108 protein-coding genes (2 of these 108 running past the window's edge) are annotated in these 115,343 nt (G+C 44.0%); 35 read left to right on the top strand and 73 right to left on the bottom strand.

Going from position 1 to position 115,343, the window contains the following annotated elements; all coding sequences use genetic code 11:
- From metH to OE749_RS00600, 17 genes are all read right to left on the bottom strand, one after another.
- Positions 1 to 1,193, bottom strand: partial view of a methionine synthase gene (metH, locus tag OE749_RS00520; RefSeq protein WP_263710379.1) — the 5' end (the start) only. The gene continues 1,447 nt to the left of window position 1, outside the view; only the first 1,193 of its 2,640 coding nucleotides appear in the window; the start codon lies at positions 1,191 to 1,193; its stop codon lies beyond the left edge, outside the window.
- 9 nt (positions 1,194 to 1,202) lie between these two features.
- Positions 1,203 to 2,252, bottom strand: coding sequence for a homocysteine S-methyltransferase family protein (locus OE749_RS00525; RefSeq protein ID WP_263710380.1), 1,050 nt, complete (start codon positions 2,250 to 2,252; stop codon positions 1,203 to 1,205).
- Between the two features lie 5 nt (positions 2,253 to 2,257).
- The gene (gene metA / locus OE749_RS00530) at positions 2,258 to 3,193 is read right to left on the bottom strand and encodes a homoserine O-acetyltransferase MetA (protein WP_263710381.1); all 936 of its coding nucleotides are present in this window, start codon (positions 3,191 to 3,193) and stop codon (positions 2,258 to 2,260) included.
- Between the two features lie 262 nt (positions 3,194 to 3,455).
- Positions 3,456 to 3,884 carry a DUF2802 domain-containing protein gene (locus tag OE749_RS00535; protein ID WP_263710382.1) on the bottom strand — a complete coding sequence of 143 codons (429 nt, stop codon included), beginning with the start codon at positions 3,882 to 3,884 and terminating at the stop codon, positions 3,456 to 3,458.
- Positions 3,885 to 3,971: 87 nt separating this feature from the next.
- Positions 3,972 to 4,466 (bottom strand): chemotaxis protein CheW, encoded by a 495-nt coding sequence (locus OE749_RS00540; RefSeq protein WP_263710383.1) that lies wholly within the window; start codon positions 4,464 to 4,466, stop codon positions 3,972 to 3,974.
- 28 nt (positions 4,467 to 4,494) lie between these two features.
- Positions 4,495 to 5,250, bottom strand: coding sequence for a chemotaxis protein CheW (locus tag OE749_RS00545; protein WP_263710384.1), 756 nt, complete (start codon positions 5,248 to 5,250; stop codon positions 4,495 to 4,497).
- On the bottom strand, positions 5,247 to 6,026 hold the full coding sequence (locus OE749_RS00550) for a ParA family protein (protein WP_263710385.1): 780 nt from the start codon (positions 6,024 to 6,026) through the stop codon (positions 5,247 to 5,249). Before OE749_RS00550 ends, OE749_RS00545 begins: the two co-directional genes overlap by 4 nt.
- Positions 6,027 to 6,081: 55 nt before the next feature.
- Positions 6,082 to 7,200: a protein-glutamate methylesterase/protein-glutamine glutaminase gene (locus OE749_RS00555; protein ID WP_263710386.1), complete on the bottom strand. Its 1,119-nt coding sequence runs from the start codon at positions 7,198 to 7,200 to the stop codon at positions 6,082 to 6,084.
- 26 nt (positions 7,201 to 7,226) lie between these two features.
- Entirely contained in the window at positions 7,227 to 9,452 is a 2,226-nt protein-coding gene (locus OE749_RS00560; protein WP_263710387.1) for a chemotaxis protein CheA, read from the bottom strand.
- A gap of 13 nt (positions 9,453 to 9,465) precedes the next feature.
- Complete coding sequence (locus OE749_RS00565) at positions 9,466 to 10,212, bottom strand: protein phosphatase CheZ (RefSeq protein WP_263710388.1); 747 nt, start codon at positions 10,210 to 10,212, stop codon at positions 9,466 to 9,468.
- 33 nt (positions 10,213 to 10,245) lie between these two features.
- Complete coding sequence (cheY, locus tag OE749_RS00570; protein ID WP_263710389.1) at positions 10,246 to 10,629, bottom strand: chemotaxis response regulator CheY; 384 nt, start codon at positions 10,627 to 10,629, stop codon at positions 10,246 to 10,248.
- 44 nt (positions 10,630 to 10,673) lie between these two features.
- Positions 10,674 to 11,399, bottom strand: coding sequence for an RNA polymerase sigma factor FliA (locus OE749_RS00575; RefSeq protein ID WP_263710390.1), 726 nt, complete (start codon positions 11,397 to 11,399; stop codon positions 10,674 to 10,676).
- 2 nt (positions 11,400 to 11,401) lie between these two features.
- Positions 11,402 to 12,262 carry a MinD/ParA family protein gene (locus tag OE749_RS00580; RefSeq protein WP_263710391.1) on the bottom strand — a complete coding sequence of 287 codons (861 nt, stop codon included), beginning with the start codon at positions 12,260 to 12,262 and terminating at the stop codon, positions 11,402 to 11,404.
- Entirely contained in the window at positions 12,259 to 13,659 is a 1,401-nt protein-coding gene (gene flhF / locus OE749_RS00585; RefSeq protein ID WP_263710392.1) for a flagellar biosynthesis protein FlhF, read from the bottom strand. Before flhF ends, OE749_RS00580 begins: the two co-directional genes overlap by 4 nt.
- A 44-nt stretch (positions 13,660 to 13,703) precedes the next feature.
- Positions 13,704 to 15,803, bottom strand: coding sequence for a flagellar biosynthesis protein FlhA (gene flhA, locus OE749_RS00590; protein WP_263710393.1), 2,100 nt, complete (start codon positions 15,801 to 15,803; stop codon positions 13,704 to 13,706).
- Between the two features lie 214 nt (positions 15,804 to 16,017).
- Positions 16,018 to 16,839: a CDP-diacylglycerol--serine O-phosphatidyltransferase gene (pssA, locus tag OE749_RS00595; RefSeq protein ID WP_263710394.1), complete on the bottom strand. Its 822-nt coding sequence runs from the start codon at positions 16,837 to 16,839 to the stop codon at positions 16,018 to 16,020.
- 979 nt (positions 16,840 to 17,818) lie between these two features.
- The gene (locus OE749_RS00600) at positions 17,819 to 24,898 is read right to left on the bottom strand and encodes an RHS repeat-associated core domain-containing protein (RefSeq protein WP_263710395.1); all 7,080 of its coding nucleotides are present in this window, start codon (positions 24,896 to 24,898) and stop codon (positions 17,819 to 17,821) included.
- 562 nt (positions 24,899 to 25,460) lie between these two features.
- On the opposite strand from OE749_RS00600, the gene xdp1 reads away from it, so the two are divergent.
- Together xdp1 and prsT are read left to right on the top strand one after the other, a co-directional pair.
- Positions 25,461 to 26,279, top strand: coding sequence for an exosortase-dependent surface protein XDP1 (gene xdp1 / locus OE749_RS00605; RefSeq protein WP_263710396.1), 819 nt, complete (start codon positions 25,461 to 25,463; stop codon positions 26,277 to 26,279).
- A 167-nt stretch (positions 26,280 to 26,446) separates the two neighbouring features.
- Complete coding sequence (gene prsT / locus OE749_RS00610) at positions 26,447 to 29,254, top strand: XrtA/PEP-CTERM system TPR-repeat protein PrsT (protein ID WP_263710397.1); 2,808 nt, start codon at positions 26,447 to 26,449, stop codon at positions 29,252 to 29,254.
- 61 nt (positions 29,255 to 29,315) lie between these two features.
- Here prsT and clpB read toward each other — a convergent pair whose 3' ends face one another.
- From clpB to rluD, 3 genes are all read right to left on the bottom strand, one after another.
- Positions 29,316 to 31,886 carry an ATP-dependent chaperone ClpB gene (gene clpB / locus OE749_RS00615; RefSeq protein ID WP_263710398.1) on the bottom strand — a complete coding sequence of 857 codons (2,571 nt, stop codon included), beginning with the start codon at positions 31,884 to 31,886 and terminating at the stop codon, positions 29,316 to 29,318.
- A 167-nt stretch (positions 31,887 to 32,053) separates the two neighbouring features.
- Entirely contained in the window at positions 32,054 to 32,797 is a 744-nt protein-coding gene (pgeF, locus tag OE749_RS00620; RefSeq protein WP_263710399.1) for a peptidoglycan editing factor PgeF, read from the bottom strand.
- On the bottom strand, positions 32,784 to 33,767 hold the full coding sequence (gene rluD / locus OE749_RS00625) for a 23S rRNA pseudouridine(1911/1915/1917) synthase RluD (protein ID WP_263710400.1): 984 nt from the start codon (positions 33,765 to 33,767) through the stop codon (positions 32,784 to 32,786). Before rluD ends, pgeF begins: the two co-directional genes overlap by 14 nt.
- A 288-nt stretch (positions 33,768 to 34,055) precedes the next feature.
- On the opposite strand from rluD, the gene OE749_RS00630 reads away from it, so the two are divergent.
- The gene (locus tag OE749_RS00630; protein ID WP_263710401.1) at positions 34,056 to 34,820 is read left to right on the top strand and encodes an outer membrane protein assembly factor BamD; all 765 of its coding nucleotides are present in this window, start codon (positions 34,056 to 34,058) and stop codon (positions 34,818 to 34,820) included.
- A 124-nt stretch (positions 34,821 to 34,944) separates the two neighbouring features.
- Here the strand turns inward: OE749_RS00630 and OE749_RS00635 are convergent, their stop codons facing one another.
- The 3 genes from OE749_RS00635 to OE749_RS00645 are packed head-to-tail and all read right to left on the bottom strand — an operon-like array spanning position 34,945 to position 36,785.
- Positions 34,945 to 35,607 carry a ChrR family anti-sigma-E factor gene (locus OE749_RS00635; protein ID WP_263710402.1) on the bottom strand — a complete coding sequence of 221 codons (663 nt, stop codon included), beginning with the start codon at positions 35,605 to 35,607 and terminating at the stop codon, positions 34,945 to 34,947.
- A complete protein-coding gene (locus OE749_RS00640) occupies positions 35,600 to 36,214 on the bottom strand; it encodes a sigma-70 family RNA polymerase sigma factor (RefSeq protein ID WP_263710403.1) in 615 nt (204 codons plus the stop codon). The genes OE749_RS00635 and OE749_RS00640 overlap by 8 nt, the downstream gene beginning before the upstream one ends.
- Before the next feature lie 55 nt (positions 36,215 to 36,269).
- Positions 36,270 to 36,785 carry an LON peptidase substrate-binding domain-containing protein gene (locus OE749_RS00645; protein WP_404828113.1) on the bottom strand — a complete coding sequence of 172 codons (516 nt, stop codon included), beginning with the start codon at positions 36,783 to 36,785 and terminating at the stop codon, positions 36,270 to 36,272.
- A 209-nt stretch (positions 36,786 to 36,994) separates the two neighbouring features.
- On the opposite strand from OE749_RS00645, the gene OE749_RS00650 reads away from it, so the two are divergent.
- The 8 genes from OE749_RS00650 to OE749_RS00685 all read left to right on the top strand — a co-directional run bounded on the left by OE749_RS00650 (position 36,995) and on the right by OE749_RS00685 (position 43,091).
- On the top strand, positions 36,995 to 37,714 hold the full coding sequence (locus tag OE749_RS00650; RefSeq protein WP_263710405.1) for an SDR family NAD(P)-dependent oxidoreductase: 720 nt from the start codon (positions 36,995 to 36,997) through the stop codon (positions 37,712 to 37,714).
- 19 nt (positions 37,715 to 37,733) lie between these two features.
- Entirely contained in the window at positions 37,734 to 38,996 is a 1,263-nt protein-coding gene (locus OE749_RS00655) for an NAD(P)/FAD-dependent oxidoreductase (protein ID WP_263710406.1), read from the top strand.
- Positions 38,993 to 39,733, top strand: coding sequence for a DUF1365 domain-containing protein (locus OE749_RS00660; protein ID WP_263710407.1), 741 nt, complete (start codon positions 38,993 to 38,995; stop codon positions 39,731 to 39,733). Before OE749_RS00655 ends, OE749_RS00660 begins: the two co-directional genes overlap by 4 nt.
- Before the next feature lie 18 nt (positions 39,734 to 39,751).
- Positions 39,752 to 41,017: an SAM-dependent methyltransferase gene (locus OE749_RS00665; RefSeq protein WP_263710408.1), complete on the top strand. Its 1,266-nt coding sequence runs from the start codon at positions 39,752 to 39,754 to the stop codon at positions 41,015 to 41,017.
- Positions 41,017 to 41,544 (top strand): chalcone isomerase family protein, encoded by a 528-nt coding sequence (locus tag OE749_RS00670; protein WP_263710409.1) that lies wholly within the window; start codon positions 41,017 to 41,019, stop codon positions 41,542 to 41,544. Before OE749_RS00665 ends, OE749_RS00670 begins: the two co-directional genes overlap by 1 nt.
- A gap of 1 nt (position 41,545) precedes the next feature.
- Positions 41,546 to 42,106: a DUF3833 domain-containing protein gene (locus OE749_RS00675; RefSeq protein WP_263710410.1), complete on the top strand. Its 561-nt coding sequence runs from the start codon at positions 41,546 to 41,548 to the stop codon at positions 42,104 to 42,106.
- A 31-nt stretch (positions 42,107 to 42,137) separates the two neighbouring features.
- Positions 42,138 to 42,479: a 5-carboxymethyl-2-hydroxymuconate Delta-isomerase gene (locus OE749_RS00680; RefSeq protein ID WP_263710411.1), complete on the top strand. Its 342-nt coding sequence runs from the start codon at positions 42,138 to 42,140 to the stop codon at positions 42,477 to 42,479.
- Between the two features lie 105 nt (positions 42,480 to 42,584).
- Positions 42,585 to 43,091, top strand: coding sequence for a cytochrome b/b6 domain-containing protein (locus OE749_RS00685; RefSeq protein ID WP_263710412.1), 507 nt, complete (start codon positions 42,585 to 42,587; stop codon positions 43,089 to 43,091).
- Positions 43,092 to 43,286: 195 nt separating this feature from the next.
- On the opposite strand, the gene thiI is transcribed toward OE749_RS00685, so the two are convergent.
- Positions 43,287 to 44,750 (bottom strand): tRNA uracil 4-sulfurtransferase ThiI, encoded by a 1,464-nt coding sequence (gene thiI / locus OE749_RS00690; RefSeq protein ID WP_263710413.1) that lies wholly within the window; start codon positions 44,748 to 44,750, stop codon positions 43,287 to 43,289.
- Positions 44,751 to 44,958: 208 nt separating this feature from the next.
- On the opposite strand from thiI, the gene OE749_RS00695 reads away from it, so the two are divergent.
- A complete protein-coding gene (locus OE749_RS00695; protein ID WP_263710414.1) occupies positions 44,959 to 45,603 on the top strand; it encodes a hypothetical protein in 645 nt (214 codons plus the stop codon).
- A 26-nt stretch (positions 45,604 to 45,629) separates the two neighbouring features.
- On the opposite strand, the gene OE749_RS00700 is transcribed toward OE749_RS00695, so the two are convergent.
- Both OE749_RS00700 and pomA read right to left on the bottom strand, forming a co-directional pair.
- A complete protein-coding gene (locus OE749_RS00700) occupies positions 45,630 to 46,568 on the bottom strand; it encodes a flagellar motor protein MotB (protein WP_263710415.1) in 939 nt (312 codons plus the stop codon).
- Between the two features lie 8 nt (positions 46,569 to 46,576).
- Complete coding sequence (gene pomA / locus OE749_RS00705; protein WP_263710416.1) at positions 46,577 to 47,341, bottom strand: flagellar motor protein PomA; 765 nt, start codon at positions 47,339 to 47,341, stop codon at positions 46,577 to 46,579.
- Between the two features lie 307 nt (positions 47,342 to 47,648).
- Here pomA and xseB point away from each other — a divergent pair, with 307 nt between their 5' ends.
- From xseB to dxs, 3 genes are read left to right on the top strand one after another with little or no spacing between them, the layout of a single operon-like run.
- Entirely contained in the window at positions 47,649 to 47,888 is a 240-nt protein-coding gene (xseB, locus tag OE749_RS00710; RefSeq protein ID WP_263710417.1) for an exodeoxyribonuclease VII small subunit, read from the top strand.
- A gap of 2 nt (positions 47,889 to 47,890) precedes the next feature.
- On the top strand, positions 47,891 to 48,781 hold the full coding sequence (ispA, locus tag OE749_RS00715) for a (2E,6E)-farnesyl diphosphate synthase (protein ID WP_263710418.1): 891 nt from the start codon (positions 47,891 to 47,893) through the stop codon (positions 48,779 to 48,781).
- Between the two features lie 32 nt (positions 48,782 to 48,813).
- Positions 48,814 to 50,679, top strand: a complete 1,866-nt coding sequence (dxs, locus tag OE749_RS00720) for a 1-deoxy-D-xylulose-5-phosphate synthase (protein ID WP_263710419.1) — start codon at positions 48,814 to 48,816, stop codon at positions 50,677 to 50,679.
- A gap of 51 nt (positions 50,680 to 50,730) precedes the next feature.
- Here the strand turns inward: dxs and OE749_RS00725 are convergent, their stop codons facing one another.
- The 9 genes from OE749_RS00725 to nrdR form a co-directional block, all read right to left on the bottom strand.
- Positions 50,731 to 54,762, bottom strand: coding sequence for an Ig-like domain-containing protein (locus OE749_RS00725; protein ID WP_263710420.1), 4,032 nt, complete (start codon positions 54,760 to 54,762; stop codon positions 50,731 to 50,733).
- Between the two features lie 84 nt (positions 54,763 to 54,846).
- Entirely contained in the window at positions 54,847 to 55,335 is a 489-nt protein-coding gene (locus tag OE749_RS00730; protein ID WP_263710421.1) for a phosphatidylglycerophosphatase A family protein, read from the bottom strand.
- Positions 55,335 to 56,309, bottom strand: coding sequence for a thiamine-phosphate kinase (thiL, locus tag OE749_RS00735; RefSeq protein WP_263710422.1), 975 nt, complete (start codon positions 56,307 to 56,309; stop codon positions 55,335 to 55,337). Before thiL ends, OE749_RS00730 begins: the two co-directional genes overlap by 1 nt.
- A gap of 1 nt (position 56,310) precedes the next feature.
- On the bottom strand, positions 56,311 to 56,739 hold the full coding sequence (gene nusB, locus OE749_RS00740) for a transcription antitermination factor NusB (protein ID WP_263710964.1): 429 nt from the start codon (positions 56,737 to 56,739) through the stop codon (positions 56,311 to 56,313).
- 13 nt (positions 56,740 to 56,752) lie between these two features.
- On the bottom strand, positions 56,753 to 57,226 hold the full coding sequence (gene ribH / locus OE749_RS00745) for a 6,7-dimethyl-8-ribityllumazine synthase (RefSeq protein ID WP_263710423.1): 474 nt from the start codon (positions 57,224 to 57,226) through the stop codon (positions 56,753 to 56,755).
- A gap of 143 nt (positions 57,227 to 57,369) precedes the next feature.
- Entirely contained in the window at positions 57,370 to 58,470 is a 1,101-nt protein-coding gene (gene ribBA, locus OE749_RS00750; RefSeq protein ID WP_263710424.1) for a bifunctional 3,4-dihydroxy-2-butanone-4-phosphate synthase/GTP cyclohydrolase II, read from the bottom strand.
- Between the two features lie 40 nt (positions 58,471 to 58,510).
- Complete coding sequence (locus OE749_RS00755; RefSeq protein WP_263710425.1) at positions 58,511 to 59,173, bottom strand: riboflavin synthase; 663 nt, start codon at positions 59,171 to 59,173, stop codon at positions 58,511 to 58,513.
- Between the two features lie 54 nt (positions 59,174 to 59,227).
- Entirely contained in the window at positions 59,228 to 60,310 is a 1,083-nt protein-coding gene (ribD, locus tag OE749_RS00760; protein ID WP_263710965.1) for a bifunctional diaminohydroxyphosphoribosylaminopyrimidine deaminase/5-amino-6-(5-phosphoribosylamino)uracil reductase RibD, read from the bottom strand.
- Positions 60,311 to 60,341: 31 nt separating this feature from the next.
- Entirely contained in the window at positions 60,342 to 60,791 is a 450-nt protein-coding gene (nrdR, locus tag OE749_RS00765; protein ID WP_263710426.1) for a transcriptional regulator NrdR, read from the bottom strand.
- 63 nt (positions 60,792 to 60,854) lie between these two features.
- Between nrdR and OE749_RS00770 the strand changes: the two genes are divergently transcribed.
- On the top strand, positions 60,855 to 61,349 hold the full coding sequence (locus OE749_RS00770; RefSeq protein WP_263710427.1) for a DUF6265 family protein: 495 nt from the start codon (positions 60,855 to 60,857) through the stop codon (positions 61,347 to 61,349).
- A 52-nt stretch (positions 61,350 to 61,401) separates the two neighbouring features.
- On the opposite strand, the gene OE749_RS00775 is transcribed toward OE749_RS00770, so the two are convergent.
- The 3 genes from OE749_RS00775 to glyA form a co-directional block, all read right to left on the bottom strand.
- Positions 61,402 to 61,722: a hypothetical protein gene (locus tag OE749_RS00775; RefSeq protein WP_263710428.1), complete on the bottom strand. Its 321-nt coding sequence runs from the start codon at positions 61,720 to 61,722 to the stop codon at positions 61,402 to 61,404.
- 32 nt (positions 61,723 to 61,754) lie between these two features.
- Positions 61,755 to 62,186 carry a hypothetical protein gene (locus tag OE749_RS00780; RefSeq protein ID WP_263710429.1) on the bottom strand — a complete coding sequence of 144 codons (432 nt, stop codon included), beginning with the start codon at positions 62,184 to 62,186 and terminating at the stop codon, positions 61,755 to 61,757.
- A gap of 386 nt (positions 62,187 to 62,572) precedes the next feature.
- On the bottom strand, positions 62,573 to 63,829 hold the full coding sequence (glyA, locus tag OE749_RS00785) for a serine hydroxymethyltransferase (RefSeq protein ID WP_263710430.1): 1,257 nt from the start codon (positions 63,827 to 63,829) through the stop codon (positions 62,573 to 62,575).
- Positions 63,830 to 64,008: 179 nt separating this feature from the next.
- Between glyA and ettA the strand changes: the two genes are divergently transcribed.
- The gene (gene ettA / locus OE749_RS00790; protein ID WP_263710431.1) at positions 64,009 to 65,676 is read left to right on the top strand and encodes an energy-dependent translational throttle protein EttA; all 1,668 of its coding nucleotides are present in this window, start codon (positions 64,009 to 64,011) and stop codon (positions 65,674 to 65,676) included.
- A gap of 186 nt (positions 65,677 to 65,862) precedes the next feature.
- Positions 65,863 to 66,228: a PilZ domain-containing protein gene (locus OE749_RS00795; protein WP_263710432.1), complete on the top strand. Its 366-nt coding sequence runs from the start codon at positions 65,863 to 65,865 to the stop codon at positions 66,226 to 66,228.
- Between the two features lie 8 nt (positions 66,229 to 66,236).
- On the opposite strand, the gene OE749_RS00800 is transcribed toward OE749_RS00795, so the two are convergent.
- Entirely contained in the window at positions 66,237 to 66,992 is a 756-nt protein-coding gene (locus OE749_RS00800; RefSeq protein ID WP_263710433.1) for a choice-of-anchor H family protein, read from the bottom strand.
- Positions 66,993 to 67,114: 122 nt separating this feature from the next.
- The gene (locus OE749_RS00805) at positions 67,115 to 67,534 is read right to left on the bottom strand and encodes a VOC family protein (RefSeq protein WP_263710966.1); all 420 of its coding nucleotides are present in this window, start codon (positions 67,532 to 67,534) and stop codon (positions 67,115 to 67,117) included.
- Between the two features lie 212 nt (positions 67,535 to 67,746).
- On the opposite strand from OE749_RS00805, the gene soxR reads away from it, so the two are divergent.
- Positions 67,747 to 68,202: a redox-sensitive transcriptional activator SoxR gene (gene soxR / locus OE749_RS00810; protein WP_263710434.1), complete on the top strand. Its 456-nt coding sequence runs from the start codon at positions 67,747 to 67,749 to the stop codon at positions 68,200 to 68,202.
- Here soxR and radA read toward each other — a convergent pair.
- On the bottom strand, positions 68,199 to 69,560 hold the full coding sequence (radA, locus tag OE749_RS00815) for a DNA repair protein RadA (protein ID WP_263710435.1): 1,362 nt from the start codon (positions 69,558 to 69,560) through the stop codon (positions 68,199 to 68,201). The two genes, soxR and radA, sit on opposite strands and share 4 nt — an antisense overlap.
- A gap of 232 nt (positions 69,561 to 69,792) precedes the next feature.
- Between radA and OE749_RS00820 the strand changes: the two genes are divergently transcribed.
- A complete protein-coding gene (locus OE749_RS00820) occupies positions 69,793 to 72,300 on the top strand; it encodes a PilZ domain-containing protein (RefSeq protein ID WP_263710436.1) in 2,508 nt (835 codons plus the stop codon).
- 54 nt (positions 72,301 to 72,354) lie between these two features.
- Positions 72,355 to 73,230 (top strand): substrate-binding periplasmic protein, encoded by an 876-nt coding sequence (locus tag OE749_RS00825; protein ID WP_263710437.1) that lies wholly within the window; start codon positions 72,355 to 72,357, stop codon positions 73,228 to 73,230.
- Here OE749_RS00825 and nhaA read toward each other — a convergent pair.
- Positions 73,199 to 74,380, bottom strand: coding sequence for a Na+/H+ antiporter NhaA (gene nhaA, locus OE749_RS00830; protein ID WP_263710438.1), 1,182 nt, complete (start codon positions 74,378 to 74,380; stop codon positions 73,199 to 73,201). The two genes, OE749_RS00825 and nhaA, sit on opposite strands and share 32 nt — an antisense overlap.
- 101 nt (positions 74,381 to 74,481) lie before the next feature.
- Between nhaA and nhaR the strand changes: the two genes are divergently transcribed.
- On the top strand, positions 74,482 to 75,378 hold the full coding sequence (gene nhaR / locus OE749_RS00835; RefSeq protein ID WP_263710439.1) for a transcriptional activator NhaR: 897 nt from the start codon (positions 74,482 to 74,484) through the stop codon (positions 75,376 to 75,378).
- A 90-nt stretch (positions 75,379 to 75,468) separates the two neighbouring features.
- Here the strand turns inward: nhaR and serB are convergent, their stop codons facing one another.
- Entirely contained in the window at positions 75,469 to 76,566 is a 1,098-nt protein-coding gene (serB, locus tag OE749_RS00840; RefSeq protein WP_263710440.1) for a phosphoserine phosphatase SerB, read from the bottom strand.
- Between the two features lie 109 nt (positions 76,567 to 76,675).
- Between serB and OE749_RS00845 the strand changes: the two genes are divergently transcribed.
- Positions 76,676 to 77,395, top strand: a complete 720-nt coding sequence (locus OE749_RS00845; RefSeq protein ID WP_263710441.1) for an AhpA/YtjB family protein — start codon at positions 76,676 to 76,678, stop codon at positions 77,393 to 77,395.
- Here the strand turns inward: OE749_RS00845 and OE749_RS00850 are convergent.
- The 10 genes from OE749_RS00850 to rpoE form a co-directional block, all read right to left on the bottom strand.
- The gene (locus OE749_RS00850) at positions 77,337 to 78,116 is read right to left on the bottom strand and encodes a TatD family hydrolase (protein WP_263710442.1); all 780 of its coding nucleotides are present in this window, start codon (positions 78,114 to 78,116) and stop codon (positions 77,337 to 77,339) included. The genes OE749_RS00845 and OE749_RS00850 overlap by 59 nt on opposite strands.
- A gap of 58 nt (positions 78,117 to 78,174) precedes the next feature.
- The gene (pdxH, locus tag OE749_RS00855) at positions 78,175 to 78,816 is read right to left on the bottom strand and encodes a pyridoxamine 5'-phosphate oxidase (protein WP_263710443.1); all 642 of its coding nucleotides are present in this window, start codon (positions 78,814 to 78,816) and stop codon (positions 78,175 to 78,177) included.
- Positions 78,817 to 79,012: 196 nt separating this feature from the next.
- Positions 79,013 to 79,894: a GTPase Era gene (era, locus tag OE749_RS00860; RefSeq protein ID WP_263710967.1), complete on the bottom strand. Its 882-nt coding sequence runs from the start codon at positions 79,892 to 79,894 to the stop codon at positions 79,013 to 79,015.
- Between the two features lie 16 nt (positions 79,895 to 79,910).
- On the bottom strand, positions 79,911 to 80,594 hold the full coding sequence (rnc, locus tag OE749_RS00865) for a ribonuclease III (protein ID WP_263710444.1): 684 nt from the start codon (positions 80,592 to 80,594) through the stop codon (positions 79,911 to 79,913).
- Positions 80,595 to 81,509, bottom strand: coding sequence for a signal peptidase I (gene lepB, locus OE749_RS00870; RefSeq protein WP_263710445.1), 915 nt, complete (start codon positions 81,507 to 81,509; stop codon positions 80,595 to 80,597). It lies immediately after the preceding gene.
- Entirely contained in the window at positions 81,510 to 83,306 is a 1,797-nt protein-coding gene (lepA, locus tag OE749_RS00875; protein WP_263710446.1) for a translation elongation factor 4, read from the bottom strand.
- 197 nt (positions 83,307 to 83,503) lie between these two features.
- A complete protein-coding gene (locus tag OE749_RS00880) occupies positions 83,504 to 83,992 on the bottom strand; it encodes a SoxR reducing system RseC family protein (protein WP_263710447.1) in 489 nt (162 codons plus the stop codon).
- Positions 83,989 to 84,969 (bottom strand): MucB/RseB C-terminal domain-containing protein, encoded by a 981-nt coding sequence (locus tag OE749_RS00885; protein WP_263710968.1) that lies wholly within the window; start codon positions 84,967 to 84,969, stop codon positions 83,989 to 83,991. The genes OE749_RS00880 and OE749_RS00885 overlap by 4 nt, the downstream gene beginning before the upstream one ends.
- A gap of 52 nt (positions 84,970 to 85,021) precedes the next feature.
- Positions 85,022 to 85,630, bottom strand: coding sequence for a sigma-E factor negative regulatory protein (locus OE749_RS00890; RefSeq protein WP_263710448.1), 609 nt, complete (start codon positions 85,628 to 85,630; stop codon positions 85,022 to 85,024).
- Between the two features lie 70 nt (positions 85,631 to 85,700).
- Positions 85,701 to 86,282: an RNA polymerase sigma factor RpoE gene (gene rpoE, locus OE749_RS00895; RefSeq protein WP_263710449.1), complete on the bottom strand. Its 582-nt coding sequence runs from the start codon at positions 86,280 to 86,282 to the stop codon at positions 85,701 to 85,703.
- 419 nt (positions 86,283 to 86,701) lie between these two features.
- Between rpoE and nadB the strand changes: the two genes are divergently transcribed.
- Positions 86,702 to 88,324: an L-aspartate oxidase gene (gene nadB / locus OE749_RS00900; protein WP_263710450.1), complete on the top strand. Its 1,623-nt coding sequence runs from the start codon at positions 86,702 to 86,704 to the stop codon at positions 88,322 to 88,324.
- 36 nt (positions 88,325 to 88,360) lie between these two features.
- On the opposite strand, the gene OE749_RS00905 is transcribed toward nadB, so the two are convergent.
- Genes OE749_RS00905 through OE749_RS00915 form a run of 3 tightly spaced genes read right to left on the bottom strand, consistent with a single transcriptional unit; the run spans position 88,361 to position 90,017 of the window.
- The gene (locus OE749_RS00905; RefSeq protein ID WP_263710451.1) at positions 88,361 to 89,329 is read right to left on the bottom strand and encodes a MaoC/PaaZ C-terminal domain-containing protein; all 969 of its coding nucleotides are present in this window, start codon (positions 89,327 to 89,329) and stop codon (positions 88,361 to 88,363) included.
- The gene (locus OE749_RS00910; RefSeq protein ID WP_263710452.1) at positions 89,330 to 89,779 is read right to left on the bottom strand and encodes a protein YgfX; all 450 of its coding nucleotides are present in this window, start codon (positions 89,777 to 89,779) and stop codon (positions 89,330 to 89,332) included. It lies immediately after the preceding gene.
- The gene (locus OE749_RS00915; protein WP_263710453.1) at positions 89,766 to 90,017 is read right to left on the bottom strand and encodes an FAD assembly factor SdhE; all 252 of its coding nucleotides are present in this window, start codon (positions 90,015 to 90,017) and stop codon (positions 89,766 to 89,768) included. Before OE749_RS00915 ends, OE749_RS00910 begins: the two co-directional genes overlap by 14 nt.
- A 138-nt stretch (positions 90,018 to 90,155) precedes the next feature.
- Between OE749_RS00915 and ygfZ the strand changes: the two genes are divergently transcribed.
- Together ygfZ and OE749_RS00925 are read left to right on the top strand one after the other, a co-directional pair.
- Positions 90,156 to 91,130 (top strand): tRNA-modifying protein YgfZ, encoded by a 975-nt coding sequence (gene ygfZ / locus OE749_RS00920; RefSeq protein ID WP_263710454.1) that lies wholly within the window; start codon positions 90,156 to 90,158, stop codon positions 91,128 to 91,130.
- 13 nt (positions 91,131 to 91,143) lie between these two features.
- A complete protein-coding gene (locus OE749_RS00925) occupies positions 91,144 to 91,629 on the top strand; it encodes an FKBP-type peptidyl-prolyl cis-trans isomerase (protein WP_263710455.1) in 486 nt (161 codons plus the stop codon).
- An 83-nt stretch (positions 91,630 to 91,712) separates the two neighbouring features.
- Here the strand turns inward: OE749_RS00925 and OE749_RS00930 are convergent, their stop codons facing one another.
- Positions 91,713 to 91,889, bottom strand: coding sequence for a hypothetical protein (locus OE749_RS00930; protein WP_263710456.1), 177 nt, complete (start codon positions 91,887 to 91,889; stop codon positions 91,713 to 91,715).
- A gap of 672 nt (positions 91,890 to 92,561) precedes the next feature.
- Entirely contained in the window at positions 92,562 to 93,254 is a 693-nt protein-coding gene (locus tag OE749_RS00935) for a GNAT family N-acetyltransferase (RefSeq protein ID WP_263710457.1), read from the bottom strand.
- Between the two features lie 231 nt (positions 93,255 to 93,485).
- Between OE749_RS00935 and OE749_RS00940 the strand changes: the two genes are divergently transcribed.
- A complete protein-coding gene (locus OE749_RS00940) occupies positions 93,486 to 93,719 on the top strand; it encodes a DUF2789 domain-containing protein (RefSeq protein WP_263710458.1) in 234 nt (77 codons plus the stop codon).
- 72 nt (positions 93,720 to 93,791) lie between these two features.
- On the opposite strand, the gene OE749_RS00945 is transcribed toward OE749_RS00940, so the two are convergent.
- Positions 93,792 to 94,160, bottom strand: a complete 369-nt coding sequence (locus OE749_RS00945; protein WP_263710459.1) for a DUF3192 domain-containing protein — start codon at positions 94,158 to 94,160, stop codon at positions 93,792 to 93,794.
- 168 nt (positions 94,161 to 94,328) lie between these two features.
- On the opposite strand from OE749_RS00945, the gene OE749_RS00950 reads away from it, so the two are divergent.
- Positions 94,329 to 94,637, top strand: coding sequence for a hypothetical protein (locus OE749_RS00950; protein ID WP_263710460.1), 309 nt, complete (start codon positions 94,329 to 94,331; stop codon positions 94,635 to 94,637).
- Positions 94,638 to 94,676: 39 nt separating this feature from the next.
- On the opposite strand, the gene syd is transcribed toward OE749_RS00950, so the two are convergent.
- A complete protein-coding gene (syd, locus tag OE749_RS00955) occupies positions 94,677 to 95,225 on the bottom strand; it encodes a SecY-interacting protein (protein WP_263710461.1) in 549 nt (182 codons plus the stop codon).
- Positions 95,226 to 95,410: 185 nt separating this feature from the next.
- Here syd and queF point away from each other — a divergent pair, with 185 nt between their 5' ends.
- The 6 genes from queF (at position 95,411) to OE749_RS00985 (ending at position 101,992) form a co-directional block, all read left to right on the top strand.
- On the top strand, positions 95,411 to 96,262 hold the full coding sequence (queF, locus tag OE749_RS00960) for an NADPH-dependent 7-cyano-7-deazaguanine reductase QueF (protein ID WP_263710462.1): 852 nt from the start codon (positions 95,411 to 95,413) through the stop codon (positions 96,260 to 96,262).
- 164 nt (positions 96,263 to 96,426) lie between these two features.
- Positions 96,427 to 97,785 (top strand): nucleotide 5'-monophosphate nucleosidase PpnN, encoded by a 1,359-nt coding sequence (ppnN, locus tag OE749_RS00965; protein ID WP_263710463.1) that lies wholly within the window; start codon positions 96,427 to 96,429, stop codon positions 97,783 to 97,785.
- Between the two features lie 129 nt (positions 97,786 to 97,914).
- On the top strand, positions 97,915 to 98,289 hold the full coding sequence (locus tag OE749_RS00970; protein ID WP_263710969.1) for a DUF3192 domain-containing protein: 375 nt from the start codon (positions 97,915 to 97,917) through the stop codon (positions 98,287 to 98,289).
- A gap of 9 nt (positions 98,290 to 98,298) precedes the next feature.
- The gene (locus OE749_RS00975; protein WP_263710464.1) at positions 98,299 to 100,029 is read left to right on the top strand and encodes an HDOD domain-containing protein; all 1,731 of its coding nucleotides are present in this window, start codon (positions 98,299 to 98,301) and stop codon (positions 100,027 to 100,029) included.
- 244 nt (positions 100,030 to 100,273) lie between these two features.
- Positions 100,274 to 101,281 carry an isocitrate dehydrogenase gene (locus tag OE749_RS00980; protein WP_263710465.1) on the top strand — a complete coding sequence of 336 codons (1,008 nt, stop codon included), beginning with the start codon at positions 100,274 to 100,276 and terminating at the stop codon, positions 101,279 to 101,281.
- 405 nt (positions 101,282 to 101,686) lie between these two features.
- Entirely contained in the window at positions 101,687 to 101,992 is a 306-nt protein-coding gene (locus OE749_RS00985; RefSeq protein ID WP_263710466.1) for a ComEA family DNA-binding protein, read from the top strand.
- A 105-nt stretch (positions 101,993 to 102,097) separates the two neighbouring features.
- Here the strand turns inward: OE749_RS00985 and galU are convergent, their stop codons facing one another.
- On the bottom strand, positions 102,098 to 102,991 hold the full coding sequence (gene galU / locus OE749_RS00990) for a UTP--glucose-1-phosphate uridylyltransferase GalU (RefSeq protein WP_263710467.1): 894 nt from the start codon (positions 102,989 to 102,991) through the stop codon (positions 102,098 to 102,100).
- 15 nt (positions 102,992 to 103,006) lie between these two features.
- Positions 103,007 to 104,353, bottom strand: coding sequence for a UDP-glucose dehydrogenase family protein (locus OE749_RS00995; RefSeq protein WP_263710468.1), 1,347 nt, complete (start codon positions 104,351 to 104,353; stop codon positions 103,007 to 103,009).
- Between the two features lie 214 nt (positions 104,354 to 104,567).
- On the opposite strand from OE749_RS00995, the gene wecA reads away from it, so the two are divergent.
- Positions 104,568 to 105,620, top strand: a complete 1,053-nt coding sequence (wecA, locus tag OE749_RS01000; protein WP_263710469.1) for a UDP-N-acetylglucosamine--undecaprenyl-phosphate N-acetylglucosaminephosphotransferase — start codon at positions 104,568 to 104,570, stop codon at positions 105,618 to 105,620.
- Positions 105,621 to 105,692: 72 nt separating this feature from the next.
- On the opposite strand, the gene pssE is transcribed toward wecA, so the two are convergent.
- From pssE to OE749_RS01055, 11 genes are all read right to left on the bottom strand, one after another.
- Positions 105,693 to 106,166 carry a PssE/Cps14G family polysaccharide biosynthesis glycosyltransferase gene (gene pssE / locus OE749_RS01005; RefSeq protein WP_263710470.1) on the bottom strand — a complete coding sequence of 158 codons (474 nt, stop codon included), beginning with the start codon at positions 106,164 to 106,166 and terminating at the stop codon, positions 105,693 to 105,695.
- Positions 106,166 to 106,657 carry a PssD/Cps14F family polysaccharide biosynthesis glycosyltransferase gene (gene pssD, locus OE749_RS01010; RefSeq protein WP_263710471.1) on the bottom strand — a complete coding sequence of 164 codons (492 nt, stop codon included), beginning with the start codon at positions 106,655 to 106,657 and terminating at the stop codon, positions 106,166 to 106,168. Before pssD ends, pssE begins: the two co-directional genes overlap by 1 nt.
- 64 nt (positions 106,658 to 106,721) lie before the next feature.
- Positions 106,722 to 107,753 (bottom strand): glycosyltransferase, encoded by a 1,032-nt coding sequence (locus OE749_RS01015; protein ID WP_263710472.1) that lies wholly within the window; start codon positions 107,751 to 107,753, stop codon positions 106,722 to 106,724.
- Complete coding sequence (locus tag OE749_RS01020; protein WP_263710473.1) at positions 107,737 to 108,555, bottom strand: hypothetical protein; 819 nt, start codon at positions 108,553 to 108,555, stop codon at positions 107,737 to 107,739. The genes OE749_RS01015 and OE749_RS01020 overlap by 17 nt, the downstream gene beginning before the upstream one ends.
- Complete coding sequence (locus OE749_RS01025) at positions 108,552 to 109,457, bottom strand: glycosyltransferase family 2 protein (RefSeq protein ID WP_263710474.1); 906 nt, start codon at positions 109,455 to 109,457, stop codon at positions 108,552 to 108,554. Before OE749_RS01025 ends, OE749_RS01020 begins: the two co-directional genes overlap by 4 nt.
- Complete coding sequence (locus OE749_RS01030) at positions 109,454 to 110,737, bottom strand: EpsG family protein (protein ID WP_263710476.1); 1,284 nt, start codon at positions 110,735 to 110,737, stop codon at positions 109,454 to 109,456. Before OE749_RS01030 ends, OE749_RS01025 begins: the two co-directional genes overlap by 4 nt.
- A 2-nt stretch (positions 110,738 to 110,739) precedes the next feature.
- The gene (locus OE749_RS01035; RefSeq protein ID WP_263710477.1) at positions 110,740 to 111,678 is read right to left on the bottom strand and encodes a Wzz/FepE/Etk N-terminal domain-containing protein; all 939 of its coding nucleotides are present in this window, start codon (positions 111,676 to 111,678) and stop codon (positions 110,740 to 110,742) included.
- A gap of 83 nt (positions 111,679 to 111,761) precedes the next feature.
- A complete protein-coding gene (locus OE749_RS01040; protein ID WP_263710478.1) occupies positions 111,762 to 112,814 on the bottom strand; it encodes a TDP-N-acetylfucosamine:lipid II N-acetylfucosaminyltransferase in 1,053 nt (350 codons plus the stop codon).
- A gap of 4 nt (positions 112,815 to 112,818) precedes the next feature.
- On the bottom strand, positions 112,819 to 113,691 hold the full coding sequence (gene rfbA / locus OE749_RS01045; protein ID WP_263710479.1) for a glucose-1-phosphate thymidylyltransferase RfbA: 873 nt from the start codon (positions 113,689 to 113,691) through the stop codon (positions 112,819 to 112,821).
- A 33-nt stretch (positions 113,692 to 113,724) separates the two neighbouring features.
- Positions 113,725 to 114,852: a DegT/DnrJ/EryC1/StrS family aminotransferase gene (locus tag OE749_RS01050; protein ID WP_263710480.1), complete on the bottom strand. Its 1,128-nt coding sequence runs from the start codon at positions 114,850 to 114,852 to the stop codon at positions 113,725 to 113,727.
- 5 nt (positions 114,853 to 114,857) lie between these two features.
- A protein-coding gene (locus OE749_RS01055) for an NAD-dependent epimerase/dehydratase family protein (protein WP_263710481.1) crosses the window boundary here: on the bottom strand, positions 114,858 to 115,343 show its end. 543 nt of this gene lie beyond the right edge of the window; only the last 486 of its 1,029 coding nucleotides appear in the window; the start codon falls outside the window, past its right edge; its stop codon occupies positions 114,858 to 114,860.

A 115,343-nucleotide genomic window follows, 5' to 3' on the forward strand; every position in this document is an offset into this window, starting at 1 on the left:
TTCTCTTTTTCCTGTTCGATGTAAGGCTCTAAATAGGCTACTGCTTTTTTCATAACACGGGCCGACTTAACAACTTGTGGCAAAAACATTTTGCCCTCACCAAACAAATCGCCTACGACATTCATACCGTCCATCAACGGCCCTTCGATCACATGCAGAGGTTTGTCTGCTGCACGTCGCGCTTCTTCCGTGTCAGTTTCAATATAATCAGTTATCCCTTTTACCAAAGCGTGTTCCAAGCGCTTATTCACGGGCAATTCACGCCATGCCAAATCATCTTTTGACTGTACTTTTCCATCGCCTTGGAATGCCGGCGCAATATCAAGTAACCGCTCAGTGGCATCGTCACGGCGATTAAGAATCACATCTTCGACTGCCTCTCTGAGCGTGAGTGGAATTTCATCATACACTTCGAGCTGACCAGCATTCACAATCGCCATATCCATACCCGCTTGAATTGCATGATATAAAAACACCGAATGCATCGCTTCGCGAACAGGATTATTGCCACGAAAAGAGAAAGAGATATTCGACAATCCACCCGACACGTGAGCGTGAGGCAGGGTTCGCCTAATTTCACGTGTTGCTTCAATAAAATCAACAGCATAATTATTATGCTCTTCAATCCCCGTTGCGACGGCAAAAATATTGGGATCAAAAATAATGTCTTCTGGTGGAAAACCAATTTTTTCCGTTAGTAATTTATAGCTACGCGTACATATCTCTACTTTGCGCGCTTTTGTATCCGCCTGCCCCGTTTCGTCGAATGCCATAACGACCGTTGCCGCACCATAGCGCTTGAGCAAGCGCGCCTGCTGCAAAAACGCGTCTTCGCCCTCTTTAAGGCTGATGGAGTTAACAATTGCTTTGCCTTGAATGCACTTTAAACCTGCTTCAATCACGTCCCATTTTGATGAGTCGATCATAATCGGCACACGGCTGATGTCTGGCTCGGAGGCGATCAAATTTAAAAACCGAACCATCGCGGCTTTTGAATCAAGCATGGCTTCATCCATGTTGATATCAATAATCTGTGCGCCATTTTCCACTTGTTGTCTAGCCACGTCTAGAGCAGCTTCAAAGTCATCTTCCAAAATAAGGCGCTTGAATTTCGCAGAGCCTGTTACGTTGGTTCGCTCACCTACATTAATAAATGTTGCGCTGGCACTTTGCCTAGTATTTGTCGCTTCCATGATCACTCCTTAATGAACGAACGGTTCAAGACCTGACAACCGCATCTTGGTTTCCAACTGCGGCAATGTGCGTGGCTGAATATTTTTTACCGCATTCGCCATTTTTAAAATATGATCAGGCGTTGTACCACAGCAACCGCCAACAATATTGACCAACCCTGACGTTGCCCACTCTTTTATATGCTCAGCCATCTCGTCGCCATCCATGTCATATTCACCAAATTCATTTGGCAATCCCGCATTTGGATGCGCAGACACTAAACTTTCTGAAATTTGCGCAATTTCATCCACATATTGACGAAGTAAGTCAGGACCCAATGCGCAATTTAATCCAAACGACACGGGTGAAACATGCCGTAATGAATAATAAAATGCTTCAGCGGTTTGCCCAGACAATGTGCGCCCTGATGCATCGGTAATCGTGCCAGAAATCATTACGGGCAATTCATAGCCAAGTGACTCAAATACGGTTTGTACAGCAAATACCGCAGCTTTCGCGTTAAGCGTGTCAAATACGGTTTCTATAAGAAGTAAATCGGCCCCGCCTTCGATTAGCCCATGAGTGGCTTCTACGTATGCCTCGACTAGCTCATCAAAGGTGATATTGCGTTTCCCTGGATCATTTACGTCAGGAGAAATGGATGCAGTTCGATTTGTTGGTCCCAACACGCCAGCCACAAATCGCGGTTTATTAGGGGTGAGCTGCGTAAATTTCTCCGCCGCTTTTTTTGCTAGTCGCGCAGCTTCAATATTCATTTCCTTGGCAAATTCTGCCATGTCGTAATCGGCCATTGAAATCGTTGTCGCATTGAACGTATTGGTTTCAATGATGTCAGCTCCCGCATCAAGGTACGCGCAATGAATATCGTAAATAATGTCAGGCTGAGTCAGCACCAAAAGATCATTATTTCCTTTTACATCACAGTGCCAATCGCTGAATCGCTCACCGCGATAATCATCCTCTTCAAGTGTGTGCTTCTGGATCATGGTGCCCATTGCCCCATCCAAAATCAAAATGCGTTGCGATGCGTGATGCAAAATATCGGACGTTTTTATCATAGAAATTAGCCTTCCGTTGACGGGGGTGTTAACGCGTTGAGGTCGTACGGCGTGACCTGATAAACGTAATAGTTTAACCAATTGGTGAACAATAGCGTTCCATGAGAGCGCCAAGTCACATTGAAGCCTTTTTGTGGATCATTATCAACGTAATAATGTTGAGGTATCGCCGGGGAAATACCCGCCTTAACATCACGTACATATTCCTGATGCAATGTATCTGGGTCATACTCTGGGTGACCCGTTATAAACACCATACGCTTATCATTTGAACCAATAAGATAGGCACCTGCTTCTTTTGACGCACCTAAAACATGTAAATCAGGAACGTCATTATAGGTGGCAACGGGTATATCGCCGTAACGAGAATGGGGTGCATAAAAGGTGTCATCAAACCCTCTGGTTAACTCATTAAAAGGGTCATCTGCATAATGAGGGTACACACCCGATAATTTCTCTTCGCGCAGTTGTCGCGTTATACCAAAAAAGTGATAGACCGCAGCATGGGCTGCCCAACATAAAAATAGGGTTGATTGCACATGCCGACGCGCCCAATCCATGATTGTGGTGATTTTATTCCAGTACTTCACATCTTCGTAAGGTAAATGAGCCAGTGGTGCGCCGGTTACAATTAAACCGTCATATTTTTTCCCCGCGACATCATCAAACACATGGTAAAACGCGTCCATGTGGGCTTTTGGCGTATTCTTGGGAACTTGTTCATCGATACGAATCAGGTCTATATTAATTTGCAACGGCGTATTCGACAGTAAGCGTAAAATCTGTACTTCTGTTTCGATTTTATTGGGCATTAAATTCAGAATACCCACTTCGAGAGGGCGAATATCCTGAGCAGACGCCCGCTTTCCATCCATTACAAATATGTTTTCCTCATTCAGAACAGATTGAGCAGGTAACTCGCTTGGGATACAAATTGGCATGGCTGCGCTCCAGACTCTTAGGTGAATAGCAATTATTCTTACCCTAACAGACAGACATGTCAACATCTTTACTTCTAGACGTCTAGAATTCCATTGTTTTATATCCCAGTGTAATTCATGTCTAAAAAACACGCATCAAGTGGCAAGATATCTTCAAATAAAGATATGCAATAAATCGATGTTAGCAAATAGAAAAAGAAACGTCGGCATAAAGAAATGCGAACCAACGAAATAGAAGAAAAGTAAAATAGTGAAAAACCGGCTAGCCTTTCCGATGAATTGAAATCAATAGCTCGGCTTCCGCTCGAGGAATATCACATTCCTGCATGAGCTCTTCAACTGTCGCGCCGCTTTGCACTAATTTATTGGCTTGAGTATACAGCTTTATTTCGGGATCTTGTTGCATGAGCTCCTGTTGTTGCTCTTGCATGGCTTTGATAGCGCTATCAGTATGAGCAAGCTTTGAATCAAGATCTTTTAATTTTACGCCCATCCCCAACGTGCCTGCACGAAGCTCGTCCAATTCGTTACGACAGCCCGACACGTCTTGCTGGAGCGACGCCAAAGAAGACGTTAAATCTGTAATATTGGGATCGGGTTTCTTTAACAATGCGTTTAATCGCATAACCCAAAAGGCCAATAACGCACTGCTAAAAAAGCTTAAACCAATCAGAATATAGAGTGTAATCATAGGCTTAGAGTAACAGTATTTGAAATAAAAAAAAGCCCCGTCGACTGACAGGGCACATTTTATTGGTCGCGCTTTGTGGCCGAGCAGTTACAAGCTGCTGATTTCATCCCACTCTTCGTCGCTTAACAACTTGTTCAGGTCAACCAAAATCAGCAATTCGCCGTCACGATTGCTCACGCCCTGAATAAATTTGGCGCTTTCTTCGGTGCCTACGTTTGGTGCACTGTCAATTTCAGAGGTACGTAAATACACTACCTCTGCCACGCTATCCACCAAAATCCCGACAACTTGCTCATCAGACTCAATGATAACGATGCGCGTATTGTCAGTAATATCGGTAGGTGGTAAACCAAAGCGAGCACGGGTATCAATGACCGTTACGACATTACCACGCAAGTTAATTATGCCTAACACGTAGTCTGGTGCGCCTGGTACAGGAGCAATTTCAGTATGGCGCAACACTTCTTGCACCTGCATTACATTGATGCCGTAGGTTTCATCACCTAATCGGTATGTGACCCATTGCAACACCTCATCGTTTGCATCAACGGCAGTGCTGCTAGAACTTCTATCATCAGTCATTGGACTCGCTCCCTACAAAGCTGTCTCTTTATTGATCATTACTACCTTGACCTTTGTTTAACAATTCAATCAGTTGTTTAACATTAATCAAAGCACACATTTTTTCTTTTACCAACCCAGCGAGCCAAGGACGCTTCTTATCATCGCCACGCCATTTCACATCTTCTGGGTTTAGAGTCGCGGTTGTAACAAGTTTTTCGCTTGCTAGACCCCAACCACTCTCATCTAACATAATAAGATATTGATAATTTAAGTTTTCTGCCAGTTTTTCGTTGTATTTTTCTGGCATAACCCATTGTGCCGTGTCTACAACCTTGAGTTTTTCCTCTCGATGTAGCATCACCCCTTTAAACCAATTCGGCTTTCCAAACAATGGGCCTATCTTATCCAGATTATGAATACCGCCTAAATTTATCAGGGGTACGGCCATTGTTAAACCAGCCACTTCAAAGAATAAGGCTTGAAACGGTTCCGTTGCTAGTTGGGATACAGGCACATCTACGGCTTGCTTTTCTTTTTCGGCAAGCGACGTAAAAACTTTAGCCTTATCAACGGGTTCAGCGACCTCTTCTATTATTTCAGTGGGTATACTTTGTTCGACATCTTCGACCGTATGTTCGTTGAGTTCCGTTTCGACCGGAATTGCGGGTACTTCAGGTACGGCACCCTCCAGCAACTTGGCTACTTTTTGTTTCGCGACAAGCTCTTCTTCGGGCATCTCAGTCAAAAGCGCATCGAGGTATTCCTCCATCACTTCTTCTTTTGCAAATGTGCCCTTACTCATGATTTCTTATCCAAACTTTGTATATGTTTTAACAATTTGTCGTACGCATAAACGCCGCGTGCACGGGGTGAAAACACCGACGGCGGGGTTTGTGCCTGACTGGCTTCTCTGAAGCGTGTATCGACAGGGATTACGCCTGACCATACTTTATCGCCATAATGCTCTCTGAGGGTTTGATAGGCATCCACGGCCGCGTTTACACGTTTATCGTACATGGTCGGTACAATTAAATAATCAAACTCTCGTTGCTGAGACTTCGCCATAATCTCTAGCGTATGCATCATTCTGTCTAGCCCTTTTAACGCCAAGAACTCAGTTTGCACCGGCACAATAATACGCCGACAGGCAGCCAAGGCGTTGACCATTAAAACGCCCAATACAGGCGGACAGTCCATCAATACATAATCAAATTCATCAGCAATTAGGTCCATGGCTTTCTTTAATATTAGCCCCATTCCATTTTGATTGCCCATACGACGATCAAGGGTCGCTAATGCCATGGTAGCGGGTAAGATAAACAGAGAATCGAGTTTTGTTGAGCACAAGCAATCAAGAACGCGATCTTTAGTCAGGTGTTTACTGGCAACAAATACGTCATACACACTTGAGGAAAGCTCCTCAGAATCCACGCCAAAGTAATAACTCAAAGACGCATGAGGATCTGTGTCCACCAACAAGACGCGTTTCTTTTTCTGTGCAAGTAACCCGCCCAGAGTAACCGTTGTCGTGGTCTTTCCTACGCCACCTTTTTGGTTAGCGATAGTCCATACAATCACGTTATGAATCCTTGTAGTCAGCTTCAAACACGGGCACGACAGCGCTAATTAGATATCAGACAACTCGCATTTCGCTTTTAATCGCGCCAGCAAATTCATTAAGTGGTAATACTTTTTCAGCCAACTTCGCATTCACAACCGCTTGTGGCATTCCGTAAACAACACAGCTTTTTTCATCTTGCGCCCACACTTTTGCGCCTCGATTATGCAAAAGCGTACACCCTTCTCGTCCATCTGCGCCCATCCCGGTTAAGATGACGCTTAAGACGTCGCCTGAAAACACCTCAGCGACCGACTTGAACGTTAAGTCAACACTAGGCTTGTAGGCGATGTCAGCATCTTGAATATCGACAATGCTGAGTTTTGCATTATGCACACTTCCTTTCACCAGCATTTGTTTGCCCCCCGGAGCAAGGTAAGCTACACCTGCACGCAATACGTCACCGTCTTCCGCTTCCTTTACTTTTATAGAACAAAGACGATCAAGTCGTTCAGCAAATGCCGTTGTAAACGTGCCAGGCATGTGCTGCACCAATAAAATGGGGTATGGAAAGCTCGCAGGAAGCTCCGTTAATATTTTTTGTAGCGCAACTGGGCCACCCGTAGACGTGCCTATTGCCAAAAGTTTATACGTTTTGCCTGTGCTTCTTTGGCGAGGGCTAAGCGGGGCATCCGATATGGCATCATTTAACAAACTGCCACTGCGGATAAACATCTTGGTCGGTCTTGTTTTACCCGGCCCGGCGCCTGTTGAACGCCCTCGGGCAATCATGCCTTTTCGACGCCCTAATGCCCTTACCTTTTCTTGTAAAAGTGTTATGGCTTCTTGGCGATTACCAGCGATGTCCTCGAACTTTTTTGGTAAAAAGTCTAATGCGCCCGCATCTAACGCATCTAGCGTTGCCTCAGCGCCATCGTGAGTTAACGAAGAAAACATAAGAATAGGCACTGGATGAGAGGCCATGATCTTTCTAACCGCAGAGATACCGTCCATCACAGGCATCTCTACATCCATAGTCACAACATCAGGGTCAAGCGATGCCACTTTTGCAATTGCATCTTCGCCATTCCTTGCGTCGCCTATCACGGTCAAGCTTGGGTCTTGGTCCAATATCTCTTTAACACGGCGGCGAAAAAACGTTGAGTCGTCAACAACTAGAACACGTAATGCCATTGTCCTACGACAACCTCCCAGATTAATTATTTCAAGCTTTTCTTAGCATACCGTTTTAACAAGCTAGGAATATCGATAATAAGTGCGATTCCACCGTCACTGGTTATCGTTGCTCCCGCCATTCCAGGCGTGCCTTGTAACAGGGCATCAAGAGGCTTAATGACCACCTCTTCTTGGCCAATCAACGCATCGACAACAAAGCCAACTTGTTGAGTACCAATCTGAACAACGACCACATGGCCTTTTTCTTTGTCGATTACCGTTTTACTGCGGGTTAGCCACTCTCTTAAATAGAATAGCGGTATCGCTTTAGAGCGCACAATCATTGTCAACTGGCCATCAACCGTATTGGTTTTACTCATGTCCATATTGATAATTTCATTTACCGCACCAAGAGGCAGTGCAAACGTTTGCTCACCAACAACAATCATTAATGTTGGCAGAATGGCTAAGGTCAATGGAACTTTGATTTCGAGACGTGTTCCTTTGCCCAGCTTAGAATCGATCGCTACCGTACCATTGAGCTGATTAATTTTGGTTTTTACCACGTCCATGCCAACACCGCGGCCAGAGATATCTGAGATCTCTGTCTTCGTGGAAAAGCCCGGAGCAAATATCAGGTTAAATGCCTCAACGTCAGACATACGTGCGGCAGCATCTGCATCTAATACACCTCGATTAATCGCGATTTCTTTAAGCTTTTCAGGATCCATACCCTTACCATCATCGTCGATAGTAAGTAATATGTGGTCGCCTTCCTGCGATGCAGCAAGCTTAACCGTACCCATTCGAGGTTTGCCGGCCGCTGCACGGTCATCAGGCATTTCAATACCGTGGTCAACCGAGTTCCGTACCAAGTGAACCAATGGATCTGCCAGTGCTTCAACCAGGTTTTTATCTAAATCGGTCTCTTCCCCTTCCAGCTCGAGCGTAATTTCTTTTTTAAGGCTTCTTGCCAAGTCTCTTACAACGCGAGGGAAGCGCCCAAATACTTTCTTGATGGGCTGCATGCGGGTTTTCATTACCGCACCTTGCAAATCGCCAGTCACGACATCCAAGTTGGCAATTGCCTTACCCATCGCTTCATCGTTGATGTTTATACCTAAGCTCAACAAGCGGTTACGCACCAATACCAGCTCGCCTACCATATTCATAATTTGGTCAAGTCGCTTAGTGTCTACCCTAACAGTGGTTTCCCCCTGAGGAACAGACGCGGCGGCTTTTTTATCTTCTTTCTTAGGCGTAGCGGCTTTTTCAGTTGTAGCAGCTTTAGGTGCTGGCGCAGGAGATGCTTTCGGCGCAGGCGCAGGTGTAGCTTTGGGTGCCGGCGCTGGTGCAGCTTTTGGCGCTGGAGCAGGTTTGGGGGTGGGCGCTGGCGTCGCTTTTACCGCTGGGCCCTGCCCTTCGCCGTGAAGCTCATCGAGTAACGCTTCGAATTCGTCGTCAGTAATATCGTCATCTGAACCAGTGCTCGCGACACTTTCTACCACGGCATCCGTTTTATCTTGTGCTTTATCAGCAGCAAACTTGCCTTCACCATGAAGCTGATCGAGCAGCGCTTCAAATTCGTCATCGGTAATGTCTTCATCACTACCAATACCCACTTCGGGTTGACTAGCAGCGGCTTTCGGCTCGCTTGTCTCGGTAGGCTTAGCACTTCCCGGCGCGCCTTCTCCGTGTAATTCATCAAGGAGCGCTTCAAACTCGTCTTCGGTAATTTCGTCAATACTGCCGCCTTCTGCATCAGAGCTTGCCGCAGTATCTTGCTCAGAAGTATCTTCCGCAACAGGTTCTGGTTCTGGCTCAGGTTCTGACTCTGATTCAGTAGCAGGCGATAACGCGATCGGCGCTTCATCTGCTGTCTCCGGTTTGCTCAGTCGGTGCAGTGTATCTAGAAGCTCAGGCGCTGCGGGTTCAAGCGGTTCACGTGCTTTGACATTTTCGAACATTGCTACCACAACATCCGTCGCTTGCAAAATAACATCCATCAACTCTGGAGTAAGTGTACGTTGCCCGTTACGCATAACATCAAAGACGTTTTCTGCGCCATGACAAATATCTACTAATTCGGTGAGAGATAGGAATCCTGCTCCACCTTTTACAGTGTGATAGCCGCGAAATATTGCATTGAGAAGGTCTGAATCTTCGGGATTGTTCTCAAGATCGACGAGCTGTTCTTGTAATTGTTCTAGAATCTCTCCGGCCTCAACCAGAAAGTCCTGAAGTATATCCTCGTCAACATCAAAAGCCATGAATTAGCTCCCCTTAAAACCCTAAGCTAGAAAGTAAGTCGTCTACATCATCTTGACTGGAAACCACATCATCGCGTTGGTCTGCGTCGATAATCGGTCCCTCTGCTTTCACTGTATCGGACTCATCTTCAGTTTTCTTAACCTTTTCATGCACTTCGGGTTCACCAAACATTTTAAGCATGTGAACGAGACTATCTTCCACTTCTTTAACCAGTTCGATTACTCTACGAATAACCTGCCCCGTTAAATCTTGATAGCCTTGCGCCATGAGCACTTCGGTCAATAACGCTGTCAACTTAGCAGAATCCTCTCCAGCCTCTTCTAACAGCTTATCTAAGTCATAGCAGAGGCTTTTAAATTCACCAAGTTGCAATTGCCTCGTCATCAGCTTTTTCCACTCTGGGATCACGGTTTCCACACGAGAATTGAGCTGTTCAGCAATCGGCATGCATTGCTCTACGGCATCCATGGTTTGGTTAGCTGCTTGCTCAGTCGTTTCGATAACGTAGGTTAAGCGACTCTGAGCATCTGGAATATCTTCCAATGCAAGATTAGAAATTCTGCCGTCTAACTGGAAGCTATTAAGTGAGTCATGTAGCTGCCTAGTGAGTTTGCCCACTTCTGCAAATAACTCTTCAGAGTCATTCATCGTGTGGGCCTCAAGTAGCTCAGTCGCAGCCTGATTGTCGCCCTTTTCGAGCAACTCTACCAATTTTCTGGCATCGTCTAGAGAAATAGGTGCTTCTTCAGAGGTCGTCATTCGGACTCTCCTTAATTATCAGGATTACCGGACTTAACCCAAGCGCTCAAATATTTTGTCGAGCTTCTCTTTCAACGTTGCCGCGGTAAATGGCTTAACAACATAGCCGTTCACACCTGCTTGCGCAGCAGCAACGATTTGTTCTTTCTTCGCTTCGGCGGTTACCATCAATACAGGCAAGTGCTTGAGGCTATCGTCAGCACGAATAGCACGAAGAAGGTCGATACCTTGCATGCCAGGCATGTTCCAATCCGTTACCACAAAGTCAAAGTCACCTTGCTGTAACATAGGCAATGCCGTACTGCCGTCATCCGCTTCCTGTACATTGGTAAAGCCGAGATCTTTTAACAGGTTCTTAATGATACGTCTCATTGTTGAGAAATCATCAACAACAAGAATTTTCATACTTTTATCCAAAACCGCCTCCAGTGAGGATTCAACAAACTATTTTTATATTATTTTCACTCCGAACGCCAAGATTGCATTCGGCTTTTTAATTTGAGCATCGCCTGACTATGAATCTGGCTTACCCGTGATTCGCTCACCTCAAGGACCTCGCCGATCTCTCTGAGGTTTAACTCTTCATCGTAATACAACGAAAGTACAATCGCTTCTCTCTCAGGTAAAGTAGTAATAGCATGCGCTAGCGCTTTTTGAAACGATCCTTGCAACAAATCATCAAATGGCGAGTCTGTTCCTTTGGTTTGCTCGGTCGTAAGCACATCTTCCGTTACGCCTAAATCTTCAATGCCAATGATTTTACCTGCATTTACTTCATTAAGCATTTGATGATAATCAGATAAACTGACTTCCAGCTTTTCTGCTATTTCTGCATCTCTTGCATCGCGCCCGGTTTCACGCTCAACCAGCGTAATGGCTTCGGTAATCGCTCGGCTGTTCTTGTGCACCGACCGCGGTGTCCAGTCGCCCTTTCGGATCTCGTCAAGCATCGCGCCGCGTATACGTATTCCGGCAAAGGTTTCAAAACTAGCACCTTTGCTGCCATCGAAATTTTTGGCAGCTTCAAGCAAACCAATCATACCTGCTTGAATCAGGTCATCAACAATCACGCTAGCGGGTAAGCGAGCCATTAAATGATGGGCGATTCGCTTAACCAAAGGTGCATGTCGCTCTACCAACTGGGCTTTATCAGCTTGTTGTTGGTAAGCCGCAGCTTTGTTATTCACTTCTAGCCACCTGCTACTTTATCTGCTACCAACTGTTCAATGAAAAATTCCAGGTGCCCTCCCGGTTGTGATGGTATTGGCCAAGTTAACGCATTTTGAGCCAGTTTATTAATGGCTTGAGATGCGGGTGAACTTGGAAATGCCTCAACTATCACTTTTTGTTTCCGTACCGATTTACGAATATTTTCATCGTAAGGAATCGTTGCAACAAGTTCGAGAGCAACATCTAAAAATCTATTTGTCACCTTGGACAGTTTAGCAAACAATTCCTGGCCTTCGCGTAAGCTTCTTACCATATTTGCTACGACTTTAAATTTGAACACACCATGTTCGCGATTCAGTATCTTTATCAGCGCGTACGCATCCGTTAACGATGTCGGTTCGTCACACACCACCACAAGAATATCTTGTGCTGCGCGACTGAAGCTCAATACCATATCAGAGATACCCGCTGCCGTATCAACCAATAATACGTCTATATCATAACGTAACTCACTGAACGCACGGATTAACCCCGCATGCTCGGTTGGAGATAACTCAGTCATCGACTGGGTTCCAGACGTCGCTGGCGCAATTTTGACGCCATAAGGGCCTTCAACCAGCACCTCATCGAGCGTACATTCGCCAGATAAAACATGGGATAGGTTTTTATCAACCCTTAGCCCTAACATCACATCTACGTTTGCCAATCCAAGGTCAGCGTCAAGCACCATGACGCGCTTACCTTGCTTCGCCATTGAAATTGCCAAATTTAATGTAACGTTAGTCTTACCGACTCCGCCCTTGCCGCCTGTAACTGCGATGACTTTTATTAAACGTGATTGATTCATTCTTCTTAAGCTACTCGCTTGATCCTCAATCATACTGCTATTGCCGGATTCGAATTCTGTTGGTCTACAGTATGAGTCAAACCATATTTTTTATAAAGCTTTGCTGCTGCTGTAATTAAAAACTTTGCATCTGCCACTTTGATATCTTCAGGAACGCGTTGTCCATCAGTGACATAGCTCACAGCCAAGCGATGATTAATTGCCGCACTTATGGCTTCACCCAGACTGTAACATTCATCTAATTTAGTGAAAATACATCCGTGCAAAGAAATCGATTTATACGATTCAATTGTACGTTCCATAACCTGATATTGACTATTTGCCTGCATAATCAAGTATTTCTTGATATTAGCACATGATTGGTGATTTAAGGTATCTAACTGATTGATTAAACGGGAATCTCTTTGACTAAAGCCCGCAGTGTCAATTAAAACAAGGCGTTTGTTGCGTAACTGATACAAAACATCTTCTAATTCTTCTTTGTTTTGCGCGCGTTTTACTGTACATCCAATGATTTTTCCGTAGGTAGCCAATTGCTCATATGCTGCGATTCTGTAGCTGTCAATTGTCACCATTGCAACTTGATTGGCACCGTATTTCTGTGCGTATCGAGCAGCCAGTTTTGAGATAGTGGTGGTTTTTCCCGTTCCGGTTGGGCCAACCAGTGCCACCACGCCCTTTTCAGATAAAATACTGTTACCTGTGGTAGAAATTCGGTTTGCGAGGAGTTTCAACAAAAACAACCAAGCTTGTCTTTCATCACTTTTTTCAGGCGCATAAGACACTACCTCATTGGCAAGTTGCGTATCAATGCCCATTTCAGTTAAACGCGAAGACAAATAATCGTGCAGCGGATGCGCGCGCTTCTTTTCTTGCTCGAACAAACCCGATACCTGAAACTGCAATACATTTCTTAACGACTTAAGTTCATTACGAATATCGCGCATGAGTTGTGCATCTTGCGGTGTGCTTTGTGCGGCCTTTTGCGATACATCTGGCTGCCTGTGGAGTTGAGCAGTTCGCGTGGGTTCGTAAGCTTCTCGGTTTTGCTGGGCCGAGGCGTGAGATGCATGAGATGCGTTAGGCGGCGATTTTGCATACGATGTTGACGGTTGCGTCGCGTCGGCTTTTTCAGCTCGAGATTTTGACTGCTGCTCTAACAAAGCGCGCAAGCTATCTGGGCCTGAATCGCCAATAATTTCACTCAAGGTTGGCGTAGGTTTAGCCGCAGCGGGCGGCGTGTCGGTAACGGCACCAGCGGGCGACATTGACGAAAGTGGTGCAGCGGGCGCTTGTTCGTACGCCGCAACCAACTCAATGCCTTCAGGCACTTTTTTGTTAGACATGATAACCGCATCACCGCCCAACTCGTCTTTGACCATTTTGAGCGCTTCGCGCATGTCTCTGCCAATAAAGCGTTTGATTTTCACCTTCGTCCCCTCACGAATTTACCGCTTCAGATTCGTGCGCCAGATTATTGACCCACGGAGCTGACAATTCTAATCTGCTTGTCATCAGGAATTTCCTGATAAGACAGCACATGTAAACCTTGAACCGAGTGTTTTAAGAAGCGTGACAGCACAGGTCTTAATAATCCTGATGTGAGCAATACAGCGGGCTCCCCTTCCAGTTCGCGTTGCTGTGATGCTTCCATCAATGATTGCTGAATACGTTCAGCCAATCCAGGCTCAATGCCTGCGCCCTCTTCTCCACCGGCCTGAAGTGACTGATGCAACATCTGTTCCAACTCTGGCGCTAACGTAATTACTGGCAGCTCCGCCTCGCCACTATTGATTTCCTGAACGATCAACCGTTTCAGCGCAATTCTAATAGCAGACACTAAAACGTCGGGATCTTGACTCTTAGGCCCATACTCACTTAGGGTTTGTACAATCGATCGCATGTCTCTAATCGGTACACCTTCATACAGCAATGTTTGCAGCACTTTTACTACCGTGCTTAATGAGAGTATGTCAGGCACCAACCCTTCCACCAACTTAGGACTGTGCTTCGCGAGCATATCTAACAGGTGTTGAACCTCTTCGTGTCCGAGCAATTGATATGCATTGGTGGTAAGAAGCTGGCTTAGATGCGTGGCGACAACGGTAGCCGCGTCAACAACGGTATAACCCAAGGTTTGCGCATGCTCACGTTGATTTGCTCTGATCCAAACCGCATCAAGCCCAAATGCGGGGTCTTTCGTGGGTGTGCCATCCAATTTCCCGAATACCTGCCCCGGATTAATCGCTAATTCATCATCGTGACTGACTTCCGCATCGCCGATTTTCACCCCCATCATTGAGATGTGGTAGGTATTTGGATCTAAGTCGAGGTTATCTCGGATGTGTACAGGCGGAATAAGAAACCCTAATTCCTGAGACAACTTCTTACGCACGCCCTTGATGCGTGTTAGCAACTCACCGCCTTGAGACTTATCTACCAATGGGATCAGGCGATAGCCGACTTCCAAGCCAATCGTATCGACGTGCTGAACGTCGTCCCAGCCAAGCTCTTTTACTTCCGTCGTGTGTTGCTCTTGTTCTGGCAGTCGCTCAACCTTGCTTTCTTCCTCAGCGCGCTCTTTAGCCACTTTATCCTGATAATAAGCAAAGCCCCCTACCAAGGCACTAAACCCTAAAAAGGCCAAATGTGGCATGCCAGGCACAATCCCCATGACAAAAAGAATAGCGGCGGTAACGTACAACGCGCGGCGGTTGCCGAGTTGCTTTTGCAGCTCCGGTCCCATGTCTTGATCTTCGTTTTCACGCGTCACAATAATGGCCGTTGCAACAGAAAGTAACAGCGACGGTATTTGTGCAACCAAGCCATCACCGATGGTTAGAATAGTGTAGATTTCTATAGCTTGGCCAAAGGCCAAGTCGTGCTGAATCATGCCTATAAACAAACCGCCCACAATGTTAATTAACATAATGAACAAGCCTGCGACGGCATCCCCTTTTACGAACTTTGACGCACCGTCCATTGATCCGTAGAAGTCGGCTTCTGCGGTAATTTCCTGACGACGACGGCGTGCTTCATCTGAATCAATATACCCTGCGTTGAGGTCGGCATCGATCGCCATTTGCTTACCGGGCATAGCATCTAATGTGAAGCGAGCACTTACTTCTGAAATACGACCTGCACCTGCGGTAACCACTTTAAAGTTGATAATCAGCAAGATAGCAAATACCACAATACCTACTGCATAATTGCCACCGATGACCACTTCGCCGAATGCTTGAATCACTTTACCAGCCGCATCGCCCCCTTCGTGACCTTCAAGTAATACAACACGGGTAGAGGCAACATTGAGGGCAAGGCGCAGTACCGTTGCAATGAGCAACACCAGAGGAAAAATACCAAATTCGATAGGGCGATTAGTAAAAACCGCCACCAATATCACGACTAACGACAACGCAATATTGAAGCTAAACAAAATATCTAGCAGGAACGCGGGCATGGGCAATATGACCATTCCCATGATGGCAAGCAACACCAACGGCGCGCCCAGTCCCGATGTGTACTGCTTAATACGGTTTTTGTCTATTCGATTAAAGTAGCCAGCTAATTCCATACCACGGATTCTTGACAGTGATGAAAAACACCTGACCACTGCAATATAAATGCCAGCACAGAAATAATGGGAAAATTAGATTCGCAGCAAGCAGATGTACAGCTTATTCAAGACAATCAACCACGGGCTGATCACTTAACATGACATGGAAGAAGAAAAAGACTAAAGCAAAGTGAAACTGCTCCCGGCTGCAAGCCGAGAGCAAAAAGACGAGTTATTTCTCAGATGGTTTATCTGCTGGATTTTTCTCTGACGGGGATTTCTCTTCGTTACGCTGTTGAAAATCTGCGTCTTCATCAATGGGGTCGCCCACCACATCTTCCAGACGAATCGTTTCGACACTTCTGAAGGTATTGATTGGCCCAGCACATGCGTACAATGCAAACACAACAAACAAGACTAACGCAGGTTCAGTGGCCACAATAATAAATACAAGCAACACAGCCAATAACGCGACAAAAGGAACTTTTCCGTGCCAATCGACTTCTTTAAATGAGTTGTACTTAAAGTTGCTGACCATCAGTAGCCCCGCAACGCCCGTTAATAGTGCAACAATGATTCCATAGTCGTGGCCATTGACGTCATACTCAACACCCACCCAAACTAAGCCCGCAACCAACGCCGCTGCCGCAGGACTTGCCAACCCCTGAAAATAGCGCTTGTCGGCAATACCAATTTGCGTATTAAAGCGAGCTAATCTAAGCGCAGCGCCGGCCACATAAATAAACGCCGCCAACCAGCCAATTTTGCCCAGTTCACTCAATGCCCAATTGTACGACACCAAAGCAGGTGCCATACCAAAACTCACCATGTCGGCCATCGAGTCATACTCTGCGCCAAATTCGCTTTGCGTATTCGTCATTCTCGCTACGCGTCCGTCTAAGCCGTCAAAAATCATCGCGACGAAAATCGCAATGGCAGCCGCTTCAAAACGTCCATTCATAGAAGAGACGACAGCAAAAAATCCAGAAAATAGCCCCGCTGTGGTAAGCAGGTTAGGAAGTAAATAAATACCTTTGCGTTTAGATTGTGTCATTCACCATTCCTCTAAGATAAGCCAGCAAAGATAGCACATCTCCCTGTAAAACCGTACATTTTGTTTCTATTTGCTCGCATTAACGACGCGTAGTCAGCGCGCCGTGCACCAATACTTTATTAGTATAAACCGAACAATATCGATATCTCCAAATTCTTAGGCTGGGAATATAAATACTCTCCTGTTAGCCAGCACCTACCCAAAATAATTGCCGATTCAGATAAAATTACTAGGCTGACGAGCCACAAGTTTGGTTCTTTCCATGTGTTTTCTGAAGAAACTCTGCGACTGGCAATCGAAGATATACTTCAGACTAATAAGTGAGTTAGCTCAATTTCGATGGAATGCTTTCGCTCCAGCAAAAATTGCGGCAGGCAAACACCATTAACAGTTTTGCCCAGCAGATATGCAAAACCCGCCGGAGCGGGTTTGGTTTCAAAACACTGCGACCTATTTATTTGATATTATTATTATGTTTGACTCGAAATTGGAAATGTAGCTAGCACCACTTATTTGTAAACACAATTTTGCGTCGGCATTAGCTTTGATAATTTTTTCATATTCAAGGTAATTTATGTACACCTGATATGTTATTCCGTCTGCGCTGCTGACCTTAGGTACAGAGTTGTTAATCAAATAATGTTCTATAGTATTTCCTTGATAATGGATACTTGGAAAGGCTAGGCCCGATATATGATAAAAATCATTACAGAAACCAACTATGGCTCTCAATGACATATCGTTGCTTAAACTTTCCGAAATGACGTCAGAGTTTGAGGAAAACGAAATCTCTAGTAACTTTCGAATCTCACCCTCATTTTTATAGGATGGGAAAAGCGCTACCATCTGCTTATCAATCACAGTTGCATTTATCTTAGAAATTTGTGGTTGCTTCGTGTTCGGCAAAGCCGCGCACCCATTAACTGCAAAACAATATAATATACAGAGAAAAATCGTGCGAAACATGTCAGGCCTTAACTTAATATTTACAAAAAACTTGGCAGATTCGCACATGTCCAAGTCTTTCATATCGTTGATGAGATGTTGCATAATTTGCTGGTGCCGAATTCCAAGCTCCACCTACAGTTGCAACAACGTTGTTAAAGTTTCTCAATGAATCCCCAGCGTCGTAGTTTTGCCACACCCCTGAATTTGCTGCTACCTTCGAAAAATCGGGTCTTGACCAGCCTACAGGATCTACTGTTACCAATCTACCTACAGAGTGGCCATCTGCAATAACTTGAGCGGCCATATCTGCTCCATAACTGTGCGCTATAACAGTTCCTCCACCGTTCGTTTGGTCTATCCATAATGCCAGTTCTTCATGTTGAGTATGCTCAAAATACACTGCCGAATCACTTCCATATTTGGAGATGTGTTCATCGTATGCATTTCTCACAACTTTATTAAGTGGATTCGTGTCGTCTGTAGCACCGCCAACAAATGCTACAGTAGAGTTTTCAGGAATAGGGTCGGATTTCCAATCAGCTCTCATAGCAGCCGCAAAAGCCGCAGAAATTGCTCCATTTGCAAATTTTCCGCCTGTTAACTTAGATATCGTACCACCTACTACTGCTGAGCCTATGACTTGTGCATATGGATTTTTACCAAATCTACCTCCCATCGCAGCTCCAATTCCTGCACTCAAGAATCCGTGACCAAACTTTCCACCCTCCAAGTCGGTAATAATGCCACCTGCCAATCCACTCGCGACAAATGCTTCAACACCACTTAATGAACCACCAATGCCACCCATGATTGCACCACTGAAAGCTCCTCTAAGCGCACCTTTGAGTGAGCCAGTTGTAATTGCTCCCCCAACGAAACCCGCTGCTGCGCCACCTACAGCATATCCAATAGTAGCTGCCGCTGTTGCGCTGAATCCTCCAGCTCCCGCCGCCCATGCTGAAGCCCATCCAGAAGCAAGACCGAATGTGTAGTAGGCAGCTATAGCAGCTACAATCATCTTGCCCCACTTTTTAACGAACTTTTTAATTGACTTAAAGAAATACCCACTAGGATCGGTAAAGCTCAGCGGATTATTCAGTACATAAGCATAACGATTGTACGACTGACTATTCTCCGGAGCCTGAATAAACGGATCTGCCTGAAGGAATCGACCCAAAGTTGGATCGTAGATCCGACCGTTCATATGGATGATTTCTGCGTGGTCAACATGCTCGTGGCCAGTAAAGCCGCGGGTGGTAAACACTTGGCTTAAGTCTACTGAATTTGAGTATTGTGCAACGTCACAGCTAGCACCGCCTGAGCAGCTAATCATTTGGCTTTTCGCTAGTTGCGTCTTCTTGCCCCATGCATCGAAATACCATTTTTGTAATACTTCGCCTGAGTCTGAAACTACGGTGTCTAAGCTGCCAATATGGTCTTTAAGCAGGTATTGCTCGCTAATATTGCCCGATGCGGTGTGGGTTTGCACGCCGCCCGGAATATAGCGGCGGTACTCAGAAAACACGCCGTCTTTATAAATTACTTCAACGTTACCCAAATACAGGGTTTTGATGACTTCGCCGTTGGCAGAGGTCTCACGCTTGTAACGTCGTTTGTTAGTATCGTAAGCAAACGTCGTGGTACCTGACGAAGACTCGATACGCTGTGCTTTATCAAAAGCAGTGTACATGATTTGGTTGCCGCGAATAGACTCGGCACTCCCGTTCGCGTCGTACTTGTAGGTGTTAGTGGTACAGCCTGGCGCACTGCCTATACCAGATACGGCATGGGCCAGCCCCGCGTTATAGCAATAGTACCCCTGCCCTTTTTTGAATTTGATATTGCCATTACTGTGATACTTCACCACCTCAACATCATTGAGATGCGTGAGGCGATTCAGTTTGTCATAGTCGAAACGTTGCGACTGCACCTGTTGTGTTAGCCCCGCCAATTCCACTTGCGTATTAGCAACCAATGTTCCACGTTGACGACTTCTGAGGTTACCCAGCGTATCAAAACTGTATTCATTCTTTTGAAGCAGCTGATCTAGAGCATTTGTGGAAGTAATTCCTTTGACTAGTCCTGTTTTGTCGTCGTAGTGTTTTTCAACTTTGACTTGACTCCCGTTATAGGAGTACGATATTGGATTATCAAAGGCATCAACTTTGGTGAGCTTAAAATACACCTTATTGTCGCCTTCGGTTGCTGAGCCGCTGTAGCGAGCCTCTTCTTGCATCTCCAAATAGCCGTTCTTGTAATGGTTGCGTACGCCGTGATAATCGCCTAAGGCATCAAACTGCTGGAATACGCGACCATATTCATCGTAAACGGTTTCTTGGGTATACGACGTGCCTTCCGCCATCGTTTGAACGATACTGGCGCGACCAAATTCATCGTAGACATAGTCTTTTCTAAAAGACACTTGCCCACTACTGCAACTACTCCCTGATGCAACACACTCTGTTGTTAGCTGCTGACCATCGTATTCAAATAGTCTGGTTTGAGTCCCACTGTCTAACCGAATGACTCGTCCTTCGGTATCTCGATAGGTGATACTGCTTTGATTTTTCGCATCGGTTTGTTTAACCAGCTCACCAAGGCCGTTATATTGATATTGCCAACGCTTCTTGTCGGGGTCGTTCATGCCGATTTTACGGCCATAGTCATCATAGTAGATAAAGGTATTCACACCATCGTCGTCACGGGTGTGTATCAGATTTCCGGTTGCATCATAGCCATAAGATATGCCCCAGTTATCTGCATCTAGCATGCTGACGGTTTCGCCTAGCGCGTTGGTGGTTTCAACCTGCGTTTGAGTAAAGGTTGCGCCAGTGTCGGTCATTGCAGTGACGGTGGTGGTCACGGCATTTTCTTCATAGCTCGCTTTGGTTAGCGTGCCATTCGCTGATTTAGCCTCGACGACTCGCCCTAAGATGTCGTACGTGGTGGTAGCGTAATGGGGAGTCGCGGCAGAAAAGAAGGGGGCTGATTGCGCGATAACTCGCCCATACTGGTCATACTTGGTGACGGTGAATGTGTACCTGTTATCGAAACTCAGCTTGGCTTTAGCAACGGTGCGTCCCATTTGGTCGTAGTACGTAAATTGCGTTGTACCGCCTTCTACCACGGATTGGGTCACATAATAATAATCCACGCCTTTAGGTAACGACGGCTCTGACAAAACGCCTTTAAGTGCCCTTGCTGTATAAGACAATTGCCCCATGCTATTGGATGTCGCCACGGGCTCACCATGAGGGCTAAACACAGCTGCATACTCTACCCCGTTGATATCCGTCGATTTGGTGACCTGACCTAGGCTATTCCATTCGATGTTGTCCGTTAAAGGGCGAGATAAACTCGAATACGTGGTGTCAACATAGCGTCCTTCCGTATCAAACCTCACTTTCTTGATGCGGGCAAAATCAAACTTGTCATTGGTTAAGGCTGGCAGCGCACAATTGTCTGCAATGGGACGATTGCTGGTCACGGTGGTGGTTTTATTTCCCACACTGTCGTAACAATGACGCGTATTCACCAATTGGTGTAAAGCAGCACCTTCAGGGGCGATCGTCTCAGACACCAATAAGCCCGTTGTGGCATCGTATCCAAAACGAGATTGACGCGTGCGCGACGTCACGCCTTCACCGTCGTAACCCGCTACCGTATTATTCACACGTGTGTGGGTAACCGTAGTATCGGTAACACGGCTAATCCACCAATTACTCTCGTTCTCAGCGTTATAGGTATTTGCGGTTGTGACCTTACTCAGCTCTTTGTTATCACCGTCGTATTGAGTTACCACTGAGCGATTAAGAAGTGCGTAATGCCCTGACACCGACGGTATGTGGGTGTTGTCGGTGACAGAGTGACTACGAATACGCGACGCTACCGTTAAATCATTAACCAATCCGGTACCGATATCATCAACATGGTATTGATAATCTGTTGCCGTCTTTAAATACGGGAAGTAAGTCCCCCCGGTCAGTACCATATAGTCGTATTGGTTTTCCGCATACGACAATACATTACTTGCCATTTTGTCTGGAACAGCGTCAGAGCCATAACCAAAATACTGAAGCGTTTCAGCCGGCATACCAACAAACGGGAAGTCTTGACGATAACGCGTGCGGGTAGTCACTTTACGCTCATTGTCGGTGGTTGAAATGTATTCAAAACCCAGCGAGCCACGTCCACCCGATTGCATACGCATGCCTTCGTAGTGATAACTCACGCTTAATGAAAGCTTATGGTTCCATGGTTCAACGGTAATTGCGGGTGCCAACGAGGTTACTTGTGTAACTAAAAAACGAGGCGTAAGCACATCAACAATTGGACTACAGCTTATGCTTTCATATTGACACCTGCCAAACTGTAAAGAATCGGTCTCTGTTCCCTTTTTATAAATTGAAGCCGATGTCATAGGTCCATAAAGAATCTCTGTTCTCAGCCCCATTCCATTCACGATCCTATTCAGTTTGCCTTGCGCATTGAGTCGGGAAATGGCTGTATCATAGGCTCTATCCGCATGGCGATATGCGTCTCCGCCTTCTAAATCAACATATCCAGCCTCTAACTCGCCATCGCCGTCCCAGTCTGCAAGGTGTGGCTGAATCCCATCAGAATCATATACTAACTTAGAGCTTAACGTTTTACTGGGTGCAAAGTTACCGTCGAAGGTTTGAGCAACATAACTCCACTGCCTTTTTGTATTTTCATAAAAAACTAAATCAACTCTTCCATCTTTTGTTACATCCATGAACTGCAAATTAGAAATCGGTTGACTCGAGTACTCATTTACCGAGCCGGGCAAGGCAATGTTTACAGAATTACCAAAACGTTCACCATCAGAAAAAAATGCCAACGCATAATTCGTCGAAGAGCCTATGACCACATCTGAAAGACCATCAGAATTGACATCTGCTATAAAGACTCGCGATTCCGCCTCATGCACGGCATTAATCATGTAATTAGAATACTCTCCTAAATTTTGTAAAATGCGTGCCGACAGGCCACCTTGTTTACTTTCTACAGTAACGATGAAGGCTCCCAGATATGTGCATGCCTGTTCACATAGCTCAGTGTCAAGTTCTTTACTTTTAATAAAGAAATCTGCATTGCCATCGCCATTTATATCCATGGGTTGCTTTGACGTTACTAACTTCCAAGACAGATGCCTTTCGTTATTAAAAGGAAGTGACAGAGGTAAATTCTCAATAGCACCAAATTGATTATTTCCCAAGTTCTTGATGACGTTTAACTCTTTATTTCGGGTAAAAATAATATCCGGCAGCGCATCTCCATTTATGTCATGAAAGAGCGGTTCATCGGTAGTATCCGCCAGAGTTAACCCCAAAGAGAAAATATTGGATTCAACAACGACATCACCACATAGAAAAATCGCTACACAGTTTGAATCTTTTTGCTCAATGCTATTATTTGGATCGTAAACACTCCACATTGGGCTGCTATCTCCATTCCCCTTATCACCTGAGAGCCAGCCATGTCTGTTCCCATCTGAATGGTAGAAAACAATTTCTAAAACCCCATCAGCATCGAGATCAATAGGAATCGCTTTCACTGGAAACTTGCTTTCTTGGGAATGATTAAACGAAAAAAGTTTAACGGTGTCTGCAAATACTTTAAATATGCCTTTATCGTTCACGACGTATAATAATTCAGACATTCCGTCCATATTAAAGTCGATAGGAAACGCAACTTTTACGTCCTTGGCACCTAATTCATAGGCTAGTTTGCTGTCTCGGAGTCCGTAATTGTTAAATGCATTCCAGCTAAAAGTAGTTGCGGGATAGCACCCATTTCCATTTTCTCCACATAAAACAATGCCCTCTACGAAGTGAGCTTGACTGGTATCATCTACCGTGTAATTAAAGGAATAACTTTTAAGTTGCTTGTTGTAATGATTTTTTACCGTCACGTTGTTAAGACGGGCCACGGCATGTTCGATAATAAGGCCGTGATAGTAGGCTTTGGTGGAGTCTTTACGTGATACCTGGTTTCGCGTGTCGTAGCTAAAGTTGACGCTATTACCACTGTACGTAACAGACGAGAGCAATATGGCATTTTCGCCATACATAGTGGCATCAGAAATATAGTTAAACTTAATCCGATTGCTATCTAGGTTGAAGTTATCGCTGATGCTATCGATATTCCACCTTAGTACTGTACCGTCATCAACCGTTAACTTTGCGGTACTGTCTGCTCCGTAACGAGATGAAGAGCCATCCTCACGCTCAATAATAAAATGGTCTGGGCCATTCCCTGACGTTCCATAAGAGGTCACTCGCACTCGAGAGTCAATTTCGGTTCGGTAGGTCGTACCATGTTCACCGTACGCCCCATTGATGGCCATCAACTTTTGACCATCTAAACAGAATCGGTCTTCATTGGTTAACTGAATAGGTTGATTAAATCCATCTTGCTCGTATGTAGGACGACAACGAGAAATAGCCGACAAACCTCCTACGCTCCAGCCCATGCCAAGAGGGCCGTTGCCCGCCGACGAGTGGTAGTTCAGCGACAACGTAGGTGTAACGCCAGCAATACCTTTAGGTAAATCAATGGGGACAGAGTAAGTTGCCGCACCAGATTCATCGACACGAAACTCACCAGGAAGCGTTCCAATCGTCGCGAATTCTAGCAAATATTCACTTAAATCTGTTTTAAAATCTATGGGCTTCGGAAATGCAACGTCCGCATCCCCTTTAGCCAGATCAACCGTTAACTCTTCACTGTACTCCGCCAACGCTTCACACAGAGGCTCTGGGGTGTTGTCGTCTGGAATATCTATACACGCTATTACCTTATATACATGTACATCAGCCGCTCGTGCGTTTAACTTAACCGTGGTGTTAGTGTCGAGATATACCGTTTCGAACGCAGATGCTCCAGGCTTCTTCTCTACAAGTTTATAGTGAGTTGCATAAGGTACGTCTGACCAGCTAAGGGCAATAGATCTTTGCCCTTCAGATTCGGAAGCTACAGCGAACCCTGCATTTAGCATAACCCCAAAAAGCAAAAAAAGAGATTGAATTAACGTCTTGCGAAAAAACGAAGGGAATTTAACGACCGCTTGGTGCGTATAAAACTTCATTACTGGCACATTCCTTTATTAAATAACGTCCTTTGATTGAAAAGACACAGCGTAGTGAAATAACTGCACGTTACCTTTCAATGCGTGAAAAGTGGCTTTTACAAACCTAGAGATTTAGCCGTCGTTGATACGTGGAAATATGATCTACATTTTTTGTTCAACAACATCCTATACAACCCTGATTCCAATAATAGTGATGTAGAGCCTATACTATTCCCACTGGAAAAAGTGGTTAAAAAATTGACGCTGAATTTTACAAACATCGACGAGAAAGTAAAGGAGTGCCATCATCACTCGCTGAATTTTTATTGATTTAAGCGAATTCACTCGAGCAATTTTGTTGTGTTGTGGTGTCGATCTGTCTCCAAATGGGGATACCACGAACATAATCGTCGATTATTTTTACACATCTCGTATAATATGGCGGTAAAATTTTTACATACCCATGATTTATATGGATTTTTATGTCAGGCACAGTTTTTGCTTGATTCATTCGATAGAGGTATAAGTTTCAAGCCCGTTGTTCGGTAACAGCGGAAGTAACCGAGAGGAAGCATCCATTATGCTTAAGCAGTTTGCACTAAGTGCAGCACTTCTTATTTCAGCGTCTTCAGCATTAGCTAGCACACAAACGTGGGATTTTGCTAATAATAGCGGCAATTCATTGTCTTATGGGAACACGTCTAATAACGTGGGCACAGGCAGCTATATGTCTTTGACAGACGACAATATCGATTTGGTTGTTACAGGTTGGTCGTCAACAAGCTCCAGTGGCTCATGTGCTCCTGGCGATGCATCATGTAATCGCTCTCATAGCGGCTACGACGGTGGCGATCCATTTCTTCGCAGAGGTGAGCTGAAGTTATATAGCGGCGGCTTGGGTGTGATTAATGGTGATGAGGGAGATGACAACCCAAATCACTCATTTGACAGCATGTATGGAAGCAGCCGAGACTTTGATGCAGCGCTATTGCAGTTTGACGAAAAAGTCATGCTAGATGAGATCGACGTAGATTGGATTGGCAACGATTCGGATATTTCGGTTTTGCGTTATACAGGTCAAAAACAAAATGGCAGCCCATTCTCAACGTCAGACACTTGGGCAAGCTTGTTAACTAAAGGCTGGGAAGTGGTAGAGAATATCTCAGACATGCCTTTAAATGGCTACTACTCTGTGGCTGAAAGCGCAGAGTCTTACTACTGGTTGGTGGGAGTATATAACCCCGTATTTGGTGGCGCATTGTCAGCAGGTAATGATGCATTCAAACTGGCTGCGGTCACAACCACTAAAACAGCGCCGCCGCCTACCAGCGTGCCAGAACCTGCCACATTAATATTGATGCTTGCGGGCTTACTCGGCCTGAGACGATTGCGCGCATAGCGTCTTTTCGTTACGAAATATATTTAGAAAAAAGACGGTTCGCCGTCTTTTTTCATATTTACCCCTGTTATCCCTAATTTTGCTCATCGATTTTTGATATGGCGTTTTATGATTTGGCTCAGCTACGTTATTATGCAGTGAGATGTTCCGTTAATAAGGATGGTTTGGTGAAGTCGACCAATACATATTTCAAACGCCTGTCGCTTGCAACGACATTGCTGTGCTCGATAGTCAGTTTTTCGGCCTTAGCTCAAGACAGCAGTGAATATTATGAAAAAGCCCGTATTGCCTTTGCTAACGATAAATTGCAAGAGGCTTACATTCATCTTAAAAATAGCCTGAAAGAAGATGAAGATAACCTCCCTGCAAAAATTTTGATGGGGCGAGTTCTGCTTATTAACGGGTATATGGAAGAAGCCGAAACCGAATTCGAAGAGGCGCTGGCAAAAGGTGCCGATCCTAACTTGGTCGCGGAGTCGTTGGGAAAGGTTTGGCTTTTCCTTCAGCATCAAGACAAACTCCTTTCAACTTCTATGAAAGGGTTAACCCCAACGAATCAGGCAAATTGGTTAAAACTTCGTGCCACTGCGCATTACGCCAAAAAGCAGTATGAACAAGCGGAAAATGAGTACGAAAAGGCACTAAATTTAGCACCCAATGATATCAGTATTTTAACCGCATATGCGTCTATGCGGTTGAGTCAAAACAACTTAGATGCAGCAGAAACGTTGCTGTCAAAGGCCTATAAAATCAATCCAAAACACGGTAATACGCTAAGGTTACTTGGCGAACTCAAGAATAAACAAGGTGACTTGAGTGCAGCTAAACGTTACCTGATTGAAGCGAATGACGTGCTAAAAGACGATCCAATGGTAAAACGCTCGTTGGTGTCTTTGTACTTAAAGCTTGAAGACCAAAATAGCGCACAAACCGTTTTAGAGGACATACTGGCTCAAACGCCTAACGATCCCTTTGCAACACTGGTTAATGCTTGGGTTCAGGCACGTAAAAACGAACAACAGATGGCCTCTACGGAACTTGAGAAGTTGAGCGGCCAATTAGCTTCACTACCAGCTGAACAAATTAAAAATGACCCTCAAATGGTTTACATGTCTGCGCTTACTGCCTTTGCGCAAAACAATTTTGAGCAGGCTAATACATTTCTGAATCAGTATCTTACCTTACAACCAGAGAATGAAACCGCGGTGAATCTGTTGGCAGAAACGCTACGAGAATTGGGCAAATACCGACAAGCACTCGACATTATGCAGCGCAATGAAAGCGCCAGAATGCAAGAACTCGACAGCGCAATTTTGCTTGGTAACCTTTACCTTGCCAATGATAAAACCTTTAAAACAATGGAAATCGTTGACGCATTAAAATCTCGCTTTCCAAAAAACAAAGACGTTGAACTCCTTGAAATTAAAACCTTGATTGCGCGAAAAAAGCATGAACAAGCATTCAGATTAATTTTAAATTCAGAACACAGCAAAACCGATCCGAATTATGTGCTGACTTACAGCTTGCTGCTGATGGAAACGGGTAAAGTTAACGAAGCGATTGCCGTATCTGATGAGTTAATCGAGATTGCCCCAAACAGCGCCGATTTCAAGAATTTTAAAGGTGCATTGCTGATTAAAATGAAGCGTTGGGATGACGCTCTTCGATACATTGAAGAGGCCTTGTCGATTTCTCCTAATCATTTTTCAGCAACATTCAACAAGGCTAATATACTCGCCGCTAAAGGTGAATATGATAGCGCAAGAACGTTGGTAACGGGATTACGGGAGCGACAGCCTGCTAATAAAGATGTTAAGCAGCTAACTGCTCGGCTCGATATTGTTGAAGGGAATACTGATTCAGCCACAGCAACCTTGCAAACGCTTCTGGGGCAGGATTTTGACAACCTCGCAGCAAGAGAGTTGCTTGTCGATGCATACGTACAGGCAAACGAATATGAAAAGGCGCATCGCCAGGTAAATGAGCTTATTAAGCTTGCCCCTAATCGTCCGGAATATAGCCTAAAGCGAGCGCAATTGTTTATTCTCAGAGAGCAACCCGAGCGAGCAGAGCGTGAGCTTGCGAAAACGCTAGAAAAAGCCTCTGACAACGGGGAGCTACTTTTTGCCATCAATCGCATGGCATTGCGGATACGCGCTTATGACATTGCAGAACAAAGCATTACAAACGCGGTAAAAAGCGCGCCTGACAATAGTATATTTGAAAAGCAGCGAGTAACGACATTCATCGCTGCGGGCCAATTCAAACAGGCCAGTGAGGCACTCAGTGGCTTAATGAAGAAAGTAGGACGCACCGCTGAATTGCTGACTATTGCCGCTGACATTGCACAGTCTGAACAACACATGGAGCGCGCTGTCACCCTGTATACTGAAGCCCTTGAAAAAACGTCGGGGTATCGACCAGCTATTGCCAGTTTATATCAGCTAACCCGTCAAAATTTGGGGGTTTCTCAGTTTGAGAAATTGGCAACGCGCCACATTAGCGCCCAAGATGGAGACTTATTTACACGAAACATGTTGGCCGACTTCTACATGAATCAACACGCTTACGATAAAGCGCTGCCCCATTATGAATACTTGCTGACAATTGATACGTTACCTCACCGCGCATTTATTCTAAATAATGTCGCCAACATCTTTATCAACAGTGACGTTGAAAAAGCTTTCGATTATGCGAAACAAGCGCTAGATACTGGCACAGAGGCTCCGTCAATTTTGGATACTTACGGATGGTTACTCGCTCAAAAAGGGCAGTATCGCGACGCACTCGACGTACTGCGCCGCGCATTCAGCATGAACGCTAACGATCCAGCGATTCGATACCACTTAGGTTATGCCCTATCTAAATTGGGAAGAACAAGCGAAGCCAAAAGTGAATTGCAAGCCGCGATCAATACGCAGCAAGATTTTGCTGAACGAGATGATGCAAAGGCCTTGCTTGCTAGTTTGCAATAACGTCGAGATAGCAATAAACAATCAGAACGAACAAGGGCGTCATTTGACGCCCTTGTTGTGTTTAGTGAATCGTTAACCCTTCGTGGTTTGCATCTATCCTGATTGTGCTATCAGGTAGCATCTCACCAGACAGGATTCGTTGTGCCAACGGGTTTTCAATTTCCGTTTGAATGGCGCGTTTCAGCGGCCTTGCCCCAAACACAGGATCAAACCCTGCTTCTGCCAGTTTATCTAATGCTGCACCAGACAACTCAAGCTTATACCCTTTGTCAGCGAGGCGTTGGCGAAGAGAAAGTAACTGAATTTTAGCAATCGACTTAATTTGTTCTTTGCCCAACGGATGAAACACGACGGTATCGTCAATTCGGTTTATAAACTCAGGCCTGAAGTGCTGCCCTACTACCGACATCACCCGCTGCTTCATTTCGTTATACTGACTTTCTTGATGCATATCTTGAATAATGTCAGAGCCAAGGTTAGACGTCATGATCACAACCGCATTTTTAAAGTCAACCGTTCGCCCTTGCCCATCAGTCAACCGTCCATCGTCTAGCACTTGTAGTAAAATGTTAAACACGTCCGGATGCGCTTTTTCGACTTCATCGAGCAAAATAACGGAATATGGCTTGCGACGCACAGCTTCGGTTAGGTATCCCCCTTCTTCGTAGCCTACATAGCCCGGTGGTGCCCCCACCAATCTCGCGACAGAATGCTTTTCCATAAACTCCGACATATCAATACGAACCATGGCCTGCTCTGTATCAAACAAGAAGCCCGCGAGTGCTTTACACAGTTCTGTTTTACCCACGCCTGTTGGGCCAAGAAACAGAAAAGAACCGATAGGTCGATTGGGATCGGCAAGCCCAGCTCGCGAACGACGAATGGCATTAGACACCGCATTCACAGCTTCACCCTGCCCGACAACCCGATGATGCAGAACGTCTTCCATTTTTAATAACTTTTCTTTTTCGCCTTCGAGCATTTTTGCAACCGGAATGCCTGTCCAGCGCGACAGTACCTCGGCGATTTCATTGTCGGTGACTTTATTTTTCACTAATTGCGTGTCTTGTTTTTCTGCTTCAGCGGCGCGTTCAAGTCGATGCTCTAATTCGGGAATGCGCCCATACTGAAGCTCAGACATGCGATTTAAATCTGATGCTCGACGCGCAATCTCTAAATCCAGCTTCGCTTGTTCTAGTTCAGATTTGATGGTCTGTGTACCTTGCATGGCTTCTTTTTCAGACAGCCAAATTTTTTCTAAATCTGCATATTTTAATTCAGCTTGTTCACGCTCAAGTTCAATTAACTCTAAGCGTTTGGTACTGGCGTCGTCTTTTTCTTTAGCTAGCGCTTGCTCTTCCAATTTCAATTGAATGATGCGTCGTTCAAGCCGATCCATATCTTCTGGTTTAGAATCCATCTGCAAGCGTATGCTTGATGCCGCTTCATCTATTAAATCGATGGCTTTATCGGGAAGTTGTCTGTCACTGATGTAGCGATGTGACAAACTCGCCGCGGCAACAATAGCGGGGTCGGTAATGTCAACCGAATGGTGCAACTCATATCGCTCTTTTAGGCCGCGTAAAATAGCAATGGTATCCTCAACACTCGGTTGCTCTACCAAGACCTTTTGGAAACGGCGTTCAAGTGCAGCGTCTTTTTCGATGTACTGACGGTATTCATCTAGCGTGGTTGCGCCTACACAATGCAGTTCACCGCGGGCAAGTGCGGGCTTAAGCATATTCCCCGCATCCATTGCACCATCGCCTTTGCCAGCGCCAACCATTGTATGAAGCTCGTCGATGAAGAGGATCACGCGACCTTCTTCTTTTGATAATTCATTTAGCACCGCTTTTAAGCGTTCTTCAAATTCACCGCGATACTTCGCGCCCGCCACTAACGCGCCCATATCAAGTGACAGCACGCGCTTGTTTTTCAGCCCTTCTGGTACTTCACCATTGATAATTCGTTGCGCGAGTCCTTCAACGATAGCGGTTTTACCAACACCGGGCTCGCCTATTAATACGGGATTGTTTTTCGTTCTCCGCTGAAGTACCTGAATAGTTCTGCGAATTTCATCATCTCGACCAATCACCGGATCGAGCTTACCCTGCTCGGCACGCTCAGTCAGATCAGTCGTATATTTTTCGAGAGCTTGCCGCACATCTTCTGCGTTCGGGTCAGTGACCTTCTGGCCACCACGCATTTTCTCAATTGCCTCTTCAACTTTCTCTTCCGTCGCCCCCAACTGCTTCAATATCGTACCTAGTTTGCCTTGATCTTGAAGTGCAGCGAGTACGAATATTTCAGAGGTGATGTAGTCATCTTTACGTTTTTGCGCAATTTTGTCGCATAAATTGATCAGCACAACCGTATCTTTACTTAACTGCACATCGCCGCCAATGCCGTCAACGCGAGGTAAACGCTCGATTGCTTCAGACAATGCAGACCGGAGGCTGTTAACATTCAGCTTGGCAGTGTCAAACAATGGCCTGACGGATCCACCCTGCTGATTCAGCAATGCCGTCATTAAGTGCACAGGCTCAATGTATTGGTGATCACGTCCTAACGCGATAGATTGCGCATCAGAAATTGCCATTTGAAACTTACTGGTAAACCGATCTAAACGCATAATGCTCTCTCGAAAATCAAACTCTGACTAATGTATGGGTATAAAATTAAATATATTCAAGTCTGCTAAAAGGAAGATTGATCTATGCTAAGTCGAGGGCTAATTGGGAGGCTAACTCGGTCTTGTTTTTCGCTTGGCGTATAGAAAAACAAAAACCAACACCAATCTTATGTCAACGCTATAACGGTTGCGACTCTACCGCAATCACTTAAACCTTGGTGCGTTGCGCGCCGATGCGAAAAAAAGAGGTCTTCGTTTGCGTAGGTGCATAATTGACTTTGATACACGTGTTGCACCCCCAAAGAACGTAGTTGTAACGCCGCAACCAAGGCCATATCTATATGATACTTTCCCTGCTGCTGGCCCTGAGAAATAGCATTCGAATAAGATTTAAATTGCTTTGCAACCTCTTGTCCTACTTCGAAATGAGGCTGAGAAATGCACGGCCCAATCCATGCTACGAGCTCGTTTGCAGGTCTTGGCAATGCCGCAAGAGATGAGTCAATAATTGAATTCACCAAGCCACGCCACCCTGCATGAATGGCACTCACACAATCGCCCTGCACACTAGAAATAAGAATCGGAATGCAATCAGCGGTCATAACTGCGCAGGCGACATCGTCACGCGAGGTAAAACTCGCATCGGCATGAGCCTCTGCGCTGCCAGCTTCAACAATTTTGTTGCTGTGGGTTTGATGTAGCCAATGAATCGGCTGCTTGGTAGGAAGCATGTTGCGGTTAGCCTTCACATGCTCAGGATTATCTTTCACATGCATACCCACGTTTAAACTGTCGTAGGGAGGCTGGCTCACACCTCCCTTTCGTGTTGTGGTATACGCATCGACCCAGTTAGGGACATCCCAATCTGGGGTGATAAGAGAAAGCTGCGTCGACCCGCTATTCCCAGTCAACGCCATGCTCTTCTGTGTCTTGCTTCAATACAGCAAGCAATTCCACCATATCATCGGGTAGCGGCGCTTGCCATCCCATCCACTCACCTGAAATGGGATGCGCCAGTTCTAACTGCGCAGCATGCAACGCTTGACGGTTAAAGGTTCGCAGCATGTGTACCATGTCTGGCCCTGCACGTTTTGGCAATTTCGGACGCCCGCCATAGAGCGGGTCGCCCACCAGCGGATGCTTTAAATAAGACATATGCACGCGAATTTGGTGGGTTCTTCCGGTTTCAAGTTTCAAACGTAAATGGGTGTGCGCTCTGAATTTCTCCATCACGCGATAATGGGTGGTTGCCAGCTTACCCGTTTCACGAATCGCCATACTGGTGCGCTTAGTTGGATGACGGCCAATCGGTTGATCTACCATTCCACCAGCCACCATGGTGCCATACACAACGGCTTCGTATTCGCGACTGATTTCTCGCGCTTGTAGCTGCTCGACTAAGTGAGTTTGCGCAGGAATCGTTTTCGCGACAACCATCAACCCTGTCGTATCTTTATCCAATCGATGAACAATGCCAGCGCGTGGCACTGTGGCAATATCGGGAACATGGTTTAACAAGGCATTCAAAATCGTGCCATCGGCATTACCAGCGCCAGGGTGTACCACTAAATCTCGGGGTTTATTGATCACTAAAATATCGTCATCTTCATAGACAATATCCAATTCAATATCTTGTGCCTGATGACTACCATGCACTTCAATTTGGGCATTGATGGCCACGCTCTCTCCGCCCACCAATTTTTCGCGCGGCTTAGATACGTTAACATCATTGACACTGACATTGCCCGCCAAGATCCAATCTTTAATACGCGAACGGGAATAGTCTGGAAATAATTCTGCTAAAGCCTGATCCAAGCGTTTACCATAGAACGACTCTGGCACAATGGCGTCTAGCTCAACTGATTCAACATTATCAGTCATGTAATAAAACAACCTACAAATCTAGTTAATCAGCTGATTATACTACGAATCGCAGCGAGTTGGGCAGGGTTAGCATATCTTTGAGCAGAAATTTGGCACGGCCCAGCGAAATAGAAGACTTAAAAGTGTATGCCCTGGTTATATGAACGGAACTTTTCCCATAGGTTTCACTCTCAATGAAGCATTAAAATTAACATGTGCATCCAAAATCACAGTACGTTAGAATGCTGCGAGTTTGATTTTTCGAGTGCCAGCTAAGGCACCATATGTATAACGATAAGAGTGATAATGAATATCAAAGCTTTATTAAAAACGCTTGCTGTTGCGGCTACTTTAGCAACAATGTCAGGCTGTTCGTCATCACCGGATGATGAGGTTGTTGTTGCCAATGACACCGCAGAGCAACTGTACGAAAGAGCAAGAACCAATTTAGACAACGGAAATTTCTCTGGTGCCGCGACCGTTTTGAGCGCGCTAGATTCGCGTTTTCCATTCGGTCCGCTGTCACACCAGGTACAGCTTGACTTAATTTACGCGTACTATAAAACTGGCAAAACCGATGAAGCGCTAGCCACCATCGATCGCTTCGTCAGGCTTAATCCAAATCACTCCGACGTTGATTACGCACTCTATATGCGTGGTTTAGCAAACATGGACGCAGACAAAAACTTATTTCAAGAGTTGGTAGGAATCGATCGCTCAGACAGAGACCCTTCAAGGTCGCGTGAAGCATTCAACGATTTTAAAAGTCTGATTCAAAAATACCCGGACAGCAAATATGCTAACGACGCGTTAAAGCGCATGGCGTTTATAAAGAACCGTTTGGCAAAGTATGAAATCATGATTGCCCGCTTCTACATGAAACGAGAAGCTTACGTAGCGGCTGCAAATCGAGGTAAATTTGTCTTAGAAAATTATCCCGATTCAATCCATGTGCAAGAAGCACTGGAAATTATGATTGAAAGCTACGATCAATTGGATTTGGTCGAGTTAAAACAAAATGCGTTAAAAACCCTTCGTCTCAACTACCCAGACAGTTCATACGCTAGCTAGCATTAATGTTCACACATAGTGTTATGTGTGAACACGTCTCCGCTATTCTTTACATACAAAAAACGCATACCCTTTCAGATACCTGCAAGGCGTATGCGTTTTTGAAAACGTTACTGTTTCTAGCCTAGAAGAACAAGTGACTGAATGGGTTGAGTAACCGCGCAACGCCCGAAGTAAAGTGCAACGGTTTGTCAACGATACTAAACACCAAACATCCGTCAGAAGTATCTGCCTTCGGTGTGTGCTTGTGCGTTCCATCCAAGGCGATGAAGTCTCCGGCATCATAGCGGCCGATTCCGTCGCTGAATTGCCCATCAATCACAAGTGTTAGCTCTTCGCCTTTGTGAGTATGCTCAGGCACACTCCCGCCTTCTTCCATAAATATGAAGTTAGCTTTCGTGCCATCCCCTAAGTTCACAGGCGCTTGCCACAAATTACCCAGCAAACGTGACCAATTGCCAGTTTTCGCTACGTATCGCTGCAATGCTCTTGGAACGTGAAACCGCTTGCCGTCGAGTTCTAGCGTGGGTTCAACAAAAATACCTCTACGCGCTTCAGCTTCAGGCAACCGTAAGATATCTGACAACATCGTGTCGTATTCTATCGACATGTCGATAGAAGCGTTGTCAATTTCTCGGCTGCCTATTTCGTCTAGGAACAGGCACAGCTGTTGTTGACACTTTTCGCACATATCTACGTGAGCAGATACCATTAACGCCACACCAGGTGAGCACACACCTTGCGCGAAAGACTGCAACTGGGTAGCAGTAGGATGCAAATTAATCATACTCTTGTAACATCTCTTTTAAACGCTGAAGCGCCAGCCGGGTTCTAGATTTTACTGTTCCCAAGGGAATATCTAGCTGGTCTGCCACTTCCTGCTGTGACTTGCCTTCGATATAAATCGCTTCGATCACAGCTTTCTGCTTGGCGGGTAACTGTTCAAACAGATACCCGACCTCTTCCAAGGTCACTTGCTGGTCAAGTGACACCTCATTGCTGTCTGCGGTGGTCTCACACAACACAGGCCACAAATCGTCTGAGCAAATATCTTCCTTTCTGTTTTGCTGCTTTCTCAACATGTCGTAGCGAATGTTTCTCGCAATGGTAAATATCCATGTTGAAGGTGAACCCTTCTCTGCGTTGAACAAATGCGCTTTTTGCCATACATTCGACATCGTATCTTGCACAAGCTCCATCGCCAGTGCCTCGTTCCCCACTTGCTTTAACGCATAGGAGCGAAGACGAGGTGCGAAGTAACCAAATACTTTAGCGTATGACGCACGGCATCGAGTGGTTGCTACTAACGATAGATACGCAGCCATTTCTTCGGCACAGTCTTTTGGTTTCGCGGCTTGCAATTGTTTGGTTTCCACTGGAATTCCGATTAGCATATCCGTTACCTTGACGTGAACAATAGTTATGATTACGCAAGACACAGAAAATGGATCACTCCATTAAGTGTGTCAGATAATTGAGCACTTTGCTGTAATCTTTTTCAATTAAAAAGCGTTGCTTTTGCTCTGCATCAATTGGCAATAGTTCTAGCCAACGAAACATTACCCAAGCGGGATCCTCGAATTTCGGCGAGGGATATAACCTTCCGACCTCAGGATACGCATTAAACAGCTCTTTCAGCTTGTCATTTACAGAGCCCATTTGCGTACTTGCAGGTTGTTCATGCCAATTACCCAACCAGTAGCACTCACCTAGCCTAAGGCCATCATCCTCTTGAGAAATCGATTCAATAGCAATACAACTCTTTCCCTCGACGGTAACCCCCAGTAAACCGTCTTCAAGCAAATCAAAGTCGGTCACTTTGGCATAGGTACCAATCGGATAGATGTGCGTATTGTCTTCTTTGCTTCCAGCGGCATTTAACATACACATGCCGAATCCTGAGTCATTCGCGCACGCTTCTTTGATCATTCGCGTGTACCGCGGCTCAAATATTCGCAAAGGCATCTTGCCGCCGGGTAAAAGGTGCGCAGACAAGGGAAATAGCGGCAGCGTAAATCGCTCTACATTTTCCACATTGTGTCTCCAATAGCCTTGATAATTCCCTTTACGAAAGGTTTCGCGCTTTGGATTAAAAAAAATGCCATATTGGGGAGTGATCTCTTTAACTGGATTTACGTTAAATAGTGTATGAACGCTAAGGGTCTAATTTATCTATGAAAACTATGCTGATTACGGGCGCAACATCAGGAATAGGCCGTGCCCTAGTTAACGTGGCGAGCGCAAATGATTGGAATGTAATAGCTTGTGGCAGAAACGAAGCAGCCTTGCAACAACTCAGAATGATCAAACAGGTAAAAGGTATATGTTTCGACGTGACGCAAAAAGACGCGGTAAATCAGTCTCTTTCTAGTATCGATGCCCCAGATGTTGTTGTGCTCAACGCGGGCGTGTGTGAGTACGTTGATGTAGAGGCATTTGACTCAGACATGTTCGAACGCGTATTTGCAGTGAATTTTTTTGGTGTGGTTCACTGTATTGAAGCCCTGCTTCCTAAATTACGAAGAGGCAGCCAAATTGTCATTGTCGATAGCCTTGCACGACTATTGCCTTTCACCAAAAGCCAAGCTTATGGTGCCAGTAAAGCGGCAACCCATTATTTAACCAAAACCTTAGCGGTAGATTTAAAGGCCCGTGGCATTATAGTGCAATCGGTTAGTCCGGGATTTATTGAAACCCCCATGACTGACCAGAATGACTTCGACATGCCCATGAAAATGCACGTTGATGATGCGGCAAAAGCGCTCTTTCATGGCATAAGGCTAAAAGAACGATCTATTTATTTTCCTTACGGATTTGCGTTCATATTACGCGCACTCTCAAAGCTACCTAACGCAGTAAAAGTGTGGTTGGGTGGTACGTTAAACAAACAATAATGTAAAAAGCGATTTCTTCATGACAAAACGGATTGGTATTATCGGTTCAGGTATTTCAGGGCTCACTTGCGGTTATTTACTCAGCAAAAAATATGACATCATAATGCTAGAGGCAAATAACTACATTGGCGGGCACACAGCGACTATCGATGTCGAAACACCAGATAAAACACTTGCCATTGATACCGGTTTTATTGTTTTTAACGACTGGACGTATCCCAACTTTATCAAGCTTCTCGACCAATTAGGGGTAGAACGACAGCCCACAGAAATGAGTTTTAGTGTACAGAATCCATCTATTAATTTGGAATATAATGGGCATGACTTGAATACACTGTTCGCACAACGTCGCAACATTTTTCGCCCCTCTTTTTATCGGCTTATAAGCGAGATATTGCGCTTCAACAAATTGTGTAAACAACAATTAGACAAGCCCCACGAAGATGCAACCTTAACCCTATGGCAATTTTTGCAAGCGCATACATTCAGCGATGTTTTTGCAGTTAACTATATTTTGCCAATGTGCGCAGCGATTTGGTCAACCAGCTTAGACGATGTAAAGCAATTTCCACTGACCTTTTTCTTACAATTTTTCAGCAACCATGGCCTGCTCAATGTCACAGACAGACCACAATGGTATACGCTAGTTGGGGGTTCAAAACAATACATTGAGCCGATAACACGTGACTTTAAACACAATATCAAACTCAATAGTCCGGTATCACGTGTCATTAAACTCGCTGAAGGCTATCGTTTAGAAACGCCATCAGACAGCTATGACGTTGATGAGGTCATATTGGCCTGCCATAGTAATCAAGCACTGGCAATGCTCGACTCTCCTACTGAGCAACACACCCAAATACTCGGTGCTATTCCTTACGCTGAGAACGAAGTGGTGTTACACACAGACACCTCTTTATTGCCAAAAAGGCAACGCGCATGGGCAAGTTGGAACTATCATTTAACTCAGGGGCCCGACGCCAACCAGCGACCAGCAACCGTGACTTACAACATGAATATATTGCAATGTTTGAAAGAAGATACTACCTACTGCGTGACGCTAAACAACAGTCACGACGTTGCACCCGATTCAATCATTCAGTCTTTCCGTTACGCCCATCCGCAGTTTAGCCAGCGCTCAATGCTCGCCCAGCAACGACGAGACGAAATATGCGGGCGTGACGGCATTCACTTTTGCGGCGCTTATTGGTACAACGGTTTTCATGAAGACGGTGTCAAAAGCGCGCTTGACGTATGCAAACGATTTGGAACCGACCTATGATGAATGATAGCAAACAATTGGAAAGTGCATTGTATGTAGGCACCGTATTGCATGCTCGGCATAAACCCAAAGTGCATCGATTCACTTACCGTATTTTTTTGTTTTGGCTCAAGCTAGACGAGATAGAAAAAGTCGCCAATCAAGTAACAGGGTTCAACCTGAATGGCTTCTCGCCCGTTACCTTTCGACGTTCAGATTATTTGGGGGAACCTGACACCTCATTACAACAGAGTGTGCTCAACAAGATGTCATCATTACATGGTCAGCCTCTTGAAGGCGACATCTTTTTGTTGGGGCAAACTCGCACGCTCGGCCTGTATTTTAGCCCAGTCAATTTTTACTACTTACGTAACCCGTCAGGAGAATTTACCCACATGCTGGCAGAAGTCAGCAATACACCATGGAATGAACGCCATCATTATTTGGTAGATTTAAACAAACAAGAAGACAGCATAAAAGCATTTCACGTATCGCCTTTCAATAACATGGAAATGCGTTACAAATGGCGCGTAGCTCAGCCTAAAGACACACTTAAACTACACTTATCATGCCATGCAGAGAGTAAAGAGTTTGATGCTGCACTCAATTTGCGTAAACAAGAACTGAACTCAAAAACGTTATTTCGCGTATTGGTGAGTATTCCTAGTATGACAATAAAAACCGTGGTGGGTATTTACTGGCAGGCACTAAAACTTTGGGTAAAAGGTATGCCAGTGTATCCCCATCCGAAATCGTAAAATGAGACCGTGTAAATTATGTTAGAACGTGAACAGCATCTGGCCGAGAGCGCCCCGATATCCGTGCTCGATGGAATTGCAAAAAAAGTCTTGGTCAAAGTCTTCTCTTTACTACCTAAAGGAAGCATGACTCTGACTGAAAATGATAGATTAGTTGGCGACTTTGGTAACCGTGCAGACGCCCTTCACGCACACATAAACATCATTGATACCAAGGCCTACAGTCGACTGCTGTTTGGCGGCAGTGTTGCATCAGGAGAAACATATACTGACGGGCTTTGGGATACGCCAGATTTAACTAGCGTAATACGTATATTTGCCAGAAATTTACCTATGCTTGATGCTTGGGAGCGTAAAGCAAAATGGATTGCGCTGCCGCTTCGTCAATTAGCTCATTGGCAAAATCGAAATTCACAACGTCAGGCGCAGCGCAACATTGCCGCTCACTATGATCTTGGTAATGCGCTTTACACCCGCTTTTTAGATGAAACCATGATGTATTCGGCAGCCATTTACCCCTCTAATGATGCATCATTAGAGCAAGCTCAATACCACAAGCTCGCGTCGATTTGTGACAAACTACAACTATCAGAAAAAGATCACCTACTTGAAATCGGCACAGGCTGGGGTGGCTTAGCCATATACGCAGCAAAGCATTATGGATGTAAGGTTACGACAACGACGATTTCAGAAGAGCAGCATGCCTACGCGAAAGAATGGATAGCGCGAGAGAACTTAGACGACAAAATTACGCTGCTCAAACAAGACTACCGCACACTTACCGAGTATGGCACAGGCAAGTACGATAAAATCGTATCGATTGAAATGATCGAAGCAGTAGGAAAAGCCTATCTACCTACCTTTTTCAAAACCTGCAATGCGTTACTTAAAGAAGACGGCATTATGCTACTGCAATCTATCACTATCGACGACCGCCGCTTTGAGAGCTATAGCCGTAGTGTAGACTTTATCCAAAAACACATCTTCCCAGGTGGTTTTTTACCCTCGTTATATATGCTGAACAATCACCTGAAGCATTACACCAACATGATGATTCGCGATACTCATGACATTGGCATTGATTACGCCAGAACGTTACAAGATTGGCATCGCAACTTTAACGCCTCTGCGCGCGATCTACTCAATAATGGCTACGACGAGCGGTTCATGCGCTTGTGGCGCTATTATTTCTGTTATTGTGAAGGTGGTTTTTTAGAAAGAACCATCAGCACGGTTCAGTTGGTATTGACCAAACCCGCCTGCACAGCAACGTGGGTAAGGTAATGTTTCGCACTTACCTTCGCATCTTTACCATAATAGCCGGATTATTAGCGGTAGCAGTTACAGCAAATACTTCAGCTTCGCCGACTTATTCATTGGATGGCTTACGCGAAGTAGGATCAGCGCGACTCAGCGTATGGTTTTGGGACGTATACGATGCCACGCTTTATAGCCCGTCGGGAGATTACGAGACGTCTCTTCGTCCGCTTATGTTGAGCCTGAATTATTTGAGAAATATCGACAGTGACGAATTGGTCGAACAAACTCAAAAGGAGTGGCGCAAACTTGGTGTTACTCACTCTAAGGTATCGACGTGGTTAGAAACGCTGGCTCAAATTTGGCCAGATGTGAAAGACGGCGACCAACTATCATTGCTCGTCACCGCTGACAACACCAGTCACTTCTACTTTAACCAATCACTGATTGGCTCTATACCAGACGCCGACTTTGGTGAGCACTTCCTCGCTATTTGGCTATCACCGGATTGCAGCTTCCCAAAAGCCAGGCGCAAACTTATCGGAGAAAATTAACATGAAATTCCATTTCCTCATTGTGGTGGCTTCGATAAGTTTAACCAGCTGCTCAACGCAGCTAGCAGACTACAAGGGCACTTCGCCTGAATTCTCGTTAACAGAATACTTTAATGGGCAGGTGACGGCATGGGGTATTGTAGAAGACTATTCTAAAAAATTAACTCGTCGTTTTTGTGTCGATATTATCGGCTCGTGGGAGCCCACAGAAAATGGCATGTCAGGCACGTTAGATGAAACCTTTTATTATGCCGATGGCGAAACTCAAACGCGTATTTGGCGCCTGAATATATCTCCAAGTGGTGAAGTAACGGGCACTGCAGGAGACGTGATTGGCACAGCAACTGGCAAAGCAGAAGGAACCGCATTTAACTGGGAGTACACGCTCACCGTCCCTGTGTCAGGTACGACATGGGAGTTTGCCGTTGACGATTGGATGTACATGATGGATAACAATCGCCTAATGAACCGTTCATATCTGTCAAAATGGGGTGTTACTGTGGCAGAAATTTCGATATTCTTTGACAAAACACAACCTGTCAGAACCTGCCGTTCTGAGTAATCAGTGAGTAAAAAGAAAAGAACAACGCATTATGCCAAGCTGTATTATTGAATATTCAAAAGGTGTTAGAGATCTCATTGCACCACGCTCTATTGTTGAAAGTGTGCACTTAAGCGCCATTCAAAGTGCTTTATTTTCTACCAAAGATATTAAAACCCGCGCATCGATTTGCAAGCACTACAAAGTGGGTGACGGTAATGACGAGTTCATTCACGTTGTATTGTCGATCATGCCCGGGCGTACCGAAAGCCAAAAAGCCAGATTGTCTCAAACGGTTGCAGAAAATCTGGCTGAACTGCCATTAACGAACATTTCAATTACCGTGCAAGTTATTGAAATAGATGCGTCCAGCTACACCAAAATTCTACAGTAAAATCAACAGAGTAAAACATGGCTCAAAGGGCATAAATATCTTGCCCTTATCTTCGAAAGAAGGGATAGTTAGCCCGTAATTTACTTACTCGAAAAGGACTTCCAGATGAAAACAAACACGTATATTGTAGATCGTGCACTGCACTGGTCAGCCGCGCTGATGTTACTGTTTATGTTACTTAATTTGTCTTCATTACTGCATAATATTGACTGGGACATAAAGGGACAAATCACCCACAGACAAGAAGCAGTTGAAATACACGCACTTGTTGGCATTTTATTACTGGTTGTTACCTTCGTGCGAATCGTGATGCCATTCGTTTCAAAAGAAAAGATACCAAGAATAAAGCCAACGAGCACAGCCCATAAGGTCTTTATTCAAGCCACCCATATTGCTCTGTATTCTTGTATCACGTTACTTGTATTAACCGGCATTATCATGATCAATAATTATGAAATTCCAATTCATATATTTGGTTTTGTCGTGGGTGATAACAAAGAAGCATTTTATGACTTTTTCCCTAAAGTCCACGCCATCCATATATTACTTAAAGACAGTATTTGGTGGTTAATTGCCATTCATTTTGTCGGCATTATGTACGCGAAAAAATAGTACCTAGCCTATTCCATCGCGGCGCAGAAACAATACGGTAAGAATCCTCTTTGAAAAAGAAGGTGTTGCTTTACTCCCAAGTATTGATAGTTTCCCCGACGAAAGAAGCCAATTACTCTCGCTTGATCAATATAAACGTTCTACAAACAGAAAAGGCGCATGATGCGCCTTTTCAATATAAACTCGTACGTAAGGCTATTTTTTATTTGGTCTGTAGACTTTCACATTCTCGAAACCTTGCTCATGTAACAACAAGGTTTGAAGCTTACTCATTACGCCACGCTCACAATACAGATAATAATCTTTACTCTGATCTAAGTCGCCAAACTGAGTAGACAACCGGAAAAACGGAATGTGAACGACATCAATATTGTCTAGCTCTAATGGGTTTGCGTCTTCTTCTTCAGGTGCACGGATATCTAATACCACGGCCCCTTGGGGCAAAGAAGCGGTGGATTCAACCTCTCTGATTTCTTCTTCGGTTTCTTTCGCAATAGAACGAATATCTCTAACATTCGCCGCTTTAACAACGCGATCAATTAAATCCTCAGGTAATTTGGCTTCCTCTTCTTGTACTTTTTCCAGTACCGCTCGTACCGTCGGATTCTTCGAAATTACACCGCAATATTCAGGCATAGTTTTGGCGAAATCCTCAGTTCCAATTTTACGGGCAATGTCAATAATTTCAGATTTATCCATGCAAATGAGTGGCCTAAGCACTAATTTATTCGTGGCTTGCTGAATCACATGTAGATTCGTCATTGTTTGGCTCGACACCTGCCCCAACGCCTCACCAGTTACCAAGGCATTTATTTGCAAATTATCGGCGACTTGCTCTGCCGCTCTGAGCATCATACGCTTCAACACAACGCCCATCATGCCATTATCCACGTGCTCTAGAATGGCTGTTACAACGGGTTCGAAATCAACCGCTACAAACTTCACTTTATGAGAGCTACTAAACTTCTTCCACAAGTAATAGGAAACCTGCTTAACGCCGATCTCATGGTCGCGCCCTCCCAAATTGAAGAAGCAGAAATGCGTTTTTGCACCGCGTTTGATCATTTGGTAACTCGCCACACCAGAATCAAACCCGCCAGAAATAAGAGAAACCACATCTTCTTGAGTTGGCAATGGCATTCCGCCCAAACATTTAAATTGATCTTTGACGATATAAAGTTTGTCTTTATCGATTTCGAGACTCACCACAACATCGGGCTTGGATAGATTCACGCCACCTGTTTCGCAAAACTGATTAAGACCGCCGCCAACATAGGCGGCCACTTCCGTTGAGCTAAACGTTTGCTTGCCTTTTCGTTTTACTCTTACGGCAAAGGATTTACCCGCTAGTTTGTCATGCCAATACGCCTTGACTTGCTGATAGATATCGTCAATATCAACATACTCACTTTCCTCTACCAGCAAAGCTTGTTCAATTCCTGGAATATTTCGCAAAATTTCAGCAAGTTGCGCTACATGAGGTTGTGCAGACGGATTCACCATCACCACCAGTTTGTCATACAGATTACGTACTTCCACTGACAGCTCATTTTGCTTGATAACTAACCGTATATTCGACTCAAGTAACTTCGTAAAACGCTTTCTTACGGAGCGGCTTTTAATCGTAATTTCAGGGTGCAATTTAATAATGAACTTCATAGAAACGCTTCTGGCTGATAATTGAGATAACAAAAATGTCGGCGGATTATACATTCGTCCCTTGATATTACCAATTTAGTACATTAAATATCGCTTGACGTAACTTTGTGGTTGCTATTTTTTACCATTCATCTCATCATTTTCCACGTTTAGCTAGGAATGGTTAAACATTTATCATTTTTTAACATTTAATTATGGAGATCTCATAATGTTAAAGGCATTAGCGAAATCATTTCCTTTACTCGCGCTGTTTACAGTCTCTGCATCTAATGCTGCACTTCTGACATCAGATTTTGAAGATATGTCTGAAGGTTTTGCTGGTACATCTTTTACAAACAATGGCATTACGTATTCTGAAATGGCCCCCTTTGACAACACGTACGAAGAGGGAGTTATAGATACCTTCGGAAGCAGTGTACCCAATTCAAATGTACTGTTAATGGGAGGCTTTGGTCCTACGCCCGGCCCAAGTTTTTCTCTTAACAGCTTCTCAACTATGACGCTGACATTCTCAGGACTAATTGCTAACTCAATCGGCTTGGACGTCATTACGGGTTACAATAATCTAAACACCCCCGCCTTGTTGTTGGACGTCATGTTTCAGGGGAATGTAGTGGGCAGCACCAGTCTTCAATTTCCGTCACCTGCTGGCTTTTATCGCTCAGATAGACTGTCTTTCTCTGGCGCACAATTCGACAGTGTTAGACTATATTCCTCTGATACCAATGCATATTTAGGTGCCGCATTTGACAATGTATCTGTCAATATTGCTGAAATATCAGAACCGTTAACATTTTCTCTGTTATCGTTGGGCTTAGCGGGTATCGCCTTTAGCCGCAGAAAAACTAGCTAATAGCACCCTACAAATAGAGCCGGATTTTAATTGGAATCTGGCTCTATCACCGAGATCGGTTTCGACAACTTAGGCTTACCTTGATTAATGGAGATCTCTACTCGACGATTCCGGCTACGATCTTCGCCATTTTCATTCGCAGCTAGAGGCTGCGTATCGGCACGCCCCACTACCTCCATTCTCGACTCATCGAATCCCGGTGCGGTCCTTAGCTCCTCAGCTACCGCAACAGCGCGTTGAGAAGAAAGGTCCCAGTTTGATCGATATAACTCATTCGAGATTTGCTGGCTATCGCTATGACCAGATATTTCAATTTCTCCGGGCATATCTGCCAGTAACGTACCTATCTTTTGTAGAATCGGTTTAAACTGTGGTTGTAAAAATGCAGAACCAGCAGAAAACGATCCGTTTTCTCGAATTCGAATGGTGATTTGTTGCCCCAACGACTCAAGTTCAACCGAACCATCTAATATCTGCTTTTGAAGCTGTTCAGCCACTTTCTTAACTTGTTCATTCACCTCTTGCTGCTCTGCGCTTTGTGAAGCGCTAGAGGAAGAGTCTGTCGTGGTTTGCTGCGCAGATCCACCACGCTGTTCACCCCGTTGTTTTTGACGTCCACCTGCGGAGTCTTCATCACCTGCTTGGAATTCAAGCATTTGCTGGGTCATATCGATGGTTTGTTGTTGAAGGTTTTCGATAGGCGTAGGGTCAGGTCGCCCAGGCCTAAACTCCATCGCAATGACGCTGGTTCCCTTGGGAATATCTTTTACTTCAATTTTATTCTGTACACCAAACGCAAACTTCATTGAGCCTGCAATTTGTTTGAATTTGAGCACGTCCATTTCTGAGAACGCAAGCAGCAGAACGAAGAAGCACATTAATAATGACATAAGATCAGCAAACGTCCCCATCCAAGCAGGTAAACCCTCTGGTGGACATTTAGGACATTCTTTCTCTTCTGCCATGACGCTCTCTACTCTTCTTCAGTATTGTCGTTTCGCTTACTAGCGGCCAGATAGTTTTTCAAAATTCCTTCTATTACCCTTGGGTTTTGACCATCAGCAATACCGACAATTCCGTCCAATACTAAACTTTGATTAAGTTGTTCTTCCAATGCCCTGTTACTCAGCTTTACAGCCATAGGCAAACAAATGACGTTGGCAAGGAATGCACCATACAAGGTCGTTAGCAGCGCTACGGCCATCGCGGGACCAATCGATTTTGGATCATCCATGTTGGACAACATCGCCACCAAGCCAATTAATGTACCAATCATTCCCATCGCCGGTGCCACATCGCCCATTCCTTTAAAAATAGCGGCGCCAAACTCATGCCGAGCGGTTGTCATGCTAATATCTTTCGCGAGTGTTTCACGCACGACTTCTACATCGTGGCCGTCAACTAACATATCTACGCCCTTTTGCATAAAGGCATTTTCAATTTCAGCTTCTTCAAGCGCGAGAAAGCCTCCTTTTCTCGCGGCATCTGCCATTTCAACGATTTTTTGAATCAATTCTTCTGGCGCTTCAATTTTGAACATGAAGGCTTTGCCGGCAATTTTACCTGCACCGAAAAACTGCCCCATGGTGTGTTGAGAAAGAATAACAAACAAGGTGCCACCAAATACGATGAGAACCGACGGCACATTGATAAACATGCCAATGTCTCCGCCCATAACCATCGCCATGACCACGAAACCGATCGCGCCAAGCATACCTATTAGGGTTGCTAAATCCACGTTATCCTCCCAACTTACGGAATATGTAGAATAGAGTTAGACTATTAAAAACGTTTTCTGTCTATAATGCTAATCGCTAATTGACGAATGCTCAATTTATTACTTAATAATCAGGTATTAAACTGTATCTTCTCCCATGTATCGACGCTGTAACCATTTACTTAACCAATAGAAATGAGAAAGTCGTCAAGATACCACGTAAATAGCCTTCCGAAATCCACCTCATCACGCTAAAATGTTGACCCGCATCACACCGTCAGGTAAGGTGCGCGCTTTTGATTTTTATCTTTTTACACTGCGAGGCGTCATGACAGATAAGCAACCCACTTCATTTGAAGCATCGATGCAAGAACTAGAAACTATCGTTTCCCAAATGGAGCAAGGTGAGTTGCCTTTAGATCAGGCTTTAAAGCAGTTCGAGCGCGGGATTACCCTGATCCGAGAGAGTCAGAAAACCCTCCAGGATGCTGAGCAGCGTGTACAGATTTTACTAAATCAAAATGGGCAAGCAACTTTAGCAGACTTTGAGCAAGGCACTGATCAATAGCCATGAGCTTCAAGGATTCTTTACATCATGTTCAGGTGGATATTGAGCATCGGCTAACAAACGAAATTGCAAAGTTAGACAATCACGCGCCTCAGTTGAAAGATGCAATGCAATATGCCTTGTTAAATGGCGGCAAACGTGTCCGTCCTTTTTTAGCTTTCGCAACTGGGCGCATGCTAACCCTGAAAGACAACGATATTGCGCCGATAGCATTGGCTTTAGAATGTATTCATAGCTATTCGCTCGTACACGATGATTTGCCAGCCATGGACGATGACGATCTTCGACGTGGCAAACCCACCTGCCACATTGCTTTCGACGAGGCGACAGCTATTCTCGTAGGTGACGCACTGCAAACATTGGCGTTCGATGTGTTGGCTAATCATCCACTTTCTCAGGATTTGGAATTACGCCGAATCGCATTGATTCGGCATTTATCCCATGCAAGCGGTTACGCGGGCATGTGTGGCGGACAAGCACTAGATATCGCATCTACCAATCGCTTAATTAATCAAGAGCAGCTTGAACGTCTGCATAACAAAAAAACAGGTGCATTAATCAAAGCAGCAGTCATGATGCCTTTGGCGTTGACTGATGACAGAAATGACACCATTAGAACGGCACTAGAATCATTCGCTAGTGCAATCGGGCTCGCATTTCAGGTTCAGGATGATATTTTGGATATCACCAGCGACTCTGCGACCTTGGGTAAACCTCAAGGCTCAGACGTTGCACAAAACAAAAGTACCTATCCATCATTATTAGGATTAGAGGGTGCCAAAAACTATCTGGCGCAATTACATCAACAAGCACTACACGCGCTAGACGCTTTACCTTACAATACAGAACTATTGACTGCGTTTACTGATTATCTTGTTAATCGCGATCATTAAACGTAAATAAGAATAACTCACTTAGGCATAACATGACTCTTGATCTGGCTAATTATCCGGTTCTGGCACTTGCAAATACGCCAGAAGGGCTGAGGGAGCTTCCTCAGGACAAACTTAAGCAGTGCGCAGACGAATTGCGTCAATATCTTCTTGCTAGCGTCAGCCAAAGTAGTGGTCACTTCGCTTCAGGTTTGGGCACGGTTGAGCTGACTGTTGCGCTTCATTATGTTTATAACACCCCGTTCGACAGACTGATTTGGGATGTTGGTCATCAAGCATATCCGCACAAAATACTTACTGGCCGCCGTGAACGAATGACGACTATCCGCAAAAAGGGCGGATTACACCCATTCCCTTGGCCTCCAGAAAGTGAATACGACACCTTTGCTGTAGGGCATTCTTCTACCTCCATTAGTGCTGGATTAGGTATGGCCGTAGCGGCTGAAAAAGAAGGCAAAGGCCGCAAAGTGGTTGCCGTTATTGGTGATGGTGCAATGACCGCGGGAATGGCATTTGAAGCCTTAAACCATGGCGGTGACATGGATAAAGACCTACTAGTTGTACTGAACGACAACGAGATGTCTATTTCAGAAAATGTAGGTGCCTTAAATAGCCATTTAGCCCGACTTCTAACTGGCAGTTTTTTCAATTCTATTCGCGATGGTGGTAAAAAACTACTCAGCAATGTGCCCCCGATAAAAGAGTTCGCCAGCCGAGCAGAAGAACATATTAAGGGCATGGTAGTACCAGGAACCATATTTGAAGAATTGGGGTTCAACTACATTGGTCCTATCGACGGCCACGATGTGCACGGCATGGTAGATACCCTTCGCAACATGCGAAACATCAAGGGACCACAAATCTTGCACGTGGTAACAAAAAAAGGGAAAGGCTACGAAAAAGCCGAGCAAGATCCCATTAAGTTTCATGCAGTACCTAAGTTCAACCCTGCTGAAGAAACACTTCCGAAATCCACATCAACACAGCCAACGTTCTCAAAAATATTTGGTGACTGGTTATGCGACATGGCGGCCGAAGATCCTGATTTAATGGCTGTTACACCAGCCATGAGAGAGGGTTCGGGCATGGTGCGTTTTTCACAAGAATTTCCAGAACAATATTTTGATGTCGCGATTGCTGAGCAGCATGCGGTGACCTACGCAGCAGGGTTAGCCAAAGAAGGGCTAAACGCGGTTGTCGCGATTTATTCGAGTTTTCTGCAACGAGCGTACGATCAGCTTATTCATGATGTCGCACTTCAAAACTTACCCGTGTTGTTTGCTATTGACCGTGCAGGCATTGTGGGCGCAGATGGCCCAACTCACCAAGGTGCGTTTGATATTCCGTTCATGCGCTGCATTCCAAATATGGTTATCATGGCACCAGCAGATGAAAATGAATGTCGTCAAATGCTGTATACAGGACACAAGCTTAATCAGCCCGCGGCCGTTCGATACCCTAGAGGCAGTGGCAAGGGGGTTGATATCCAGAGCTCCATGACAGCGCTAGAAATTGGTCAAAGCCGTGAAGTGCGCCGTGGTGAGCACATTGCTATTCTTAACTTCGGTACGCTCTTACCTTACGCTGAAGAAGCAGCCGAGCGCCTTAACGCGACCGTTATTGATATGCGTTTTGTGAAACCACTTGATACAGCCGTTATCGATGCGCTATGCAGTGACCATACGCTTTTCGTCTCTCTTGAAGATGGCGCAATAGCGGGCGGAGCAGGTTCTGCTGTAGGCGAGTACTTGATGCAATCTAAACAATTGAAGCCGTTGTTACAACTTGGCTTACCTGACGAGTTTATTATGCAGGGTACACAACAAGAAATGTATACCGAATTGCAACTAGACGCCGATGGAATTGTTTCTCAAATAGAAGCGTTCAACGCAAGGTAACGATATAGAAGGGTCAAGATATTCAACTTGACCCTTTCAAAGCTATATCAACTACCTATTATAACTCTTTGATAAATTGGGTTTAGGTAGCTTACTAATTGATAAAGGCGCATCAAATACGAAGTGCAAACTGCCATCAATGTTATAACAATTCCATCGATTTACTTCACCTGACGTGACACTATAAAAATATACTATTGGCTTATTTAGAAATTCGATTTTGGATTGTTCTGCTGATATGCATTTTTCAATGTAGTTAGGAACTCCCACAATTGTTAAAGGCTCAGCAATAGTTACTTTACTTTTGCTCCATTCCAAAATCGGTACTTCCAAAGTGATCATATTTGATGGCGGAGAGGGATCATTACATCCAAACTTATTGCAGGCGCTAACTCTATAACGTCTTTGACCTGCCAAATACGAATTATGCTCGAAAAACAGAGCACTAGTAGCAGACACAGTCAACCATCCTTCATCGTTGAAATTCACCTCAATAATATAGCGGGTCGCCCCCTTTGCACTATTCCAACTAATTTTCTGCCCTGAATTTCGCTGAACTGCTATAGGGGATATAAAGATTCTATTCGGTATCGCCCCTCCGATTACATTTGATTCCGGTGAAAATGCTGAACATCCCCCTTGGTTGCATGCCGCAACACGGTAAACTCTTTCCCCAATCAAATCGCTGCAATGTTCAAAGCTTTCCTCAGCACTATTTACGTACATCCAACCTTCAGTGTTAAATTTCATTTCGAGTTTATGACTGCTTGCGCCTGAAACGGGAGTCCAACGTATATATTGACACCCTCCAACCTGTTCAGCAAAAGGAGCCAATGGAATCTGAGGTACTGGTCCTCCGATTAGATTTGAAGAGTGTGAAAATTCAGAACACCCGACCATATTGCACGCAGAAACACGGTAGATTCGCGTACCGGTAAGCTCACTATTATGATGAAACTCTGTAAATGGAGTCCTAGAAGCCTGAATCCATCCTTCGTCATCATAATTTAACTCAAGTACATACTCCTGCGCGTTGGTTAAACCTCCCCATGATATATGCTGCCCAGAATCATCTTGGTATACATAAGGACTTGCTGGTACGGATGGCTTTTCCCCTACCCAGCTTGTCCATAGCGAATAGTTCCCGCACCCAGATATGTTACAACCTGCAACTCTAAAGCGACTAATGTAATTCAAGGCATTTTCAAAACCGACTTCAAAATCTGTATACGTTTGAGTAGTGATCTCACCATCGTGAACTTGTTGTTGAAGTTTATAATAGTCGACGTTGTTTACTTCCCCCCATCGCACAACAACATGCTCCATATCAACAACCTCATAATTTGGAGTCGATAACTGATTTACATCACTATTTAAATCTCCGCATAACACATCAACAACAATTTTACCTTCAATAGCCCCGTACTGTCGCGCTGCTCTATTGGCATCCACCACGCCGTATTGAATATCAATTTCACCACAATAATCTTGGTGTGGCGTAAAAACCAATGACTGAGGATAGTCCGTTGTTAATTGTATTTCCCCTTCCTTTACGCGAGCCCAGTCTATGAAAAGCCTGTCACCATCTGGATCATAATCATTGGCAAGAGGATCTAAAGCCACACTATTACCCGACAGTACTGTTGCCGTGTCATCAACTACGATCGGGTTTGAATGTGTGCATTGAATCTCTGTAATCAACACACTCGCTTCGTTTGACACTAAACCACCTAGATCTTCCAAGGTATAAGTAAAACTATCACTGACTCCGCATATACCAGCATATGATTGATAAATTACATAACCAGTGTCTTCATCAATACTTAATTCACCAAAACGGGGAAGCGTATTAAAGTGCTTAACTTTCAACGAGTCATTTTTATCTGGATCATAATCATTGTTAAATATATGCAGATATTCCTTTCTACCTGCACGCAACCTCAATGAATCATCTCTTGCTGTTGGCGGATCATTTTTACATACTTGCTTTACGGTGACGCGGGCGCTACTAGACCATGTTCCATCAGGCATTCTAGCTTCATATAGCATCGATGTAGTATAGTCGCATGCTCCTTTAGCTGGCACATACACTATTTTTTGATCCTTTGTAATGCCACCAAACTGACTTGATAAATAGTCTTTTGCAAATATTTGTACTTGTGCATTATCAGGATTGATATCATTTTTAAGCACATCTAATTTGGTATGAACATCAGAGGAGACTACATAACTATCATGATTAACAGTGATTTTATCTTCTACGCACTGTACATCTAAAACTACCTGTCCTTCACGACTAATTACACCATCTGCATCGACTACCCGGTAAGAAAATGTATCTCTCCCACAATAGTCTTTACCTATCGGATGAGCATAAACTCGTTGATTTGATACATCAATATGAAGAGAAAAATGCTTAGGGAGGTTGGGAAAGTCATAAATTTTCAATCCTCCCTGAATTGGGTCAATAGCATTAGAAATTAAATTTAGCTGTTGAGAACGATCTTCAAGTAGAGAAAACACTCTATCTCTAACTCTGGGGGTTTTATCATCGCAAACAGGTTTTATTTTCACGTCAGCAACGCGACTCTCAACTCGCTCCCCTCTGAACCCTTTACCTACTATTCTGTATGAAAACCTATCTTCATAACAAATAATACCTTCACTTGGTGTATAACGAATAGAGGTCTTATCTGAGTTACGATAAGCACGCCCATATCGTGGCGGCGTCTCGATAATCACTTCTGTTGCTTGCAAATCATTTATTTCGTCATTTTCTAACACATTAATAATCGCGTTATCGTAACCATACACTTCGATAACATCTGATTGTGCAATTGGGAAATCAAACACACAGGCGACCACAACACTCACTGTCGCTAGCTCTGTTTTTTCACCGACATCATTTCTAGCCTGATAGGAAAAGCTATCTTTACCACAATAATCTGGTGTTGTAGGAATCCACGTTAAGGTCTGCTGATTATTTCCGACCACTAAATCGCCGTGCTCAGCGACTGTTACAACATGATCAATGACGATCGGGCCATGACCAAAAGCATGGTCGTTATCCAGAATATTAATGTCACGACGTCTATCTTCAACAACACTAACATAGTCATCATTAGCAATAGGAGTTGTAGAACTGCAATCAAAATTAATAGTTACTATTGTGTGCCTAGACACCACCCCTAATGCACTTTTTAAACGATAGATAAATTTATCGGGAGCACAATTACCTACAGTTGGTCTATAAACAATCTGTTGATTCTCATCAACCTGTACAATACGTCCTCTAACTGGCTGGCTGGTGATCTCAATCGTAGACACTCCCACAGGAAGGATATCATTGTCTAAGATGGGAAACGGATCTGGCACTTTATGCTGCCGAACTGTATAGGAATCATCGGTAGTAACAGGTACAACAGTGTCGCATGATACGTGCAGAGTGATCGTAGCGGGCTTACTTATTCTCTGCTGTGCATCTACTACGGTGTATCGTATTGTATCTGTTCCGCAAAACGTAGCATCGGTTGAATAGATAATTCGATTACTTTCTATTTTGGCATCGCCATACGCGGGCCCTGTCACAATGCGATCTAGCGTGGGGCGATAGCTAGTGGCTGGAACAATATCATTACCGGTGACGTACAGGGATTTAGCAACACTCCCCTTTTCCAGATAATAGGTGTCTGCTATAGCAATGGGCGATCTATCAGAACAATCCAAATCTAAAATAACTTTAACAGGAACAGATTTTATTCCATCGTCATTGACAAGTTGATAAGAAAAAAAATTGTCTGCAAAATCACTTTTACCACACCGCCTACTATTGCGACGATAAATAATGCTGTTTTGATTAACTTCTACTGTATCTTCATACAACGGCTGTTCAGTGATACGAATTTGGCAGAGATTATTGTCAACATTGCCACAGGAGTCATTTGATAGGACATCTAGGTGTATTTCTTTCAAAAAGCCATTGGTTTTAACAAAATCAGGATACGCTTTAATCTCTTTCGAGATAGCCTCGAAAGGAAGAAAATAAATGAAAAAAGTAAAAAACATTACGTAAAAATAATGCATATAAAACATCCCTGTTTAGAATAGATTTTACAGTGCTGTGCCGAATCCCTTGAAGATGGTAAGGGTTAAGCTTTTAACGATTAATTAGAGCCAGCCCATGCTAAGCAGGCCATGCATGCAGCCTAGTGCAAATAGTCCAGCAATGATGTCGTCAATCATAATGCCGAATCCGCCATGCACATGTTTATCAAAGTAGCTGATTGGCCAGGGTTTGATAATGTCAAATATACGAAATAATACGAACGCGACAATGGCGTGTTTCCACGTAAAGGGGACGGCAATCATCGCAATCATCATACCAGCGACTTCGTCCCATACGATGCCAGAGTGATCGTGTACTTCCATGTCTATGGCGGTTTTACCACACAAGTAGATACCGACCAAAGATGCCGCTATTGTGGCTGTAACAAACCCAGTCAAGGAGAGATAGGTTACAGCAAGCCAAATAAGGGGAAATGCGGCTAACGTGCCAACGGTTCCCGGCATTAACGGGGCGAGTCCCGTCCCAAACCCTAACGCCAATAAGTGTACAGGATTACGCAAAGAGACTTTTTCTCGACAAAGACTATCCATTAGCTAAAGTGCTCAAATCCTTTTTTTGCAGCAAAGAATGCTTCATCGCAAGGTTCGCCATCACGCTTCATTTCAAGCTTACTATTTGCACCCGTTAACTGACCAATGCATGTTGCCTTGATGTTGAAATTAGCTAACGCAATATCCAAATTGCCTTTTAATTCTTCTGGAACCGTAAAGATCAGTTCATAATCATCGCCCGAGTCTAGTGCATAACGAATAGCATCATCATGCCCTACCGCCTCTTTTAACGCGACTGACAAAGGAAGCTTGCCAATATCAATTGTCGCGCCACATTGTGAACTCTCAAGAATATGCCCTAAATCGGATAGTAGCCCGTCAGATACATCAACGCACGCGCTGGCAATACGCCTCAGTGCAGTTCCCGCTAACAACCTAGCAGTCGGATAATGTAAACGCTTAACAAGAAAGTCTTCGCTGGTTTTACTGGTAGACAACTTGCCTCGCATAATATCCAATCCAGCACCTGCATCACCCAGCGTACCTGTTACATACACAAGATGGCCAGGCTTTGCACCCGAGCGAGTGAGTGCTTGCCCTTGCGGCACAAAGCCGTGAGCGGTGATAGTAATGGATAAAGGCCCTTGAACAGTATCGCCGCCAATTAACTGAACAGCATAATAATCCGTAATCTCTGCCAATGACTGCGAAAATGTTTCTAACCATTCTTCATCAGCGTTAGGCAGCGACAACGATAAGCTGAGCCAAGCAGGTTCTGCGCCCATTGAGGCAAGATCGCTGAGATTAACAGCGACCGCTTTATGCGCAATTGCAGCAGGATTCGCATCTTTGAAAAAGTGCACATCTCCCACTAGCGTGTCGGTAGTAATGGCTAAAGATTGGCCATCAGGTATATCCGTGACCGCGCAATCATCGCCGATACCAATAACCACATCTTTTCGTTGATGACTTCTAGATTTAAAGAAGTGATCGATTATCGCAAATTCTTTCACGTTATCTCGATGCTAATTCTTGCTTTCTCAGCGTTTTCACAGCTTTATCTAGCACACCATTGACAAACTTGTGGCTTTCTTCTGCGCCAAATGTCTTGGCAAGCTCGATGGCTTCGTTGATAACGACTTTATAAGGCACATCAATTCGGCGTGTTAGCTCGTAGGTTGATAGTCGAAGAATCGCTTTCTCCACCATATCAAGTTCTTCAGGTAAACGCCCTAAATATGGCTTAATCGCATCATCTAAGCCTGAAGCATCTTTAGCCACAGCGCGAAGTAGCTCTTGAAAATAAGCTGTATCAACTTTGTGCATGTTATTGCTTGTAGCAATACTTAACTCAACCTGATGAACAGGGTTACCCGTCATCTGCCAAGAATAAATTGCTTGGAGCGCTAACTCTCGCGCTTTTCGGCGAGCAGCGGGTTTCATTGCTTCGCTCACATTAAGCTCCTTCAATTTGAGCCATTACGTTTACCATTTCTAGCGCGCCTAATGCCGCTTCTGAACCTTTGTTTCCAGCTTTTGTGCCAGAACGTTCAATGGCTTGCTCAATGCTATCAGTTGTTATAACGCCAAACGCGACAGGAATACCGTACTCCAGTGATACCTGTGCCAACCCTTTGTTACACTCACCTGCAACAAAGTCGAAGTGGGGTGTGCCACCACGAATTACCGCACCCAATGCGATAATGGCATCGTATTTGTTTTGCTCAGCTAGCTTCTTTGCTACAACAGGTAATTCATATGCACCAGGCACACGCACTAAAGTAATGTCCTGCTCGTTAACCTCACCGAGACGCTCAAGTGTATCTAGCGCACCGTCAACAAGACTTTCAACCACGAAGCTGTTGAAACGAGACACAACAAGTGCAAACTTCTTACCCGTTGCACGAACATTACCTTCAATGATATTCATTCTGTTAAAGCCCTATAAATAAAAATGGCGCGCATCATACCACAACTGCGCGCCAATTATGTGATTCCAATAGTAAATTTTATACTAAATCGTGTGATTCACACATTAACCAATTGATTGGTGGTTAAAAACACCTGCCACAATTAATCGTGAACGTATTCTACCACCTCTAAGCCATAGCCAGACAAAGCATGATATTTCTTCGGTTTGCTTAAAAGACGCATTTTACCCACGCCCAGTGACGCGAGTATTTGACTGCCTACTCCCACCGTTCGGGATGTGCCCTGCCAAGGCGCTAATGAGGGCTTCTCGCCTTTGTCTTCGGCTTCAAATTGTTGCACCTGTTTAACCAGATTTTCTTCTTTACCCAAAAGCACCAATACGCCGCCTTCTTTTGCAATTTTTTGCATCGCTTCAGGAATACCCAAGCTTCGCTCTACCGCACGTGTTGACCCCAACAAATCGTTGAGTGTGTTTTGTAAATGAACTCGAACAAGTGTGGGGGTATCAGCGGATACATCTCCTTTGCGAAGGGCAAAATGCACTTGTTGATCAATCACATCTCTGAAAGTGATAAGATCGAAGTCTCCATAGGCAGTCGGAAGCTTACATTCTGCCACTCGCTCAATCGTTGTTTCATTTAAGTTACGATATTCAATTAAATCAGCGATAGTACCGATTTTTAAGCCATGCTTTTGCGCGAATTTTTCAAGTTCAGGGCGGCGCGCCATCGTGCCGTCATCATTCAGAATTTCAACAATCACCGCCGCAGGTTCAGCACCGCCAAGACGCGCTAAATCAACGCCAGCTTCAGTATGACCCGCACGCGTTAACACTCCGCCATCTTTAGCGATTAATGGAAAAATGTGTCCAGGTTGAACAATATCATCAGCTGTCGCATCTGGTGCAGATGCGGCCAATACCGTTTTTGCTCTGTCAGCAGCAGAAATCCCTGTCGTGACACCTTGAGCTGCTTCAATCGATACAGTAAAATTGGTAGAAAACTGCGCACCGTTGTTATCTACCATCAATGGCAAATTCAAGCGCTGGCAACGTTCGGCAGTCATAGGGAGACATACTAAGCCACGCGCATGGGTCACCATGAAGTTAATTGCTTCAGGGGTAACGTGCTCAGCCGCCATAATCAAATCGCCTTCATTTTCGCGATCTTCATCGTCCATCAGGATGACCATTTTACCCTGACGTATATCATCGATAATTTCTTGGGTCGTATTCAGTGCCATTTGCGTGTGTGTCTCTGTAGGGTGTTGAGTTTAATGTTTATTATTTTCGTAGAAAGCCATGTTCGGCTAAAAAATCAAGGCTAATGTCTGAACGCGCAGACTCTGCTGCTTTTTCGCCTAGCATTAAGCGCTCTAAATAACGTGCAATCAAATCCACTTCAAGGTTGACATGCGAACCTACCTGATAAGTACCAATTATGGTTTCCTGCAACGTATGTGGGATCAATGTTAACATGAAACGGCTGCCATCGACTTCATTCACCGTCAAGCTAACACCATCTACCGTGATCGAACCTTTTTGAGCAATGTATTTCGCTAGCTCAGCAGGTGCAGTAATCCATATCTCTAACCAGCGGTCGATAGGCGTAATCGTATCTACAACCCCCACTCCATCTACGTGACCACTAACGATATGTCCACCCAAACGGGCATTCGCCTGCATGGCTTTTTCAAGGTTCACCTTGCCGCCCGCACTATATTGAGCAAAGCCAGTTTTTTTGATGGTTTCTGGCGACACATCTGCACAGAAATGCGTATCAGAAAAGCCTGTAACAGTTAAACACACGCCGTTGGTTGCGATGCTGTCACCTAAGGCAACATCCGACATATCTAGCTTGCCAACATTGACCGTGAGCCGAATGTCATCCCCTTTCGGTAACAGGGTCTCAATATGCCCTACAGCTTCAATAATTCCGGTAAACATAACGCCCTATATCTATATATTTTTCATAAATCCATGCACTTGCACAGGTGCTAATTACACAAGGCTAGCCGTGATCTTAATGTCTTTGCCTACTTGGCGAATATCTTTAATCTGTAAATCGATAACATCGTGCATCGAAGTAAGCTCAGGAAAGGCTAGCAGCCCCAAACTACTGTCTCCCATTAATTTGGGCGCTTGATACAAAATCAATTCATCGACTAACTTTTCTTTCACTAATGCGCCCGCCAGTTTCGCCCCAGCTTCCACCCATACGTCGTTGAATTCTTGCATCGCCAAATAAGCGCATACCTGTGTTAAATCAATTTTACCGCTTTGCATTGGCGCTTGCCACTGGGTGACATGTTTAGGAAGCAACGCGTTAAAGCGAGAATTGATACAATAAGAACGCGCGGATTGCGACCACACATTTAATTCAGGTGTCATTTGCCCGCGTCCATCTAACACAACTCTAGCAGGCTGCCGAATCTCAGATTCCTCTAAATCGAAGCGTTCATGATTGAACTCGGGTGCTCTCACGTTCAAAGAGGGATTGTCAGCCATTACGGTGCCAGAGCCAGAGAGTATGGCACAACTAGCTGCGCGATGTGCTTGAACATCTTGACGCGCTTCGGCCCCTGTTATCCACTGACTAAGGCCGTTGTTTAACGCGGTTTTTCCATCCAATGAAGATGCCATTTTCAACGTCACGAAAGGACGTTTATGCCGCATACGCGTCAAGAATCCTCGATTTATGGCCTCAGCCTGCGCTTTGAGTACACCAACTTCAACCGTAATACCCGCTTTGCGGAGCATGTCGAACCCGCGCCCAGACACCGCGGGATTAGGGTCTTCCATTGCACACACCACATGTCGCACGCCCGCGTCTATAAGCGCTTGAGCGCAAGGCGGTGTTCGCCCGTAATGACTGCATGGCTCTAGCGTAACAAAAGCTGTCGCACCGATGGCACGCTCGCCCGCCTGATGTAAAGCATGCACTTCAGCATGAGGCGTTCCTGCTTTTTGGTGATACCCTTCTCCTACAATTGAACCGCTGGCATCAACGATTACACATCCCACATTCGGGTTAGGCGAAGTGGTAAATCGGCCTTTTTTTGCTAATTGAATCGCTCTATTCATTAGCCCTTGCGCATCTAAAAATTGCACTGGGTCAATCTCCTAACTTAGCGATTTCTTCACCAAACTCTCGGATATCTTCAAAGGAACGATAAACAGAAGCAAATCGTACATAGGCTACTTTATCTAATTCTTTCAAGGCATCCATGATTAAGGCGCCTACAAATTCACTCTGCACTTCTCGTTCGCCTGTTGCACGTAATGAAGATTTTATCTGACTAATACAATTTTCAATTTTTTCAGTACTAACTGGTCGCTTTTCAAGGGCTCGTTGTAATCCAGCACGCAACTTGTCCTCATTAAATGGTTCTCTAGAACCATCTCGTTTTATTACACGTGGCATCACTAGCTCAGCGACCTCAAATGTCGTGAAACGCTCGTGACACTCCGCGCATTCTCGCCTTCTGCGTACCTGATGACCCTCTGCAACCAGACGAGAATCTATTACTTTTGTTTCTTGCGTCGAGCAAAAAGGGCAATGCATAATGCCATCTCATGTGTAAACTAGTTTCTGACGCGTAAACTAGCAAAATTTTGATTAGATTACATGAACAAATATCAAGTATTTACCTTCGTTTTGCTCATGAGTGTTCGGATTGCTCATGCAGACACACTAAAAGCAGACCAATCTGATACAACACACTCTGAGTACAAATGTGCGTACTTTCCTAGCTGGCTTGAAGGGACTTGGATTTCAACGAAGGATTCAGGCACAACCACAGAAACGTGGAACGTGATAACCACAGAGGTAATAAGCGGTGTTGCGCGAACGCGAGGTATAGATGGAAAAGTATCGTTTTCTGAATCGTTACTGATTGCGAAGCTGCAAGGAAAAGTTTTCTATATTGCCAAAACCCCAGACAACGTTTTCCCTGTTTCATTTATGGCACAAAGGTGTAGTGAAAACAGATTCGAAGTGAACAACCCTCAGCATGATTTTCCGGATACCATTACATATCAGTTGCAGCAAGACGGAAGTTTACGTGTTGTCATATCAGGTAAAGAGAAAGCGACGCTCACCATTCACTACAATCGCAACTAGAATAATGAAACAAAACTAAAGACGTACTCTAATGGACGTCTATATCGGGCCTTTATTCTTGCTTAGCCTGATCTTTATCTTTGTCGATCATATCTTTAAACACATCAATACGTTGATTGAGTTTATTACACTCTTTGATCGTTAATACGTAAGAACCGACAATAACAAGCAATAAAAACAACAGTATGGGGTAGTCTTCATGACTGGAGGGCACTAACCAATTAAAAACGCCAAATGTTAAAACAATATGCAAAAATGTCGCAGGGCTTCTGGGTGGCGCACCCAAGCGTTCAAATTGTTGCTCTAAGGTTTCAGGTTCAGCGTTTTCATCCTCTTTTAGCTTTGGTGCAAGTGGTCGATTAAATTCTTTCATAGTCTTCCTTATTGTGCATAACGTGCACTACATCACTCTACTGGAAGTGAAGAAATGCCTAAGTATGTCAGTGCGTCTTCAAGTGCGTTGGCATCAAATACGCAGTAGTCCATTAGTGAGTCTCTTGCCATTTGCACAAAGCGCTTTGAGACATTTTTTACATTGTCGTTGTCAGCTGGAATAACAATCGCCGTTTTTGCCGGCATACTGATTCTAGAATTATCAGAAACATACTGCGCTGTACGCTCTATAATATCTACGTCGCCAATCAAGCGCTCAACCCGCCGAAGATCGTAAAATGCGTTCATCCCCATTTTGAAATCCGGCGCTTCCATAACAAGCAACAAATGCCGATAAATTTCATAGGGCGTTACAACGCCTTCCGCTGTCACGACGACAAGGTTTTTGTCGGGATATATTTTAAATGGCAATGTTTTGTTTGCCATTTGATTATTGCCAACCATAAACACACTTAAAACTTGTATTTCAAACCCAACTGGAGGCGATATCACCCTTAACGTAGCTCGGCGCGCTCCAACTGCATTATGAATCAATGAACATACCGCGAGAGGGTGCAATTCTTTACCAAGTATGGCAATCTCTCACGCATTAAGCAAAACTATTTTATTCAATCTATCATGTACCGCTCAAGGCCTGATAATTATACAAAAGTATACTTTATACAAGTGCACCAATACATAAGTGTACTGATCTTACATTGAGCAATGCTTATATCACTTTTAACAGATATACCATTCGCTGAAGATCTACCTGCTAGCATAGCTTTAAAGAGACAGAACTGCGCCTATAAAAAAGCCGGCATACTAAACCGGCTCTTTATATTTTTTATTTACGCATATACAGGGAATGCTTCGCAAAGTGTCACCACTTCCTGCTTTACGCGTTCAATGGTCGCTGCGTCATTAATATTTTCAAGTACATCACAAATCCAGTTCGCAACCTGCTGAGCCTGCGCTTCTTTAAATCCTCGGCGAGTAATAGCGGGTGCGCCGATACGCAAACCACTTGTTACAAATGGAGAACGAGGATCGTTCGGTACAGAGTTTTTATTGACCGTAATATTGGCACGACCTAGTGCCGCATCGGCATCTTTACCCGTGATGTCTTTATCAATTAGATCCATCAGGAACAAGTGATTTTCTGTACCATTTGAAACGATTTTGTATCCACGTTCTTGCATAACAGCAACCATCGCTTTGGCATTTGCCACAACTTGTTGCTGATACACCTTAAACTCAGGCTCCAGTGCTTCTTTAAATGCCACCGCTTTAGCTGCAATAACGTGACACAACGGTCCGCCTTGGTTGCCCGGGAATACAGCGCTATTTAACTTTTTATACATGTCTTCGTCACCACTAGAAGACAAAATTAAACCGCCACGAGGGCCAGCTAAGGTTTTGTGTGTGGTGGTGGTTACAACATGAGCGTGTGGCATTGGGTTGGGATAAATGCCCGCTGCGACCAAGCCTGCAACGTGCGCCATATCAACAAGCAAATAAGCGCCTACGCTGTCTGCAATTTCACGAAAACGTCTCCAGTCAACAATACCCGAATAAGCTGAAAAGCCGCCAATAATCATTTTAGGCTTATGCTCTTTAGCAAGCGCTTCCACTTGCTCCATGTCAATCTCACCCGTTTCGGTGTTTAGGCCATATTGGATGGACTCATAGGTTTTGCCAGAAAAGTTAACGTGCGAACCGTGGGTTAGGTGACCGCCATCGGATAAACTCATACCCAACACTTTATCACCCGCACTCAATAGCGCCATAAACACCGCGGAGTTGGCCTGCGAGCCTGAGTGCGGCTGAACATTGGCATAATCTGCACCGAAGAGTTGTTTAGCTCGCTCAATCGCTAAATCTTCTGCGACATCAACGTACTCGCAACCACCATAGTAACGTTTGTGAGGATAGCCTTCTGCGTACTTATTCGTCAGTTGAGACCCTTGCGCCTCTAATACACGCGGGCTGCAATAATTTTCAGAAGCAATCAGTTCAATATGGTGCTCCTGACGTTTAGTTTCGTTCTCAATAGCTTGCCAAAGTTCGGGATCAAAGTCGGCAATATTCATATCACGATTAAGCATGGTCTCTCCTGTGCAGCGAGGGCGTGAAAATTGAGCGGTCATTGTATTCATTTTGAGCCTTTTGTACATAGGAACCGCTCGGATGAGTTGAAAAATTGTTAGATTTTTTACGCTTACCCGTTTCGTAGGAAGGCAGGCTGAACTACAATACGCGCAAACATTAACAAGCAGAAAAATTTATGTCTCAATACGTTTACAGTATGCTGCGCGTGGGCAAGGTTGTTCCACCTAATAAGCAGATCCTTAAAGATATTTCTCTTAGCTTTTTCCCTGGCGCTAAAATTGGTGTTCTTGGCCTCAACGGCGCGGGTAAATCAACCCTACTTCGTATCATGGCGGGTGTCGATAAAGAGTTTGAAGGTGAAGCTAGACCTCAACCCGGGATCAATATTGGTTACCTTCCTCAAGAACCTCAACTAGACGAGTCAAAGGACGTAAGAGGCAACGTTGAGGAAGCGTTGGCAGATGTCGTGCACGCCCTTAAACGTATTGAAGAAGTGTATGCAGCTTATGCAGAAGAAGGCGCAGACTTTGATGCTCTCGCCAAAGAACAAGGCGAGCTAGAAGCCATTATTCAAGCAAAAGATGGGCACAATATTGAAAGCGCGCTTGAACGTGCCGCAGATGCGCTGCGTTTGCCGCCTTGGGATGCGGATGTGTCAAAGCTATCTGGTGGTGAACGACGTCGTGTTGCGTTATGTCGCCTACTTCTAGAAAAGCCAGACATGTTACTTCTCGACGAACCAACCAACCACTTAGACGCTGAGTCGGTGGCATGGCTAGAGCGATTCCTCCACGACTACGAAGGGACCGTAGTAGCGATCACCCACGATCGTTACTTCCTTGACAACGTAGCAGGTTGGATTCTTGAACTTGACCGTGGTCACGGCATTCCTTGGGAAGGTAATTACTCTTCATGGCTAGAGCAAAAAGAGAAGCGATTAGAGCAAGAAGAGCGCTCAGAATCTGCACGTCAAAAATCCATCAAGCAAGAACTTGAATGGGTGAGAACTAACCCTAAAGGTCGTCAAGCAAAAAGCAAAGCGCGTATGTCTCGTTTTGAAGAGATGAGCAAAGGCGATTATCAAAAACGTAACGAGACAAATGAGCTATTCATTCCACCGGGCGAGCGTTTGGGTGACAAGGTCATTGAAGTATCAAACTTGAAGAAGAGTTACGGCGATCGTGTCTTGATTGACGATCTTAGCTTCAAAGTACCAAAAGGCGCCATTGTAGGTATTATCGGCCCTAACGGTGCGGGTAAATCAACCCTCTTCAGAATGTTAACAGATCAGGAAAAGCCAGACTCAGGCACCATTGACGTAGGTGATACTGTGCAAATCGGCAGTGTTGAGCAGTTCCGCGATCACATGGATGGCAACAATACGGTGTATAAAGAGATCTCCGATGATTCTGAAGTTATCCGCATTGGTAACTTCGAGTTAAACAGCCGCGCTTATTGTAGCCGCTTCAACTTCAAAGGCACTGACCAGCAAAAATTTATCAAAGATTTGTCGGGTGGTGAGCGCAATCGTGTGCATTTAGCCAAGCTACTTAAGTCTGGTGGTAACGTGCTGTTACTGGATGAGCCAACCAATGACCTTGATGTTGAAACCTTGCGTGCACTGGAAAATGCAATTTTGGAGTTCCCAGGATGTGTCATGGTTATTTCGCACGACCGTTGGTTCCTAGATCGTGTTGCTACACACATTATGGACTATCGCGACGAAGGTAAAATTAACTTCTACGAAGGCAATTACACCGATTACGAAGCGTGGTTGAAAGAAAACTTTGGTCAAGATGTAGTAGAACCGCACCGATTAAAGTACAAGAAAATCAGCAAGTAATTTTTGCTATTAATTTACAAAACCTTCTAAGCGCCTGCTCTACTTCAGGCGCTTTTTTATATCTCCTGCATTACCACGTCGCTATTCGTGTTGACTTCTCATTCTTATCTGCGAATAAATTCAGCGCGCCTATAAATTTGTGCTTAAATAAGGTAAGCAGATGGCCTTACATTGCTTGGAGGAATCATGGAGCGTCGTCATTTTCACCGCGTACTATTTTCAGCCCCAGCTGATATACATCTTGATGATCAACATTGGTCCACCACAGTACAGGATGTTAGCTTACGCGGGGCGCTGGTTGCCACCCCACAAGGCATGCGTTGCGAACAGGGCCAACATATTCAGTTAAACATAGAATTAGCAGGATTCGACGAGAAAATTCATATCAAAGGCGTGATAAGGCATCTTAACCCAGACTTTATCGGCGTAGAATGCGAAGACCTCGACATTGACAGTGCCACCATAATCAAACGTATTATGGAGTTGAACTTGGCCGATGAAGATCTTCTTCATCGAGATTTACAAGCCATGATCGACTATTCCACTCATTAATTAAAAGGCTATCTACACAACTCCGCCCACTTCTTGCTGCGAGTTACGGCGATTTTACGGCGAAACAGAAACGGCAACAACAACCCACTCGCCACTCCCAACGTGCCGCCGTGCTCGGTAGTCACGACAGTCACGGTATCCGCGACATCATAATCTTCACTCTCTAAAGATACTAGAGCGAGATCCGCATCCGAGTATGCATCATAACTCACTAGCAACTGATCATCTTTGGCATCGTATACTTCAATAAGTACGTCATATTCTTGAGGTCTAAAGCCGGTCACCAAGTCGCTAGACACCAATAACGCATCGTCTTCATCTTCGCCGTAAATCGCAAAGACAGAAGACTGATGGTAAGACTCATACACATTCCCTCTAGACAAATACAACACAGCATAAATGTCTGCATGACGATAGACTGTGTCAACGTCAAATTCAACGTCAATACGTGTACGATACCCATCATAATCATCATCGTAGCGGGTTGTCACCCATGCGTCATAAATCCAAAAATCAGTATTGGTGTCGTGATCCCTTTTATCCGGTGCACGAGGCTTGGCCACTTTGGACAGCAATTCTTTAGACTGTTTACTTTCTTTGGCATGACTAACGCGTAATAAGTCCCCTTGATATACTTCTTTAGACTTCACCGCCCTCGTTTCAGCCGTTACGTCATGAGTCAGCTCAAGCCCATAAGCTGGCAAAATCAACATTACGCCGCTCAAGAAGAGCGCCAAAATAGCTTTCACATTGCGTATTTTCATATCCATCACTCCATCACAAACCGTGTCTTAGAGTGTGGATGTAACAGGCTGAACCATTTATGAAAGCAAACTTAGCGCTCGTTCAGGTTTTGCTAAACATCTGCTAACGCTGCTCGTATAAACTAATCATCCAAATTTCGTTCTTCAGGCAAATCAGACAGATACTGTACAAACTCTACTTCATAACCATTAGGGTCGAGGAAATACACATTTCTACGAAATTGCGCATTTGCACCGTCTTTATGTATAGCGTACCCTGCTTGCGTCAACCGTCTGATGACACCGTCTATGTCTTGGGTAACATATGCAAAGTGGGCTAGTCCAAGCTGATTAGACGTTAAATCGCGCATACTACCTGTGCCATTATCGTTAAAGGTTAGATATTGATAATCGCTGCCAAAATGCACCCATTTACGCTCCGAACCATACCAATTTCCTTGGCCTTTACTGCGTATAGCCCAATGCGGAAAAGCAGCGCGATAAAAATGTAATGTTTGCTCAATATCAGACACAACTAAATTTAAGTGCTCCAAATGCATGATAATTCTCCTATTTATGTACCATTAAGTCATTCATGTATTTCACGTACTGAGATTGCCAGAGACAGGCATTGGCTTTGACCTTCGCAGTTATCTTTGTAAACAACGTTTTCATATTGTTTCTCCTCAGGTTTTGTCAAAGCATAAAACCTCAAGTAAACTTGAGGTAAAGCACTTTTTTCTTTTTTTCATATAGGTCGGTTCGGAGCACAAAAATGACAAAATCAACGAAAGTATTCAGTGTTGGGGAAGTCGCAAAAAGAAGCGGTGTCGCAGTCTCGACCCTTCACTTCTATGAAGAAAAAGGCCTGATTCACAGTCGCAGAAACACAGGCAATCAGCGTCGGTATCAACCTGATGTACTGCGGCGTGTTTCTGTCATAAAGGCAGCACAAAAAATGGGTGTCAGTTTGTCTGAAATCGAACAAGCCTTTGCCACACTGCCGAATAAAAGAACACCAGACAAAGATGACTGGGCAACCTTAGCGAAGTACTGGCGGGTGTTACTAAACCAAAAGATTGACTATTTAACGTCTCTCAGAGATTCTTTAACAGGATGTATTGGCTGTGGTTGTTTATCAATGAAGCATTGCCCGATTTACAATCCCGATGACATGCTCGCTGAAAAGGGAACAGGCCCAGTCTTATTAGACCAAGCCCAAGAGGACTAAATGGCTTCAAGTGCCTCGGCAAGACGCGTGACGCCAATCACTTCGATGCCAGGTATTGTTTGTTTTGGCTTGTTGGCTTTCGGTACGATGGCTTTCTTAAAGCCGTGTTTTGCCGCTTCAATAACGCGTTCTGTGCCATTGGGAACGGGGCGAATCTCTCCAGCAAGACCTACTTCACCAAAGGCGATCAACGTGCGATCCAATACTTGGTTTCGAAAACTCGACACCATTGACAGCAACAAGGCTAAATCAGCACTGGTTTCAGCAATTTTAACGCCTCCTACCACATTAACGAACACATCCTGATCATTCATTTGCACGTTGCCATGCCGGTGTAACACAGCGAGCAACATCGCTAAACGATTCTGCTCCAAGCCGACCGAAATTCGTCTTGGATTTGCCATTTGAGAGTAGTCCACCAACGCCTGAATTTCTACTAGCAACGGGCGCGTCCCTTCCCACACCACCATCACAATACTTCCAGACGACATTTCTTCATCACGACTTAGAAAAATGGCAGACGGGTTACTAACTTCTTTCATGCCCTTATCAGTCATGGCAAACACGCCAAGCTCATTTATTGCGCCAAATCGATTTTTATGACCACGCAAGGTTCTGTAGCGGCTATCGCTATCGCCATCCAGCATCATTGAACAGTCAATACAATGTTCCAGCACTTTAGGCCCAGCCAGACTTCCTTCCTTCGTGACATGACCAACAATAAACATAGCGATATGATGTTGCTTAGCAAATCGTGTAAGGTAAGCCGCGCTTTCTCTGACTTGAGAGACACTGCCCGGAGCAGATTGCACATCGGCAACATGCATCACCTGAATAGAATCGATAACCATTATCTCCGGCTTATTAGCAAGCGCTAAATCGCAAATGGTTTCGACATTGGTTTCAGCTAGCATCTTTAGTTTATCGTTTGGCAATCCTAAACGCTGTGCCCGCAACGCAACCTGTTGCAAAGACTCTTCGCCAGTGACGTATAGCGCACTCTTATCTTTAGCGAGCTGACACATAACTTGTAACAGTAAGGTACTTTTACCTGCACCTGGGGAGCCACCAATTAACATTGCCGCCCCTGGCACCACGCCCCCACCTAAAACGCGGTCAAGCTCAGAAAACCCTGTGGTAAACCTTGGCAAAGCCTGCAAGTCGATGTTGTTCAACGTTTCCACTTTCGCTGCCGTTTGGCCGGCATAGCCGCGGGTATTGCGTTCATTGCTTTTCGCTGGGCTGACTACAAACTCAGAAATACTGTTCCAAGCGCCACAGTCATTACACTGTCCCTGCCATCTTGGGTAATCCGCCCCACATTCAGAACACACATACGCTGTTTTTCTTTTTGCCATGCAACTGCTTCACTTTCACGGTTAATCAAATCTTCAAAGAGCACAACATGATAATGCGCAATCTTATTATGCTCCAGTCCAGATAGAAAAGAATAAAGCTTTTCCCAATCTCTTGTCTGCGCTATAACTTAATAAACGCCTTATATAACGATGCATCGAAGACGCTTCATGCTTACTTATATGTTGCCGATACAGAAATACGTCGCAAGCAGCGCAAAGAATACATGTCATCATGAGTCAGGATTTAGAAGAGTATCAACACATCATTGAGCAGCTAAAGCCAATGATAAGTGAACCGGAATTTAATCAAGCGCTTAATCAGCAAGCGGCGGGGTTGTCTAAGTCTAAACGCTTCTTAATTAAAATGGAGCTAAAACGCTTGGCGCGTCCTTGCATTCGTGTGATTGACTTGCGCGGGCAAGTAGAAGGCGAAATCCGAGAGTTTGAATACGCAGGAATTCGCCATTTTCTTGATGATGCGGCCATTGAGATATTCGAACGCCAAGTACGCTCATTCGGCGATTACACCATTGGCGTTTACGAGAGTGTGGTCAACGTTAACAGTCCCTCACGAACGCTGTACAACAAACTGCCGTCAGCGATCCCCGACAGTATCGTCGAAAACATTAAAGATAGCACACCGTATAATGCCCCCAATATCGCTTTTGGCGACTTTGCTCAGCGCCATGAAGAGCGAATGAACTATGCAGTATCTATAGAAGTCTTCACAGAACTTAACAAAGGCATCCCTGCCAATACGGTTGATGTATCCGTCAGTGGTTTAAAAATAAAAGTGAACCAGAAAGAGCAGTTTAAGCTGGGTGACAAGCTCCTTATTCAATTTCGAGGACTTGAGGGCGAATACAGTTTCGACCGCCGTCAGAGTGTGCCATACATTGTGATGAGTATTGAGCACAAAAATAAAGAGCAACGCTTGTCGCTTCGTCGTGTATCTGACATTCCTGTGCCAGAATTTGATCACTTCATATCTCGCTTTATACACGGTAACAAACGCCGCTATAAGGTCAATATGGACAACACGCTTGAAGCCATTCAATACAAAATGTACGAGCAATACTTCATGCCAAACTTTTCTGGCCTGCCCGTATTTATTGAGTGCATTGACGACGAGTATAGCCCTCGCTTTGCCATGGCCAACGATTGCAATCGCGATATTCTTCAATATTGGAGTGACGAACAACAGGAAATGCGTCTTGGATACGCGTTTAGTCATGCCCGCATTCAAAGAATACTCAATCGCCCACGTACACAGTGGAGCACTTTCTTATATGTATTCAATCACTTAAAAGACGATAAAGTGTACTTTTACTCTGCTACAAAAGAAGAACTGTTGGCTAACCCTATCATGATGACATTGTTTCTGGGATATGGCGCTCGCAAAGCGAGCTGGCGCATTTTTAATATCCAATTCAGTGAAATGTCGATGGAACAAGCACACATTCCCTTGTCGATCCCCGACTCTGTTAGTCCTGCCGTAAAACGGCAAAATACCCCGCCACCACCAAGACTATTGGCAAAATTGAAGCACCTTACTCACTTCGCTGTCATTACTGACATCACCGATGAGCACAGCCATTCTGGCTACGAACTATTACCCATACGTAAAGAGCAAATTGGTGCATTGAAAGTATTTGGGCACCCTAAAAATCGCCCACCTAAAGAGATAAGCGCCTTTCGCTTTAAGTACTTCAATCAACGTAAAGAAACACGCTATCAGCTTCGTACAAAAATTGAAATATTTGTAGATGACATACTTCTCGACGGTGTAAGTGAAGACGTTTCTGTAAAAGGATTGCGGATTGAACTTCAAAGCTTCTATCACTTGCCTGAAAATTCAGAGGTCAAAGTATCGTTTCCACAACTGCAAAAAGTGACCAGTAAGTATGCGTTGAAAGACTTAGTATACGTGGTTAAAGGCATTTCACCAGAACGAAATATTTTGCATTTGCAAGCAGTCAATGATCTGGTTAATAACACCGCACAGCGTTTTTTTGATGAGCTAATCAGAAAAAATAAATCTCGCTTAGTGGCATACAAAGAGGAAGAAGATATTCCTGGCATTGGTACTGCACTTAGAAATGTCTACACCCAAAATTTGGTGCATTGCGCTTTTTTCATCCGCAAAGACGGTATCAACTTTATACCCGACGCGTTGGCCATGCAGCAAAAAAGCCCAAGGTTACAGAGCCTATTGAATTTTGATGCTGAACCAGGGTATTCGAACTTAAGTTTTCTTTATCATGTTGGTCTTGATAGTCAGGACTTCATCTCAACAACGCTGAAAAGAATCAAACCTCATCAGCGCCCTGTGGCGCGAGACTTGTTTATTGCATTTAATCCGAGCAAAAGTGTTAGAGAAGGTGCAATCAAATGTCGCTTTGCAGAACAGTTCAATTCCCATAAAGAACGCAGAGCCTTTATTAATAGCGCGCTTAAAAACGGGCAATTTATTGGCATTCGGGTTTACCTAACACGTACTGGGCGTCCTGACACTGAATTTCTACAGTCAGAAATTAACTATATTGGTGTGTATGCGGTACACAAAGCAAAGGTGATAGAAGAGCAACTGTGGAATATTGTCGGTATGGGGGAGCTGATTGATATCAGTGATGACATTATGCAACGTTTTCAATTCAGTGAAGAGGAAATAAAACATAACGCAGAACCCATTCAACACGAAATAAAAACCACGAAGATAGAGCAATTATTGCGCGCGTGAGATACGCTAGTCTGAAAGACTTCTCTAGACACTGAGCGGATAGAGGGGAATAATGTGGTGTCAGCCAATAATAACGATACGACAATGAATCACTTTTTTTCTAAACCACGCAATCCACTCTTGTGTGTTGGCATGGTATTAATATTTTTCGTTTTATTTCCAGCCTATGCGGCCAAAGAAGTGACTATTGCTGTCTATGAAGATCATGAAAAGTACAAAGCTGCGTCTCGCGCTTATGGCATTTCATGGATACTATTGCAACATGCAGCAGCGCAATCTGATATTGTGTTGATTCCGCAAGCCAGTACTTGGGAAGGCGGAATTAGAAGACTTAAAGCAGGCAAAGTAGATTTACTCTTCATGGCAATCAAATCGGCAGAGCGAGAAAAGTGGGCGCATTTTTCTGCTCCTTTAGTTAGTTTAGGGTCAGCCATCTTTACCCGCCCTGATAATCCAGTAACATCAATTCCAGACATCGATATTCAAACCAGCAGTATTGGCGTAATAGAAGATTCTATTCAAGCCAACTTCGCACAACGAATCGGTTTTGAAAATATCTATTCTACTGTTGATCGACTTCAACTATATAAAATGCTGAACAGCGGCCGTCTAGACTACTTGTTCTTTAGTATTGGCATTATCGATATGCATTGCCAATACCATCATGAACCCGCTACGTATGATTGCCTCAAGCAAGTGGGTAACGTATATGACAGGCGAACAGTACATGTCGTTTCTGCGAAAAAGTCTAAAAAAGGTAAGCGTATACTTACATCTATCGACAGAAATTTAGAGGCGCTGGCTGTCACTCCCTTTGCCAAATCACTATTCGACGAATTTGATGCGCCAGTAGACGCTTACGACTACTGGCTAAACCAAATTAATGAGGCGAGCGACACTACGCCTGAGCAGGCAAATTTCGACAACTAAGTTTCAACAATATTGCCCCTGCGAATGCAGATAACAGCGACGCCACCAATACTCCCAGTTTCACATTCGCAATGTATTCAATACCTTGCGTTTCAAATGCCAGCGAACCTATAAAGAGACTCATGGTGAATCCTACACCGCATAGTAGAGACACACCGTAAAGTTGCATCCAAGTGCTGTCTTTGGGTAAACGTGATAATCCTAACTTTATCGCGATCCAGCATGCGCTAAAAATACCAATTTGCTTGCCTAAAAATAGACCAGCAATAATTCCCAACGTAACTGGATGAGCAAGAGATTCCAATGTCACACCTTCCAGTGACACGCCAGCATTGGCAAAAGCAAACACCGGCAATATGAAAAATGCGACCCACGGATGTAGATCATGCTCCATCTTAGACAAAAGCCTCTGATCGTAGCTATTTTTAACGTTAATCGGGATAAACAAAGCGGCCAGAAACCCTGCCAAAGTAGCATGAACACCTGACTTCAATACTGCCGCCCATATAACAATCGTGACGATAATGTAAAACGATACATGTTTAACGCGCAGTCTATTAAGGGTAAACAACACAACAAAGCCCGTTGCCGCAATCATCAAAGACACGATCGATAAGTCTTGTGAATAAAACAGTGCAATGATTACGATAGCAGCGATATCATCAAAAATAGCGACTGAAAGAAGAAATAGCTTCAATGACAATGGCAATTGTTTTGAAAATAGCGCAAAAATACCTAACGCAAATGCAATATCTGTCGCGCTGGGTACCGCCCAACCAGCAATGGCCACTGGGTTATCAGCATTTAACCAAGCATAAACCAACGCAGGTACTGCGACACCAGCGACTGCGGCAATAAAAGGCAACACGATTTGTTCTTTAGAAGATAATTGCCCTTCTCGCATTTCCCGCTTTACTTCTAAGCCAATTAAGAAGAAGAAAACAGCCATTAAACCGTCATTGATCCATAGCAGAAGGGGCTTAGCGATCTCGAACGCACCAAACCTGAAAACGACGGGAATATCCAACGTATTCAAATACCCCAACGACCAACTACTATTCGCAATCACCATAGCCACTAAAGCGGCAAACACCAACAAGGCGCCACCAAAGCCTTCGTGTTTAACCAATTGACTAATAAGAATTTTCATATATGCCTCCAAAACTCGTTTGGCATTTATACAGAGTAAGCCTTAAACTTGATAGTCGAATATAAATTCCATACCATTCGAAAAAAACTGATAAGAAAACTGTGAAACAGCTCAATTACCATCATCTCAATTATTTTTATCACATTGCCCGAGAGGGAAGCATTGCCGCTGCCGCAAAGCGCCTTAACTTGACACCGCAGACCTTAAGCGGACAACTCGCCAGTTTCGAAGATTATCTGGGTATGCCGTTATTTGAGAGAAAAGGGAAGCGTTTACTGCTAAATGAGCAAGGAAAACACGCATATGATTATGCCGAAGATATATTCCGTCTCGGTGATGAATTACAGCAAACATTGTCCTCTAAACTCGCTGAACGCCAACTTCCTCTAAGTGTAGGCATAACTGATGTAATTCCCAAGCGATTCGCATTCGAGTTCCTATCGACTGCTTACCAGGAATCACAATCATTAAAATTAATATGCAAAGAGGGAAAACTGGATCACTTACTAGCCGAAATGTTATTTAACAAGTTAGATATCATCATTTCAGACTGTGCCATTCCGCCCGGCAGTAAACTAAAAGCTTACTCTCACCTTATCAACGACAGCGGACTCACCTTCTTTGCCAGTCACGCGCTTACAAAAAACCTCTCAGGTCCCTTTCCGGACTGTCTGGACGGCCAACCCTTGCTGCTCCCATCCGAACAATCATCTATTCGCATTAACTTGCTATCATGGATGGAAAGACATGGCATCAAACCCATTATCACCGCTGAATTTGACGACAGTGCACTCATGAAATATTTTGGTAATGCTGGTATCGGTATTTTTTGTGCGCCGACAATAGTCGAGCACGATATCCTTATTCATCATCAGGTTGACATCATTGGTCGAACCGAAGATGTACGCGAGCAGCTTTATCTAATCAGCACTGAAAGAAAAATCAAGCACCCTGCTATTGTCAAATTGCTCGCACCTTACAACAAGCACGCGAGTTAGGTTTTTTTGGCGGTATCGCAACGCGCTTTTTGTGTTGGTGTCCGGTTCTGCAAAATGCCAATAGCGCTTATTCGGCAGTGTGGCGCAACATTAACGAAGGTAACACAGCAAGGTATCTAAACCTGAAAATTGAATGGCCGTTTGTGCTTGGTCATTCACCACGGGCTTCGCATGATATGCCACACCTAGATTAGCAGCATGAAGCATAGGTAAATCATTCGCGCCGTCACCCATCGCCACCGTTTGCGAAGGCGTAATACCGTACTTCTTGGCCAATACTGACAATGTTTCTGCTTTAACTTGCGCATCCACAATACGCCCTTCCACTTGCCCTGTCAGTACGCCGTTATCAATCGCAAGCTTATTCGATACGGCTTCATCCAGTCCCAATCGCTCTTTTAAATAGTCGGCAAAATACGTGAATCCACCCGAAGCGATAGCAATACGCCAACCGTGCGCCTTCAGCGTACCAATAAGCTCCTCTACCCCCGGCATTAACGGCAGTTGGTCTCGCACCGCTTTTAATATTTGCTCTGGTGCACCAGTCAAACAGGCGACACGACTGGTCAAACTATCAGCAAAATCCAATTCTCCCTGCATTGCGCGTTCTGTCACTTCAGAGACTTGCTGACCCACTCCTGCACGTTTAGCTATTTCATCAATACACTCAATGTCGATAACTGTGCTATCCATGTCCATTAATAGCAAACCAGGCTCCGCCAGCGTTGGAAAGGCTTCGCTGATTAACGCAATTTCAACCCGTAAACGAGAAGAGATAGGCTGTAATTGGTGAGGATGGACTTCTGCATTAGGTATAAGCGCTAACTTTGCAACAAGTACACTGCCTACCTTAACAAGGGTGCAGCATTGAATCGTATTCGCTAACTCAGGTGCACAGAGTACCGCTTCAATCTTCTCAAGATTGAGCGATTGTGCGGTGACGGCTAAGTAAGCGCCTTCACGGCAATCTGGCAATGCACTGTCATCACGACTCTCAAGAGCGACACCGTTAAGGTCGACTTCATTCTCAGCAGAAAGATGGTGTTTAAAGAGGTTGAACTTCATACCCGCATAGCTTTCAGCGAAGACTTGAAGCCATTGGCTAGACAAAAAGGTAAGGTTATCTACTGAATACTGATACACAAAACTTCCATCGCGAATACCAAAACAGTCAAAGATTGTACCCATAAATAGGTTCCTTTGTCAGTTAAGAATTTTAACCTAGTGATGAGCCATATTCTGAACGCCTATCGAAACATTTCGGTCAATTCGACGATAACAAGTGCTTGGCAAACACATGCAATTCACCTATTGTTCGCATATGAATCTGGTTAAACGTAATACGTCAGTAGACACCTTTGAAGCGAATAGAACGTTCGCGTTAGCTACGAACGATAAGCAACACAGTAATTACAGCATCTACAAGCGGCTCGCCAATTTGGTGTTGGCCGTATTCACCTCTGTGATATGCATCAACTTGTGGCTTCTGAGTCAGGATACTGCGCAAAATTGGCATGATCGGCAAGCGGGTCAGTTAGGCAGAAGCCTCGTGCAATTGTCTGCACAAACACTCGCGTCTGATGTTGCAAATATCGAACAAGACAAGATCCAAGGTACATTATCTTATCTTATCGCCGATCACCATGTGATTAGCGCAACCGTCCACGATGCAAAAGGAAAAGTAATAGCCACCACCCATCCCGCCCTATCTATGACAAAACAGTTGGCTGATTCAACGAAATTGCCTTTGGTCTTTATTGAAGAAATCATCTATGACAGTAATATTGTTGGGTATTTGCGTATACAAATTGACGAATCCACTATCATGGAATATCACGACGAGTATCAACGCCAACTTTATGAGCAAGTATTGGTACTGATGATGCTAGCGGGCGCGATGGGCATTCTAGGTGCGCGCGCATTCTACAAATTTAGGTACCGTCACATAAAAATGCGTGCTAAGAAACGTCCAAAACATCATCTACATCAAACAGCACAGCAAAGTTTGAAGTTGTAGCCTTCGCGATGCTAGACGCCGTCTCGCCCTTCAACGTTGCGAGTGCCTCGGCGATATCCACCAGCTGAGTCGGATCATTTCGATGCCCTTGATGACCAAATAATGGCATATCGGGTGCATCTGTCTCTAGTAATAGCCAGTCAAGGGAAGTTGCTTGAATAGCGGCGCGCGTTTTAGCTGCGCGTTGGTAAGTAATCGTTCCTCCTACACCTAAATAAAATCCCATATCAGTGTAGGTTTTTGCTTCATGTGTGCTTCCTGAAAATGCGTGAACAACACCACCACGAGGTAATTGATACTGTTTTAGCACACGAATAATTTCGTTATGGGAACGTCGATGATGAATAATTAACGGTAAATTCGCCTGCTGCGCTATTTCTACTTGAGATTCAAATACTGCCAATTGGATATCTCGAGCGAGGGGTAATGCAAAGTCTAATCCAATTTCACCAATTCCTATGAAGCCTTGCTGAGAGTTTACCCAAGTTTTGAGTTGCGCTAACTGTTCTTGCCAGCAGTCAGCGATAAAGTGAGGATGAATGCCAACGGTGTAAAGGAGCTCAGAGTGCTGTTGGCTTAGCCTGACTTGACGTGGCCAATATTCTGGTGCCACTCCCGGTATCAAAATATGAGAAATATGGCGGGCTTTACACTGAGTCAGCAAGGTGTCGCGATCGGAATCAAAGTCAGAGAAATCAAAATGGCAATGGCTATCAATCATCTTGCTAACTTTTGACTCAACCGCGCACTTGGGGATACCCTCTCTAATGCAAGCAGCATTAAGGCATTAAACGTTCTATCACCCAAGCGCCGTCCTGCTGCTTTTGGTAACTAAAACGGTTATGTAATCGGTTCGCACCGCCTTGCCAGAATTCGATCTCATGCGGGATAACACGGTATCCCCCCCAAAAGCTCGGTAGCGGAATCTGACCATCAGCAAACTTTTTCTTTACCTCTTCAAATTTACTCATCAACAACTGACGCGTAGAAACGGGCTTACTTTGCTCAGACGCCCATGCTGCCAATTGGCTTTCCTTTGGGCGACTCATAAAATATTTAGCGACTTCTACGGTAGACATCGGCTCAACTTTTCCACACACCTTGACTTGGCGCTCCATAAAGTGCCAAGGAAAATGCAATGAAATACGATTGTTGGCAGCCAGCTCTTGTGCTTTTCGGCTTTGCGTATTGGTATAGAAAACAAATCCATTTTGCGACACATCTTTCAATAAGACGATCCGCTGAGACGGCTGACCATCTGCATCGACGGTAGCTATTGTCATTGCAGTCGGATCAGGAATGCCTGCATCGATGGTATCTTGGAGCCAGCGATCAAATTGCTGAATTGGATCATCAAGAAGATCCTTTCTGTCTAGCTCTGCGAGTTGATAATCTCGACGTATATCTGCAAGCGTTTTCATGTCTATCCCTTTCAATCAAAATTGGTGATCAGTTATTACGACTACGAGGCCTGTTCGCACACTAGCGCATTTAAAACCTTAAACGTAGTGTCGATTAAACTCGATCACCGTTAATCACCTATTCACACCTATCAACATAGCGCATAAACGTATGGCTTACTTTCCACCTAAAAAAGTCGAAAAGGCGGCTTGTATGTTACAGCTCGTGGTCGCCATACCCCATACTTCTGAGTGCGCGTTCATCGTCAGCCCAGCCAGCTTTCACCTTCACCCAGAGCTCTAGAAATACTTTGTTATCGAACAGCGCTTCCATATCTTTGCGCGCTTCTGCACCAATGGTTTTTAAACGCTGACCGCCTTTGCCAATTACCATGCGCTTTTGGCTTTCTCGTTCCACCAGAATCAATCCGTTGATGCGATATACACCGTTGTCACCCATAATGAATTGCTCTATTTCTACTGTAACCGAATAAGGCAATTCATCTCCGGTATAACGCATTAGCTTTTCACGAATAATTTCGGCGGCCATAAAACGGCTTGAGCGATCGGTGACATACTCTTCAGGAAAGTAAAACTCACTTTCAGGTAACGAGGCGTGCACCATTTCACGAAGCTTATCTACATTTTTCCCAATTTTCGCTGAGATAGGGAAAATATGCTCGAACTCACCTTTTTCGTTCAGCCACTGAAGGTGAGTCATTAGCTCAGTTTTATCTTTAACTTTGTCGCTTTTATTCACCACCAACCAACAAGGAAGGTTAGCTTGCCTCACTTTATTTAGCACCAGCTCATCATCGTCTGTCCAGCGTGTGCCTTCCACCATAAATAGCACTAGGCCAACATCCCCTAGCGAACTTGAGGCCGCGCGGTTCATGAGCCGATTAATAGCACGCTTTTCTTCATTGTGAAGTCCGGGCGTATCCACAAATACAGCTTGGTAGTTATCTTCTGTGTCAATCCCCATCACACGATGTCGGGTGGTTTGAGGTTTACGAGAGGTTATACTGACTTTCTGTCCGAGTAACTTATTGAGTAGAGTCGATTTTCCCACGTTAGGTCGGCCAACTATGGCGACCATTCCGCAATACGTTGTATCAGTCACTGTTTAATTTCTCCAGCACTTTACGTGCGGCTTGTTGCTCGGCTTTGCGGCGAGAATTTCCTCGTCCGATCGCTGGGTTATCAAATACGGTTACACGGCATGAAACTTCGAATGTTTGGTCGTGGTCTTTGCCTGTAATATTCACAATATCGTATTCTGGCAAAGGCAACTTTTTACCTTGTAAGTATTCCTGTAAGCGAGTTTTGTCATCTTTCAGGTGCACGTCTGGATTGAGGCTTTTTAAACGAGAATCAAACCACTTTAAAATCAACGTTTCACAGGTAACGAAATCTGACTCCAAATAAATTGCACCAATGATAGCCTCTACTGCATCAGCCAATATAGAGCTGCGTCTGTGACCGCCACTTTTGAGTTCACCAGGGCCCAATTCCAGCAACTCGCCAAGCTCAAAATCTTTGCCCAATTCAGCCAACGTTTCACCCTTCACCAACGAGGCACGCATACGGGTTAAACTGCCTTCTGGCTGCTTAGGAAATTGCGTAAACAATTGCTTGGCAATGACCATTCCCAATACTGCATCACCCAAGTACTCTAAGCGCTCGTTATGCTTCTTGCTTGCACTTCGGTGCGTCAGAGCAAGCTTTAAATTGGCCGCGTTATCAAAGGTATAGCCCAGTTTTTTATAAAGCTGAACATATTTCAAACTCTCATTCATTTATTGAATGCCACCAACGCGATTAAAACGGACACCTGTAGGAACCCAAGAAAACATGCTACTTGGTTCACGATCAAATTCGAAACTAATCCAGATAGCGACAGCTTTACCCACTAAGTTTTCGTCAGGTACAAAGCCCCAGAATCGGCTATCCAAACTGTTATCCCGATTATCGCCCATAACGAAATATTGTCCTTCAGGCACTATCCACTCGTCGATTTGCGTACCCGGCTGACGCGGCCCATAGTGTTGAACATTTGCCATTGCTCTGGGGTTGCGTAGTATTTCGTGTTCCATCTCACCTAACTGTTCCGTGTATCTGGCAAGTGGTGCGCCTTGGGAGAAAAATTCACCACGTTTTTCAAACGTCAATTCAACAGGTTGCATCGGCTCGCATTCAGTTTTTACATCACACGCTTTCTTAATAAAGAGCTGTTTGTCGCGGTAAACAACTGTATCCCCCGGAAGCCCTACTACACGCTTAATATAGTCAACATTGGGTTGAACAGGATATTTGAACACCACCACATCACCACGCTCAGGTGTTCCTGTTTCGAAAAACTTGTTTCGTACCACGGGGTCTTTCAACCCGTAGGCAAACTTTTCAACCAAAATAAAATCACCCACCAATAAGGTAGGCATCATTGAGCCTGATGGAATTTGAAACGGTTCATAAATAAACGAACGAAGCACCAACACAAAAGCAATCACGGGGAAAATTTGCTGTGCAGTATCAACAATAACCGGAAGTTCTTCTTGCTTCATTTCTGCCGCAGTTTGCAAATCTCCACCATTTTGCTGTGCTAATGCCAGTTTTTCTTTGCGCTTGGGTGCAAAAAGCAATGCATCTGCAAGCCAAATTAAACCACTGGCTACGGTTGCAATGACCAAAAACAATGAGAAATAGTTTGCCATCTATTTTCCTACCTTGAGTACGGCTAAAAATGCATCCTGCGGCAACTCTACGTTCCCAACTTGTTTCATGCGCTTCTTACCTTCTTTTTGCTTCTGTAAGAGTTTCTTCTTACGGCTAACATCGCCACCATAACATTTTGCAATTACGTTTTTACGCAATTGTTTTACAGTGCTACGAGCAATAATATGGTTACCAATTGCGGCTTGAATGGCGATATCAAACATTTGTCTAGGAATCAGTTCTCTGAGCTTTTCCACCAGTTCGCGGCCACGGGATTGTGCATTATCACGGTGGGTAATGACCGCTAATGCATCTACACGCTCTGCGTTAATCAGAATATCCACACGCACCATATCTGCGCCTTGGAACTTCTTAAAGTTATAATCTAATGACGCGAAACCACGACTCGTAGATTTTAAACGGTCAAAAAAGTCTAATACGACTTCTGCCATCGGCAATTCGTAGGTTACTGCTACCTGTTTGCCGTGGTACGACATATTCGTTTGAACACCGCGTTTCTCTACACACAAGGTGATCACGTTGCCTAAATAGTCTTGTGGAACCAATATGTTTGCTTCAACAATAGGCTCTCTGATTTGTTCGATATCATTTACTGGAGGCAATTTTGACGGGCTATCAACTTGAACCGTTTCACCGTCCGTTTTCAACACCTCATAAATTACTGTCGGTGCCGTGGTAATAAGATCAAGGTCATATTCACGCTCCAAACGCTCCTGAATAATTTCCATGTGCAGCATGCCCAAGAAACCAATTCTGAAACCAAAACCAAGCGCTGCTGAGCTCTCTGGCTCATAGAATAAAGACGCGTCGTTTAGACTAAGTTTAGATAGCGCATCACGGAAATCTTCGTAATCGTCAGAACTCACAGGGAACAGGCCTGCATAAACCTGTGGTTTCACTTTCTTAAATCCAGGCAGTGGCACATCGGCAGCATCTTTCGCCAATGTGATCGTATCACCGACTGGCGCGCCATGAATTTCTTTAATACCGGCAATGATAAAACCCACTTCTCCGGCTCTTAACACACCTGTGTCGGTTTGTTTCGGCGTAAAGATACCAACTTTGTCTACTTGGTGAACCTGACCATTAGACATGATTTTAATTTTATCTTTACTGGTTAACTGTCCTTGCATTACGCGAACCAAAGACACAACCCCTTGATAATTGTCGAACCATGAATCAACAATCAGCGCTTTTAACGGCGCATCAGGATCGCCCTCTGGAGGAGGAATTTGGTTAACAATCACTTCCAGCACATCTTCAATACCGATACCCGTTTTGGCCGAACAACGTACTGCATCTATTGCATCAATCCCTACAATGTCTTCGATTTCCTCAGCCACACGCTCTGGTTCAGCTTGCGGTAAATCGATCTTGTTTAAAATGGGTACTACTTCCATATCCATATCAATGGCGGTATAGCAGTTGGCTAGCGTTTGTGCTTCTACACCCTGCCCTGCATCAACAACAAGCAATGCACCTTCACATGCAGCAAGTGAGCGTGATACTTCATAAGTAAAATCAACGTGCCCAGGCGTATCGATGAAGTTCAATTGATACGTTTCGCCATCTTTGGCCGTATAGTTCAGGGTAACGCTCTGCGCCTTGATTGTGATACCACGTTCTCTTTCTAAATCCATTGAGTCGAGAACCTGCTCTGCCATTTCCCGATCAGATAAACCGCCACAATGTTGGATTAAGCGATCTGATAGCGTTGATTTACCATGGTCAATATGGGCGATAATTGAAAAGTTTCTAATGTGCTTGTGTTGCATAGCGTTTGAACGTTACCTACTACTGGTGCCGGCTCGTCCAGCACACTGTGTTGACTGTCTTTACAGACAGTATACGGTTGATCTTAATAAATAGGCGGGGATTTTACCGTTTTATCACGCAATTTGCGATAAAGATATGCACTACGACGGAGAGAAACCTGAAATTAAACGATAAAAAAATACACACAAATCCATATTTAGTGACGTTCTGAAGAAAAACGAATAGGAATTTTATCTTGCTCTTTTGGTAAAAGCGCAATCAAATGAGGCTCAAATCCCTTATGCGTTTGCTTTTGCATATAGGCTCTTACCCCCATAAAACTAACGAATGTAGCAAAAAAAGCACTGAATATTATAAATCCCTCGCTGTCCAATCCTAATTGTTTCCAAAAAATTCCAGACAGCGACGCCGATAAAACTAATACAAAAACGGGAAGAAGATACACCAAAGCCGACGCGTGAAGCAGCGTTCGCTCAGGGATTCCAATTTTAACTTTCTGGCCTACTTCGGCACGCTCGCTACATGCCAATTTTAGCAAATCCGTTTTAGGCGAAAAAGCCTTAGCTACGACGCCAGTTCCACAATTATCACTGGCATGGCAACTGCCACAAGTCGTTTTGATTTGCGTTTCAACCCATATCACGTCTTTGTCTATTTCTTTGACAATGCCAATCTCTTCTATCATTGGTTCGCTACCGTAATAGAACTGGCAATCGCATTCGCCGTCTGAGCAGGTACCTTACCGATTACTGTCACCGATATGCTACCGTGGTTTCGTGTTAAAAACGTGTTTGACTCACTGCGTAAAAGTAGATCTTGATCAGCAACCGCACCGTTTTTTTCATGCAAATACACTGACACATTCACGAGTCCGTCACTTAACATCACATAATCGACCCATTGACCCGTGTAAGGTAGCCGGTGCCTGTCGCGCTTAACGATCTCCATACCAATGGGCATAAAGGCCAAATTCCAAGTCGCCTCAAGTGATTTATTTGGGTTGAATTCAATAACTTGTGGGAGTTTAGAGGTTTCTATTCGACTAAAGTGTTCATGAGGAGTAGCAGTTACTTGTAGGGCTGTGACTTGAATTTGTTCCAACAAATGTCCTTTCAAATCAACCATATTTAACTTCAGTGGTAACCCTGTTGATTCGTCTAACCACAGCACGTAACCAAATCTGCTACCGTCTGTACTGACTACCCTAATTTGCTGAGCTGATCGCCCAGAAATACGGTTCCGCCCGACTAACACAAAGTCGTATGCGCCTAATAGAGTTTCAGGTGCAGATAATAACGTTTCAGGAAGAGGACCGTTGATGACATCAGAACGCATACTATACGCAGGCACGTTCGGCTCGAAGTAGCTAACTTGATCACCCATTCTAAGCACTTCCTGACCAGGCCCATTGAGCATACTCAAGTGCTCCATCTCGACACCTGTTTCACTGATCCCGTGTCGCCAAATGTAGGGCTGCGCCTCTGATCCCGGCTTAAGTACAACGAAAGAGATGTGATAATTCAGTTCTCTTACCGCTTCAGACATTTTCGTCAGCCAAGCTCGCGCTGACAATTGAGATGTAGGTTTTGCATTCGATACGTCACCTGACTGAACATCTAAGCCTTGAGCGAATGCCTGCGTGCTCAAGAACGCGAATATCACATGCAATAATGCTATTACCCGCAGTGATACGCGCCTCTTGTTATTAATGAATTTATTGTGGATTGTTTGACTCACCGTTGTCTGGGCTACCTTTTTCCTGACCGTTTAACGCTTCATCTTGATTGTGCAACGATTCGGCCTTCATGCGCAACTGATTACGGTGATCAGTTAGAAATGAGTTCACCACTTTACGCTGCTCCATCACATCAGTTCGAGGAACGGTTCGTGTTTCTTCTAAGCTGACAGGAGACAACCCTCCCTTTATTCCTGGCAATGTTGCAGGAGTAGAATTCATTGGACCGACATCAACAGGCTGATTCATTTGCTGTACGCCTATCACAACGGCAGCAGCGACAGAGGCAGCAATAGCGAGCTGTCCGCCCTGTTTGATAAATGGAACCACAGACGCTACAACGGGCACGTCTCGCCACGTTTTTTTAGGTGCTAAAATAGCAGGCTCACTCTCTATCGCATTTGCAACTTGCTCTGAAATATCAAAATCCGCAAATTCTGGCATTTCTTTACGCAACGAATGCCGTATCAAGTGATAACGTTGCCACTTTGCATTCAACGACTCATTATCATTTAGCGCACTAATGAGGGACGAGTCTTGCGATTCGCCGTCAACAAATGCTGATAAATTTTCATGCTCTTGCGTCATATAACGTTCCTGACTTAACGCTTAAATTAAAAACTGGTTATCAAGGGTAGTATCGTGCAACATCAACACATTAGCTCTTTTCAAGCATAGGTTGAAGCACTTTATCAATCGCCTCGCGCGCACGAAAGATACGAGAACGCACAGTGCCGACTGGGCAATCCATAACATTCGCAATATCTTCGTAGCTTAACCCCTCTAACTCTCTCAACGTAATTGCCATGCGTAAGTCCTCTGGCAATTGCTCGACGGTATCAAACAACACTTTTTCAAGCTGGTCTGACATAAGACTGCGCTCAGGCGAGTTTTGTTCCTTAAGCGCATCACTTCCATCGTAAAAATCGGCCTCTTCCGCATCTACGTCGTTGGCAGGCGGTTTTCTCCCCTGCGCAACTAAATAATTTTTCGCACTGTTTACTGCAATACGATATAGCCAAGTATAAAATGCACTCTCTCCGCGAAAATTGGGGAGCGCTCGATACGCTTTGATAAACGCTTCTTGCGTTACATCGGCTACATCGCCAGAATTTTTCACGTAACGTGTTACTAAGTGTGCAACCTTATGTTGGTATTTTTTAACCAACAGATTAAATGCATTTTTATCACCTTGTTGTACACGCTCTACGATTTGTTGATCTGTAATCTGCTCGCTCATTCGAGCCCATTCTCCCTCAAAAAAAACTACCTAAGGCTCACGCAAGCACTTTGATAGACTCTGCCATTTTCGAAAAGTTCGATACGACTTGCTGTTTTCTTTTAATTATTTTTACAAGAGGGCAATTTTTGCACCCTCAAATGATCATAATGCTTGATTCTTATGTGCCAATTAACTGTACGCTGCATACGCGCTTACAACACAACACTATCTTGGCGAGGTCATGCACTATGCTAGCACTCACATTAACAGAATACTATTATTGCCCCACCGTGTTATCCATCAGCACAATCAAATAAATTCCCGCGTCGGTGCAAACCTGCCAATCACAGTACGTCACAAAGTTTTTATTGTAATTAGCCGCCTATGAATTAGTATTCTCGCAATAAATCTGTCACAAATTGGTTTCGAAGAATTTAATGGGTTCTAATATTGAGCATCGTTGCGACGTGTTAATCATCGGAAGTGGTGCTGCTGGTTTAAGTTTAGCGTTAAAGTTAGCCGAACATTATCACGTTATCGTACTAAGCAAGAGTGAGGTGTCTGAAGGCTCTACACGTTATGCGCAAGGCGGTATCGCCGCAGTATTTGATGAAAACGACTCTATCGAATCTCATGTAAAAGACACGCTCAATGCTGGCGCAGGCTTATGCATAGAAGAGAGTGTGCGATTTACCGCTTCTCGAGCAAAAGAAGCGATGGAATGGTTAATAAATTTTGGCGTCCCGTTTGACACCGAAAAAAATGACAAAGGCGAAACGCGCTTTCATTTAACGCGTGAAGGCGGCCACAGCCACCGCCGTATTCTCCATGCTGCTGATGCTACAGGAAAAGCCGTTCAACTTACCCTCATTGAGGCCGTTCAGCAGCACCCGAACATCCATATTTTTGAACGTTACAATGCTATCGATTTAATCAAACCCTCGCGCGATAGCGTAAAATGTCAGGGAGCGTACGTATGGAATCGCCGCCTTGAGCATGTAGAAGTCATTAGAAGTCGATTTGTCGCCTTGGCAAGTGGTGGCGCAAGTAAAGTGTATCAGTACACCTCTAATCCCGATGTATCAAGTGGCGATGGTGTCGCTATGGCATGGCGCGCGGGGTGTTCTGTCGCGAATATGGAGTTCAATCAATTTCATCCTACTTGCCTTTACCACCCTGAAGCCAGAAACTTTTTGATAACCGAAGCGTTACGCGGTGAAGGCGCAATCTTATGTCACGCCAATGGCGAACGCTTTATGCACAAGTTTGACGAAAGAGAGGAGCTCGCGCCTAGAGACATAGTCGCACGCGCAATAGATTACGAGATGAAGCGAATTGGCGCAGACTGTATGTACTTAGACATCAGTCACAAGCCAGCTGACTTTATTGTTAAACACTTCCCAACAATTTACAGAAAGTGTCGCTCACTGGGTATTGATATTACGCGTCAGCCGATCCCTGTGGTTCCAGCTGCGCATTACACCTGCGGAGGGGTAACAACCGATTACAACGCCAAAACCGATCTGGACAATGTGTATGCCATTGGTGAAGTCGCCTACACGGGGCTTCATGGGGCTAACCGAATGGCCAGTAATTCGTTGTTGGAGTGTATTGTTTTTGCGCATTCAGCGGCAGAACATATTATTTCTCGAGCTGACATACTTCATAGCGAAGCTCCCATTGAACCTTGGGATGAGAGCCAAGTCACAAACTCAGACGAAGAAGTGGTCATTCAACACAACTGGCACGAACTGCGATTGTTTATGTGGGACTATGTTGGAATTGTCAGAACGACCAAGCGTCTTGAACGAGCGCTACGAAGAATTGAACTTTTGAAACAAGAAATTCATGAGTATTATGCTAACTTCAAAGTCAGCAATAACTTGCTTGAGCTACGTAATCTTGTAACCGTCGCCGAGCTGATAGTGCGTTGCGCGATGGAACGCAAAGAAAGCCGAGGGTTACATTACACCTTGGATTATCCTGATATGTTAGCCGAAGCAAAACCAACCTTATTGCCCGGTCGACTTAAGCAATCAAACCAAACTTTCAAGCCGTAAAAGATACCAAAAATCGTATGATCAGATTGCCGCGAATTATACCTTCGCGGCTTCATTCCATACGGGTAAGCCATGTAATACTTTTGCACGAAGATGCAATCTTTTAAAGTCCTTTGAAGAAAGCGAGTATTCACATACATCACTATTTTTTTCTGTATTTGCAACGCACACCAACGTAGAAGGCAATATGATTGCTTGCTTAAACTCAACATCAATTGAAAAAGACTTAAATGCCTGCCCACACACTTGCTGTGGCTTTATTCCTTGAGGATGTGTCATTAAAAAAGAAAGTAATCGCGCTTTTGAATACATGCCATGCGCAATAGACGCTTTAAAGCCAAATAGTTGGGCCATCACAGCACTGATATGAATGGGATTATAATCGCCCGAAATCCGAGCATACTGCCGTCCGGCGTTAGAGGCAAAACGCATGTTTGCGAGCAAATTCGCGTCATCAGGCACCCCGTCATTACGCACAGTTTGGCGACTCTGGTTTAATTTATCTTTTATCTCCCGCCTTTTAAAGTAAGTACTCACAGACTTCCAAGCAATCTTACTATCAATAATAAGATTACTATTTATGGTAAACTTCACACCTTTCTCAACATGTATGATTTGGCCTATGCTACATACCAATTCGCCTTCTTTGTCACGTGTTATTGGCTGTAGCACTGATATAGAATTACGTTTATGAATAACCCCCATAGGCGAGAAGGGAAACTCTTTACGAAGCATCATTGCCAAGTGAAATTTGAAGGCTTCAAAATGCGGCAGAATTGGGTGCATCTGCATGTGAGCCTGAGGCGCATATTGCAATACTTTATGTACACTTTCTAAATACCGCTGTGCTGGAAACACCACCCGTTCACAATGAAAAGCAGGAAGCAAAGACAGGTCTTTCTGTTGCGATTGATTACATCCTCGTTTTACCGCCGATTTGAGCAAAAGCGGCCAGATAGTAGGCATAGCTTGATAACGAATGGTTGGCGCATCTAGGCAATTCATTTACAACAAACTAAATGGCGAAGAACGCGTATGTTTTACCGTATTGACAACACGACATAGCCGACGAAATGCTTGATGGTCAACCTGATCTTTGGCTAACCAACAAACACGACGTTTTCTATTGTTTTCCTGTAACATGACTAATTTCACGGCCCACGGCCCAACCAATGAGGAAGGCAATATTATATTTCGATAGGCATCTTCACGAAACCGCACAACCCCTTCCTCTTCAAGAAATAACCAGTATAACTGGTTAGGTCTAAACAATCCGATGACATGAAAAACCGCGGCCAAGGCGATAATAACACTGACAGTAAACTGAGCCGCTATCTGATACTCAAACACAGACGGTTGCCACATCCAAACAGATGCGAGGCAGAAGGCAGCAACAATCCCACTTGCAATTGCTTTCAAATAGGAAGGGGTAACAAGAATATTAAACTTTAACACGATGTAATATGTGTGAAACCATACGGGCCAGTTCAGGATCTTTACAGGCTTCATGCCCCATGAACCAAGCAAATAAATCAGGATCGTCGCACGTTAACAATCTTTCGAATAACACTTGGTCTTCTTCACTTAATTGATCAAACCCTTCTTCTTCGAAAGGCATAAATAAAACATCTAGTTCTAGCATGCCGCGGCGGCAAGCCCACCTTAATCGAGAACGACGCTTTTGAGTGAACATGAAATTACCTCAAGATTTATGCACTTATTAGTGCTAGTTTTTTACTATTCCCCATAGTAACACTGTCATTACGCTTGTTTCTACTGACCTTGTCCCCATATTGAAAGACAATATGCATTCAGGAATTAAGGAATCGCTTTGAGCGCTTTAGCAACGTTACCCCATAATTTGTTCTGTGAACTCGATTCAATGAGTGTTATCCATGTACATGGCGAAGAATCAATCAAGTACTTGCAAGGTCAAGTCACGATAGATATGGCTGCTGTAAACACGAATAACGCTGTAATGGGTTGCCACTGTGACTTTAAAGGGAAAACGTGGAACATCTTCTACGCACTGGCTGAAAAACCAACGTCAGACTCTGGTGATATTACATCGGTATACTTAGTTAATCATAAAGGCGCAACAGAAAAATCATTAGCTGAGCTCAATAAATACGGCGTTTTTGCTAAAGTTGACATTCTTGATGTCTCAGCGCAGTGGCAGGTTTTTGGCCTAGCAGGCGAAAGCGTAATAGACGCGCTAAAAGCGATCATTCCATTACCTTCAGACGACGACCTTAACGTCGTTCAACATGACGATGTTAAAGTAATCACACTATCTCACCCTATTCCCCGTTACTTGGTATTGGCCCGCGGCGATATAGCGGATAGCTTGAAAGAGAGTATGTCATCGTTCAAGGAACACCCAGCCGTTTGGGAAGCTTTAGACATTCTCGCCGGTATTCCAAATATTCAAGCGACGACGCAAAATGAGTTTGTTCCTCAAATGATGAACTTACACGCTCTTAATGCGATAAGCTTTGATAAAGGGTGTTACATGGGACAAGAGGTAGTCGCACGAACCAAATATTTAGGGAAAAATAAACGTGCTGCCTTTATCCTTAAAAGTGATGACAACACCCAACTGGTTGCTGGTGACACGTTAGAAGTTAAAGTCGACGAAAATTGGCGTCGTGGCGGCACTGTGCTTCGTTCAGCAGCCTTAAACCAAACATCATTTGTGCTTGCAGTACTCCCAAATGACACGAAAACCGGTGATATTCTGCGTAGCAAAGACAATCCCGATCAGATTTTGACAGTGCTTCCATTGCCCTACTCTTTGGAAGACTAAACCAGGAAACACAATGAAAATTACAGAAAACAGCGTAGTGACACTTCATTTTACGGTATCTACCACAGATGGAACCCAAATTGATTCATCAAGAAATGGCGAACCTATGGTCGTTTTACACGGTAGTCACTATTTAATTAAAGGGTTAGAAGATGCGCTAGACGGCCGCGAGAAAGGCGATACCTTTGAGCTCAATGTAGAACCAGAGAATGCGTATGGTGAGCGTCATGATGCGCTGGTTCAAATGGTACCTAAAACCATGTTTGAAGGCATGGACGTAGAAGTTGGCATGACCTTTAGAGCAACGACAGATGAAGGAGAACAGTCTGTTATGATCATCGATCAAACCGACGACGAAATCGTTGTAGATGGCAACCACCCACTCGCAGGTATTCCACTTCACTTTGATGTTGAAATTCTTGACGTTCGAGATGCGACAGAAGATGAAATTGCCCACGGACACGCTCACGCAGGAGGAAGTTGCGGCCACCAGCACTAGTCGGTATTTATTAAAGCCGTAAAATGAAACGGCTCGGTAAACTCCACCAGTTTACCGAGCCGTGAGAATTTTGAGCGTCCTTCTCAGCTGTCCATTGCTATTACACCATCCCGGTTAACGTCCGTATACGCCCCTTTCCCTCTAATCTCACTCATCCTAAGTGAGTCACTCTTCCATAAGTGCGTTCCGTTTCCATTTTCCTTGTTTACTGTCCATCCAGCCGACAGTATTTCTCGTCCTGAGATTGTCCAGTTGCTCATCCGTGCGTTTTCCTTAACACGTTGTTCCTTCCTGAAACATCCTACTTCATCCTGAAGTGTCCTGATTTCTTCCTGAAATCTCCTTTACCTCTTCCTGAGGTCGTCCTGACTCATCCTAAGCTCTTCCTTGTCCTCTTCCTGAGGTGTTCCTGACTCATCCTAAGCCACGTCCGTGTTCTCATCCTGAGAATTCCATATACATCATGTCCTTGATGTTCCTAGTCACCTTCCTGGTGCCGCTCCTTTCCATTCTCCATTGTCAGTGCCCTTCCTGCGACACGATTCCTCATCTATGAGGTTGTCCCAATTCTTCCCTGCGTCTTCCTGACCCGTCGTGTATCCTTGTGACGGTTATAAAGATAAAGTATTTGGTATCATTTGCTAGTAGGTAAAAAATTAATTTTTTGGGTTTACATCACTACAATTTCTCAACATGCTGTAAACATATGAAAACTAAAGGGCTTGATGAGGATGTAAGCAAGAAGGGAGTGATAAATTACTCGTTTGTCCTACACACTTGTAAGATATTTCGTACAAAAGATGAGGCAAATATCTTAACCGCGAGAGACGGTGATATTTGTTTATAATAAAAACATCACAAAGAAGATCATAAAACGATCGATGTTGCGATCCCTCTATGATCTTTACCTTATGAACAAGTGGTAAGCAGCACTAACCAATACTATGAATCACAGGTCGAGGCCGAAACATAATCTGCCCCGTAATGTGACCCACCTGTAGGTCCCCGACCATTTGATATTGTCCATGCTCAAAGAATGACAGGCATTTAGGCAGCGTTACATAGACACCCACGCCTTCACTGTCAGGGATTTCAAGCATCACGCTGTCAATCGCGCTCATAAGCTTGTGACCTAAGCCATGATGCTGATGATCAGGTCTCACGCCAATAAAGGCGAGCATGTGAAAATGGTTTCCAGGTATTTTTTCTCGTACTTTCTGTTCTTTTTCAAGCATTTGTTTAGTACTGAAAAAGCCAGCCGTTAGCAGCATTTTTAAGCGCCAATGCCAGTAGCGCCCAGGACCAATATCTGCATTGGGTTCAAGCAAGCATGCAACCGCAAGTAAGCGATCCTCATCGAAAAGCCCTATCATAGGCTGCTTAGCTGACCAAAACGCATTGAGCTCTTCACGAATTGCCGCACGAAGTCGAGATTCATAACCTTCTTTCTCAGCCTGAAATATATCAATGAATAAGGGATCGTCATGATAAGCTTGATATAAAATTGATCCTGCTACTTTGAGATCTTCTGCCGCAAGATAGACTGCTTTCACATCGTTATAAGACGTTTTTTTAAATTTTGGATTTAGAACTACCACATCCGAAGCATATTGATTCGCAGACATATATGTTCCTTTTTAGCGCACCTTTGCCAATGTAAACTAATTAGCAAAGACTTTTAACAACAATTTAACATTATTATGATTTTACAATTAGAGCGACTTCAATACATTGTTACTTCTAGCACAGTAGACAATATCAAATAAGTAAAGGTTTCATTGAAAATAAATTGATCTCAACACAAGCCATACGTCTATCATTAAATAAGTAGGCTATAAACTTCAGTGAGGTGAGACATGCTTTCTAATACACATATGTCAATCAACGATCTATTTACGCAATTGGGACTGCCATCTAACGATAAGGCGGTTGACAATTTTATTGATAAACACAGAGGGCTTCCTCAATCTACGCGCTTAGAAGATGCGCCTTTTTGGTCTGCGTCTCAAGCAGCTTTTATTGAAGGTGCGTTGAATGAAGATGCTGAGTGGGCCGAAGCGATTGATCAACTTAATATGCGACTGCGCTAAAGGCCAAAAGGATCTATCTAAATGAAGGGCCCAGACATGCTAGCGGGCCCTTAGACATTAGGTGTGAGACGATTACATTTCGAGGTATGCTCGCTCCCCCCATCCCACAAGTGCACCACCTTTGAAGACTAACGGCGTGCATTCATCTTTGGTTGTCGCACCGTCGCCTTCGGCACGCTGAGTTCGATAGAACAGCACCTGAACACTGCGATCTTGTTTGTTATACATTTCATTGAAGTCAGGCACACCCATTTTGTTTTTAACAGATTCTACTGACATTCCTAACTCTAGTGATGCGATGTGAGCGCGGTTTTTACGCTCTTTTTTCTGCCATGACGAATGACTATACGAATCGTAGTCATCATCTCCGCCAACAGAAACAACGCAGCCAGACAGTAAAAGAGGGGCAGAAACAGCAGCAGCAAGTAGTAATTTTTTCACAGTGTGTATCCTTAATCATTATTAGTTCATTCGTGATACCTGAACGTATCAATATTAATGCCAAATAATCAACTTATTGTTTTATAAGGACTTTATATATTTCATTTGGATTTTGATTATCGTAAAATGACTGTATTCACCAATATTTAGTTTAAATAACCAAATACGATGTCAAAAAATACAGATTACATATTATCCCTTTGCCATTCGCTATCAGAAAAAGGCTTAACGCCTACTGTTGGGTTGATTAGAAGCAAGGCCACTCGTGCCCTGACAGTACCAGAAGTGATTAGCACACTAAAACGCTGGAAAGAAAATCCAGCATCATATAATCAGATTGCTAGCGACGAGATGGCTCCCACAGAACACGCGAGTAGTGAGGCGACATTGGAAGCCAGAGTGAATAAGTTAGAAAAAGAAGTTGCTATGCTAAAAGCACTCATTGAGAAATCAAGGACACAACTTATCGACAACTGACGCTGTTATTCTTGATACCTAATCTGTTCGGCGCAAAGGCTAAGTAAAGTCTGGTTCTAACTGCTTAATGAAACTGGCAAGGTCGTCTGCCAACTTTTCTTTTGGCAGCATGCCGACTTGCTCCAGCATGACTGCACCCGATGCATTGTCAACAGTGATGATAAAGTCTTCTTCATCTGTTACCGCGAAGAACAGTGTTTCAGCTTGTTTGAGGCGACGTTTCATTAACACATGACCAACTAAGTTTTGCTGCAAACGGATAAAATCATCGTTGTTCCAAGGCATCAGCAATTGCAATGATCCACGAGATGTTTTTGCATTGAAGTTATCACTCCAGTAAGTCCCAAAATACGCCTTAAACTGTGCGTTCAACGTCATCTCCAACGCGCTTTCAACACCCGAAAAGTCACCGGGCACATCTCGCTTAACGGGCTGCCATTCTACCCAATCTCCGTCATCACCAACCTGCAAATAGCAAGCAGATTGCCACTGGCTGTCGAATTCTATCCGCAATGCATGATCTTCGGTCTTTGCGGTTTGAAAGTAGCGTTGAATAAAATCTGCAAGCGCGTCATCGATTGTCTGCATAAGTCCTCTAAATACGTTACAATTAGTCGCTTTGTAGCGATGTCTTTCGGGCGGTTAAAGCGACGTGTTAATGTCTAATAACATTAGATATAGGGTAATACCCGAAAAGTAGCATGTTTTTGCATTTTCGTCGTGATTATTCGTATTAGACATGCTTAATTATGTTCATTTGAGGCTCAAACACCATGACAGACAAAACACCGCATTCGCCCCATCAACTCGATCATTTAAGCTTGGGCAAAACGGTTGAATACACAAGTACATATGCGCCCGAGCTATTGCAAGGTGTTCCAAGAACTCTGAGTCGTGACCAAATCGGCGTCACTGCATCAGCGTTACCCTTTCATGGAGAGGATATTTGGAATGGATACGAATTGTCATGGTTAAACGAAAAAGGCAAGCCACAGGTGGCGATTATGCGATGTTCTGTGCCTTATGACTCACCGAATCTGATTGAATCAAAATCCTTCAAATTGTATCTGAACAGTTTTAATCAGCAAAAAATAGCCAGCGTCGATGTGCTTAAAGCCACCCTTGAAGCAGATCTGTCGGCAACCGCAGGTAAGCATGTTAGCGTAGACGTATTCTTGCCCCGCGAGTTCGGGCAACAAGACATGGCGAATTTACATGGTGAAAATATTGATGATATTGATATTGACGTCACAGATTATGACCTCAACGTAGATTACTTGGCACTTGAACAAAACGCAGAAATAGTCACTGAAACCCTCACGAGTGATTTGCTTAAGTCCAATTGCCTTATTACCAATCAACCAGATTGGGCCAGCGTGCAAATCGCTTATACAGGTAAAAAAATAGACAGAGCTGGATTGCTACACTATTTAATTTCATTTCGCATGCATAATGAGTTTCATGAGCAATGTGTTGAACGAATTTTTGTAGATATAATGGCTAAATGTCAACCTGAGTCTCTTACCATTTACGCTCGGTACACTCGCCGAGGCGGGCTCGATATTAACCCAATACGTAGCAATGTTGACTATTCACTCACGCATGCTAGACAAGCCAGGCAATAAGAAAACATCGCGCTTTAGTGAAAAAGCGTTTTGCTAAAAACACTTAGAGCGTATTGGATGTTAAGAAAACATTTCATTCAAAACGCTCTGTTCCTACTTGCCGAATTTGCATAGGGGTTGCATTATTAGTAATAACGCAACGGCTCAAAGGATACAGGACAGGTATGAAATCGATTCAACTCAATCCCGTTGGCGCAATGAGCCAGCTTTCACAATCTGAAGTCGATCACCTCAGACAGTCAACAAATAGTCAGCTTTACGCTTTATTCAGAAACTGCTGCTTAGCGGTGTTAAACAGCGGTGTTGAGCAAGACAACTACGAAGCTATGTTTGCGCCTTATGAAAACTTTAACGTCAATTTAGTCAGGCGCGAGCGCGGCGTAAAAATAGAGCTTATTAATCCTCCTCCCGTAGCGTTTGTCGACGGCAAATTGATTCGAGGAGTGCACGAACACTTGTTTGCCGTGCTAAGAGATATTCTGCATATGGGTGCGAAGTATCATTTACCCGATGCTGACACCCTTGAAACTCGCGTAGTCACCGATATGGTGTTCGATATGTTGCGCCATGCCAACACGATTCATGTAGGCGGAGATCCGAATATTGCCGTGTGTTGGGGCGGCCACTCAATAGGCGAAAGTGAGTATCGCTACACCAAAGAAGTCGGCTATCAGATGGGTCTACGCGAAGTAAATATTTGTACAGGATGTGGTCCAGGAGCGATGAAAGGCCCAATGAAGGGGGCCACTATTGGACACGCGAAGCAACGTTACAAACGAGGACGGTATTTAGGTATCTCAGAGCCAAGCATTATCGCCGCTGAGCCTCCCAACGCAATTGTGAATGAATTGGTAATCATGCCTGATATTGAAAAACGGCTTGAAGCATTCGTCAGAATTGCGCACACCATTGTCATTTTTCCGGGCGGCGTCGGCACTGCCGAAGAGCTATTGTATATTCTTGGCATTATGCTTCATGATCAAAACTCAGGACACGTGCTTCCGATAATCCTGACCGGCCCGAAACACTGTGAAGCCTATTTCCAAGCACTTGATAAATTTATTGGCGCAACACTAGGCCCAGAAGCACAACAGCTATACGAGATTATCGTCGATGATCCTAAACAGGTGGCTTTGAAAGTAAAACAAAATCAGCAGCTGGTAAACGATTATCGTCGATCAACCGGTGATTCCTATCACTTTAATTGGTCGTTAAAAATTGATACACAATTTCAAGTGCCCTTTATTCCTACTCATGAGAATATGGCTGCACTAGACCTGCACATGGAGCAGGAAAAGTCAGAACTTGCATCCAATTTACGGAAAGCATTTTCGGGTATTGTTGCAGGCAACGTAAAAGCCGATGGCATTAAGCAAATCAGGGAGAAAGGGCCATTTGAAATTAATGGTGACTCAACATTGATGGCTATGATGGATGATTTATTACGTTCATTTGTCACTCAGCAGCGTATGAAGCTTCCTGGAAGCGAATACAAACCGTGTTATCGCGTTGTCACTGAGTAAATTCTAACGATATTACGCCAAGCATGTTGACCTTAAATCGGTAAAGTTGCAGAATTTCGCGCTGGGCGTTATGACTAACCGTTGCCATGCGCGTAAAATAATAAGAATGAAACGTGTGAAAGAACTATGATGAAAGGAAAAGTTGCGAGGCGTATAGCATTTGGTGTGATACTTTACGGTCTGTTTGCTGCCGCTGTTGTCTCATTTTATCCGGATAAGCCGGAAGACATGGACTGGAAGGACAGAGAGCAATTTAACAAAGTACAGATTGCCAAACTTGAGCTTGGTGCCAGCCGAAAAGAAATTCTCGCATTGTTAGGCTCACCTGATATTAGCGAAGCTAAGAAAGTCGGCAGCGACCAGCTCCAAGTTATGTTTTACAGAACGCAGCACAAAAAATCTGATGGCATTACCACTCGCAATGAATGCACGCCACTGCTTTTCGAAAATGATACGCTTGTTGCTTGGGGTAATGGTGCTTATGAAAATTACACTGATGGTTAAGCAATCACCTTGCATTCAACCCAACTAAAGGATTATTACCAGACACTGATCGGGCTGTTAACTTCCTATAAACAGCCCGTGGTGTCTTCGAGCTCTATCAAAGAAACACTTACCTTCTCAGACCACGTTATTAAACAAATTAAAGAGAACCCAGACGTATGGTTTGCGCAAACACAGTTTAACAAACCCCATCTTCCCTACTCGTTAAATCTAATTTCCAACACCGTTATCTACACTGCGGTAATGGGTATGCGTAATCACATTAATGATTCGTGTCTTCAGCAGTTAATTTGTGCGTCAATAAGTTTATTAGCAACCAATATCAATGCCACAGAGTACGCCCAACGCCCAGCATTGAGTGAGCGAGGAAAGGCAAAACTAGAGGCGATTGCACAGGCTTTACAGTCATCCAGTCTAGATGTTTGGGCACACTGTATCAAGCTTGCCAAAATCACTTTGTTTACAGCCAATAATAAAGAGGAGTTAACCGCATTACGAGGGCAATATTCTCATATATTGGCAATAGCGTTTATTCTTGCTACCCAGCAAACACAGAGTAAAAGCAACGCTCCTTTGTCCTTTGCTCGTTTATTATCACGCGTGCTGTTAATGATTCCTGACCATTGGCATCAATACGTTGAAACGCTTCTACTCTACCCAACAACAACCCCCCCTGGCACACTTATTCAAACCCATATCATGGAAAAGGGAACCGTGGTTAATATCACCCACGAGGGCTGTGTGGCCTGCTTCAATGATGGAAGCACATCTTATTATAAGTACCTGCATAAAGATGCGATTGCACGACAATCAACTATTCGCCAGTGTAATAGCTTCGCGTTATTCAATCGTTTCTGGAACGCTGAATTACAGCATTGGCAGCAAGACAAAGCCCGACTGACCAACGAGCTTCCTATTCCGATATCACATTCAACTTTCAAAATGGATGCCCCTCCCACCGTTATCAAAGACATTCAGGCAAGCATCAGGCAAAAAGATGTCGACATGGACAAGCTCGCGGAACTGATTAGTAAAGAGCAATCACTTGTACAACATTTAACATTATCAGCCTCGCAGGCCAGTAGGAACAAATTGCCTGTCAGTGATGTAAAACACGGCTTGATGATGCACGGCTATATCAAAACCAATAGTCTATTATTGCAGCAAGCCTTGCTATTGAGACTCAATCAACGTTATTTCCCGTTACAGGAAACGTTTATTCAGTTCACGCGCCTACGTGCCCAGATTGCAGAACTGTTGATGGAGCTTAAAGAGCCAATGCTTAAAGAAGAAGCAAGCACGTTAGCCTGCTTTGCAACCAGCGGGCTATTTTCTGTTCCAATACTCAAAGGCACATTACGATGGCTACGTCAGGACCACTCTCTCTATAGTACTAAAGCGTTGAGCATAGGCGAAACTGGAGACAATATTCACAATCACAGTGTCAAAATGAGTGAGTCTTGGGACCTCCCACCCATGCATATTTTAGCTTTGCGTAACCATGACATCATGCCAAACAAACTCCCTGCACATAAAGTAGCAGCAAAACTTAGTGTCACCCTTGGCTTGAGCTTAATATTGAGCAGACAGATATACTTTGCAGAGCACAGCCACTGTCAAAAAACACAAGCATACTTATCCGCTGGATTGGCGTTTTTAGATCTGCATCCTCGTGATTTACCCACGCTCTGTGAAAAAGCTATAGCACTCTATCCGGTATTCTCTCCGCTAAACACGTGAACCAGTAATCATCGCAATGAGTGACAACATCAAATTATGTTATGCAGGCATTTCAGAATAAAACGATTCGAACCAAACTCACGACATCATGTTTACAATTGGGTTAATTATCTCGATATTAAAGCGTAAAATCTGGAAAATTAACGCGATTAATGATATAAAACGCGCCCTGAAATTTCCCAGTCGTTCAACTACACTTTGCTAGTTCATTTACGACTTTATTAATTCATTTAAGGAATGATTTATGACTCAACAACGCATCACTGTGATCCGCGGTGACGGTATCGGCCCCGACATTATTGATTCTGCATTAAAAATCCTAGAAAAAGTTGGCTGTGACTTCGCTTATGATTTTGCGGATGCAGGTTTGGTTGCGTTGGAAAATCATGGTGAGTTGCTTCCTCAAGCTACCCTTGATCTTATCGAGAAAAACAAAGTTACGCTTAAAGGCCCGCTAACTACACCAGTAGGCGAAGGCTTTACTTCAATTAACGTAAGCCTACGTAAAAAGTTCCAGCTTTACTCTAACGTGCGCCCAGTGATTTCTTTCAAAGGCACAAAAGCACGTTATGAAGATATCGACATTGTTACAATCCGCGAAAACACCGAAGGTATGTATTCAGGTCTTGGACAAGTTGTGTCTGAAGACGGAAATGAAGCAGAAGCGATGAGTAAAATCACGCGCAAAGGTGCAGAGCGCATCGTTGAATTCGCATATGAACTAGCGCGTCGTGAAGGCAGAAAAAAAGTTACAGCAGTACACAAAGCCAATATTCTTAAGTCTACCTCTGGCTTGTTCCTTAAAGTTGCCCGTGAAGTAGGCGAGCGTTACCCAGATATCGAATCTGCGGAAATGATTGTTGACAACACGTGCATGCAGTTAGTGATGAATCCGCATCAGTTTGACGTTATCGTTACTACTAACTTATTCGGCGACATTATTTCTGACCTATGTGCTGGCCTAGTAGGCGGCTTGGGTATGGCACCAGGTGCTAATATTGGCCAAGATTGCGCAATCTTTGAAGCCGTTCACGGCAGTGCGCCTGATATCGCAGGTAAAAACCTAGCAAACCCAACGTCAGTAATTTTAGCTTCTGTACAAATGCTTGAGTATTTGGGCATGGCAGACAAAGCGGAAAAAATCCGCAACGCATTGAAAGACGTTATCGAATCAGGTGATCGTACAACTCGCGATTTAGGTGGTGAGCACGGTACAACTGATTTCACTCAAGCGATGCTTGATCGTCTATAAGCGTTGCTTATTTAGATATAGAAGAGCCAGCGTTTTCGCTGGCTTTTTTGTTTTTAACGTTCCCCGACTTTATTGTCTTTACGGTATGCTACGTTCTTTGATGCTACCCCTTAGTAACGAGATTATATTGTCGGGTTGCCAAATACGACCAGAAACGCTTGCTTAAAGGGCGGGTTCGCTCTCTTTGGACTCCCGCGCGGTCCTTATGAAACTAAACAATATCCCCTCTACAACTCGCCTTTAGTCTAGAATCACGCAAAAACAGAGAACTGTCCTTCACTTGTCACCTTAAGATCAATACACTTTCCTCTGTGTCAGGAAGACACAACCTGTAACGTTGCGAACTCATCACACCAATGTGCTCCTTCGCAACTTTGCTCCTCGAAATAAATAAGGAAATACATTATGAAGTTTTTCATCCCATTCATTCTAGCTCTCTCATGTGCTACTCAAGCTAATTTTGCCTATGCCAAACCTAAAACATTGGAAGAGAAAGTGGCCGCAGCGCAGGCGATACCAAGCACAATCAATATTAATTCAGCCTCTGTTGATGAACTTACGCGTTTACCTGGCATTGGCAAAAGTAAAGCGAAAGCAATTATCGAGTACCGTGAAGCCAACGGTAAATTTGATAAGGTAGAGGAACTTGTGAAGGTAAAGGGTATTGGTGTAAAAATGGTAGCAAAGCTATCCAGTATGGCGAGCGTTTAACTCAATCAAAAACAGCAATAGCGTTTCATTTTCTATTGCTGTTTTCAGCTTCTATTTTCAGTTTCTGTTTTCAGTTGAAATACTAAATTGTGATGTGTACCACTATCAATTGATTAACGTTTTCAAGTAATCCGCTAGCTCATCTTTGATTTCTGGGTGACGCAAAGCATATTCAATGTTGGCTTTCATATAGCCAAGCTTACTTCCGCAATCGTGGCTCTTACCAGTCATGTAGTAAGCATCTACCTGCTCCGAATCCATGAGCGCATCGATTGCGTCCGTTAACTGAACCTCATCTCCTGCGCCAGGGGGGGTTGTGGCCAACAAATCCCAGATTTTGTCAGACAACACATAACGTCCAACAACAGCAAGATCGGAGGGAGCTTCATCAATCGGCGGTTTCTCTACCATTTTATGAATTTTGCCAGACTCGCCACTTTCTAATTCGATGCCTTCAAGATCAACAATACCGTATTTGCACACCTCTTCGTGAGGTACTTTTTCTACCATAATTTGACTAACACGACTGGTGTTATAACGAGACACCATTTCAGCCAAATTATCTTTCTTTAAGTTACTTGCCGCTTCATCAATGATGACATCAGGCAGCACGACCGCAAATGGCGCATCACCTACTAGCGGCCTCGCGCACAAAACCGCGTGCCCCAAGCCTTTCGCCACCCCTTGACGCACATGCATGATGGTAACGTCTTTCGGACATATATTTTGAACATCGTCCAATAACTGACGCTTTACGCGTTTTTCCAGAGTAGCTTCCAATTCAAAGCTCGTATCGAAATGATTTTCGATGCTATTTTTACTGGCGTGTGTTACTAACACAATTTCTTTAATACCAGCCGCAACACATTCTGCCACCACATGTTGAATCAAAGGTTTATCGACAACAGGTAACATTTCTTTGGGAATAGCTTTCGTAGCAGGCAACATGCGTGTTCCTAATCCAGCTACCGGTATGACTGCTTTTTTGACCTGACTCATCATCACTCCCTACATTTATTTAGTCTGCTGCTTAACAGACAATCCTCGTCCTATAGCGTAGTAGTGCACGCCATACTCAGCGATCAACGCTGGGTCAAACAAATTACGCCCATCAAATATAAGCGGCGTGCTTAACTTGTTTCGAATTAGATCAAAGTCAGGCGCTCTAAACGCTTGCCATTCAGTGCAAATAACCAAGAAGTCAGCGCCATCCAACGCGGCTTCTTTAGTCCCCATTAAACTTAGGTCATCTCTACTACCATAAATACGCTGTGTTTCTTCCATCGCTTCAGGATCGTAAGCCTGTACAGACGCCCCTGCTTGCCATAGTTTTTCCATCAGTACGCGGCTTGATGCCTCTCGCATATCGTCAGTGTTAGGCTTGAACGACAATCCCCACAGCGCAACCTTTTTTCCAGCCAGCTGACCGTCGAAATGAGCATGAATATACTCAAACAGCTTTTCTTTTTGGCGATAATTAACGGCTTCGACAGACTCTAGAATTTCAGCTGTGTACCCAACTGTTTTGGCACTGCGGATAAGCGCTTGAACATCTTTAGGGAAGCAAGAGCCACCATAACCGCAGCCCGGATAGATGAACTGATACCCGATGCGAGGGTCAGAACCAATACCTTTGCGGACATTTTCAATGTCTGCGCCAAATCGTTCCGCAAGATTTGCCATTTCGTTCATAAAGCTGATTTTAGTAGCCAACATACAATTGGCAGCATACTTGGTTAGCTCTGCACTTCGAATATCCATAACAATGACCTTGTCATGATTACGGTTAAAAGGCGCATAAAGCTCTCTTAGCTTCTTCTCTGCTTTTGCATCATCTGTTCCCAATATAATTCTATCTGGACGCATGCAATCATTAACGGCGGCACCTTCTTTCAGAAATTCAGGGTTAGATACCACGTTAAAAGATAATGCTTTGTTCTTTTCCTCAAGCACAGATTGGACTTTCGCCTTTACTTTATCCGCCGTTCCCACAGGCACCGTCGATTTATTGATAATAATTTTGTGCGATGTCATATGAGATGCAACAGTCTCAGCCACTTTTAACACGTACTTTAAGTCAGCCGAACCATCTTCATCTGGTGGCGTACCAACAGCGATAAAGATCAAATCGCCATGTTCTACACCCATTTTTGCATCGGTAGTGAAATCAACGCGTCCCGCTTCGAAATTTGAGGTAACCAGCGGAGTTAAACCTGGTTCATAAATTGGAATGATACCTTTTTTCAGGTTATCGACTTTAGCTTGATCTACATCCACGCACACAACATCGTGGCCGACCTCAGCTAAAACAGCTGCTTGAACCAGCCCGACATAGCCAATCCCAAAAACAGTTACTTTCATGATTACTAAAATCCTGTCACTTAGACTATATTTATTGCACTTAATCCAGGGTGCAATTGTTAACTAGATGTAACGATTACAATTATTATCAAAAATCATTGCGATGGTATTTGAAACGTTATGTAGCCTAACATACAATAGCGCCACTTTTCGCTCAGTAGCACATTATCACGTATTTAATTTAGGTCTGCAAAAAAAAGCAAGGAATCTTCCTTTGACAGCAAGTTTTTTCTCATTTTTCATTTCATTTTTGTCTGTATTTTGCTCTGTATTCGTTCTCCGTCCATTAGCAACGAATTTTGGTCTAGTTGATAAACCTTGTAGTCGCAAGCAGCACGAAGGTGACATCCCATTAGTGGGTGGCTTGGCTATATACGTCGCAATTACACTATGCAGCTTTTTAATAACACCATTTGAAGCACAATATAAAATGTATTTATTATCGACATCGTTCATGGTGCTGATTGGTTCCCTCGATGACTTTTATGATATTGATGCTCGCTTACGACTAATAGCTCAATTTTTAATTGGCTCCCTCATGGTATTTGGTGCCGACTTATACATCAGTAATTTAGGCTCTCTTTTCGGCATGGAAAGTGTGGAGCTAGGTGCATTTGGCCCTCTATTCACCGTATTAGCAGTTGTGACTTGTATCAACGCATTTAACATGACCGATGGGGTAGATGGTTTAGTAGGCATGCTTAGCCTTAACACATTTTTATCTCTGGGGATCCTCGCTTACGTTTCTGACTTTCAATTTAGTAATAGCCTCACCTCAGTATTAATTGGTGCAATCATTGCGTTTCTGTTCTTTAACTTTGGGTCGTTCAAACAAGGCCGCTACAAAATTTTCATGGGCGATGCCGGAAGCATGCTAATGGGTCTCACTGCAATTTGGTTAATCACTTACTCAACGCAGTCAGGGCAATCTATTATGCGTCCATCCACTGCACTTTGGCTGATTGCTATTCCTTTATTGGACATGTTTTCTGTGATGATTCGAAGAATTAGAAAGGGGCATTCACCGTTAAAAGCAAGCAGGGATCATTTCCATCATATTCTTCTTCGCCGAGGTTATAAGAAGACGTCAGTGTCCTGCATGATTGCTTTAGCTAGTGCAGCACTGTGTGCAATTGGTGTGATGATTGATATTAATAAGGTTCCAGATTCAGTGAGCATTTTAATGTTCATTACCGTCTTTGTAGTCTACAACTTACTTATTGCAAACGAAGAAAAAAGACAATCTGCACGTTTGACTGGCAGGTAAACGCTTATAAACTTAGCTACCTCTAAGGGATGACACATACACACTCATCCCTTAGGTTGTCTCAAAATCTATTCACGACTCTTCACCAACGGATCGTAGTATCTCACTACGCAATCTTTCTTGAGCAAAGAAAGCCTTCTTTTTAAACGGTTTTAGTACAACTGTATTTTGAACGATTTTATCTATCATTTTAGGAATCTGAACATACTCCCACGCCACTAGCGCATGGCGATTGTTTTCCATAAATGTCGCGATATCACTTTGATGCTTATCGACCCTTTCAAGATTCGGTACCAAGATAAGCGGCTTTTCTAGTTCAAGCAATTTGTAAGTTGAACCTGCGCCAGCATGCGACACGATAATATCTGCTTTGTCATACATAGCTTCGATATCGTTGGTAAAATCAAAATAGGAAGCATTCGAGGGAATATATGTGCTAGGACCAGTCTGTAAAATAATTTGATGTTCATAGTGTTTTGCTAGAACATCCATATAGCCAATAAGTTCATCAAAGCAAGTGGTACCTACTGTCACAAATATCATCATTACAATAACCCTACATATTTTGCTTTAGGGTATAAGGGCTGTAAATGTGTATGTTGAACCCAAAATTCATTGGCTATGTAGTACATTAACCTTCCCGTTAACGAGCGCGTTGTAAACCGACTCCATGTCTCTAAATGAATAACCTTTACCCCTTTTAATCGAGCAATAATAGCGGGGATAACAGCGTGCCCCGGACCAGTAGAGAGGACCAAGGTAATCTGGTTTTCTCCAAACAAAACATTGGCAGCTCTAAAGGCGGTAATTATACGCTTGATGGAGATCCAAATTGATTGATTGTCGTGTTTGTCACGCATTTCTGAAGAGAAGATATATTTTGCGGCCACATTTAAATCGTGTCGTTTAGCGTCAGTGTACGCAATATATTGACTGTTTGATAAAGCCGGCATACTTTTAGTCAGTCGGCGCATCTGTTCTTCATGCCCGCCCATACCGTAGACAAGTAATACCGCTTTTTCTTTAGAGTTTTTCATTATCAATGTCTGTTATAAATAGAGTTAACTTAGCGTGGTTGACTAAATTCGTATCCGATTAAAGCTATATATAACGCTGTATAAGGCTTTTCGCTATATTGCTTAATCGGTGCGTGTTTGCACGGGCAATATTAACGCTGTCTAGAGTCACACCTTGGCATCGAATGATAGCATCAATGATATTACTGTGGATCCAAGCATCGTCATTTGGCACGATAAATCCATTTTGACCGTCACGTATTTGAGCTTGAGCGCCGTCTGTATCTGTTGCCAGCACGGGTATGCCACACGCATTGGCCTCAGTCATGACAAGTCCAAAAGATTCGAATGCAGAGAGGTTAATCAGCAAGCGGCTAGCATTCATCAACTGTGCAATTTCAGTCGGTGAAGCGAAGTCTACATGGTGAATGTTAGATTGTTTCTCACTCAGTTCTTCTATTCTCGTTGCATAAGGACCACGTCCCACAACAACACACGTCATATTTTCTGGCATATTTTCCAATAGTTTAATGAGGCGTTTCGCCCCTTTTAGCTCTATCAGTCTGCCAACAAATATAAAATCAAAGCGCTTTTCAACTCTTCCTAACACACGAAAATCATCTTTAATTCCCGCCGACAGCACGGTTTGTTGGCCAATAGGTAGGTTTGCCCTAATCCGAAGCTGTTCTGAAACGAAAATACCTTCATCTACATATTTGAGCATCGCACGGTAGATTTTAGAGGGAGGCTGGTAAGCGTACACGTCACTACCGTGAAAGGTCACGAGAATTTTCACCTTTGAATTGCGGAATAAGCGATAAATAACAGCGAGTAAAATGGTTGGAAAATAAAAGTGTACGTGAATCACATCCAATCGCTGAAAACTGAATACGTATTTCCAAATGAACCGTAACAAGAATAACGGATAGCGCAAGACAGCATGAAGCATATTGCGTTTATCGAGGGTTAGATAGAAGAAGTCAACATCCACATCATCTGTGTACTTTTTCACAGCCGCCACTTGGTTAACAACAAACTGCCCACCTTCTGGATGCAAGTCAGAAGGCCCCATATTGGATAATATGAGAACCTTTTTGGACTTAGCGCTTTGCGTCATGCTGTGTCTCAAGATAAGTTTGAAGCTCCTCTTTGCTCCCATGTTGAAAGTAAAAATACTCGTCGTCAAACTTGATTGGCCGATCTCTACCATAGCCAGATACGGTAACCCCGTAACACCCAAATACCTTAAGTATTGCTGACTGCACTCTATGTAACACTTTTTGGAAAACGTTGTTTAGAGGAGGCTGATAAAACAATGATTCAGGTAATGCACCTAATATGGCACTCGTTGCTATCGCAAACTTTCTCTCAGGTGAAATTTTGTTATCTCTTGCTTTAATCGCCATGTAGCGGCTTAGAAATAACTCAGCGTATTTCATATCAATGATAAAAAACGATTGCTGAAGTGGTTGTGCCAATCCTCGCTGTTTGCCAAACACAAACGGACGTTTCATGTTCGCAATTTCACGCTCTATTATCCCCTTGCCCTTCAATAACGCGTCTTGCTCCACATAAACAAAATAGTCGCAATCACAGTTTATGGCATAAGACAAACCCAGCAATACAGAACGCGTCCACCCACTGTATTTTCCAGTATGCTTAGTGGAATGGCCGGGGTTTTCATTTAACGAAATAAACTCTATTCGAGGATCATTTCTATCAAGTGGCGGCTTAGTCGGCGAACAGCTATCGACGATAACAATTTTTGAAGGGTTCGTATTCGTGTTAACCGAGTCATACCATACATGGTGAAAGTCTTTACCACGAATCTCATCATCACCATACTTAATTCTAAATTCATTGTCGTCTAATGATGGGTTATCGGCGCACCACCACCCACTGCCAATAATGTACTTCATGCCAACGTCCTTTTTATTTTACCCAACAATAATCTCCACCCTGCTCCTACAAGTCCCATTGTAATTTGCATACATTCTGAAACAGTATGATGAGTTCTTGCGTAAGCAAAGAGGGGGTGTAGTTTTTTTGTTCTAAGTGCCGTATTGCTGACTTCCTTTAGTAAAAAGCCAACTCGAGCTTCTGGAGATAAAAAACCTTTATACTCTTCAAGCCATGACAAAGAACGCTCTACAGATATTGACTTGAATGTAATTCGCTCTGACGCAATCCAGATATAGTCAACAAGGGTTTCATGAATAAACGTGAATTTTGCGCCAGCTTGCTCTGCTCTCAATAGAAAATCATAATCCTGATGGCGTTTTAATTCGGGGTTAAATAGTAGCCCTTTTGCAAACGAGGTATGCATAAACAAACTTGATGTCTGCATCACACCGGCGTGAACAAATAAATAATTACCGAGTGACTCGTCTTCAGCTATCGCATTTTCAGGTTTTACCGTAATGTCACTCGGCTTTTCAGAGTTGTAACAACGGAGCTGCGTATACAAAACATGTTTATCGTTATTTTGAGTAATGTGTTGCAGCTGCACGTAAAGTTTATCGTCTTGCCACAAGTCGTCTGAATCTAAAAATGCCAAGTACTGCCCTGTCGCATTGTTAATTCCCGTATTGCGCGCCTGCGCACCATTTAAGTTAGTTGAGTGGCATATCAATCTAATTCTTTCATCGCCCAACGATGCAATAAAAGACTTGAGCAATGCGACATCCTCGGAACCATCATCAACGATAATCAGTTCCCAGTTTTCATAGGTTTGCTTTACTACAGACAAAATAGAGCTTTGAACAGCGTGAGCGCGATTGTAATGCGGCATTACAATGCTCACTAAAGGTGAGTTAATCATATCGTGTACTGAATATCATCCGAAAATAACGAGATAAAAGCATTAATAAATTGGCTGCCTGAATAGAGAGCCGGTTCAGTATTACTGCCTAAAGAAAAAAAGAAGTTTGCGTCATTCAGCCACATTACGTAACCAAATATCAGGTAATGAAAAACTAACAGAAGAAACATCACGCTTCTGTCTAAACAGACGTTTCGAAACTGGCTTAAATACTGCAGTAGCAACGGCCCATATAGAATGAAAAGTGGCATAATAAAACGATAAAGTTCTTGGCCAGCGAGGAAAATTGCTACAGCGCCGAGAATAACGTAATAAAAGCTTAAATTAAAAAGCTGATTAAAAAGCCCGCTTTTCATTTTGCCATATTGTGTAAAAGCAAGAAATACTACCACGGCAAACAGAAGCAAAAATGGTGTTTTATCGAATGCAGGTTCAAACTGTACGCGGTTGAGTATCTTTCCGATTACGTAAAAATGACTAAAATTCGACAACACCTGACTTAATAAGAACAAACTCGCTACCGCAGCCAATAATATCCCTACAAACATCAGCAGCTGTAACACGGAAAATCTACGGTGTAAGTATGGCGCAATAACCACAAGCGGAAACGCCAGAGCAAATGTTGAAAAATGCACCAGCCCTCCCGCCAAAGCAATCAGTCTTCCCTTTTTAGGCGACTCTGCGGCGACAACTATTCCATATATGACAATAGGAAGTGCCATCATAGAGCGAATAAGGTGCCATTGAAATTGGAAAAACTTAAAGTAAAGTACGGTAGCTAAAAATGCTAGTAACACCGCCTGAGGCGATAGCTTCCTCATAAGAAAGACAGTAAAGAGGTAAGATAAAAAGATCGTAAAAAAGAAGTAAAAATACATATGATGCTCGGTGAGCATCGCCACAGCATAACTGTATAAGCTAAAGAAAATATCAGCATGATAGGCGTATCGAACGGATACCGGTATCATAGAAATTAAGTCAATGTAGTGGCTATAGGCTCTAAGATAAGCAGGCCCATCGTCAACGTTGTCCCATAGATTACCGACATCCCGACTTGCTATCATCACTGCCAAGCTAAAACTAATTAGCACACACAACAAGATAGATTGCCGTTTAGATGTTATTTCGCTTTCAATGAAACACGCATAAAGTACGATTAGCCCTATCCAAACTAAAAAAGGCAGAACAAACCATCCTCCCACCAGCGCACAAAACGCAAGGCCACTTAAAGCGGCTTGTTTCTGAAATATATCACTGGGTCTTGATGCAGCCTTGAACATACTTAAATACGTCTAAACACCCTAAAATAATGTAAAGCAAGCACGCCAATAACAGACAACAGCCCGCCAAACATGGTAGCAAGCACAACAATTAATGCTCTTCTTGGTGACGATTTCATTTCAGGCGATACGGCAGGGTCAATTACTTTTAGGGCAAACTCTTCTTCCACTTCGGCAAGAAGCTTACGTTTAAGCTCTTCTTCTATTAACTCGAAAAAAATGGCCTTGATTTCTACATTATTTATATTTTCAATTTTCTTCGTTAGATACTCTATATAAGCGGTTTTTTCTCTGATTTCTTTAGCGCGCAATTCTGCGTTTAAAAGCTCAATAAGACCTTGTGTCCATTGTTGAGCCAAATGCGGGTTAATAAACTCAACTTTAATCGTTACTAATCCGGTCATCGCGTCTTGATCAACTGAAAATATTTCCATAAATTGTTCATAAGACTCTAAGAGCGAGGGCTCAGGCTTTTTCAAGCTACGTTCGTCTATCTCTCGCACCCATGTGTCTGATTGCGTGTCATACACCGATGGATTAAAGGTCATGGCATTGGTGACCGGATCCCAAGTTTGAGCCGCAAAAAGGTATTGTTTAATGTTTTCCTGTTCCACAAACTTTGCAATGAACGTTCGAGACTGTATGGTTTCCATCACAATGTTCGAGAAGTTATTTTTTGAATTAATATCCACACCCGCCAAACTTGCTAAACCACCTAGCTGACCACCCAACGCATTAAGAATATTTGAACTTTCAGCTTCATTAATTTGCACAAGTGCCGATGATGTAAACTTATTAGGTAATGATAAAGCATAAAAAATAGACCCAACGGCAAACATCACGGTTACAATAATTACGATCCATTTTTGTTTCCACACTACGCCTATAAGCTCAGCCAGTTCTTCAACCGCATTTAGCTCTTTGTTTGTATTCTTATCCATTTATTTGCCTTAACGCATTCAAATAATTTTTCTGCTACTTTGATACAATAATTCAGATTTAACAATTAAGATTATTGGTACTGTTATGCAATGAGCGCTTCTATAAACGCTTTCCATTTAGGAAGCAGCGCTTCTTCCGAGTAGGTGTTTTGCATTAACCTTCTATTTTGAGATACCGTTCGTTCTGAATATTTGGAGAACATTTCAAATTGCATATGAGCAATATCTAAACTGTCTGATATTTCAAATTCCATATCCCGCATGGATGAAAATGTAGAGGTGTCACTCCTGACAAATACTTTTCCACCGTTAAGGAACATTGAATATACGGCATATAGCCCCTGCTGCCTTTTGTGAGCAAAGACACAAATGTCGATTTTAGTGAGTAAGTCATCATATTCACTCTTCGACAGCATTGAGGTGATCGGCGTAAACTTGTCTCCGAAAACCTGAGTGCCATGCTCTACTACTGTTTTCACATAAGCTTCAGGCCCGCCATAATTTAGCGGCACGACTATCTCAATATTCTGCTCTTTAAATTGAGAAAGCCACGAAAATGCATCGATATGATGGTTACTTTCTGCCGCGCTATTTCCCACCAGTATCCGCTTAGTCTCAGATTGCTGCACGGCACCATTGTCTGTCCCTTCCACCCCAATCAAAGGGTAGGGTAATACTTGGAGATGATCGATACCAAAGGTTTGTTTTGCAATTTGTGCATCCCCTTTGTTAAGGGCACTCACTTTGCGCATTTTCTTAGTCAATAAGATGTGTATCACGTTCATCAACTTGCGCTTTAAAGGTAAACGCTGCTCTTGATGCTGATACATATCTGCTCCCCAAATCTGCCAAGCACAGCGATGAATCAGATTTGAAAACAGTAAATATGGCCAAACTTGCCTTTCAAACATACCATGAAAAATAAACACAGTATCTGTTGGCATCGCTTTCATTTTTTTAAACAAGTGCTTGCCAGAATCATAATACGTAAAAGCAGCATGCTTGCCCTGCTCCGCGTGATACCACGCCCAATATTGTTGCTGTGCATTAACATTCTTTGTCGCACTGCTTAAAAATGCCTGCATAGGTACATTATGGTGGGCCGTTTGGCCAAAAACATGTACAACAATTTTCATCGGATTAACATGCAGCCTTCGCTAACGCTTCAAGATACTGGCCATATTGGGTTTTAGCATTCAACGAAGCTTGTTCTTTAAGTCCAGCTAAGGATATCCAACCATTGTTAAAGGCAATCTCCTCTAAACACGCGATTTTAAACCCTTGGCGTTGCTCCACGGTTTGTACAAATTGCCCTGCATCCATAAGGCTGTCATGTGTGCCGGTGTCAAGCCACGCAAATCCACGTCCTAGAATTTCAACGTGAAGTTGACGCTCTTTAAGGTAAACCTCATTAATGCAACTAATTTCTAATTCGCCACGCTGAGAGGGTTGAATCGATTTTGCAATATCAACAACACGGTTATCGTAAAAATATAGGCCTGTCACGGCATAATTAGATTTGGGCTTTGCTGGTTTCTCTTCGATACTTACGGCATTATAGTGCTCGTCGATTTCCACCACACCAAAGCGTTCAGGATCATGAACTTGATATCCGAATACCGTCGCTCCCACACGTTGCTCGCTGGCATGTTTTAATTTAGGTGAAAAACCCGAACCATAGAAAATATTGTCTCCCAACACCAGGCAACAACCATCGTTTCCAATAAAGGCCTCAGCGATAATAAATGCCTCAGCAATACCATTTGGCTCTGATTGCACTAAATAAGTAAAAGACACACCAAATTGACTGCCATCACCAAGCAACTTAACGAAGTTTGACTGATCTTCAGGTGTTGTGATAATTGCAATGTCTTTAATGCCGGCTAACATCAGCACAGAAATAGGATAATAAATCATCGGCTTGTCATATACAGGCATAAGCTGTTTAGACGTGCCTAAGGTCAGTGGATGTAGACGTGTACCACTTCCACCAGCGAGAATAATTCCTTTCATTTTCACTCCTTATTTGTACGTTCGTTCACTGCTTTAACGACCTACTGTTCGAATCGTCGAGGTAATCAAATCTACTACATCCAGCGCCAAGTCTGGATAAATGGGCAAGCATAACATTTGATGACTCAATGTTTCTGCCTGCGGTGCAGTGCCACGAATTTGGTGATATGCCTTTGACAACGTCAAACTGGGGCGAAAATAGCGCCGTGGGAAGATGTGCTTCTCGTTCAATGCGCGCATGATGGCATCTACGTGGTCATTGCCGCCGTGACATTTAATCGGACAATACGAATAGTTATGCGACGAAGGAAATAATTGCGACAACATACTAACGTCTGCGACGCCAGATAATCCCTGTTCATACTGAGCGTAAACCTGTTGCCTGGCTTCAATAATATTTACAAGGTACGGAAGACACGTTAACCCCATTGCGGCGTGGAACTCACTCATTTTCGCGTTCATTCCAGACTCAGCGATATCCCCACTGGCATCTAAGCCAAAGTTCATCAGTTGCTTCAGCTGTGCTTTCTGTTCTGCCGTTTTTACGACGATACCGCCGCCTTCAACAGTATGAAAGAGCTTCGTTGCATGTAAACTAAAGCATGCCATGTCTCCCTGAGCCAATAAACTCTCGCCATTATCAACCGAAGCCACACTATGCGCAGCATCGTAAATTAAGGTTAATCCATGGCGTTTGGCAATATCTGTATATTTTTCATGATTTACTGAAATACCGTAAACATGCACAGGCAATATCACCGCCGTGCGCTCAGAGATCATGCTTTCAATACTGTTTGGGCACAGTGTCAGGCTAGTGGATTCGACATCAGCAAACACGGGAGTAAACCCAGCCTCAATAATGGCGCTCGCCGTCGCCGCGAAAGTAAACGGCGTGGTTATCACTTCGTTTCTATCTTCACAGCCAGCTTCACGCATTTCTTGCTTCAAGCTCATCAACGCTAGCGTAATAGCAGAAGTGCCATTATTACAAAGTACCAAGTTGTTTACGCCAAACGCCTTTTCAAGCGCGGCTTCCAGTGCCTGCAGTTTAGGCCCGTTATTGGTTAGCCATCGAGCATCCCAGATATCTTTTAGGTGCTCTGTGTATTCTTCTAACGGTGGCAAAAAGGGTTTTGTTACATCTACGCGCAAAACAGTCATTCCAATTAATGTAAGTTCAACATCTTGTTATTAAGTAGAAGAGATGAGAATTTCTGGGGTTCACTTTCTAAACGCTTATACCATTCTAGCGTAATGGTTTTGCTGGTTTTAAGCAGCTCACCACGGCTCAACGCTGCGCAAATCTCTGTCACACCATCTTCGGCCTTCATTAATGGTTGCCAGCCCACCTGCTCTACCACCTTATCAAAATTCACACGGTAACTACGATGATCTGGGTCGCCATACCATTCAATATCTACGCGCTGTCCCAAAAACGAAGAGACTTTCTCAGCTACGATCTCGCCCAATTCGCCAAGACGGTAGTTTTGTGCATCGCTACCTGCGTTAAAGATTTCACCATTCACTTTGTCCGCATCGGCAGTAAGAAGCGCAATCATTAAACGCGCCGTATCTTTCACATGCAACATTGGACGATACTGGGTACCGTCTCTCATGAGTGGTAATTTTCCATTATCCCAAGCACCATAAGT

This window comes from Fluctibacter corallii (assembly GCF_025751585.1).
Taxonomy (GTDB): Bacteria; Pseudomonadota; Gammaproteobacteria; order Enterobacterales; family Alteromonadaceae; genus Fluctibacter_A; species Fluctibacter_A corallii.

Excerpts from the sequence above, each read along its gene's own strand:
- OE749_RS00525 (WP_263710380.1), bottom strand. The coding sequence starts at position 2,252 with ATGATAAAAACGTCCGATATTTTGCATCACGCATCGCAACGCATTTTG.
- metA (WP_263710381.1), bottom strand. The coding sequence starts at position 3,193 with ATGCCAATTTGTATCCCAAGCGAGTTACCTGCTCAATCTGTTCTGAAT.
- OE749_RS00535 (WP_263710382.1), bottom strand. The coding sequence starts at position 3,884 with ATGATTACACTCTATATTCTGATTGGTTTAAGCTTTTTTAGCAGTGCG.
- OE749_RS00540 (WP_263710383.1), bottom strand. The coding sequence starts at position 4,466 with ATGACTGATGATAGAAGTTCTAGCAGCACTGCCGTTGATGCAAACGAT.
- OE749_RS00545 (WP_263710384.1), bottom strand. The coding sequence starts at position 5,250 with ATGAGTAAGGGCACATTTGCAAAAGAAGAAGTGATGGAGGAATACCTC.
- OE749_RS00555 (WP_263710386.1), bottom strand. The coding sequence starts at position 7,200 with ATGGCATTACGTGTTCTAGTTGTTGACGACTCAACGTTTTTTCGCCGC.
- OE749_RS00560 (WP_263710387.1), bottom strand. The coding sequence starts at position 9,452 with ATGGCTTTTGATGTTGACGAGGATATACTTCAGGACTTTCTGGTTGAG.
- OE749_RS00565 (WP_263710388.1), bottom strand. The coding sequence starts at position 10,212 with ATGACGACCTCTGAAGAAGCACCTATTTCTCTAGACGATGCCAGAAAA.
- OE749_RS00580 (WP_263710391.1), bottom strand. The coding sequence starts at position 12,262 with ATGATTGAGGATCAAGCGAGTAGCTTAAGAAGAATGAATCAATCACGT.
- flhA (WP_263710393.1), bottom strand. The coding sequence starts at position 15,803 with ATGGAATTAGCTGGCTACTTTAATCGAATAGACAAAAACCGTATTAAG.
- pssA (WP_263710394.1), bottom strand. The coding sequence starts at position 16,839 with ATGACACAATCTAAACGCAAAGGTATTTATTTACTTCCTAACCTGCTT.
- OE749_RS00600 (WP_263710395.1), bottom strand. The coding sequence starts at position 24,898 with ATGAAGTTTTATACGCACCAAGCGGTCGTTAAATTCCCTTCGTTTTTT.
- xdp1 (WP_263710396.1), top strand. The coding sequence starts at position 25,461 with ATGCTTAAGCAGTTTGCACTAAGTGCAGCACTTCTTATTTCAGCGTCT.
- clpB (WP_263710398.1), bottom strand. The coding sequence starts at position 31,886 with ATGCGTTTAGATCGGTTTACCAGTAAGTTTCAAATGGCAATTTCTGAT.
- rluD (WP_263710400.1), bottom strand. The coding sequence starts at position 33,767 with ATGACTGATAATGTTGAATCAGTTGAGCTAGACGCCATTGTGCCAGAG.
- OE749_RS00630 (WP_263710401.1), top strand. The coding sequence starts at position 34,056 with ATGAATATCAAAGCTTTATTAAAAACGCTTGCTGTTGCGGCTACTTTA.
- OE749_RS00635 (WP_263710402.1), bottom strand. The coding sequence starts at position 35,607 with ATGATTAATTTGCATCCTACTGCTACCCAGTTGCAGTCTTTCGCGCAA.
- OE749_RS00640 (WP_263710403.1), bottom strand. The coding sequence starts at position 36,214 with ATGCTAATCGGAATTCCAGTGGAAACCAAACAATTGCAAGCCGCGAAA.
- OE749_RS00645 (WP_404828113.1), bottom strand. The coding sequence starts at position 36,785 with ATGCCTTTGCGAATATTTGAGCCGCGGTACACGCGAATGATCAAAGAA.
- OE749_RS00650 (WP_263710405.1), top strand. The coding sequence starts at position 36,995 with ATGAAAACTATGCTGATTACGGGCGCAACATCAGGAATAGGCCGTGCC.
- OE749_RS00655 (WP_263710406.1), top strand. The coding sequence starts at position 37,734 with ATGACAAAACGGATTGGTATTATCGGTTCAGGTATTTCAGGGCTCACT.
- OE749_RS00660 (WP_263710407.1), top strand. The coding sequence starts at position 38,993 with ATGATGAATGATAGCAAACAATTGGAAAGTGCATTGTATGTAGGCACC.
- OE749_RS00665 (WP_263710408.1), top strand. The coding sequence starts at position 39,752 with ATGTTAGAACGTGAACAGCATCTGGCCGAGAGCGCCCCGATATCCGTG.
- OE749_RS00670 (WP_263710409.1), top strand. The coding sequence starts at position 41,017 with ATGTTTCGCACTTACCTTCGCATCTTTACCATAATAGCCGGATTATTA.
- OE749_RS00675 (WP_263710410.1), top strand. The coding sequence starts at position 41,546 with ATGAAATTCCATTTCCTCATTGTGGTGGCTTCGATAAGTTTAACCAGC.
- OE749_RS00680 (WP_263710411.1), top strand. The coding sequence starts at position 42,138 with ATGCCAAGCTGTATTATTGAATATTCAAAAGGTGTTAGAGATCTCATT.
- OE749_RS00685 (WP_263710412.1), top strand. The coding sequence starts at position 42,585 with ATGAAAACAAACACGTATATTGTAGATCGTGCACTGCACTGGTCAGCC.
- thiI (WP_263710413.1), bottom strand. The coding sequence starts at position 44,750 with ATGAAGTTCATTATTAAATTGCACCCTGAAATTACGATTAAAAGCCGC.
- OE749_RS00695 (WP_263710414.1), top strand. The coding sequence starts at position 44,959 with ATGTTAAAGGCATTAGCGAAATCATTTCCTTTACTCGCGCTGTTTACA.
- OE749_RS00700 (WP_263710415.1), bottom strand. The coding sequence starts at position 46,568 with ATGGCAGAAGAGAAAGAATGTCCTAAATGTCCACCAGAGGGTTTACCT.
- xseB (WP_263710417.1), top strand. The coding sequence starts at position 47,649 with ATGACAGATAAGCAACCCACTTCATTTGAAGCATCGATGCAAGAACTA.
- ispA (WP_263710418.1), top strand. The coding sequence starts at position 47,891 with ATGAGCTTCAAGGATTCTTTACATCATGTTCAGGTGGATATTGAGCAT.
- dxs (WP_263710419.1), top strand. The coding sequence starts at position 48,814 with ATGACTCTTGATCTGGCTAATTATCCGGTTCTGGCACTTGCAAATACG.
- OE749_RS00725 (WP_263710420.1), bottom strand. The coding sequence starts at position 54,762 with ATGCATTATTTTTACGTAATGTTTTTTACTTTTTTCATTTATTTTCTT.
- OE749_RS00730 (WP_263710421.1), bottom strand. The coding sequence starts at position 55,335 with ATGGATAGTCTTTGTCGAGAAAAAGTCTCTTTGCGTAATCCTGTACAC.
- nusB (WP_263710964.1), bottom strand. The coding sequence starts at position 56,739 with ATGAAACCCGCTGCTCGCCGAAAAGCGCGAGAGTTAGCGCTCCAAGCA.
- ribH (WP_263710423.1), bottom strand. The coding sequence starts at position 57,226 with ATGAATATCATTGAAGGTAATGTTCGTGCAACGGGTAAGAAGTTTGCA.
- ribBA (WP_263710424.1), bottom strand. The coding sequence starts at position 58,470 with ATGGCACTGAATACGACCCAAGAAATTATCGATGATATACGTCAGGGT.
- OE749_RS00755 (WP_263710425.1), bottom strand. The coding sequence starts at position 59,173 with ATGTTTACCGGAATTATTGAAGCTGTAGGGCATATTGAGACCCTGTTA.
- ribD (WP_263710965.1), bottom strand. The coding sequence starts at position 60,310 with ATGAATAGAGCGATTCAATTAGCAAAAAAAGGCCGATTTACCACTTCG.
- nrdR (WP_263710426.1), bottom strand. The coding sequence starts at position 60,791 with ATGCATTGCCCTTTTTGCTCGACGCAAGAAACAAAAGTAATAGATTCT.
- OE749_RS00770 (WP_263710427.1), top strand. The coding sequence starts at position 60,855 with ATGAACAAATATCAAGTATTTACCTTCGTTTTGCTCATGAGTGTTCGG.
- OE749_RS00775 (WP_263710428.1), bottom strand. The coding sequence starts at position 61,722 with ATGAAAGAATTTAATCGACCACTTGCACCAAAGCTAAAAGAGGATGAA.
- OE749_RS00780 (WP_263710429.1), bottom strand. The coding sequence starts at position 62,186 with ATGGTTGGCAATAATCAAATGGCAAACAAAACATTGCCATTTAAAATA.
- glyA (WP_263710430.1), bottom strand. The coding sequence starts at position 63,829 with ATGCTTAATCGTGATATGAATATTGCCGACTTTGATCCCGAACTTTGG.
- ettA (WP_263710431.1), top strand. The coding sequence starts at position 64,009 with ATGTCTCAATACGTTTACAGTATGCTGCGCGTGGGCAAGGTTGTTCCA.
- OE749_RS00795 (WP_263710432.1), top strand. The coding sequence starts at position 65,863 with ATGGAGCGTCGTCATTTTCACCGCGTACTATTTTCAGCCCCAGCTGAT.
- OE749_RS00800 (WP_263710433.1), bottom strand. The coding sequence starts at position 66,992 with ATGAAAATACGCAATGTGAAAGCTATTTTGGCGCTCTTCTTGAGCGGC.
- soxR (WP_263710434.1), top strand. The coding sequence starts at position 67,747 with ATGACAAAATCAACGAAAGTATTCAGTGTTGGGGAAGTCGCAAAAAGA.
- radA (WP_263710435.1), bottom strand. The coding sequence starts at position 69,560 with ATGGCAAAAAGAAAAACAGCGTATGTGTGTTCTGAATGTGGGGCGGAT.
- OE749_RS00820 (WP_263710436.1), top strand. The coding sequence starts at position 69,793 with ATGAGTCAGGATTTAGAAGAGTATCAACACATCATTGAGCAGCTAAAG.
- nhaA (WP_263710438.1), bottom strand. The coding sequence starts at position 74,380 with ATGAAAATTCTTATTAGTCAATTGGTTAAACACGAAGGCTTTGGTGGC.
- serB (WP_263710440.1), bottom strand. The coding sequence starts at position 76,566 with ATGGGTACAATCTTTGACTGTTTTGGTATTCGCGATGGAAGTTTTGTG.
- OE749_RS00845 (WP_263710441.1), top strand. The coding sequence starts at position 76,676 with ATGCAATTCACCTATTGTTCGCATATGAATCTGGTTAAACGTAATACG.
- OE749_RS00850 (WP_263710442.1), bottom strand. The coding sequence starts at position 78,116 with ATGATTGATAGCCATTGCCATTTTGATTTCTCTGACTTTGATTCCGAT.
- pdxH (WP_263710443.1), bottom strand. The coding sequence starts at position 78,816 with ATGAAAACGCTTGCAGATATACGTCGAGATTATCAACTCGCAGAGCTA.
- era (WP_263710967.1), bottom strand. The coding sequence starts at position 79,894 with ATGGTCGCCATAGTTGGCCGACCTAACGTGGGAAAATCGACTCTACTC.
- rnc (WP_263710444.1), bottom strand. The coding sequence starts at position 80,594 with ATGAATGAGAGTTTGAAATATGTTCAGCTTTATAAAAAACTGGGCTAT.
- lepB (WP_263710445.1), bottom strand. The coding sequence starts at position 81,509 with ATGGCAAACTATTTCTCATTGTTTTTGGTCATTGCAACCGTAGCCAGT.
- lepA (WP_263710446.1), bottom strand. The coding sequence starts at position 83,306 with ATGCAACACAAGCACATTAGAAACTTTTCAATTATCGCCCATATTGAC.
- OE749_RS00880 (WP_263710447.1), bottom strand. The coding sequence starts at position 83,992 with ATGATAGAAGAGATTGGCATTGTCAAAGAAATAGACAAAGACGTGATA.
- OE749_RS00890 (WP_263710448.1), bottom strand. The coding sequence starts at position 85,630 with ATGACGCAAGAGCATGAAAATTTATCAGCATTTGTTGACGGCGAATCG.
- rpoE (WP_263710449.1), bottom strand. The coding sequence starts at position 86,282 with ATGAGCGAGCAGATTACAGATCAACAAATCGTAGAGCGTGTACAACAA.
- nadB (WP_263710450.1), top strand. The coding sequence starts at position 86,702 with ATGGGTTCTAATATTGAGCATCGTTGCGACGTGTTAATCATCGGAAGT.
- OE749_RS00905 (WP_263710451.1), bottom strand. The coding sequence starts at position 89,329 with ATGAATTGCCTAGATGCGCCAACCATTCGTTATCAAGCTATGCCTACT.
- OE749_RS00915 (WP_263710453.1), bottom strand. The coding sequence starts at position 90,017 with ATGTTCACTCAAAAGCGTCGTTCTCGATTAAGGTGGGCTTGCCGCCGC.
- OE749_RS00925 (WP_263710455.1), top strand. The coding sequence starts at position 91,144 with ATGAAAATTACAGAAAACAGCGTAGTGACACTTCATTTTACGGTATCT.
- OE749_RS00930 (WP_263710456.1), bottom strand. The coding sequence starts at position 91,889 with ATGAGCAACTGGACAATCTCAGGACGAGAAATACTGTCGGCTGGATGG.
- OE749_RS00935 (WP_263710457.1), bottom strand. The coding sequence starts at position 93,254 with ATGTCTGCGAATCAATATGCTTCGGATGTGGTAGTTCTAAATCCAAAA.
- OE749_RS00940 (WP_263710458.1), top strand. The coding sequence starts at position 93,486 with ATGCTTTCTAATACACATATGTCAATCAACGATCTATTTACGCAATTG.
- OE749_RS00950 (WP_263710460.1), top strand. The coding sequence starts at position 94,329 with ATGTCAAAAAATACAGATTACATATTATCCCTTTGCCATTCGCTATCA.
- syd (WP_263710461.1), bottom strand. The coding sequence starts at position 95,225 with ATGCAGACAATCGATGACGCGCTTGCAGATTTTATTCAACGCTACTTT.
- queF (WP_263710462.1), top strand. The coding sequence starts at position 95,411 with ATGACAGACAAAACACCGCATTCGCCCCATCAACTCGATCATTTAAGC.
- ppnN (WP_263710463.1), top strand. The coding sequence starts at position 96,427 with ATGAAATCGATTCAACTCAATCCCGTTGGCGCAATGAGCCAGCTTTCA.
- OE749_RS00970 (WP_263710969.1), top strand. The coding sequence starts at position 97,915 with ATGAAAGGAAAAGTTGCGAGGCGTATAGCATTTGGTGTGATACTTTAC.
- OE749_RS00980 (WP_263710465.1), top strand. The coding sequence starts at position 100,274 with ATGACTCAACAACGCATCACTGTGATCCGCGGTGACGGTATCGGCCCC.
- OE749_RS00985 (WP_263710466.1), top strand. The coding sequence starts at position 101,687 with ATGAAGTTTTTCATCCCATTCATTCTAGCTCTCTCATGTGCTACTCAA.
- galU (WP_263710467.1), bottom strand. The coding sequence starts at position 102,991 with ATGAGTCAGGTCAAAAAAGCAGTCATACCGGTAGCTGGATTAGGAACA.
- OE749_RS00995 (WP_263710468.1), bottom strand. The coding sequence starts at position 104,353 with ATGAAAGTAACTGTTTTTGGGATTGGCTATGTCGGGCTGGTTCAAGCA.
- pssE (WP_263710470.1), bottom strand. The coding sequence starts at position 106,166 with ATGATGATATTTGTGACAGTAGGTACCACTTGCTTTGATGAACTTATT.
- pssD (WP_263710471.1), bottom strand. The coding sequence starts at position 106,657 with ATGAAAAACTCTAAAGAAAAAGCGGTATTACTTGTCTACGGTATGGGC.
- OE749_RS01015 (WP_263710472.1), bottom strand. The coding sequence starts at position 107,753 with ATGACGCAAAGCGCTAAGTCCAAAAAGGTTCTCATATTATCCAATATG.
- OE749_RS01020 (WP_263710473.1), bottom strand. The coding sequence starts at position 108,555 with ATGAAGTACATTATTGGCAGTGGGTGGTGGTGCGCCGATAACCCATCA.
- OE749_RS01025 (WP_263710474.1), bottom strand. The coding sequence starts at position 109,457 with ATGATTAACTCACCTTTAGTGAGCATTGTAATGCCGCATTACAATCGC.
- OE749_RS01030 (WP_263710476.1), bottom strand. The coding sequence starts at position 110,737 with ATGTTCAAGGCTGCATCAAGACCCAGTGATATATTTCAGAAACAAGCC.
- OE749_RS01035 (WP_263710477.1), bottom strand. The coding sequence starts at position 111,678 with ATGGATAAGAATACAAACAAAGAGCTAAATGCGGTTGAAGAACTGGCT.
- OE749_RS01040 (WP_263710478.1), bottom strand. The coding sequence starts at position 112,814 with ATGAAAATTGTTGTACATGTTTTTGGCCAAACGGCCCACCATAATGTA.
- rfbA (WP_263710479.1), bottom strand. The coding sequence starts at position 113,691 with ATGAAAGGAATTATTCTCGCTGGTGGAAGTGGTACACGTCTACATCCA.
- OE749_RS01050 (WP_263710480.1), bottom strand. The coding sequence starts at position 114,852 with ATGACTGTTTTGCGCGTAGATGTAACAAAACCCTTTTTGCCACCGTTA.